Annotated in this window: 105 protein-coding genes, 3 tRNA genes, 1 pseudogene and 2 riboswitches (2 of these 111 only partly in view); of the genes and pseudogenes, 53 read left to right on the top strand and 56 right to left on the bottom strand. The window is 65.5% G+C overall.

Features of this window, described 5'->3' with window-relative positions; translation table 11 throughout:
• Nucleotides 1–831 carry the 5' end (the start) of an acyl-CoA dehydrogenase family protein gene (locus P7644_RS12310; protein WP_404299518.1) on the bottom strand. The gene continues 876 nt to the left of window position 1, outside the view, so the window shows 831 of its 1707 coding nt (coding positions 1–831); the start codon lies at nt 829–831; its stop codon lies beyond the left edge, outside the window.
• A 104-nt stretch (nt 832–935) separates the two neighbouring features.
• Between P7644_RS12310 and P7644_RS12315 the strand changes: the two genes are divergently transcribed.
• From P7644_RS12315 to P7644_RS12325, 3 genes are all read left to right on the top strand, one after another.
• A complete protein-coding gene (locus P7644_RS12315) occupies nt 936–1832 on the top strand; it encodes a LysR family transcriptional regulator (protein ID WP_404299520.1) in 897 nt (298 codons plus the stop codon).
• Between the two features lie 121 nt (nt 1833–1953).
• Nucleotides 1954–2082, top strand: a complete 129-nt coding sequence (locus tag P7644_RS12320; protein WP_404299522.1) for a hypothetical protein — start codon at nt 1954–1956, stop codon at nt 2080–2082.
• A 14-nt stretch (nt 2083–2096) separates the two neighbouring features.
• Entirely contained in the window at nt 2097–3863 is a 1767-nt protein-coding gene (locus P7644_RS12325) for a methyl-accepting chemotaxis protein (protein WP_404299524.1), read from the top strand.
• A gap of 179 nt (nt 3864–4042) precedes the next feature.
• On the opposite strand, the gene P7644_RS12330 is transcribed toward P7644_RS12325, so the two are convergent.
• Genes P7644_RS12330 through cysM form a run of 3 tightly spaced genes read right to left on the bottom strand, consistent with a single transcriptional unit; the run spans nt 4043 to nt 5762 of the window.
• Complete coding sequence (locus tag P7644_RS12330; protein WP_404299526.1) at nt 4043–4270, bottom strand: sulfurtransferase TusA family protein; 228 nt, start codon at nt 4268–4270, stop codon at nt 4043–4045.
• Nucleotides 4271–4275: 5 nt separating this feature from the next.
• Nucleotides 4276–4839 (bottom strand): NUDIX domain-containing protein, encoded by a 564-nt coding sequence (locus tag P7644_RS12335; protein WP_404299528.1) that lies wholly within the window; start codon nt 4837–4839, stop codon nt 4276–4278.
• A 17-nt stretch (nt 4840–4856) separates the two neighbouring features.
• Nucleotides 4857–5762, bottom strand: coding sequence for a cysteine synthase CysM (cysM, locus tag P7644_RS12340; RefSeq protein ID WP_404299530.1), 906 nt, complete (start codon nt 5760–5762; stop codon nt 4857–4859).
• A 43-nt stretch (nt 5763–5805) separates the two neighbouring features.
• Between cysM and P7644_RS12345 the strand changes: the two genes are divergently transcribed.
• Nucleotides 5806–5890: transfer RNA gene (locus P7644_RS12345), tRNA-Leu, on the top strand.
• 143 nt (nt 5891–6033) lie between these two features.
• On the opposite strand, the gene folK is transcribed toward P7644_RS12345, so the two are convergent.
• The 4 genes from folK to hda are packed head-to-tail and all read right to left on the bottom strand — an operon-like array spanning nt 6034 to nt 9530.
• On the bottom strand, nt 6034–6507 hold the full coding sequence (gene folK, locus P7644_RS12350; RefSeq protein ID WP_404299532.1) for a 2-amino-4-hydroxy-6-hydroxymethyldihydropteridine diphosphokinase: 474 nt from the start codon (nt 6505–6507) through the stop codon (nt 6034–6036).
• On the bottom strand, nt 6507–8087 hold the full coding sequence (gene pcnB, locus P7644_RS12355) for a polynucleotide adenylyltransferase PcnB (RefSeq protein ID WP_404299534.1): 1581 nt from the start codon (nt 8085–8087) through the stop codon (nt 6507–6509). Before pcnB ends, folK begins: the two co-directional genes overlap by 1 nt.
• Nucleotides 8084–8788, bottom strand: coding sequence for an HAD family hydrolase (locus tag P7644_RS12360; protein WP_404299535.1), 705 nt, complete (start codon nt 8786–8788; stop codon nt 8084–8086). Before P7644_RS12360 ends, pcnB begins: the two co-directional genes overlap by 4 nt.
• Nucleotides 8789–8837: 49 nt before the next feature.
• Nucleotides 8838–9530: a DnaA regulatory inactivator Hda gene (gene hda, locus P7644_RS12365; RefSeq protein ID WP_404299537.1), complete on the bottom strand. Its 693-nt coding sequence runs from the start codon at nt 9528–9530 to the stop codon at nt 8838–8840.
• A gap of 279 nt (nt 9531–9809) precedes the next feature.
• On the opposite strand from hda, the gene purM reads away from it, so the two are divergent.
• The 3 genes from purM (at nt 9810) to P7644_RS12380 (ending at nt 12497) form a co-directional block, all read left to right on the top strand.
• The gene (purM, locus tag P7644_RS12370) at nt 9810–10856 is read left to right on the top strand and encodes a phosphoribosylformylglycinamidine cyclo-ligase (RefSeq protein WP_404299539.1); all 1047 of its coding nucleotides are present in this window, start codon (nt 9810–9812) and stop codon (nt 10854–10856) included.
• Between the two features lie 32 nt (nt 10857–10888).
• On the top strand, nt 10889–11974 hold the full coding sequence (locus P7644_RS12375; protein WP_404299541.1) for an AI-2E family transporter: 1086 nt from the start codon (nt 10889–10891) through the stop codon (nt 11972–11974).
• Nucleotides 11975–12101: 127 nt separating this feature from the next.
• Complete coding sequence (locus P7644_RS12380; protein ID WP_404299543.1) at nt 12102–12497, top strand: universal stress protein; 396 nt, start codon at nt 12102–12104, stop codon at nt 12495–12497.
• A 50-nt stretch (nt 12498–12547) separates the two neighbouring features.
• On the opposite strand, the gene P7644_RS12385 is transcribed toward P7644_RS12380, so the two are convergent.
• Nucleotides 12548–13402 (bottom strand): SirB1 family protein, encoded by an 855-nt coding sequence (locus P7644_RS12385; protein ID WP_404299545.1) that lies wholly within the window; start codon nt 13400–13402, stop codon nt 12548–12550.
• A 27-nt stretch (nt 13403–13429) separates the two neighbouring features.
• On the bottom strand, nt 13430–14995 hold the full coding sequence (gene murJ / locus P7644_RS12390; RefSeq protein ID WP_404299547.1) for a murein biosynthesis integral membrane protein MurJ: 1566 nt from the start codon (nt 14993–14995) through the stop codon (nt 13430–13432).
• A 104-nt stretch (nt 14996–15099) separates the two neighbouring features.
• On the opposite strand from murJ, the gene rpsT reads away from it, so the two are divergent.
• Nucleotides 15100–15399: a 30S ribosomal protein S20 gene (gene rpsT / locus P7644_RS12395; protein WP_404299549.1), complete on the top strand. Its 300-nt coding sequence runs from the start codon at nt 15100–15102 to the stop codon at nt 15397–15399.
• Between the two features lie 124 nt (nt 15400–15523).
• Here the strand turns inward: rpsT and P7644_RS12400 are convergent, their stop codons facing one another.
• The gene (locus P7644_RS12400) at nt 15524–15838 is read right to left on the bottom strand and encodes a DUF3579 domain-containing protein (protein WP_404299551.1); all 315 of its coding nucleotides are present in this window, start codon (nt 15836–15838) and stop codon (nt 15524–15526) included.
• Between the two features lie 260 nt (nt 15839–16098).
• On the opposite strand from P7644_RS12400, the gene P7644_RS12405 reads away from it, so the two are divergent.
• From P7644_RS12405 to P7644_RS12420, 4 genes are all read left to right on the top strand, one after another.
• A complete protein-coding gene (locus P7644_RS12405) occupies nt 16099–17295 on the top strand; it encodes an aspartate aminotransferase family protein (RefSeq protein ID WP_404299553.1) in 1197 nt (398 codons plus the stop codon).
• 16 nt (nt 17296–17311) lie between these two features.
• Nucleotides 17312–18232, top strand: a complete 921-nt coding sequence (gene argF / locus P7644_RS12410; RefSeq protein WP_404299555.1) for an ornithine carbamoyltransferase — start codon at nt 17312–17314, stop codon at nt 18230–18232.
• 201 nt (nt 18233–18433) lie between these two features.
• Complete coding sequence (locus P7644_RS12415; RefSeq protein ID WP_404299556.1) at nt 18434–18556, top strand: hypothetical protein; 123 nt, start codon at nt 18434–18436, stop codon at nt 18554–18556.
• Between the two features lie 87 nt (nt 18557–18643).
• Nucleotides 18644–18991 carry a YkgJ family cysteine cluster protein gene (locus P7644_RS12420; protein WP_404299558.1) on the top strand — a complete coding sequence of 116 codons (348 nt, stop codon included), beginning with the start codon at nt 18644–18646 and terminating at the stop codon, nt 18989–18991.
• A gap of 58 nt (nt 18992–19049) precedes the next feature.
• Here the strand turns inward: P7644_RS12420 and P7644_RS12425 are convergent, their stop codons facing one another.
• From P7644_RS12425 to P7644_RS12435, 3 genes are read right to left on the bottom strand one after another with little or no spacing between them, the layout of a single operon-like run.
• Entirely contained in the window at nt 19050–19289 is a 240-nt protein-coding gene (locus P7644_RS12425; RefSeq protein WP_404299560.1) for a hypothetical protein, read from the bottom strand.
• A 1-nt stretch (nt 19290) separates the two neighbouring features.
• Nucleotides 19291–21210, bottom strand: coding sequence for a ferrous iron transporter B (locus P7644_RS12430; protein ID WP_404299561.1), 1920 nt, complete (start codon nt 21208–21210; stop codon nt 19291–19293).
• Nucleotides 21207–21506: a ferrous iron transport protein A gene (locus tag P7644_RS12435; protein WP_404299563.1), complete on the bottom strand. Its 300-nt coding sequence runs from the start codon at nt 21504–21506 to the stop codon at nt 21207–21209. The genes P7644_RS12430 and P7644_RS12435 overlap by 4 nt, the downstream gene beginning before the upstream one ends.
• Before the next feature lie 118 nt (nt 21507–21624).
• Between P7644_RS12435 and P7644_RS12440 the strand changes: the two genes are divergently transcribed.
• A complete protein-coding gene (locus P7644_RS12440; RefSeq protein WP_404299565.1) occupies nt 21625–21948 on the top strand; it encodes a YkgJ family cysteine cluster protein in 324 nt (107 codons plus the stop codon).
• Nucleotides 21945–22592, top strand: coding sequence for an arylformamidase (gene kynB, locus P7644_RS12445; protein ID WP_404299567.1), 648 nt, complete (start codon nt 21945–21947; stop codon nt 22590–22592). The genes P7644_RS12440 and kynB overlap by 4 nt, the downstream gene beginning before the upstream one ends.
• A 98-nt stretch (nt 22593–22690) precedes the next feature.
• Here the strand turns inward: kynB and queC are convergent, their stop codons facing one another.
• The 3 genes from queC to murB form a co-directional block, all read right to left on the bottom strand.
• Nucleotides 22691–23404, bottom strand: a complete 714-nt coding sequence (gene queC / locus P7644_RS12450; RefSeq protein ID WP_404299569.1) for a 7-cyano-7-deazaguanine synthase QueC — start codon at nt 23402–23404, stop codon at nt 22691–22693.
• Nucleotides 23401–24072: a 7-cyano-7-deazaguanine/7-aminomethyl-7-deazaguanine transporter gene (locus tag P7644_RS12455; protein ID WP_404299571.1), complete on the bottom strand. Its 672-nt coding sequence runs from the start codon at nt 24070–24072 to the stop codon at nt 23401–23403. The genes queC and P7644_RS12455 overlap by 4 nt, the downstream gene beginning before the upstream one ends.
• 120 nt (nt 24073–24192) lie before the next feature.
• Nucleotides 24193–25281 (bottom strand): UDP-N-acetylmuramate dehydrogenase, encoded by a 1089-nt coding sequence (murB, locus tag P7644_RS12460; protein ID WP_404299573.1) that lies wholly within the window; start codon nt 25279–25281, stop codon nt 24193–24195.
• A 67-nt stretch (nt 25282–25348) separates the two neighbouring features.
• Between murB and P7644_RS12465 the strand changes: the two genes are divergently transcribed.
• The 3 genes from P7644_RS12465 to P7644_RS12475 are packed head-to-tail and all read left to right on the top strand — an operon-like array spanning nt 25349 to nt 27514.
• Nucleotides 25349–25834, top strand: coding sequence for a YajQ family cyclic di-GMP-binding protein (locus P7644_RS12465; RefSeq protein WP_404299575.1), 486 nt, complete (start codon nt 25349–25351; stop codon nt 25832–25834).
• 16 nt (nt 25835–25850) lie between these two features.
• On the top strand, nt 25851–26495 hold the full coding sequence (locus P7644_RS12470) for a TIGR02281 family clan AA aspartic protease (RefSeq protein ID WP_404299577.1): 645 nt from the start codon (nt 25851–25853) through the stop codon (nt 26493–26495).
• 26 nt (nt 26496–26521) lie between these two features.
• Nucleotides 26522–27514 (top strand): HD-GYP domain-containing protein, encoded by a 993-nt coding sequence (locus P7644_RS12475; protein ID WP_404299579.1) that lies wholly within the window; start codon nt 26522–26524, stop codon nt 27512–27514.
• A gap of 2 nt (nt 27515–27516) precedes the next feature.
• Here P7644_RS12475 and plsY read toward each other — a convergent pair whose 3' ends face one another.
• The 5 genes and pseudogenes from plsY to guaB all read right to left on the bottom strand — a co-directional run bounded on the left by plsY (nt 27517) and on the right by guaB (nt 32896).
• Nucleotides 27517–28149 carry a glycerol-3-phosphate 1-O-acyltransferase PlsY gene (gene plsY / locus P7644_RS12480; RefSeq protein WP_404299581.1) on the bottom strand — a complete coding sequence of 211 codons (633 nt, stop codon included), beginning with the start codon at nt 28147–28149 and terminating at the stop codon, nt 27517–27519.
• Between the two features lie 39 nt (nt 28150–28188).
• Entirely contained in the window at nt 28189–28689 is a 501-nt protein-coding gene (gene ybaK / locus P7644_RS12485; protein ID WP_404299583.1) for a Cys-tRNA(Pro) deacylase, read from the bottom strand.
• Between the two features lie 245 nt (nt 28690–28934).
• A pseudogene (locus P7644_RS12490) lies at nt 28935–29444 on the bottom strand (DDE-type integrase/transposase/recombinase); the annotation flags it as partial.
• Nucleotides 29445–29726: 282 nt separating this feature from the next.
• Nucleotides 29727–31343 (bottom strand): glutamine-hydrolyzing GMP synthase, encoded by a 1617-nt coding sequence (gene guaA / locus P7644_RS12495; RefSeq protein ID WP_404299585.1) that lies wholly within the window; start codon nt 31341–31343, stop codon nt 29727–29729.
• 77 nt (nt 31344–31420) lie between these two features.
• Nucleotides 31421–32896, bottom strand: coding sequence for an IMP dehydrogenase (gene guaB / locus P7644_RS12500; RefSeq protein WP_404299587.1), 1476 nt, complete (start codon nt 32894–32896; stop codon nt 31421–31423).
• 115 nt (nt 32897–33011) lie between these two features.
• On the opposite strand from guaB, the gene P7644_RS12505 reads away from it, so the two are divergent.
• A complete protein-coding gene (locus P7644_RS12505; protein ID WP_404299589.1) occupies nt 33012–33506 on the top strand; it encodes a DUF4124 domain-containing protein in 495 nt (164 codons plus the stop codon).
• Here P7644_RS12505 and P7644_RS12510 read toward each other — a convergent pair.
• Both P7644_RS12510 and P7644_RS12515 read right to left on the bottom strand, forming a co-directional pair.
• Nucleotides 33500–33838 carry an RnfH family protein gene (locus tag P7644_RS12510; protein WP_404299591.1) on the bottom strand — a complete coding sequence of 113 codons (339 nt, stop codon included), beginning with the start codon at nt 33836–33838 and terminating at the stop codon, nt 33500–33502. The genes P7644_RS12505 and P7644_RS12510 overlap by 7 nt on opposite strands.
• The gene (locus P7644_RS12515) at nt 33831–34271 is read right to left on the bottom strand and encodes a type II toxin-antitoxin system RatA family toxin (RefSeq protein WP_404299593.1); all 441 of its coding nucleotides are present in this window, start codon (nt 34269–34271) and stop codon (nt 33831–33833) included. The genes P7644_RS12510 and P7644_RS12515 overlap by 8 nt, the downstream gene beginning before the upstream one ends.
• 90 nt (nt 34272–34361) lie before the next feature.
• Here P7644_RS12515 and smpB point away from each other — a divergent pair, with 90 nt between their 5' ends.
• From smpB to P7644_RS12535, 4 genes are all read left to right on the top strand, one after another.
• On the top strand, nt 34362–34835 hold the full coding sequence (gene smpB, locus P7644_RS12520) for an SsrA-binding protein SmpB (protein ID WP_404299595.1): 474 nt from the start codon (nt 34362–34364) through the stop codon (nt 34833–34835).
• A 100-nt stretch (nt 34836–34935) separates the two neighbouring features.
• Nucleotides 34936–35301 (top strand): hypothetical protein, encoded by a 366-nt coding sequence (locus tag P7644_RS12525; protein ID WP_404299597.1) that lies wholly within the window; start codon nt 34936–34938, stop codon nt 35299–35301.
• A 13-nt stretch (nt 35302–35314) separates the two neighbouring features.
• Nucleotides 35315–35839, top strand: a complete 525-nt coding sequence (locus P7644_RS12530) for an RNA polymerase sigma factor (RefSeq protein ID WP_404299599.1) — start codon at nt 35315–35317, stop codon at nt 35837–35839.
• Nucleotides 35840–35862: 23 nt separating this feature from the next.
• Entirely contained in the window at nt 35863–36693 is an 831-nt protein-coding gene (locus tag P7644_RS12535; protein ID WP_404299601.1) for an anti-sigma factor family protein, read from the top strand.
• On the opposite strand, the gene P7644_RS12540 is transcribed toward P7644_RS12535, so the two are convergent.
• From P7644_RS12540 to rnr, 11 genes are all read right to left on the bottom strand, one after another.
• Complete coding sequence (locus tag P7644_RS12540) at nt 36644–37735, bottom strand: enoyl-CoA hydratase/isomerase family protein (protein WP_404299603.1); 1092 nt, start codon at nt 37733–37735, stop codon at nt 36644–36646. The two genes, P7644_RS12535 and P7644_RS12540, sit on opposite strands and share 50 nt — an antisense overlap.
• Complete coding sequence (locus P7644_RS12545; RefSeq protein WP_404303193.1) at nt 37732–38571, bottom strand: DMT family transporter; 840 nt, start codon at nt 38569–38571, stop codon at nt 37732–37734. The genes P7644_RS12540 and P7644_RS12545 overlap by 4 nt, the downstream gene beginning before the upstream one ends.
• 52 nt (nt 38572–38623) lie before the next feature.
• Nucleotides 38624–40453 carry a translational GTPase TypA gene (gene typA / locus P7644_RS12550; RefSeq protein ID WP_404299605.1) on the bottom strand — a complete coding sequence of 610 codons (1830 nt, stop codon included), beginning with the start codon at nt 40451–40453 and terminating at the stop codon, nt 38624–38626.
• Complete coding sequence (gene truB / locus P7644_RS12555) at nt 40450–41448, bottom strand: tRNA pseudouridine(55) synthase TruB (protein ID WP_404303194.1); 999 nt, start codon at nt 41446–41448, stop codon at nt 40450–40452. Before truB ends, typA begins: the two co-directional genes overlap by 4 nt.
• The gene (rbfA, locus tag P7644_RS12560) at nt 41444–41824 is read right to left on the bottom strand and encodes a 30S ribosome-binding factor RbfA (RefSeq protein ID WP_404299607.1); all 381 of its coding nucleotides are present in this window, start codon (nt 41822–41824) and stop codon (nt 41444–41446) included. Before rbfA ends, truB begins: the two co-directional genes overlap by 5 nt.
• Nucleotides 41825–41827: 3 nt before the next feature.
• Entirely contained in the window at nt 41828–44656 is a 2829-nt protein-coding gene (gene infB / locus P7644_RS12565) for a translation initiation factor IF-2 (RefSeq protein WP_404299609.1), read from the bottom strand.
• Between the two features lie 24 nt (nt 44657–44680).
• Nucleotides 44681–46165, bottom strand: a complete 1485-nt coding sequence (gene nusA, locus P7644_RS12570) for a transcription termination factor NusA (protein WP_404299611.1) — start codon at nt 46163–46165, stop codon at nt 44681–44683.
• 72 nt (nt 46166–46237) lie between these two features.
• The gene (gene rimP, locus P7644_RS12575) at nt 46238–46828 is read right to left on the bottom strand and encodes a ribosome maturation factor RimP (protein WP_404299612.1); all 591 of its coding nucleotides are present in this window, start codon (nt 46826–46828) and stop codon (nt 46238–46240) included.
• 188 nt (nt 46829–47016) lie between these two features.
• Entirely contained in the window at nt 47017–47409 is a 393-nt protein-coding gene (locus P7644_RS12580; protein WP_404299613.1) for a thioredoxin domain-containing protein, read from the bottom strand.
• A gap of 139 nt (nt 47410–47548) precedes the next feature.
• A complete protein-coding gene (locus tag P7644_RS12585; protein ID WP_404299614.1) occupies nt 47549–48304 on the bottom strand; it encodes an SDR family oxidoreductase in 756 nt (251 codons plus the stop codon).
• Nucleotides 48305–48323: 19 nt separating this feature from the next.
• On the bottom strand, nt 48324–50612 hold the full coding sequence (gene rnr / locus P7644_RS12590) for a ribonuclease R (protein ID WP_404299615.1): 2289 nt from the start codon (nt 50610–50612) through the stop codon (nt 48324–48326).
• Between the two features lie 19 nt (nt 50613–50631).
• On the opposite strand from rnr, the gene P7644_RS12595 reads away from it, so the two are divergent.
• Together P7644_RS12595 and P7644_RS12600 are read left to right on the top strand one after the other, a co-directional pair.
• Nucleotides 50632–50716 (top strand) — tRNA-Leu (locus P7644_RS12595).
• Nucleotides 50717–50901: 185 nt separating this feature from the next.
• Nucleotides 50902–50986: transfer RNA gene (locus P7644_RS12600), tRNA-Leu, on the top strand.
• Between the two features lie 118 nt (nt 50987–51104).
• On the opposite strand, the gene P7644_RS12605 is transcribed toward P7644_RS12600, so the two are convergent.
• Nucleotides 51105–53741, bottom strand: a complete 2637-nt coding sequence (locus tag P7644_RS12605; RefSeq protein ID WP_404299616.1) for a DUF349 domain-containing protein — start codon at nt 53739–53741, stop codon at nt 51105–51107.
• Nucleotides 53742–53906: 165 nt separating this feature from the next.
• Complete coding sequence (locus tag P7644_RS12610) at nt 53907–57587, bottom strand: DUF748 domain-containing protein (RefSeq protein WP_404299617.1); 3681 nt, start codon at nt 57585–57587, stop codon at nt 53907–53909.
• Nucleotides 57588–58391: 804 nt separating this feature from the next.
• On the opposite strand from P7644_RS12610, the gene P7644_RS12615 reads away from it, so the two are divergent.
• The 3 genes from P7644_RS12615 to nrdR all read left to right on the top strand — a co-directional run bounded on the left by P7644_RS12615 (nt 58392) and on the right by nrdR (nt 61147).
• Entirely contained in the window at nt 58392–59198 is an 807-nt protein-coding gene (locus tag P7644_RS12615; protein ID WP_404299618.1) for a transglycosylase SLT domain-containing protein, read from the top strand.
• A 36-nt stretch (nt 59199–59234) separates the two neighbouring features.
• Nucleotides 59235–59394, top strand: a riboswitch (ZMP/ZTP riboswitch).
• Nucleotides 59395–59428: 34 nt separating this feature from the next.
• Nucleotides 59429–60673 (top strand): serine hydroxymethyltransferase, encoded by a 1245-nt coding sequence (glyA, locus tag P7644_RS12620; RefSeq protein ID WP_404299619.1) that lies wholly within the window; start codon nt 59429–59431, stop codon nt 60671–60673.
• A gap of 24 nt (nt 60674–60697) precedes the next feature.
• Nucleotides 60698–61147, top strand: coding sequence for a transcriptional regulator NrdR (gene nrdR, locus P7644_RS12625; protein ID WP_404299620.1), 450 nt, complete (start codon nt 60698–60700; stop codon nt 61145–61147).
• 60 nt (nt 61148–61207) lie between these two features.
• Here nrdR and aroC read toward each other — a convergent pair whose 3' ends face one another.
• Both aroC and P7644_RS12635 read right to left on the bottom strand, forming a co-directional pair.
• Entirely contained in the window at nt 61208–62302 is a 1095-nt protein-coding gene (aroC, locus tag P7644_RS12630; RefSeq protein WP_404299621.1) for a chorismate synthase, read from the bottom strand.
• Nucleotides 62303–62395: 93 nt separating this feature from the next.
• Nucleotides 62396–62851 carry a CBS domain-containing protein gene (locus P7644_RS12635; protein WP_404299622.1) on the bottom strand — a complete coding sequence of 152 codons (456 nt, stop codon included), beginning with the start codon at nt 62849–62851 and terminating at the stop codon, nt 62396–62398.
• Nucleotides 62852–62953: 102 nt separating this feature from the next.
• On the opposite strand from P7644_RS12635, the gene P7644_RS12640 reads away from it, so the two are divergent.
• Both P7644_RS12640 and P7644_RS12645 read left to right on the top strand, forming a co-directional pair.
• Nucleotides 62954–64267, top strand: a complete 1314-nt coding sequence (locus P7644_RS12640) for an O-acetylhomoserine aminocarboxypropyltransferase (protein ID WP_404299623.1) — start codon at nt 62954–62956, stop codon at nt 64265–64267.
• On the top strand, nt 64267–65082 hold the full coding sequence (locus tag P7644_RS12645; RefSeq protein ID WP_404299624.1) for an alpha/beta fold hydrolase: 816 nt from the start codon (nt 64267–64269) through the stop codon (nt 65080–65082). Before P7644_RS12640 ends, P7644_RS12645 begins: the two co-directional genes overlap by 1 nt.
• On the opposite strand, the gene P7644_RS12650 is transcribed toward P7644_RS12645, so the two are convergent.
• Nucleotides 65079–65783: an HAD family hydrolase gene (locus tag P7644_RS12650; protein WP_404299625.1), complete on the bottom strand. Its 705-nt coding sequence runs from the start codon at nt 65781–65783 to the stop codon at nt 65079–65081. The two genes, P7644_RS12645 and P7644_RS12650, sit on opposite strands and share 4 nt — an antisense overlap.
• A 93-nt stretch (nt 65784–65876) precedes the next feature.
• Here P7644_RS12650 and P7644_RS12655 point away from each other — a divergent pair, with 93 nt between their 5' ends.
• The 4 genes from P7644_RS12655 (at nt 65877) to P7644_RS12670 (ending at nt 72159) form a co-directional block, all read left to right on the top strand.
• Nucleotides 65877–66227 carry a DUF2946 family protein gene (locus P7644_RS12655; RefSeq protein ID WP_404299626.1) on the top strand — a complete coding sequence of 117 codons (351 nt, stop codon included), beginning with the start codon at nt 65877–65879 and terminating at the stop codon, nt 66225–66227.
• A 93-nt stretch (nt 66228–66320) separates the two neighbouring features.
• Nucleotides 66321–68585 carry a TonB-dependent receptor domain-containing protein gene (locus P7644_RS12660; protein ID WP_404299627.1) on the top strand — a complete coding sequence of 755 codons (2265 nt, stop codon included), beginning with the start codon at nt 66321–66323 and terminating at the stop codon, nt 68583–68585.
• An 89-nt stretch (nt 68586–68674) separates the two neighbouring features.
• Nucleotides 68675–69715 carry a ferrochelatase gene (gene hemH / locus P7644_RS12665; protein ID WP_404299628.1) on the top strand — a complete coding sequence of 347 codons (1041 nt, stop codon included), beginning with the start codon at nt 68675–68677 and terminating at the stop codon, nt 69713–69715.
• Between the two features lie 2 nt (nt 69716–69717).
• Nucleotides 69718–72159, top strand: a complete 2442-nt coding sequence (locus P7644_RS12670) for a Lon protease family protein (RefSeq protein WP_404299629.1) — start codon at nt 69718–69720, stop codon at nt 72157–72159.
• Between the two features lie 14 nt (nt 72160–72173).
• Here P7644_RS12670 and P7644_RS12675 read toward each other — a convergent pair whose 3' ends face one another.
• Both P7644_RS12675 and P7644_RS12680 read right to left on the bottom strand, forming a co-directional pair.
• On the bottom strand, nt 72174–72386 hold the full coding sequence (locus tag P7644_RS12675) for a DUF2788 domain-containing protein (protein WP_404299630.1): 213 nt from the start codon (nt 72384–72386) through the stop codon (nt 72174–72176).
• 33 nt (nt 72387–72419) lie between these two features.
• Nucleotides 72420–73256, bottom strand: a complete 837-nt coding sequence (locus P7644_RS12680) for a DUF2189 domain-containing protein (RefSeq protein WP_404299631.1) — start codon at nt 73254–73256, stop codon at nt 72420–72422.
• Nucleotides 73257–73433: 177 nt separating this feature from the next.
• On the opposite strand from P7644_RS12680, the gene P7644_RS12685 reads away from it, so the two are divergent.
• From P7644_RS12685 to P7644_RS12695, 3 genes are all read left to right on the top strand, one after another.
• Entirely contained in the window at nt 73434–74378 is a 945-nt protein-coding gene (locus P7644_RS12685) for a sulfurtransferase (protein ID WP_404299632.1), read from the top strand.
• A gap of 98 nt (nt 74379–74476) precedes the next feature.
• Nucleotides 74477–75574 (top strand): YeeE/YedE thiosulfate transporter family protein, encoded by a 1098-nt coding sequence (locus tag P7644_RS12690; RefSeq protein ID WP_404299633.1) that lies wholly within the window; start codon nt 74477–74479, stop codon nt 75572–75574.
• A 17-nt stretch (nt 75575–75591) separates the two neighbouring features.
• Nucleotides 75592–75759 (top strand): hypothetical protein, encoded by a 168-nt coding sequence (locus P7644_RS12695; protein ID WP_404299634.1) that lies wholly within the window; start codon nt 75592–75594, stop codon nt 75757–75759.
• A gap of 123 nt (nt 75760–75882) precedes the next feature.
• Here P7644_RS12695 and P7644_RS12700 read toward each other — a convergent pair whose 3' ends face one another.
• Entirely contained in the window at nt 75883–76323 is a 441-nt protein-coding gene (locus P7644_RS12700; protein WP_404299635.1) for a universal stress protein, read from the bottom strand.
• A gap of 124 nt (nt 76324–76447) precedes the next feature.
• Nucleotides 76448–77203 (bottom strand): 2OG-Fe dioxygenase family protein, encoded by a 756-nt coding sequence (locus P7644_RS12705; protein ID WP_404303195.1) that lies wholly within the window; start codon nt 77201–77203, stop codon nt 76448–76450.
• 272 nt (nt 77204–77475) lie between these two features.
• Here P7644_RS12705 and P7644_RS12710 point away from each other — a divergent pair, with 272 nt between their 5' ends.
• Complete coding sequence (locus P7644_RS12710; protein WP_404299636.1) at nt 77476–78483, top strand: D-2-hydroxyacid dehydrogenase family protein; 1008 nt, start codon at nt 77476–77478, stop codon at nt 78481–78483.
• Between the two features lie 131 nt (nt 78484–78614).
• Here P7644_RS12710 and acs read toward each other — a convergent pair whose 3' ends face one another.
• Complete coding sequence (gene acs, locus P7644_RS12715; protein WP_404299637.1) at nt 78615–80612, bottom strand: acetate--CoA ligase; 1998 nt, start codon at nt 80610–80612, stop codon at nt 78615–78617.
• A 523-nt stretch (nt 80613–81135) separates the two neighbouring features.
• Between acs and proV the strand changes: the two genes are divergently transcribed.
• The 4 genes from proV (at nt 81136) to P7644_RS12735 (ending at nt 85484) form a co-directional block, all read left to right on the top strand.
• Nucleotides 81136–82425: a glycine betaine/L-proline ABC transporter ATP-binding protein ProV gene (gene proV, locus P7644_RS12720; protein ID WP_404299638.1), complete on the top strand. Its 1290-nt coding sequence runs from the start codon at nt 81136–81138 to the stop codon at nt 82423–82425.
• Nucleotides 82426–82440: 15 nt separating this feature from the next.
• Nucleotides 82441–83541, top strand: coding sequence for a glycine betaine/L-proline ABC transporter permease ProW (proW, locus tag P7644_RS12725; protein WP_404299639.1), 1101 nt, complete (start codon nt 82441–82443; stop codon nt 83539–83541).
• A gap of 78 nt (nt 83542–83619) precedes the next feature.
• Entirely contained in the window at nt 83620–84627 is a 1008-nt protein-coding gene (gene proX, locus P7644_RS12730; protein WP_404299640.1) for a glycine betaine/L-proline ABC transporter substrate-binding protein ProX, read from the top strand.
• A gap of 80 nt (nt 84628–84707) precedes the next feature.
• Complete coding sequence (locus P7644_RS12735; RefSeq protein WP_404299641.1) at nt 84708–85484, top strand: Crp/Fnr family transcriptional regulator; 777 nt, start codon at nt 84708–84710, stop codon at nt 85482–85484.
• A gap of 12 nt (nt 85485–85496) precedes the next feature.
• Here the strand turns inward: P7644_RS12735 and fumC are convergent, their stop codons facing one another.
• Nucleotides 85497–86888, bottom strand: coding sequence for a class II fumarate hydratase (gene fumC, locus P7644_RS12740; RefSeq protein WP_404299642.1), 1392 nt, complete (start codon nt 86886–86888; stop codon nt 85497–85499).
• A 355-nt stretch (nt 86889–87243) separates the two neighbouring features.
• On the opposite strand from fumC, the gene P7644_RS12745 reads away from it, so the two are divergent.
• A complete protein-coding gene (locus tag P7644_RS12745; RefSeq protein ID WP_404299643.1) occupies nt 87244–88803 on the top strand; it encodes a fumarate hydratase in 1560 nt (519 codons plus the stop codon).
• A gap of 53 nt (nt 88804–88856) precedes the next feature.
• Here P7644_RS12745 and P7644_RS12750 read toward each other — a convergent pair whose 3' ends face one another.
• Entirely contained in the window at nt 88857–90110 is a 1254-nt protein-coding gene (locus P7644_RS12750) for an IS4 family transposase (protein WP_404299644.1), read from the bottom strand.
• 357 nt (nt 90111–90467) lie between these two features.
• On the opposite strand from P7644_RS12750, the gene P7644_RS12755 reads away from it, so the two are divergent.
• Nucleotides 90468–90932: a hypothetical protein gene (locus P7644_RS12755; protein WP_404299645.1), complete on the top strand. Its 465-nt coding sequence runs from the start codon at nt 90468–90470 to the stop codon at nt 90930–90932.
• A 200-nt stretch (nt 90933–91132) separates the two neighbouring features.
• On the opposite strand, the gene P7644_RS12760 is transcribed toward P7644_RS12755, so the two are convergent.
• Nucleotides 91133–93076 carry a diguanylate cyclase gene (locus P7644_RS12760; protein WP_404299646.1) on the bottom strand — a complete coding sequence of 648 codons (1944 nt, stop codon included), beginning with the start codon at nt 93074–93076 and terminating at the stop codon, nt 91133–91135.
• A 164-nt stretch (nt 93077–93240) separates the two neighbouring features.
• A riboswitch (S-adenosyl-L-homocysteine riboswitch) is annotated at nt 93241–93321 on the top strand.
• A gap of 138 nt (nt 93322–93459) precedes the next feature.
• On the opposite strand from P7644_RS12760, the gene P7644_RS12765 reads away from it, so the two are divergent.
• From P7644_RS12765 to P7644_RS12775, 3 genes are all read left to right on the top strand, one after another.
• A complete protein-coding gene (locus P7644_RS12765) occupies nt 93460–94470 on the top strand; it encodes a YcjF family protein (RefSeq protein ID WP_404299647.1) in 1011 nt (336 codons plus the stop codon).
• Between the two features lie 306 nt (nt 94471–94776).
• A complete protein-coding gene (locus tag P7644_RS12770) occupies nt 94777–95073 on the top strand; it encodes a hypothetical protein (RefSeq protein WP_404299648.1) in 297 nt (98 codons plus the stop codon).
• Nucleotides 95074–95127: 54 nt separating this feature from the next.
• Entirely contained in the window at nt 95128–95769 is a 642-nt protein-coding gene (locus P7644_RS12775; protein WP_404299649.1) for a glycoside hydrolase family 19 protein, read from the top strand.
• Nucleotides 95770–95778: 9 nt separating this feature from the next.
• Here P7644_RS12775 and pmbA read toward each other — a convergent pair whose 3' ends face one another.
• Nucleotides 95779–97200, bottom strand: a complete 1422-nt coding sequence (gene pmbA, locus P7644_RS12780) for a metalloprotease PmbA (protein WP_404299650.1) — start codon at nt 97198–97200, stop codon at nt 95779–95781.
• 78 nt (nt 97201–97278) lie between these two features.
• On the opposite strand from pmbA, the gene yjgA reads away from it, so the two are divergent.
• Together yjgA and mog are read left to right on the top strand one after the other, a co-directional pair.
• Nucleotides 97279–97962, top strand: a complete 684-nt coding sequence (gene yjgA / locus P7644_RS12785) for a ribosome biogenesis factor YjgA (RefSeq protein WP_404299651.1) — start codon at nt 97279–97281, stop codon at nt 97960–97962.
• Nucleotides 97943–98542, top strand: coding sequence for a molybdopterin adenylyltransferase (gene mog / locus P7644_RS12790; protein ID WP_404299652.1), 600 nt, complete (start codon nt 97943–97945; stop codon nt 98540–98542). The genes yjgA and mog overlap by 20 nt, the downstream gene beginning before the upstream one ends.
• A 33-nt stretch (nt 98543–98575) precedes the next feature.
• Here mog and P7644_RS12795 read toward each other — a convergent pair whose 3' ends face one another.
• Genes P7644_RS12795 through P7644_RS12805 form a run of 3 tightly spaced genes read right to left on the bottom strand, consistent with a single transcriptional unit; the run spans nt 98576 to nt 100893 of the window.
• A complete protein-coding gene (locus tag P7644_RS12795; RefSeq protein ID WP_404299653.1) occupies nt 98576–99238 on the bottom strand; it encodes a nitroreductase in 663 nt (220 codons plus the stop codon).
• A 41-nt stretch (nt 99239–99279) separates the two neighbouring features.
• Nucleotides 99280–100071 carry a serine O-acetyltransferase gene (cysE, locus tag P7644_RS12800; RefSeq protein ID WP_404299654.1) on the bottom strand — a complete coding sequence of 264 codons (792 nt, stop codon included), beginning with the start codon at nt 100069–100071 and terminating at the stop codon, nt 99280–99282.
• A 39-nt stretch (nt 100072–100110) separates the two neighbouring features.
• Nucleotides 100111–100893 (bottom strand): RNA methyltransferase, encoded by a 783-nt coding sequence (locus P7644_RS12805; protein ID WP_404299655.1) that lies wholly within the window; start codon nt 100891–100893, stop codon nt 100111–100113.
• Nucleotides 100894–101037: 144 nt separating this feature from the next.
• Here P7644_RS12805 and P7644_RS12810 point away from each other — a divergent pair, with 144 nt between their 5' ends.
• From P7644_RS12810 to P7644_RS12820, 3 genes are all read left to right on the top strand, one after another.
• The gene (locus P7644_RS12810) at nt 101038–101994 is read left to right on the top strand and encodes an inositol monophosphatase family protein (protein ID WP_404299656.1); all 957 of its coding nucleotides are present in this window, start codon (nt 101038–101040) and stop codon (nt 101992–101994) included.
• Between the two features lie 221 nt (nt 101995–102215).
• Entirely contained in the window at nt 102216–102824 is a 609-nt protein-coding gene (locus tag P7644_RS12815; RefSeq protein WP_404299657.1) for a TRAP transporter small permease subunit, read from the top strand.
• 26 nt (nt 102825–102850) lie between these two features.
• The gene (locus P7644_RS12820; protein WP_404299658.1) at nt 102851–104671 is read left to right on the top strand and encodes a TRAP transporter large permease subunit; all 1821 of its coding nucleotides are present in this window, start codon (nt 102851–102853) and stop codon (nt 104669–104671) included.
• 93 nt (nt 104672–104764) lie between these two features.
• Here P7644_RS12820 and P7644_RS12825 read toward each other — a convergent pair whose 3' ends face one another.
• The 4 genes from P7644_RS12825 to xseB all read right to left on the bottom strand — a co-directional run bounded on the left by P7644_RS12825 (nt 104765) and on the right by xseB (nt 109107).
• Nucleotides 104765–105847, bottom strand: coding sequence for a TRAP transporter substrate-binding protein (locus P7644_RS12825; RefSeq protein ID WP_404299659.1), 1083 nt, complete (start codon nt 105845–105847; stop codon nt 104765–104767).
• Between the two features lie 158 nt (nt 105848–106005).
• Nucleotides 106006–107898: a 1-deoxy-D-xylulose-5-phosphate synthase gene (gene dxs, locus P7644_RS12830; RefSeq protein ID WP_404299660.1), complete on the bottom strand. Its 1893-nt coding sequence runs from the start codon at nt 107896–107898 to the stop codon at nt 106006–106008.
• 73 nt (nt 107899–107971) lie between these two features.
• Nucleotides 107972–108865, bottom strand: a complete 894-nt coding sequence (locus P7644_RS12835; protein WP_404303196.1) for a polyprenyl synthetase family protein — start codon at nt 108863–108865, stop codon at nt 107972–107974.
• Complete coding sequence (gene xseB / locus P7644_RS12840; RefSeq protein WP_404299661.1) at nt 108865–109107, bottom strand: exodeoxyribonuclease VII small subunit; 243 nt, start codon at nt 109105–109107, stop codon at nt 108865–108867. Before xseB ends, P7644_RS12835 begins: the two co-directional genes overlap by 1 nt.
• Before the next feature lie 250 nt (nt 109108–109357).
• Between xseB and P7644_RS12845 the strand changes: the two genes are divergently transcribed.
• Nucleotides 109358–110497 (top strand): aromatic ring-hydroxylating dioxygenase subunit alpha, encoded by a 1140-nt coding sequence (locus P7644_RS12845; protein ID WP_404299662.1) that lies wholly within the window; start codon nt 109358–109360, stop codon nt 110495–110497.
• 88 nt (nt 110498–110585) lie between these two features.
• On the top strand, nt 110586–111154 hold the 5' portion of the coding sequence (locus tag P7644_RS12850) for a DMT family transporter (protein WP_404299663.1). Its footprint extends 343 nt past the window's final position; only the first 569 of its 912 coding nucleotides appear in the window; it begins with the start codon at nt 110586–110588; the stop codon falls past the right edge of the window.

Below are 111154 nucleotides of genomic sequence, written 5' to 3' on the forward strand. Positions count from 1 at the left end.
CATCTTGTCCTTCAGGCGCACGATGTGATAGTCGTTGGTGCTGCCGTCGTCCTTGATGCGCGGCAGCAGGAACAGCGAGATGCCCTTCATGCCGGGCGGGCCGCCATCGACGCGCGCCAGCACCATGCCAAAGCCCGCGTCGGGATTCGAGCAGAACCACTTTTCGCCATACAGGCGCCAGCTGCCGTCCTCCTGCGGGTAGGCCATGGTCAGCGTGTTGGCGATGTCAGAGCCCGCGGCCTGCTCGGTCATGAACATCGAGCCCTGCACGCCGGAGTCGAAATCCATGGCCAGCAGCTTGGGCAGGTACTTGTCCACCAGCTTTTGCTCGCCGTATTTCTTCAGCGTGCGCGTGAGCGAGTCCGTCATCGACAGCGGGCAGCACAGGCCGAACTCGGACTGCACGAACAGATAGGTCAGCGCGTACTTGACGATGGCCGGCATCTTGCCCTTCCAGCCCAGCATGTCCTCGCGGTGCGAGATCGCGGCCAGGCCGAACTGCTGGAAGGCCACCTTCTCCATCTCGATATAGGCCGGATGCTTGACGATGCGCTGCACCTCCTTGCCGGCGCGCGAACGCATCTCCAGCGTCGGCGGATTGCGGTCGGCCTCCAGTGCCCAATCGTCCACGGCGCCACCGGCCAGCTCGCCCATGCGCTCGAAGTACGGCTGCAGGTGGGCATACAGGTCGGCCGGCAGGTACAGCGCCAGCAGCTGCTGCAGCTCCTTGTCCTCGGTGTAGCTGTTCACGTGGCCGCGGTCGGGCACGGGATGGGCTGCGGCGCTGGCCTGGGCCAGGGCGGTCATCTGGGTCTGGTCGTTGGCGGACATGGGTGGTGCTCCTTTACATCGTGCTGGCCGCTATTGCACTCGCTTTGATCATTCGAGTCCAATATCATTAAAATCTTTGTTCATAGTTAAATCGAATTGATGCCATGGAGCTACGCCTGCTGCACTACTTCGTGACCCTGGCCGAGGAGCTGCACTTTGGCCGCGCGGCCCATCGGCTGTGCATCTCCCAGCCGCCCCTGAGCGTGGCCATCAAACAGCTCGAAGGCCAATTGCAGGCCCAATTGTTCGAGCGCAGCAGCAAGGGCGTGCGCCTGACCGCCGCGGGCGCCCATCTGCTGACCAAGGCGCGCCAGCTGCTGGCCCTGAGCCACCAGGCGGCGCAGGAAACGCGCGACGTGGCCCAGGGCACGCGCGGCCATTTGCGCCTGGGCTTCGTGGGCTCCAGCCTGTACCGTGGCCTGCCCCAGGCGCTGGAGTTGATGCAGCAGTCCCACCCCCAGGTACGCGTGGACATGCTGGAGGCCAACAGCGCCGAGCAGATCCAGGGCCTGCAGCAGATGCGGCTGGACGTGGCGCTGGTGCACTCCATCCAGCCGCCCGAGGGTATCGCCAGTCAGCTCATCGTGGAAGAGCCCTTCGTGGTCTGCCTGCCCGAGCAGCACGCGCTGTGCGGGGCAAGCAGCATAGATCTGGCCGAGCTGCGCCACGACCGGCTGATCCTGTTCTCCAACCTGGTCTCGCCCACCTACCACCAGCGCATCTACGAAATGTGCCTGGCCCACGGCTTCGCCCCTGAGGTGCGCCACGAGGTGCGCCACTGGCTATCGGTGATCTCGCTGGTGTCGCTGGGCCAGGGCGTGGCCCTGGTGCCCGCGGCGCTGGAGCGCGTAGGCCTGCCGCGCCTGGCGTTTCGGCCCCTGCGCGGTGAACACCCCCACTCCGAAATGCTGGCCATGTGGCGCAGCGCACCGGACAACCCGCTGGTGCAGGCGCTGCTGGTCCACATGCACCAGGCGGCGCGTCAACTGGATTCCGAGTGACTCCCAGCACTCACAAGCACCTTATAATTGGTAAATAAAACAAAATTTTGTAAAATTTTGTTTCTCAAGCATATGCCTGCCTCCTACCCCGCAGCGCCCCGTTCCCGGATTATCCGCAGCCTTGGACAGCGACCATCTGCTGGTCATCGCCCAGATTGAGCAGCGCATGCCAATCCTGCTGGACATCGAGGCGCTGATGTCCAGCTCCGGCACGGGGCTGGACGCGTCACCCTTCCAATGCCCCCCTTGACAGGAGCGAACACCATGAAAACATCAACAATGAAAGTAGGCACCCGCCTGGGCCTGGGCTTTGCCCTGGTCATCCTGTGCGGCCTGATCGTCGCCATCGTCGCGCGCTTCCAGCTCGACCGCACCACCGACGAGGTACAAAGCCTGGTCGAACAGCGCATGGCCAACGTGGAGCGCATCAACCAGATCCAGAACAATCTCAATGTGGTCGCGCGCGCCGTGCGCAACATCGTCATCACCGAGGATGTAGCAGAAATGCAGGCCGAGAAGGCGCGCATCGAAGAGTCCCGCGCGAGCAACAGCCCCCTGCTCAAGGAACTGCAGGACAACAGCAGCAGCCCCGAGGCACGCCAGCTGCTGCAGAAAATCAACGAGCTGCGCCCCGGTTACAACGCCGCCCTGGACAAGGCCGTGACTCTGGGCCTGAGCAACCAGCTGGAGGAGGCGCGCACCGTGCTGAACAAGGAAGTGCGCCAACAGCAGATGACCTACTTCAAGCTGCTGGAGGAACTGGCCAGCCACCAGAAAAAGCAGATGGACGCCTCGGCCAAGACGGTGCAGGAGATCGCCTCGGCCACCAGCGGGCTGGTGCTGACACTTGCAGCGATTGCCGCGGCGCTGGGCGCCGCCATCGCCTGGGCTCTGACCCGCTCCATCACCCACCAGCTCGGCGGCGAGCCGGACTATGCCTCCAACGTGGCGCGCGAGATCGCCGCCGGCAACCTGGCCGTCGACGTGCAGGTCAAGACCGGCGACCACACCAGCCTGATAGCCAACATGCAAACCATGCGCAATGCGCTGGTCAAAGTGGTCGCCCATGTGCGCGAGGGCAGCGAGTCGGTAGCCGCCGCCAGCACGCAGATCGCCCAGGGCAACCAGGACCTGTCCTCCCGCACCGAAAGCCAGGCCAGCGCGCTGGAGGAGACCGCTTCGTCGATGGAGGAACTCAGCTCCACCGTGCGCCAGAACGCCGACAACGCGCGCCAGGCCAATCAGCTGGCCCAGAGCGCCAGCAACGTCGCCGTGCAGGGAGGAGAGGTCGTGGCCCAGGTGGTCGAGACCATGAGTGGCATCAACGCCTCAAGCAAGAAGATCGCCGACATCATCAACGTCATCGACGGCATCGCCTTCCAGACCAACATCCTGGCGCTGAACGCCGCCGTCGAGGCCGCACGCGCCGGCGAGCAAGGCAGGGGCTTTGCCGTGGTCGCGGGCGAGGTGCGCAGCCTGGCCAGCCGCAGCGCCGAGGCCGCCAAGGAAATCAAACAGCTCATCACCGACAGCGTGGAGCGCGTCGAACAAGGCTCGGCACTGGTGGACCGCGCCGGCAGCACGATGCAGGAAGTGGTGACCAGCATCCGCCGCGTCACCGACATCATGGGCGAGATCAGCGCCGCCAGCAGCGAGCAGAGCGCGGGTGTGAGTCAGGTGGGTGAGGCCGTGGCGCAGATGGACCAGGCCACGCAGCAGAACGCCGCCTTGGTCGAGGAGATGGCCGCCGCCGCTGGCGGCCTGAACCGCCAGGCGCAGGAACTGGTGCAGGCCGTCGCCGTGTTCAAAACCACGCTGGGCGCCGCACCTGTCCAGACCGCCGCCGCGCCCGCAGCCACCCCCCCTGTTCCCAGAGAGAGCAAACCCTACAACGGCCTCGAGCGCCGCAGCCCAAGCCGAGCAGCCAACGTCGCGCGCCTGCCGGCGCAATCCAAGGCGGCTCCATCGCCCGCCGCGAGCGTACTACCGGCTGCGAAGACCGGCACCGGGGACGATTGGGAAAGCTTCTGAGCCTCTGTGCCCCATCCCCAGCGGCGATTCGCGTATCCGGCCGAGCCGTTATGTCCGCGCCAGCGGCCTCTGCATTCTCGCCTTCCCCCAAAGGGGAAGGAGGCCGAGACACGTTGTCAATTAATAAAAATTGATAGCACGCAGCGCTTTCCAGCAATGGGCAAATCGCCTTTTACACCTTAGCGGCGCCGCAGCACATGGATGTACTCATCACCCACCATCTGCTGCTCCACCAGCTCATTGCCCGTCTGCCGCGCAAAAGCCTGGAAGTCACGCATGGATCCGCTGTCGGTGGCCACCACCTTCAGCAACTGGCCGCTCTGCATATCGGCCAAGGCCTTCTTGGCCTTGAGAATGGGCAGAGGGCAGTTCAGGCCCCGGGTGTCGATTTCCTTGTGGATGTCCATTTTTCCTAATCCTTTGGCGCGTCCAGTCCGCGGCGGCGCTCGGCATTTTCCTCGGCCGTGAAGAATACCGGCTCGTGCCCACGCGAGCGCAGCCAGTCGGCCAGCGCATAGCCCGTGCCGGCGGGCCAGCATTTAAGCTGCCCGAGTTCGTAGAAGCGGTAGTCCACCAGCTCCGGCGACAGCTGCACCTGCCCCCGTGCCTGGACATGGTAGGCAATGATGACCTGGTTCATGCGCAGGAACTCGTACACACCCACCAAGCGCACGGCGTACGCGTCAAGGTTGGTTTCCTCCTTCACCTCGCGCGCAATGCCGTCCTCGGGCGACTCGCCGGCCTCCATGAAGCCGGTGATCAGCGCGAACATCTGGGGCGGCCACAGCGCGTTGCGCGCCAGCAGCACGCAGCCGTCCACCTCCACGATGGCGGCGAGCACGGGCGTGGGGTTGTTCCAGTGCGTGAAGCCGCAAGAGGGGCAGCGCAGGCGCTCCTTCTCGCCGCTGTCCTCCAGAACCACGATGGGCGCGAGCTCGGTCGCGCAGTGGCTGCAAAAACGGGTTTCGTAGCGCATAGGAGGTACGACGCCGCTCAGGCCGGAAACACGCCGGTGGACAGGTAACGGTCGCCTCGGTCGCAGACCACGAAGACAATCGTGGCGTTCTGTTCCTGCGCCGCAATCTGCTGCGCCACCCAGCAGGCGCCGGCCGCGGAGATGCCGCCGAAGATGCCTTCCTCGCGCGCCAGGCGCCGCGCCATGTCCTCGGCGTCGTCCTGGCCCACATAGACCAGCTCATCCACCAGATTCGGCTCATAGATCTTGGGCAGGTATTCCTCGGGCCACTTGCGTATGCCCGGGATGCGCGAGCCCTCGCGCGGCTGGGCGCCGACGATGCGGACGGCGGGGTTCTTCTCGCGCAGAAAGCGCGCCACGCCGGTGATGGTGCCCGTAGTGCCCATGGCGCTCACGAAGTGCGTAATGCGCCCATCCGTCTGCTCCCACAGCTCGGGACCCGTGGTCTCGTAGTGGATGCGCGGGTTGTCGGGGTTGGCGAACTGGTCCAGCACCACGCCCTTGCCCTGCGCCACCATCTGATCGGCCAGGTCGCGCGCATATTCCATGCCGCCGCTCTTGGGCGTGAGGATGAGCTCGGCACCAAAGGCCTTCATGGTCTGGGCGCGCTCCACCGACAGGTCCTCGGGCATGATCAGCACCATGCGGTAGCCCCTGATGGCCGCCGCCATAGCCAGGGCAATGCCGGTGTTGCCCGAGGTGGCCTCGATCAGCGTGTCGCCGGCCTTGATCTCGCCACGCTCCTCGGCGCGCCGGATCATCGACAGGGCCGGCCTGTCCTTGACCGAGCCCGCGGGGTTGTTGCCCTCCAGCTTGCCCAGAACGACATTGCCACGGGCCGCGTTGTCCTGCGCCCCTATGCGCTGCAAGGCAACCAGCGGCGTGCGGCCGATCGCGTCTTCAATGGTGGGGTAGGTTTTCATACGGCGATACTGTGCCATAATTTGCGACTTCGATTTCTGCGTCGCCCGGGTGGTGAAATTGGTAGACGCAGGGGACTCAAAATCCCCCGCCGCAAGGCGTGCCGGTTCGATTCCGGCCCCGGGCACCACATTAAAACCGTTAAGTTTCAAAAACTTAACGGTTTTTTAATGCCTATAACAGCTTTCTTGTATATACGAACAATGAGGCTGGCGCAGCTTGTCTCCCAATGATCAAACCGGCAAGCGCAAGCGGCCATGAGTTCGTGAGAGGCTATTGTGCCCACCCAGGAGTGGCGGCCACGAGCTCAATGTGCTGGTTGGCGACGGCTGCAAGTTGCTCTGCGTCCACCAGCCCTGGGGCGAGCTCCGCAAGTGGCAACAGCACGAAGGCCCGCTCGCCCATGCGCGGATGGGGTACGGTGAGTTCGGCGCCGTCCAATTGCTGCGCGCCATACAGCAGCAGATCCAGGTCCAGCGTCCGCGGCGCATTGCGGTAGGGGCGCTCGCGGCCGGCGGCCTGCTCAATGGCCTGCAGCGCGTGCAGCAGGTCCAGAGGCGCAAGCGTGGTTTCCAGTTCGGCCACGGCATTCAGATAGTCAGGTCCGCCTGCATCCACGGGCGCGCTGCGGTACAGCGAAGACACGCGCAGCACCCGCGTGCCCGGCAGCGCCGCCATGGCCCGCACGGCAGCGCGCAGGGCTGCGCGCGCATCGCCCAGGTTGGCGCCCAGCCCTATCCAGGCCATCACCCCTGATCCGTACCCGCGCCGGCTTCGCCACCATTGGCAGCAGGCTTGCGGCGACGGCGGCGGCGCTTCTTGGGGGCTGCGGCATCGCCGTCTGTGGGGCCGCCCGTCTCGGCAAGCGGCTCGGCCGCCCCCTTCGCTGCGGCGGGCTCGGCCGCCTTGGGCACGCGGCGCGCCACAGGCTGGGCCTTGCGCTGGCGCGCGCGCTGATCCTCGCGCACCTGCTCGAGCATGTCCTCGCGGCGCACGTCGTCGGCCAGCGAGAATTGCTGCCACCACTCGGCCAGTCCCTCCTCGACCTCGCCCACATCGGCGCGCAGGCGCAGGAAGTCGAAGCCGGCGCGAAAGCGGATATGGGCAATCATGCTGAACGGCGTGCTGCCCGAGCGCTTCTCGAAGCGCGGCTGCATGACCCAGATCTCGCGCATATCGGCCGCCAGCTTGCCGCGGCCGGACACGTCGCCGATGCGCTTGTCGAACACATCGTCGATCGCATCCTGCAGCGCCGGAAAGGCGTGCTGGTTCTGGGCCAGGCGCTGTTCCCAGCCGGCCTTCACGTCCTGCCACAGCACGCAGGCCAGCAGGAAGCTGGGCGCCACGGTCTTGCCCTCGCCCACGCGGCGGTCGGTATCCTGCAGCGCGGCCTGCACGAAGGGCAGGTCCGCGCGCTCCACCACCACGTCCAGCAGCGGGTAGATGCCCTTCTCCAGCCCCAGGCCCTTGAGCTGCGCGACAGACGCCAGCGCATGGCCAGTCTGCAGCAGCTTGAGCATCTCGTCGAACAGGCGGCTTTGCGGCACCTCCTGCAGCAACGGCTCGCAGGCCAGCAGGGGCTTGGCGGTCTTGGGCTCGAGCGCAAAGCCCAGCGGGCTGAGCTTGGCTGCGAAACGCACGGCGCGGATGATGCGCACCGGATCCTCGCGGTAGCGCGTGGCCGGGTCGCCGATCATGCGCAGCACGCGCTTCCTAGCGTCCTCTATGCCGTTGTGGAAGTCCACCACAACCTGCGTCTCGGGGTCGTAGTACATGGCGTTGACGGTGAAGTCGCGCCGCGTGGCATCCTCGTCCTGCGGGCCCCAGACGTTGTCGCGCAGCACGCGGCCGCTGGCGTCCACGGCGTGCTGCATGCCGGCCAGCTGGGCCTTGCTGGTTTTTTCGTTACCGCCCACCTGCTCGGCAGCGGCGTTGTCCATGTAGGCGCGGAAGGTGGAGACCTCGATCACCTCGTGCTCGCGCCCGCGGCCATGCACCACGTGCACGATGCGAAAGCGTTTGCCGATGATGAAGGCGCGCCGGAACAGGCCCTTGACCTGCTCGGGCGTGGCGTTGGTGGCCACGTCGAAATCCTTGGGCTTGAGGCCCAGCAGCAGGTCGCGCACGGCGCCGCCGACGATGTAGGCCTCGTAGCCCGCCTGCTTGAGCGTGCGCACCACGTCAGAGGCCCGGCGATCCACGAGTTCGGGGTCTATGCCATGCACCGAGGCCGGGACCTCTGCGCGCTTGCCGAAGCGGCGCTTGGACGCACGGCCCGCGCCGGGGGCGCCCTTGCCCAGCAGTTTATTGATGAAGGTCTTGATCATTGTTGTTGTGAGGGAAACAGGTCCAGGATGCGCCAGCCGCGCTGCTGGGCCAGCGCGCGCAGGCGCGGGTCGGGGTTGGTGGCGACGGGGTGGTTCACCTTCTCGAGCAGTGGCACGTCGTTCATGGAGTCGCTGTAGAAGGTGCTGTCCACGTCCTGCCAGTCCAGATCGCGCTCGGCCAGCCATTGCTCCATGCGCCGCACCTTGCCCTCGCGCATGGTAGGCACGCCGCGGATGTCGCCGGTGATCCAGCCGTCCGTGTCGCGTTCGAGCTCCAGCGCCAGCAACTGCGGCACGCCCAGCTCCTGTGCGATCGGGCGGGTGACGAATTCATTGGTGGCCGTGATGATGAGTACCTCGTCGCCCGCGTCGCGGTGCTTTTGCACCAGCGCACGTGCCTGGTCGTGGATAGCCGGCGCGATCACGTCGCGCATGAACTGCGCATGCGCCTGAGCCGCAGCGTCCGGGCCGCGCAAGCGCACGGCCTCGGTGGCAAAGCGCACGTAGTCATGCACGTCCAGCCGCCCGGCCACATAGTCGTCGTAGAAGGCCTTGTTGCGCCGGCCGAATTCCTCGCGGTCGGTCCAGCCAATGCGGATGGTGAATTCGCCCCACTCGTAGTCGGAGTCGAGCGGCAGCAAGGTGTGGTCCAGGTCGAACAGGGCCAGCCGCCGACGTTGCGCCGATATGTTGGATGTCATACGTGTAGGAGATGAATGTAGAAGGCCGGCACATGGTGGCACCAGCAGGCTATTCGCTTTGCAGCATGGTCTTGAGCAGTGGCACGGTCACTGCCCGCTGGGTACGCAGGGCAAAGCTGTCGAGCTGGTCGAGCAATTGCATGAGGCTGCCCAAATCGCGCGAAAAGCGCGTGAGCATGTAGTCCATCACCTCGTCTGCCAGAAAGATGCCACGTGCATCGGCCTGCTGGCGCAGCACGGCACGCCGTTCAGGCTCGCTGAGCAACTGCAGCTGAAACACATGCCCCCAGCCCAGTCGCGTGCGCAAGTCGTCGCGCAGCGGCAGATCGGCAGGCGGCAGCGAGCCGGCCGCCAACACCCAGCGCGGCGCGCCCGCTGTCGGGTTGATGGCATTGACAAACCAGTTGAAGGCTGCCGCCTGCTGCGCCGTGGTGTACAGCTGTACCTCGTCGAGCAGCACCGCGCCCCAGCGCTCATCAAACGCCGTAGGCACGGCCACCGACGGATCCAGCCAGCCCACGCTGGCCCCCTGCCCACGCAAGGCGTCGTAGACAGCCTTGAGCAGATGCGTCTTGCCCGTTCCGGCCTCGCCCCACAGATAAGTGGGCACGGGCGAGCGGGGCGCAGCACCATCACCCACGGCCAGGCGCAGATGCTGGAGCGCCTGGACGTTGGGTCCGGCGTAGAAGTTGTCCAGCGTGGGGCCGGTAGCCAGGCCGATGTCGAGCGCCAATTGCTTCATCGGACCGCACCCCAACCGCAAGGACATGACCAACGCCAACCCGTACGCGCAATGCGGGCCACGGCCGAGCCTGGAGGTGAAGGACTGGATGGCATGAAGCGATATATGAGTGAGAACCGTCCCCCTGCAAAGCCACGCAGGCCAGGGGAACGCTAGCGTGCAAACTGTAATTTTAGTGCGCCACCAATGTCTTTGCCCTGGCAAATGGTGTCCAGCGCCCGCCACACCTTAAAATCTCGCCTTTTGAGCCCACCGGCCCACAGCACTGACGCACATCACATGAGCTCCTCTGCCACACCTCCCATCTCGTACAAAGACGCCGGCGTTGACATCGACGCAGGCGACGCGCTGGTCGAGCGCATCAAGCCGCTGGCCAAGAAGACGCTGCGCGAGGGCGTAATGGCCGGCATCGGTGGCTTTGGCGCGTTGTTCGAAGTACCCAAACGTTACAAGGAGCCCGTGCTGGTCTCAGGCACCGACGGCGTGGGCACCAAGCTCAAGCTGGCCTTCGAGTGGAACATGCACGACACCGTGGGCATCGACCTGGTGGCCATGAGCGTCAACGACGTGCTGGTGCAAGGCGCCGAGCCGCTGTTCTTCCTGGACTACTTCGCCTGCGGCAAGCTCGATGTGGACACGGCCGCAGCCGTGGTCGGCGGCATTGCCAAGGGCTGCGAGCTCTCGGGCTGCGCCTTGATCGGCGGCGAGACGGCGGAGATGCCCGGCATGTACCCGGCCGGCGAATATGACCTGGCTGGCTTTGCCGTGGGTGCAGTGGAAAAATCCAAGATCCTCACCGGCCAGGGCGTGCAACCGGGCGACATAGTGCTGGGTCTGGCCTCCAGCGGCGTTCACTCCAATGGGTTTTCCCTGGTGCGCAAATGTATAGAGCGCGCCACCGCCAATGGCAGCATCCCCGATCAGCTCGATGGCAAACCCTTCAAGGTTGCGATCATGGAACCCACGCGCCTGTACGTGAAGAACGTGCTGGCGGCACTCGCGCAGCACCCGATCAAGGCCTTGTCTCATATCACCGGCGGCGGCCTGCTGGAAAACATTCCACGCGTGCTGCCCGAAGGCCTGGCGGCCCACCTGAAAGCCGGCAGCTGGCCCCAGACCGAGCTGTTTGCCTGGCTGCAGAAGACTGCCGGCATCGACGATACGGAGATGAACCGCACCTTCAACAACGGCATAGGCATGGTCGTCGTCGTTCCCGCCGAAGCCGCGGCCGCCACGACCGCCACGCTGCACACGTTAGGCGAGACGGTGTACGCCATCGGTACCATTGCCGAACGCGGCACGGGTGCTGCTGTCGTCGTCGCCTGATTCTTCGGCTTGCACAGTCAGAGTTAGCTGCCATGTCATCGGGACAGGCGCCGCAAGGTGCACCCGAAGCACTGCCAACGCCCAAGGTCACACACGCGCCTGTGAGCCGTGGCGTGGCCCTTGCCAGCTATCTGCTGATGGGCGCAACGCTGCTGCTCATCATGTGGTACGGCCTGCTACCAGGCCTGCTGTGCGTGTGCCTGGGTTTTTTGCTCACACGCTGGCTGGCGCCGCGCCTGGTGCGGCTGCGCCGCCTGGGTCCACGGGGGCGAGGGTATTCGCACAGCGGCCAGAGCGTGGCCGCGGCTCTGGTGATGCTGTCCCCCCTGCTGCTCGTGGCTTTCGCACTGTCGCACTCACGCACCTACATTGTCGATGCCCCACAGCAGTATCGCGAACTGCTGGATTTTCTCGCGCGCACGGTGCTCGAACTGCGCCTAAAACTGCCCCCCGATATCGCCGCACAGTTGCCTGCGGGTACCGCCGAGATCCAGCGCGTCATCGCTTCCTACCTGGCCGCCAAGGCCGGCGCCCTGGCCATGGCGGGGCGTGCCTGGCTTACGGGCTTGCTGTATGCCTACGTGGGCCTGCTCATAGGTGCGTTGGCCGCCGTGCGAAGCCTGGGCGCCACACGCGGCCCCCTGACGCAGCAACTCGTGCTGCGCATTGGACGCATGGGCGAAGCGTTTCGCCAGATCGTGGCGGCGCAGTTCTGGATCGCATCCTTCAACACCCTGCTCACTGCCGTGTTCCTGCTACTGGTGCTGCCGCTGTGGGATCTGAAGCTGCCCTATACACCGGCTCTGATCACACTGACCTTTCTGGCCGGGTTGGTGCCCATCGTGGGTAATCTGCTGTGCAACGCCGTGATCACGGTGGTGGGCTTGTCGGTATCGCCCATCGCAGCCGTGGCCTGCCTGGCCTTTCTGATCCTGATCCACAAGGCCGAATATGTGATCAACGCCAAGGTGGTAGGCCGCCGCACCCACATAGGTGTGTGGGAGCTGCTCGCCGTCATGTTCGTGGCCGAGGCCATCTTCGGACCTGCCGGGCTAGTGGCGGCGCCGCTGTTTTACGCCTATCTCAAAAAAGAGCTGAAGGCAGCACAGCTGGTGTGACCGCAGCGCAGCATTTATTCTCGCGGCGCTATGCCCGTCCTCGTCAATGGATGGGTGTTGAGCTATTCTCTTAGCTGGCGCCGGAGCGCCTAATTCCTCATTCACACTGCACAAGGGAGACACCCGCATGACCATTCTCGTCGCCTACGTTCCTCGCCCCGAAGGCCGGGCTGCGCTGGACAAGGGGATTGAAATCGCAACCCGGCGCAATGAGCGCTTGGTCGTCGTCAACGCCGGCCCCGGTGGTCGCCAGGAAGACCCCAGCATCGTCAACGGTTATGAGGCCGAGCGAGTGGAAGAGCGCCTGGCAACGCTTCCCATCACGGCAGAGTTCCGTCAATTCGTGCGTGGCAAGAGCACCATCGAAGAAATCGAAGACCTGGTCGCGGCGCTGCAGGTTTCCGTACTCGTGATCGGGCTGCGCAAGCGCTCTCCCGTGGGCAAGCTGCTGCTGGGCAGCATGGCGCAGGAAATCCTGCTCAACGTGGATTGCCCGGTACTGGCCGTCAAGGCCAGTTCCTGACTGGCTGCTCTTTCGTTTCCCGCACGCCCGCCTGCACTGCGGGCGTTTTGTTATTCAGACGCGCGCAACGCCTTGACGCGCAACACAATGGCCTGCGCATCGCTCATATCCGGGGCGCGGGTCAAGTAGGTTTCCAGATCTTCCACCGCCTGCAATGACTGGCCCAGCTCGGCATAGGCCAGGCCGCGGTCGCGCCACTCGTCCCAGGCATCGGGCAATAACGTGATCAGCCTGTGCTGCACGGCGACAAGACTGCGCCAGTCCTGGCGCGCGCGGTAAATTTCCTTGAGGTTGCGCAGCATGCGCACAAGGATGTCGCGCTCGGTTGCGGCCTGCAGGTACAAGCCCAGGGGCACCTCCTCTTGCGTTGCTGTGCCCTGGCCCTGGCGAAAAGGCGCGAGGCGCTCGCTGAGGGCCTCGCGCGAGAGCGAATGGCCCGTCATCGGGTCGAGTACCGCCTGCCCTCCAGGCAGCAGCACCTTGACCAGAAAATGGCCGGGAAACGACACTCCGTACGCATCCAGCCCCACACCTTGGGCCAGTTCCAGCCACAGCAGGGCCAGCGAGATCGGGATGCCGCGCCGCATGCGCAGCACCAGGTGCAGATAGCTGTTGTCCGGCGCGAAGTAGTCGTTGAGGTTGGCGCCAAAGCCCAGTTCGCCATAGAAGAAGCGGTTGAGCACATTCAGGCGCTGCAGCGGCTCTGCGCCTGCAGGCATGCGACGCGCAAGCCGCGCCTGCAGCCTGTCCATCTCGTCCAGGAACTCCTGCACGTCCATGTCGGGGTAGGCATCATGCGCAATGCAGGCTGCGGCCTCAAGCAGCGCGATGGACTCGCCCTGCCCCACTTGCACCAGCGAAGCGAAGTATTCCAGCGGTGTCGGTACGGGGTAGCTCAGTGACATGGAAGTGCCTGCGGATTGCCCAGCAGTCTACCGGCGCAAGAGCTCACGCGGCTTGAGTCCGCAGGCCCACAGGGCGCCAAAATACAGCATGACTGCAGCACACAGCAACAGTGCCAGCAGCCCGGCACGCTGCACACTATCGGCGCGCAGCGCCAGCCAGTCGAAATGCAGCGATGCCCAGGCCAAAAACGCGGCCAACAAGGCACTGGCGGCCACCACCTGCAGCCCCAGCCTACTCCAACCCGGGCGCGGCCGGAAGCTGCCGCGGCGCACCAGCCCCATGAGCAGCCACAGCGCGTTGATGAGCGCACCCAAGCCTATCGACAAGGCCAGGCCCGCATGCGCCAGCAGCGGCACCAAAGCGGCATTCATGAGCTGCGTGGCCACCAGCACCACGATGGCAATGCGCACCGGCGTGCGTATGTCCTGGCTGGCGTAGTAGCCGGGCGCCAGCACCTTGATGGCCACCAGCCCCAGCAGGCCCACGCCATAGCCGGCCAGGGCCACGGCAATCTGCCCCACATCACGGTCATGCAATGCGCCATGGTGAAACAAGGTGGCAACCAAAGGCGTGGCAAAGGTCAGCAAGCCCACGGCACAGGGCACGGCCAGCAGCACCACGATGCGCAGGCCCCAATCCAGCATGGCCGAGTACCGTTCACCATCATCGGCAGCCCTGGCCGCCGCCAGTTGCGGCGTGAGCACCACGCCCAAAGCCACGCCCAACAAGGCGGTAGGGAACTCCATCAGCCGGTCGGCATAGAACAACCAGGTCACGCTGCCCGGCGTCAGGTAGGACGCAATCTGCGTATTGATCATGAGCGAGATCTGCGCCACCCCCACGCCCAGCAGCGCCGGCGCCATCAACGTCAGGATGCGGCGCACGCCCGCATCCTGCCAGGCGCTGCGCACCGTAGCCCAGGTCATGCCAATGCGCGGCAGCAGCCCCAGGCGCAGCAACACGGGCAACTGCACCGCCAACTGCAGCACGCCACCGGCCATCACGCCGCCCACCATGGCAAAGATAGGCTCTATGCCGCGCGCCGCCAGCTGCGGCGCACCCAGCCAGGCTGCGGCGATCATGCACAGGTTCAGCAACACCGGCGTGGCCGCCGGCACAGCAAAGCGCCTCCAGGTATTGAGCACGCCCGCTGCCAACGCCACCAGCGACATGAAGCCGATGTAGGGGAACATCCAGCGCGTCATGAAGATGGCGGCATCAAACCCCTGCGGCTCCTGACGCAGCCCGCTGGCCAGCGCCCAGACCAGCAGCGGCGCCCCCGCCACACCCAGCACGCAGGTCAGCAACAGCGCCCAGAACAGAGCCGTGGCCACGGCATCGATGAGCTTGTGCGTGGCTTCCTCGCCATGCTGCGCCTTGTGCGCCGCGAGCACGGGCACAAAGGCCTGGCTGAAGGCCCCTTCGGCAAACAGGCGGCGAAACAGGTTGGGAATGCGAAAGGCGACGTTGAACGCGTCGGTGAGAACATTCGCCCCGAAGATCGAGGCCATGAGCAGATCGCGCACCAGCCCCGTCACACGCGAGGCCAGGGTCAACAGGGATACGGTGGAAGCGGCTTTGAGCAGTGACACCGTGCCGAGTGTATTCGCTAGGCGCCGCCATGGCCTCAAATCAACATGCGCGCTATAATGGCCGGCTTTGCTGACATCATCCTCAGACACAAGGAACACATATCATGGCATCTGGTAAGCCAGTCAAGAAGAACCCCCGCCTCGCCTCGGGCCGCAAGCGCGCGCGCCAAGGCGTGAAGCTGAACGCAGCCAACACCTCGCTGCGCTCCAAGTACCGCACCGCCGTCAAGAACGTCGAGAAGGCCGTCCTGGCCGGCGACAAGACCAAGGCCACCGAGCTGTTCGCCAAGGCCCAGTCCGTGCTCGACACCATTGCCGACAAGGGCATCTTCCACAAGAACAAGGCCGCCCGCGACAAGAGCCGCCTGTCCGCCAAGGTGAAAGCCCTGGCCCTGGCCGCCTGACCCTCTCAGGCAAACAGCCCGGGTGGCCCGCCACCCGCCGTTTGTAACGGGTGCGCTGTCAGCAAAGCAAAGAAACCGCCTTGAGGCGGTTTTTTTGTGCGCGTAACGATGGGCGAGGTATCTATCAGGCAGGGGAATCGGGCAGCAGGCAGGCCTCGACGACCTGCAGGTTGTTGTCTTTGGCGAAGTTGAGCACGAAATCCCATGCCATGGGCTCGTAGGCCTGCAGTTCGCGATTGACCACCACGCACTTCACGCCATTCATCGTCGTAGGAATGCACCAGGGCGAATAGTTCAGGTGGCTGCCGGGCCGCGCGCCGCCGGGGCGGAACTGGCTCATGACCCCGGCCAGGCGCTCGGCCCAGTCACTGGGGCGGAAGGTTCTCCCTTCGTGGGTAAGGCCTTGGATGAAGACTTCTTTGGAGGTGGGAGCAACCATCGGGTTCGGGTCGTGAATGGGGCGCGGGCCTTGTGTGCTCGCGTGGGCCGATTCTAACTCTTATATAAGAGCTAACCCCGCAAAGCCCGGGGCAGCCATGCCGCCATTGACCCGCACGCACCTCCAGGCGCAGAGCCTGGATGCATGACTGTGATGCGCATTCTTCAATGGCGGGAACAAGGCCAGCCCCTAGAATCAGGCTTTCCCTTTTCGGCCCGCCAGGGCCCGTGATTGTTCCGCTCTTGTCAGGAGAAGTCTGCATGACCGCTTTTATCGAGGCTGCCTCGCCCCACGTGATGAACACCTATGGCCGCGTGCCCATCGCACTTGAGCGAGGCCAGGGCGTGCGCGTGTGGGACGTGAACGGCAAGCAGTACCTCGACGGCCTGGGCGGCATCGCGGTGAACACCCTGGGCCACAACCACCCCAGGCTGGTGGCCGCGCTGCAGGATCAGCTCACCAAGCTGATCCACACCTCCAATTACTACCATGTGCCCGGGCAGGAGCAGCTCGCCCGCCTTCTCACCGAGCGCGCCCAGATGACCAACGTGTTCTTCTGCAACACGGGGCTGGAGGCCAACGAGTGCGCCATCAAGATCGCGCGCAAGTACGGTGTGGACAAGGGAATAGAGAAGCCCGTGATCGTGGTCTATGACCATGCCTTCCACGGCCGCTCCATCGCCACCATGACGGCCACGGGCAACCCCAAGGTGCGCAACGGCTTCGGCCCGCTGCTCGACGGCTTCATCCGCGTGGCGCCCAACGACATCGAGGCGCTGCAGGAGGCCACCGAGGGCAACCCCAACGTCGTCGCCGTGCTGATGGAGCCGATCCAGGGCGAGGGCGGCCTGCACCCCATGCGTGCCGAATACCTGCAGCAGGTGCGCAAGCTCTGCGATGCCAACGGCTGGCTGATGATGCTCGACGAGGTGCAGTCCGGCATGGGCCGCACCGGCAAATGGTTCACCTACCAGTGGGCCGGCATCGTTCCCGACGTGATGACCCTGGCCAAGGGCCTGGGCTCGGGCGTTCCCGTGGGCGCGGTGCTTGCGCACGGTGCCGCATCCGAGGTACTCAAGCCCGGTAACCACGGCTCCACCTTCGGCGGCAACCCGCTGGCCATGCGCGCCGGCGTGGAAACCATACGCATCATGGAAGAGGAAGGGCTGCTGGCCAACGCCGCCGAGGTGGGAGCGCATCTGAAGGCCGCGCTGCAGCAGGCACTGGGCCATATCCCTGGCGTGAATGAGGTGCGCGGCCAGGGCCTGATCATCGGCGTGGAGCTGGACCGCCCCTGCGGCGTGCTCATCGACCGCGCGGCTGACTGCGGCCTGCTGCTGTCGGTGACGGCCGATCGCGTGATCCGCCTCGTGCCCTCCCTCACGCTGACGCGCGCCGAGGCCGACGAGATCGTCGCCCTGCTCACGCCGCTGGTGCAGGCCTTCCTGGCCGAATGAAGAAAGCCGACCGCATATGAAGCATTACCTGCAGTTCGCCGACCTCAGTGCCGACGAATACAACTATCTGTTCTCGCGCGCCGCCATCATCAAGGGCAAGTTCAAGAGCTACGAGAAGTACCACCCGCTGGCGGACCGCACCATGGCCATGATCTTCGAGAAGGCCAGCACGCGCACGCGCGTGAGCTTCGAGGCGGGCATGTACCAGCTCGGCGGCAGCGTGGTGCACCTGACCACGGGCGACAGCCAGCTGGGCCGCGCCGAGCCCATAGAGGACAGCGCGCGCGTCATCAGCCGCATGACCGACCTGGTCATGATCCGCACCTTCGGCCAGGACAAGATCGCACGCTTTGCCGAATATTCGCGCGTGCCCGTCATCAACGGCCTGACCAACGAATTCCACCCGTGCCAGATCATGGCGGACATCTTCACCTACATCGAGCACCGCGGCAGCATCGCCGGCAAGGTGGTGGCCTGGGTGGGGGACGGCAACAACATGGCCAACACCTGGCTGCAGGCGGCCGACCTGCTCGGCTTCACCGTGCACGTGAGCACGCCCGGCGGCTACGAGGTGGACGAGAAGCTCGCCTTCGGCGGCAAGCCCCCCCGCGCGGGCTGCTACAAGGTCTTTGCCAACCCCATGGACGCCTGCCGCGGCGCCGACCTGGTGACCACCGACGTGTGGACCAGCATGGGCTACGAGGCCGAGAACGAGGCCCGGCGCAAGGCCTTCGCCGACTGGTGCGTGGACGCCGAGATGATGGCCGTGGCCAGGCCCGACGCGCTGTTCATGCACTGCCTGCCCGCGCACCGCGGCGAGGAGGTGATGGCCGACGTGATCGACGGCCCGCAGTCGGTCGTCTGGGACGAGGCCGAAAACAGGATGCACGTGCAAAAGGCGCTCATGGAGTACCTTTTGCTCGGCCGGATTGCATGAATTGCAAGCCGGTGGCGCGGCAGCGCCAGCATCCTGTTTGGGCGCAGGCTCATATCCGCGCAGCGCATATGAAGCAGCCGCAGGCTGCGGGTCGCAGCCAAAACACCCGTCACGTGCAAAAGGCACTCATGGAGTACCTGCTGCTCGGCCGCATCGGCTGACCCCCATCCCGCGCCACCCACGGCACAGGCTCATCCCCCCATGCGCCCGTGCCCTTTCCCCCGCCACAACCGTGGCCTGCAGCGCCACCGTGCCGTCCGCATCCGGGCGCTGCAGGTGCGCATTCACGACTTCGCGCTGAAGTTCCTGCAAGGGCACACCTAGTGCCGCAAACACGCCCGCCCCTAGAGGCTGCGCCCAGTCCATTGGGCGTGCTTCCTTTCCGTGTTTGCCTGCCACCGCCCCTTGCACATGTCCGAAGCCTCCCACCCCTGCCTGACCTGCGGCGCCTGCTGCCACGAGTACCGCGTCGAATTTCCCGTCTACGAGCTGCAATCCATGGGCGGCAGCGTGCCCGATGCGCTGGCGCACGAGGTGCACGGCAACCGCTGGCGCATGGACGGCACGGAGCGCCACCCCGTGCGCTGCGTGGCGCTCATCGGGCGCTGCGGCAAGCAGTCGATCTGCAGCATTTACGAGCAGCGCCCGTCCACCTGCCACCACTTCGAGATGGGCACGGACCGCTGCAACGAGGCACGCCAACGCCATGGCCTGCCGCCGCTCACCATGCCCTGGGACGAGTTTCCGCTGGCGGCATGACACTGGAATTATGAGAAAAAATGGCTCCAGCGCCCACCCACAAAGCGTTAACAGCTATTTATTTAAAAGCACGAAATTGACGCCTTGCCCCGCTCGAAGCAGGCGGCACGGCCTTGGGCGACGTACCGCAGCCACCACAGCTGCTGCAGCCGCCGCCACTGCCACAGCCCCCCGGTCCGGCGGCCAGGCCGGGGTGCACGCGGCCCAGGCGCCGGCGCCAGGCGGCGGGCAGGTAGCGCCAGGCCATATAGGCCACGGCGGCGACAACGATCAGGGCCGCGATGAGTTCTTGCAGCATGTCAGCCTCCACCCCATGCCAGGGCGATGCGGTAGATGATGAAGCTCGCGCCGTAGGCCAGCGCGAACAGGTAGGCCGCCATCACCAGCGGCCAGCGCCAGCCGTTGGTCTCGCGCTGCACGGCGGCGATGGTCGAGATGCACTGCGGCGCGAAGATGAACCACACCAGCAGCGACAGCGCCGTGGCCAGCGACCATTGGCCGGCCAGCAGGGGCGCGAGCTGCGCGGCCGTGCCATCGTTTGATGCGGCAATGGCGTAGACCGTGCCCAGGGCGCTCACCGCCACCTCGCGCGCGGCCATGCCGGGCACCAGGGCGATGCTGATCTGCCAGTTGAAGCCTATGGGCGCGAACACCACCTCCAGCCAGGCGCCCAGGCGCCCCGCAAGGCTGTATTCGATGGCGGCCCCGACAGCGCCTGCGGGCGGCGCCGGGTAGGTCGAGAGGAACCACAGCAGCACGGTGACGGCCAGGATGATGCCGCCCACGCGGCGCAGGAAGATACCCGCGCGCTCCCCCAGGCCCAGGGCCAGGTTGCGCGGGCTGGGCCAGCGGTAGGCCGGCAGCTCCATCAGCAGCGGCGCCGCGCCACTGCCGCGGCGGGCCAGGCGTGCGGCAGCGGCCACGGCCATGGCGCTGAGGATGCCGCCCAGGTACAGGCCAAACAGCACCAGGCCCTGCAGGTTGAACAGGCCGGCCACGGTGCGCTCGGGAATGAAGGCCGCGATCAAGAGCGCATACACCGGCAGGCGTGCCGAGCAGGTCATCAGCGGTGCGATCAGTATGGTCACGAGCCGGTCGCGCCAGTCGGGAATCGAGCGCGTGGCCATGATGCCCGGCACGGCACAGGCAAAGCTCGACAACAGCGGGATGAAGGAGCGCCCCGACAGGCCCACCGCGCCCATCACGCGGTCCAGCAGAAAGGCCGCGCGCGGCAGGTAGCCGGACTCTTCCAGCGCCAGGATGAAGAAGAACAGGATCAGGATCTGCGGCAGGAACACCACCACCCCGCCCGCGCCGGCGATGATGCCGTCGGCCAGCAGGCTGCGCAGCGGCCCCTCGGCCATGTGGGCGTTGAGCCATTCGGCGGCAAGGGCCGTGGCGCCCTCGATCCAGCCCATGGGCAGCTCGGCCCAGCTGAACACGGCCTGGAACATCAGGAACAGCGTCGCCGCCAGCAGCAGCGTGCCCCACAACGGGTGCAGCACCACGGCGTCGATGCGGTCGTCCTGCCGCAGGCGCCGCGCGGGCTCGCTCACGGCCAGGCCGATGATGCGGCGCACCTCCTGGTGCAGGCGCTGCACGCGCTGGGGCTGGTCATCCTCCAGGGCGTTCACGGCCGGCAGCGGCACATCGGCCGATGCCTGGGGCCGGGATGCGGCCTGGGGCCGGGGAGCAGTATCCAGCCAGCGCAGCAGTTCGTCGGCGCCATTGGCGCGCACGCCCACACTGGCCACCACGGGCAGGCCCAGCTCGCGCGCCAGCACGGCGCGGTCGATCTCTATGCCCTGGCGCCGGGCCATGTCGCTCATGTTCAGCACTAGCACCATGGGCAGGCCCAGCTCGCGCGCCTCCAGCACCAGGCGCAGGTTCAGGCGCAGGTGCGTGGCATCGGTCACGCACACCAGCAGCTCGGGCACCGGCTCGCCGGGGCGCCGGCCCGTGACCACGTCGCGCGTGACGGCCTCGTCCAGGCTCTGCGCATGCAGGCTGTAGGCACCGGGCAGGTCCAGCACGCGCACGCGCCGGCCGCTGGCGGTGGCAAACACGCCCTCCTTGCGCTCCACGGTCACGCCGGCGTAGTTGGCCACCTTCTGGCGCGCGCCGGTGAGCACGTTGAACAGGGCCGTCTTGCCGCAGTTCGGATTGCCCAGCAGCGCGATATGGGTGAACGCTGCGGCCGCAGCAGCCTGGCCACTCATGCAGCGCCCTCCTCGGCATGCACATGCACCAGGATCTGGGCCGCCTCATGGCGGCGCAGGGCGAAGGTGGCCTGCCCCACGCGCACGGCCAGCGGATCGGCGCCGGGGAACCCGCAGGCGATCACGCTGACGGGCTCGCCGGGCAGGAAGCCAATCTCCATCAGCCGCAAGACCATGGCGCGCGCGCTCCCATCCTGCACCTCGCGCAGCCCGGCCACGGTGGCCGCCACGCCGCGCGGCAGCGTATCCAGGCCTTGCGGTTGCCCATGGGCCAGGCCATTGCGTGTCTGTTGCATATGCCACTTGAATGATGAATAAAAGTAATTCTCATTCTATTGCAACATCCTTCCCAGGGTTTGATCGAGCGCATTGCCGCGGCGCTGCACAATGCGCACTTTGGCCGGCCTTGCCACCATGACACTCCACCCCTGCCTGACCTGCGGCGCCTGTTGCGCCAGTTTCCGCGTCGACTTTTCGGTGCACGAGACCGAAGACCTGGGCGGCCGCGTGCCCCGGGGGCTGGTGGTGGAGGTGACCGAACACATCGCCCGCATGCGCGGCACCGACCACGCGCGCCCGCGCTGCGCCGCGCTCACAGGCCAGGTGGGCCAGCGCGCGGCCTGCGGCATCTACGAATGGCGGCCCTCGCCCTGCCGCGAGTTCGAGGCCGGCAGCCAGGCCTGCAACCGCGCACGCCTGCGCCATCAGCTGCCGCCGCTCGAAGGGCTTGTGCCGTGACCCAGCCTGGCCCGCCCCGGCTATGGGACATCTCGGCACCCGTGCATGCGGCCAGCCCGGTGTATCCGGGCGATGCACCCTACCAGCAGCAATGGAGCGCGACGATAGGCGCCGACAGTGCGGTGAACGTGAGCCGCCTCACGCTGTCGCCCCACATAGGCACGCATGCGGACGCACCGCTGCATTACGACAACGCCGGCGCGGCCATAGGCACCGTAGCGCTGGACGCCTTCATCGGCCCCTGCCGCGTGATCCACGCCATCGGCTGCGGCCCGCTGGTTCATTGGCGCCATATCGCCCACGCCATCAGCGCCGACCTGCCGCCGCGTGTGCTGCTGCGCACGTACGAGCATGCGCCGGTGGACCGCTGGGACGAGCATTTGAGCGCCTTCGCGCCAGCAACCCTGGAACGCCTGGCCGACGCGGGCGTGCGGCTGGTGGGCATAGACACGGCCAGCATTGACCCGGCCGACAGCCAGCTGCTGCCCAGCCACCAGGTGCTGCGCCGCCGCGGCCTGCGCGTGCTGGAAAACCTGGTGCTGGACACCGTGCCCGAGGGCGACTACGAGCTCATCGCCCTGCCGCTCAGGTTGACCACGGCCGACGCCTCGCCCGTGCGCGCCGTGCTGCGTGCGCTGCCATGATGGGTCGAACGCGCATTAAGACCAGTCAAATAAGGCACTAGCGCTTATCCATAAAGCGCCTTACGCTATCAAAATACCAGCATCCAGCCGGGCATTGTTTACGCGCGCTGCGCTGCCCACTGCGTCCAGCCCTGGGCGCGCAATGCGCAGGCCGGGCAGCTGCCGCAGCCGTAGCCCCAGTCGTGCAGCTGCGTGCGCTCGCCGAGGTAGCAGGTGTGGGAGTCGCGCCGGATCAGCTCGACCAGGGCCTCGCCGCCCAGATCCTGCGCCAGTTGCCAGGTGGCTGCCTTGTCGCGCCACATCAGCGGCGTCTCCAGGCTCAAAGGCCGGTCCAGCCCCAGGCTCAGCGCCACCTGCAGCGCCTTCAGGGTGTTGTCGCGGCAGTCGGGGTAGCCGGAATAGTCGGTCTCGGACATGCCGCCCACCAGAACCTGAAGCCCGCGCCGGTAGGCCAGCGCGGCGGCCAGCGTGAAGAACAGCAGATTGCGCCCCGGCACAAAGGTGTTGGGCAGGCCGTCTTGCTGCAAGGTGATGGCCACCTCCTCGGTCATGGCGCTGCCGCCCAGTTGCGCCAGCACGTCCACCGTCAACACATGATCCGCCCCCAGCCGGCCCGGCCAGCGGTCTTGCATGGCCTGCAGCCCGGCGCGCAGCCGCAGGCGGCAGTCGAGCTCGGCGCGGTGGCGCTGGCCGTAGTCAAAGCCTATGGTCTCCACCACCGCATAACGCGAGAGCGCCCAGGCCAGGCAGGTGGCGGAGTCCTGGCCACCCGACAGCAGCACCAGGGCACGGCGCTGGTCCAGGGCGCTCATCGCGCGGCCACCAGCGGCAGCGGGTCCTGGCGCAGCCAGCGCACCACGGCCGCCAGCACCACGCCATAGGCGGGCACGAACAAGAACAGGCTCACGGCGAGCTTGATGGCGTAGTCCACCCAGGCGATCTCCACCCAGTGCGCCGCCATGAAGGGGTTGGAGCTGCGCCAGAAGGCGATGGCAAAAAACGCCGCCGTATCCAGCGCCTGGCCGAACACCGAGGCCGCGGCCGGCGCCAGCCACCAGGCGCGGCTTTGCTGGCGGATGCGATCGAACACCTGGATGTCCAAGAGCTGCCCCAGCACATAGGCGGCAAAGCTGGCAAAGGCGATGCGGAACACGAAGGTGTTGAATTCCGCCAGCGCGCCCCAGCCATTGAAGCCCGCCTCATGGAACAGCACGCCCACCCCATACGATGCCGCGAGCGCCGGCAGCATGGCGCGGGCGATGACGCGGCGCGCGCTCGCCTTGCCGATCAGCCGCACCGTGAGGTCGGTGGCCAGAAAGATGAAGGGAAAGCTGAATGCCCCCCAGGTGCTGTGAAAGCCCAGCAGCGTGATGGGCAGCTGCACCAGGTAGTTGCTGGCGATGACGATGGCGATATGAAACGCCACCAGGAAGGAGAGATACAACGGCGCGCGCGATGGCGGCGCTTGAACGAGCGACATGACAGTCCTTTTTGGTGATGGGGGCGAGGGAACCCATGGTGGCGATGTTGCCGGGCGGCGATTGTAGGTGCATTTGCGCGCCCCCGCCTGCTCCATCGCCGCCAGCAGCCTGAAGTCGGCTTACATCACCACCGGCTCCGGCTCCAACCGGATGCCAAAGCGCTCATACACGCTGGTCTGTATGGCGCGGGCCAGGGTCATGACCTCGCCGCCTGTGACGCTATCTGCAGGAGTGCCGCGATTCACCAGCACCAGGGCCTGTCTGTCGTACACGCCGGCCTTGCCCACGCTCTTGCCCTTCCAGCCACAGGCGTCGATGAGCCAGCCAGCCGCCAGCTTGATGCTGCCGTCGGCCATGGGGTAGTGCACGATCTTCGGGTCACGCCCGATGATGTCCCGGCACTGCTCGGGCGTCACCGTAGGGTTCTTGAAGAAGCTGCCGGCATTGCCGATCACGGCCGGGTCGGGCAGCTTGGCGCGACGGATCTCGCACACCCAGTCGAAAATCTGGCGCGCCGTGGGATGCGCCACGCCGGCCTCGGCGCGGCGGCGCTCCAGGTCCAGGTAGCCCAGCTCGGGGTGCCAGTCCTTGGGCAGCAGAAAGCGCACATGGGTGATCACCGCTCGGCCCGCCAGCCCCATGCCCCGGCCCCAATGGCCGGGCAGGCCGCCGCCTTCCTGCTCGGCCAGCGGCGCGGCGTGCTTGAACACCGAGTCGCGGTAGCCAAACGCGCATTGGGCGGCGTCGAGCGTGAAGGGCCGGCCCGTGGCCAGGTCGATGGCGACAAGCGAATGGAAGCGATCCTGCAGCTCCACTCCATAGGCACCAATGTTCTGCACCGGCGCCGCGCCCACCGTGCCGGGGATCAGCGCCAGGTTCTCCAGCCCCGGCCAGCCCTGCTCCAGCGTCCAGGCCACGGTGTCGTGCCAGACCTCGCCGGCGCCGGCCTCGACGATCCAGGCCTGGTCGGTTTCCTCGAGCAAGCGCCGGCCCTTGATCTCCATCTTCAGCAGCACCGGCTTCACATCTCCCGTGAGCACGATGTTGCTGCCCCCGCCGAGCACGAACAGCGGCTGGCGCGCCAGGCGGTGGTCGGCCAGCAGGTCATGCACGTCCTGCGGCGTGCGCACGCGCACCAGCGTGTGCGCACGCGCCGCGATGCCGAAGGTGTTGCAACTCTGCAGGGGGACGTTTTTCTCGACTAACATCGCCCGGATTGTCGCACCCGTCCCCCAGGGGCTGCGGGTTTGTCCCAGGTTTGACCAGAGTGATGCCATGCCGTCTTTTGATACCGTTTGTGAAGCCAACTTCGTCGAAGTGAAGAACGCCGTGGAGAACACCGCCAAGGAGATCGGCACGCGCTTCGATTTCAAGGGCACCTCCGCCGCCATCGAGCTCAAGGACAAGGAGATCACGCTGTTTGGCGACGCCGATTTCCAGCTGCAGCAGGTCGAGGACATCCTGCGCAACAAGCTCACCAAGCGCAGCGTGGACGTGCGCTTCCTGGACGTGCAAAAGCCCCAGAAAATCGGCGGCGACAAGCTCAAGCAGGTGGTGAAGGTGCGCAGCGGCATCGACAGCGAGCAGGCCAAGAAGATCCAGCGCCTGGTCAAGGACAGCAAGCTCAAGCTGCAGGCCGCCATCCAGGAGGACAAGGTGCGCGTCACGGGCGCCAAGCGCGACGACCTGCAGGCCGCCATGGCGCTGATCCGTAAGGACATGGCCGACCTGCCGCTGACCTTCGACAACTTCCGCGACTGATCGCACACCCGCCCCCATGCGTCCCCTGCTTGCCTGCCTGAGCACCACGCTGGCGCTGGCCGCCGCCATGCCGGCGCAGGCGCAGAACGTGGCGCTGGCCGGCATTCTGGGCGGCAAGGCCCTGCTGGTGGTGAACGGCAGCGCACCGCGCGGTGTGGCGCCGGGCGAGTCCCACATGGGCGTGCGGGTGATCTCCGTGGGCCGCGACGAGGCCGTGCTGGACAGCGCCGGAGGCCGCAGCACCCTGCGCCTGGGCGAGGCGCCGGTGAGCGTGGGCAGCAGCGGCGCGGGCCAGCGCGTGGTGCTCAAGGCCGATGCGCGCGGGCATTTCGTGAGCAGCGGCCAGATCAACGGCCGCGTGATGCAGTACATGGTGGACACGGGTGCCTCCACCGTGGCCATAGGTCGCCCGGACGCGCAGCGCATGGGCCTCCAATTCGAGCAGGAGGGCCAGAGCGTGATGATGCACACCGCCAACGGCATGGCCCAGGGCTGGCGCCTGCGGCTCGACTCCGTGCGCGTGGGCGACGTGGAACTGCGTGGCGTGGACGCCATCGTCACCCCCCAGCCCATGCCCTATGTGCTGCTGGGCAACAGCTTTCTGCGCGAGTTCCAGATGAGCCGCAACGGCGACGAGATGGTGCTGCACAAGCGCCGCTGACGCGCAACACAGCCAGAATCTGCCCTATGTCTGCACAAGCACCAGCCAAAGCGACCGAGACGGCCGACAGCGAGTACGAGGATTTGATCGGCCAGTGGTCGGATCTGGAATCCGCACTCGCCGCAGTGCTCGCACGGCCGCACAGCGTCCAGGATTTCCCGGTGAAAGTACGCCAATGCGACCGCTGGCTGCAAGACCTGGTGGCGCACGACATTGATGCGGCGCTGTACCTGATGTTTCAGCTCGCCTCCACCTCCACGGTGGGCTACAGCGCCTCCCATGCACTGGTGTGCGCCACGCTGTGCCACATCCTGGCGCCGGAACTGCAGCTGCCGGCGCATGAGCGCGACAGCCTGGTGCGCGCGGCCTTCACCATGAACATCGGCATGACGGCGCTGCAGGACGAACTGGCCCAGCAGCGCGAGCCGCTCACACCCGAACAGCGCATGGCCGTGGATCGGCACCCGCAGGCGGGCCTGGATCTGCTGGAGGAACTGCACATCACCGACGACCTGTGGCTGGACGTGGTGGCCTTGCACCACCAGCCGCAACCCGAGGTACTGACAAACCTGCCCGCCCCAGAGCGGCTCGCCCGCATCCTGAACACCATAGACCGCTATGCGGCCATGATCAGCCCGCGCAAAACACGCGCGGGGCGCAGCGCCACCGATTCGGTGCGCGCCATCGTCGGCCAGGTCGCGGACTCGCGCGACGAAATCGGCCTGTCCCTGGTGCGCACCATAGGCCTGTGCCCGCCGGGCACCTTCGTGCGGCTGGACAATGCCGAAACGGCCATCGTGCTGCGCCGCAGCGAGCGTGCCAACTTCCCACTGGTGGCCAGCGTGCTCGATGCCAAGGGTAAGCCGCAATCCTCCCCCAGGCTCTACCACACGGTGCGTGGGCAACCGCACATACAGGCCGCTCTGGCCCGCTCAGCCGTCACCGTGGAGCTGCCCCAGCGCGCCATGGTGCGCCTGGGCCTTTTTGCGGCGCATCGCACCGACACCGTCTCTGGTTGAATTCAGCCTTTCTTCTTTGAACCCAGGCGCGATTCCTTGCCCTGGATCAGTCGCTGGATATTGGCCTTGTGGCGCCAGGCCAGCAGGCCGGACATCACGGCAATGGTCACGCCCACGCGCGCGTCGCTGTACCAGGCCATGCCGGCGCCCAGCACATAGAAAAACGGCGCAAACACGGCTGCCACCAGCGAAGCCAGAGAAGAATAGCGGAAGAAGAAAACGATGATGCCCCAGGTCAACAGCGTGGCCAGGCCCAGCCAGCCGCTGATGCCCAGCAGCACACCCAACGCCGTGGCCACGCCCTTGCCCCCCTCGAAGCGGAAGAACACCGGCCACAGGTGGCCCAGGAAGGCTGCCAGGCCCACCAGGGCCTGTGTGCCCTCCTCCAGCCCATGGGGTGCGCCGAACCAGCGCACCAGCGCCACCGGCAGCCAGCCCTTGGCCGCATCCAGCAGCAGCGTGATGACCGCCGCCGCCTTGGAGCCCGAGCGCAGCACATTGGTGGCGCCCGGGTTCTTGCTGCCATAGCTGCGCGGGTCGGACAGACCCATGACGCGGCTGACGATGACTGCGAACGACAAGGAACCGAGCAGATAGGCGGCCACGGTGGCGGCAAGGGACAGGAAGATGCTCACGGCAAGAATGAAAGGAGGGAGGTGATGGGGAAAGGCGCCCTATTCTGCCAGCGCGCATTGCACCGGCCGCGCAGAAAGCAGCCGCACGCACACCTGCGGATCAAGCTGCACCAAATAGCCGCGCCGCCCGCCATTGATGGCAATGCGCGGCAGCTGCAGGATGCTTTCCTCGATGAACACAGGCATAGCCTTGCGCGTGCCAAACGGCGAGGTGCCGCCCACCAGGTAGCCACTGTGGCGATTGGCCACCTCGGGCGTGCAAGGCTGGACCGACTTGGCACCAATCTGGCGCGCCAGGTTCTTGGTGGACACCTTGCGGTCGCCGTGCATGAGCACGATGAGCGGCCTGGCGTCCTGGTCCTGCATCACCAGGGTCTTGACCACCATGTGTTCATGAAGCCCAAGCTGGCGCGCGGACTCTTCGGAGCCACCATGCTCCACGTAGTCATAGGAATGCTCGGTGAATTCCACCCGGTGCGCGCGCAGCAGCTGCGTGGCGGGCGTTTCGCTCACATGGGCGGTCTTGTCTTTCTTGGCCATAGTGAAAAATCATAGCGTCTTGCGCTTACCGAACAAGCGGTACAGCCACTTTCATCCAAATTATTGACCAGTATCGCGTGCCTGCCAGCGCAGAGCGTCAATGTCGGCAACCATGCTGTCCAGGCGTCGAGGAGTCTGTCGGACTTTCCCGACTTTGTCGGAGTGGGTCTTGGCCACACAATATCGACATGAGCCGCTTCATTCCCGCAGACCGAGACACTGAATCGTTCCGGCTTTCGAGGAGGCTACGTGGTTAAAGTAGTCGCCTCCACACAGGCTTGTGCGATGGCTTGATCGCTGAAGTATTTTGCTTCAGCTTCTGCAGGTGGGATGTTGCCAATGGGCTCAAGCAGGCGCTGGGTGTTGAACCAGTGCACCCACTCGAGGGCGGCCAGCTCCAGCTGCTGGCGTGACTGCCACGGCCCCAAGCGCTTGATGACCTCGGTTTTGTACAGCCCGTTGATCGTCTCGGCCAATGCGTTGTCAAAGGCATCGCCCGTGGAGCCCACCGAGGCAGCAACGCCCGCTGCATGCAGCCGCTGGCTGTAGCGCAGTGACAGGTACTGCGCTCCCCTATCTCCGTGATGCGTGAGCATGCCCGGCTCGGGCTGGCGCGCGTGCAGTGCCTGCTCCAGTGCATCGAGTACGAAGTCCGTCGTCATGCTGGCACTCGTCTGCCAGCCGACGATGCGCCGGGCAAAGGCGTCGGTGACGAAGGCCACGTAAAGCCACCCCTGCCAGGTGGACACTCCTGTTCATGACGGCTTTACCGTCAGGGGTCAGGAGACCTGCTGATGCCTGGAAAGCCGCATGAAACAAGCTTTCCAGAGGAGTGATTTACCGTCAAAGACCGATTTGGTCTCGATAGTAAACAAGGAGGTCTTAATCCGACCTCCGGTTTCTACCGTCACCTCTACCGTCAATCCGTTTCGCTGCCCGGCGATAGTCACCGATAGCTGCCGTGACGTATTTCCTTTGAAATCAATACGTTATGTCGGATTTTCGATAGCTGGCGATAGTCCCCGAAGGACCTGATTTCACTCCCACTCGATCGTCGCTGGTGGCTTGCTGGAAACGTCATAGGTCACACGGTTGATACCGCGCACCTCATTGATGATGCGTCCCGAAACCTTTTTCAGCAGGCTGTAGGGCAGCTCGGCCCAGTCGGCGGTCATGAAGTCGCTGGTCTGCACCGCGCGCAGCGCCACCACGTAATCGTAGGTTCGGCCGTCGCCCATCACGCCCACGCTTTTCACGGGCAGGAAGACGGTGAAGGCCTGGCTGGTCAGGTCGTACCAGCTCTTGCCCGTCGCCGGGTCGATGCAGGCGCGCAGTTCCTCGATGAAGACGGCGTCGGCGCGGCGCAGCAGGTCGGCGTATTCCTTTTTCACCTCGCCCAGGATGCGCACACCCAGGCCGGGACCCGGGAAAGGATGGCGGTAGACCATTTCGCGCGGCAGATCCAGGGCCACACCAAGTTCGCGCACCTCGTCCTTGAACAGGTCGCGCAGCGGTTCGAGCAGTTTCAGGCCCAGTTGCTCGGGCAAACCGCCGACGTTGTGATGGCTCTTGATGGTGACGGCCTTCTTGGACTTGGCGCCGCCCGACTCGATCACGTCGGGATAGATGGTGCCCTGCGCCAGGAAGGTGGCGCCCTTGTGGCCGCCGCCCGCAGCCTTGAGCTTGGCAGCCTCGGCCTTGAACACGTCGACGAACAAGCCGCCGATGATCTTGCGCTTCTGCTCGGGTTCGGAGACGCCCGCCAGTTTGGAGAGGAACAATTCCGACGCATCGACGCGAATCACCTTTGCATGCAGCTTGCCCTCGAACATGTCCATGACCATGTCGCCCTCGTTGAGGCGCAAGAGGCCATGGTCGACAAACACGCAGGTCAGCTGGTCGCCGATGGCGCGATGGATCAGCGCGGCGGCCACGCTGGAATCCACGCCACCGGACAGGCCCAAGATCACCTCTTCGTCACCCACCTGGGCGCGTATGGCTTCGACGGCCTCGGCGATATGATCCTTCATGACCCAATCTGGCCTGGCGGCACAAATACCCAGGACAAAGCGCTCCAGCAGCGCCCGTCCCTGCACGGTGTGCGTGACCTCCGGGTGGAACTGCACGGCATAAAAGTGCCGCACCTCGTCGGCCATGCCCGCGATAGGGCAGGAGGGCGTGGAAGCCATGAGCTTGAACCCCGGTGGCAGCCCGGTAACCTTGTCGCCATGGCTCATCCAGACCTTGAGCATGCCGTAGCCCTCGGGCGTGGCGAAGTCCTCGATGCCCTTGAGCAGCTCGGTATGTCCATGTGCACGCACCTCGGCGTAGCCGAATTCACGGGTGTGGCTACCTTCCACCTTGCCTCCCAATTGATTGGCCATGGTCTGCATGCCGTAGCAGATGCCGAGTACCGGGATCCCCAGTTCGTACACCGCCTCCGGAGCCTTGTCATCCACCTCGTACACACTGGCGTGGCTGCCTGAAAGAATCACACCCTTGAGCCTGCCATCAGCCGCAAAGGAGCGTACCCATTCACTACTGACGTCGCAGGGATGGACCTCGCAGTACACATGGGCCTCGCGCACGCGCCGCGCGATGAGCTGGGTGACCTGGGAGCCGAAGTCGAGGATGAGGATCTTGTCGTGTTGCATGATGGAGCGACAGGGTCAGGAAAAGACAAAGGCCCGAACGCCTTGAAAATGGGTTCGGGCCTGCGGTGCGCCGGGGTTCAATCGGCGCGGTAGTTGGGGGCTTCCTTGGTGATCTGCACGTCGTGGACGTGGCTCTCGCGGATGCCAGCTGCGGTGATCTCGACGAACTCGGCCTTGTCGTTCATCTCGGCAATCGTCGCGCAGCCGCAGTAACCCATGGCGGCACGCACGCCACCGGCCATCTGGAAGACGATGGAGACCATCGAGCCCTTGTAGGGCACGCGGCCTTCGATGCCTTCGGGCACCAGTTTGTCGGCATTGGGGTTGCCGGTGGTTGCTTCCTGGAAGTAGCGGTCGGCGCTGCCCTGCTGCATGGCGCCGATCGACCCCATGCCGCGGTAGCTCTTGTAGCTGCGGCCCTGGTACAGGATGACCTCGCCCGGAGCTTCCTCGGTACCGGCGAACATGCCGCCCATCATGATGGTGGAGGCGCCGGCCGCGATGGCCTTGGCGATGTCGCCCGAGAAGCGGATACCGCCATCGGCGATCAACGGCACGCCCGTGCCCTTGAGCGCGGTAGCGACGCTGTCAATGGCCATGATCTGCGGCACGCCCACACCGGCGACGATGCGCGTGGTGCAAATCGACCCAGGGCCGATGCCGACCTTGACCGCGTCCGCACCGGCCTCGACCAGCGCCAGCGCCGCAGCGCCGGTGGCGATGTTGCCGCCGATGACATCCACCTGGGGGTAGTTCTGCTTGACCCAGCGCACGCGCTCGATCACGCCCTTGCTGTGGCCGTGCGCGGTATCGACCACGATGGCGTCCACACCGGCCTTGACCAGCAGCGCGACGCGCTCCTCGGTGCCCACGCCCACGCCCACGGCGGCGGCCACGCGCAGGCGGCCCTCGCTGTCGCGCGCGGCGTTGGGGAAGGTGGTCTGCTTGTTGATGTCCTTAACGGTGATCAGACCCTTCAACTCAAAGGCGTCGTTCACCACCAGCAGGCGCTCCAGCTTATGCTTGTTGAGCAGCGCCTTGGCCTGCGCCGGGCTGGTGTGGTCTTTTTCGTTGACGGTGATGAGCTTCTCGCGCGGCGTCATGATCTGGCTGACCTTGACGTCGTAACGCGTCTCAAAGCGCACGTCGCGGCTGGTGACGATGCCGATGACCTTGCCGCCGTCGCATACCGGAAAGCCCGAGATACCGAGGTTTTCCGACAGCTCCAGCACCTGCAGCACCGTGTGCTCGGGCGTGATGACCACAGGGTCATGCACCACGCCGGATTCGTGGCGCTTGACTTTGGAAACCTCGGCGGCCTGCTGCTCGGCCGTCATGTTCTTGTGGATGACGCCTATGCCGCCCTCCTGCGCGATGGCGATCGCCAGGCGCGCCTCGGTCACGGTGTCCATGGCGGCGGACACGAGAGGCAGGTTGAGCTGGATATTGCGCGTGAAGCGCGTGGCAAGAGAGGTGTCCTTGGGCAGGACCTGGGAGTACGCTGGCACCAGCAACACATCGTCGAAGGTGAGCGCTTTTCCGAGAAGGCGCATGTGAAAGCTCCAAAAAAAGGATTGTACCCGGGTCGGCACTGGTCACCGGTGACAGGGATTCACGCACTGCCCGCCCGCTGGCCGGCACGCGATGCCCCCCGCTACACTCGCTTGCATGAAATGGCACAAGCTTCTTCTTCTGGCGCTGGCCGGCTTCTGGTCCACTGCTGCCCTGGCCCAATGGCAATGGATGGATAAGGACGGGCGCAAGGTATTCAGCGACCGGCCGCCTCCGCAGGACGTTCCCGAGAAAAACATCCTCAAGCAACCCCATATGGCAAGCCAGCCGCAACCTGTGGCAGCGACCACAAGTGCCGACACCCCCACCGCCACGCCAGCCCCCCCCGGCCTTGGCAAGGACAAGCGGCTCGAAGAGAACAAGGCCAATGCAGAGGCCGCCGAGGCCGTCAAGAAAAAGGCCGACGAGGAACGCCAGGCCAAGGTGCGCGCCGACAACTGCGCGCGCGCCAAGCGCGCCAAGGCCCAGCTGGCCGAGGGTCAATTGGTGAGTCAAGTCAACGCCAAGGGCGAGCGCAGCTTCATGGACGATGCCACCCGCGCGGCCGAGCTGCGCCGGGCCGACGAGATCATCGCCTCAGACTGTCAATAGCCGGGCTTGGCCCCCGGCCGGCGCTTGGCAAACAATCCCGCCGCGCGTGCGCCCTGGGTTTTGAAGCGCTGGCGTCGCGCCAGCTTGGGATCAACGATCAAGGGGCGGCAGCATTCCACGCGGTCGCCATCACGCAGGGGCTCGGTCACCGGCACCACCCTACCCCAGATGCCGCAGACCAGCTCGTCACCCTGCACACTGAGAAGGCAGGCGCGCAATGCCTCGGCCACCGTGGCTCCCGCGGGCAGCTGCAGGGGCCACTCCTGCGCCTGGCCCGGCTGCAGCGATGCGGCCACGGTGATATGCAGTACCGCCCCTGCACCTTCAGCCATAAACCTGCTCTGCCCTTTTGATGAAGGCGTCCACAAAGGTCGCGGCAATGCGGTCGAACACCGGGCCTACCAGGGCGGCCAGCGGCCTGCTGTCAAAGCCATAGTGCAGCTGCAGCTCCACCTTGCAGGCACGCTGCGTGCCGTCGCCCACGGGGTGAAAGTGCCAGTCCCCGTCGAGCTTGGAAAACGGGCCTTCGACCAGCTCCATCTTCACGCGCCGGCCCTGCTCATGCGTGTTGCGCGTGATGAAGGACTTGCGCATTCCCCCCAGGGAGATGCCAACCTCGGCCTTCATGCTGTGCGCATCGCTTTCCAGGACGGTGGCGTGATCGCACCAGGGCAAGAATTCCGGGTACTTGGTCACGTCCGTCACCAGGGCGAACATTTCTTCGGGGCTGTACCAGATGAGGACGGATTTGTTGACTTTTTTCATGGGGACGGGGCGCCTAGAATGGCGAGCGCGAGACGACAACGATTGTAGGGAGGCCTTGGAACTCCCGGTTTGCGCCGCACCTGAAAGACCATGGCCAAGAAACCCGATACATCGTCACGCATTGCCGACAACAAGAAGGCTGCATACAACTATTTCTTCGAGGAGCGCCACGAGGCCGGCATGGTGTTGCACGGCTGGGAGGTGAAGGCGCTGCGCGAGGGCAAGGTGCAGCTCACCGACGGCTACGTGGTCATCAAGGATGGCGAGCTGTTCCTGATCGGCTGCCAGATCAACCCGCTCAAGACCGCCTCCACCCACGTCAACCCGGACGCCACGCGCATCAAGAAGCTGCTGCTGCACAAGGACGAGATCCGCCGCCTCATTGGCAAGGTGGAGCAGAAAGGCTACACCCTGGTACCGTTGAATCTGCACTGGAAGGATGGCCGAGCGAAGTGCGACATCGCCCTGGCCAAGGGCAAGGCCGAGCATGACAAGCGCGACACCATCAAGGAGCGCGAGGGCAAGCGCGAGGTGGAGCGCGTCATGAAGAGCCGCCACCGCTGACCGTTTTTTGTGCGGGGCATGGAATAAATGCCCGTGCAACGGTGTTTGTCGCAGCGTCCGGCCGTAATTTCGTGCGGCCGGCGCCTCAACGGAGAACACCATGACCCAACTCAGTTCCTTGCTCGCCGCGCTGGCCCTGGCCGGCTGCTACTCCATGTCACACGCACAGGTCAGCACCCAGGGCGGCGTCCTTGTCGGCCCCAATGGCATGACGCTCTACATCTTCGACAAGGACATGGCCGACAGCGGCAAATCGGCCTGCAACGGCACCTGCGCCACCAACTGGCCACCACTGACCGGCATGGCGGCACCCAGCGGCGACGGTTACAGCCTGATCCAGCGCGACGATGGCACCAAGCAGATAGCCTACAAGGGCAAGCCGCTGTACTACTGGATCAAGGACACCAAGCCCGGGGACAAGACTGGTGACGGCGTGAACAACGTGTGGCACACCGCCACGCCATGACCCCGGCACGACCATGAACCGCGCCCAGATCGTGGATCAACTGCCCGGGCTGCGCCGCTATGCGCGCGCGCTCACCGGCGACCCCTGGGCAGCCGATGATCTGGTGCAGGACACACTGGAGCGTGCCTGCCGCAAATGGTTGCTGTGGCGCAGCGGCAGCGACCTGCGCGCCTGGCTGTTCACGCTGATGCACAACCTCTACCTGAACCAGCGCCGCGGCCTGATCGCGCTGCAAACACTGGACAGCGAAATGCTGGCCACGCTGGCGGGCACGGATGGCGTGGCGTGCGACACCGCCATCGACCTCGACCGCTGCCTGCAGCGCCTGCCGGCCGAGCAGCGCGCCGTGCTGCTGCTGGTGACGCTGGAGGACATGGCCTACGCCGACGTAGCCCGAATCCTGGGGATACCCGTGGGCACGGTGATGTCGCGCCTGTCGCGGGCCCGCGGCCGCATGCGCGAGCTGATGGAGCTGGCGCCGGCCCATGCGCCCCACGCCAACACAGCACGGCCCACCCCCCTGAAACGCATGAAGTGACCACCTCTGCGCCGATGCCCACCATGAACTCTTCCCACCCTCCCCTCCCGGACGATTCCGACCTGCACGCCATGGTGGACTGCCGCCTGCCGCCCGAGGATGCCGAACGGCTGCGCGCCAGCCTTGCCCCCGCGGCACAGGAGGAGGCGAACGCCTGGGCACAGCAGCGCGCGTTGCTGCAGACATTACACGGGGACTGGCTGGAGCGCCCCCTGCCCGAGGTCCTGCGTCAGGCAGCGGGCAGGCTGCAGGACACGCATGCCGCGCGCCGGCGCTGGGCTACCTGGGGCGGCATGGCCGCCGGCTGGCTGCTGGCCTTCGGCCTGGGCTGGGGCCTGCATGGGTCATGGAGCGACGGAGCCACACTGGCCGCGACTGCGTCGCCGCCCCTGCTGTTTGCGCAGCAGGCCACCGTGGCTCACGCGGTCTATCAGCCGGAACAGCGCCACCCCGTCGAGGTGGCGGCTGCGCAGCAGGAGCATCTGGTGCAGTGGCTGTCCAAGCGCCTGGCACGCCCGCTCGCGGTGCCGCATTTGCAGCAGCAGGGTTTCGAGCTGGTAGGTGGGCGCCTGCTGCCCGGTGGCAGTGGTGCCCGCGCCCAGTTCATGTACCAGAATGCCGCCGGCACGCGCATCACCCTGTACCTGGGCGCACTCGACGATGCACAGGCCGAGGCCTTCCAGTTCTACGACAAGGGAGCAGTATCGAGTTTTTACTGGGTGGAGCGCGGTTTTGGCTACGCGCTCAGCGGCGAAATGCCGCGCCCGGCGCTGCAGGCGCTGGCCACGGCCGTGTACCGACAGCTCAGCGCAGCGCCGCCAATGGGTGCGCATGCGCCGGCCAAGGGCTCCTGAAGAAGGCCTGCACCAGCTCGGGGCTCACATCCTCGATGCGCGCGGGGCTCCAGGCGGGGCTGTGGTCCTTGTCCACGGCCAGGGCGCGGATGCCCTCCAGCGTTTCGCTCTGGCCCTGGCGCAGGTAGAAGCAGTGGCGCACCATGTCGCGCTCCATGCGCAGGTCGTCGGCCAGGCCCATGGCGCGCGCGCGGCGGATCTGCTCCAGTACCACATGCAGCATCAGCGGCGAGCGGCGGCGCAATGTGGCAGCCGTGGCACGTGCCCAATCGTCGTCCGACTCTTCCAGGGCGGCCACGATGGCGGGCACATCCGCCAAGGAAAAATAATGGTCAATTTGCTCTCTAACGCTTATCTGACAAGCGCCAGCAGCTATCGTTTTAGATAGTACCCACTGCTGCACGGCGGCGCCGTCGGCAAAGCCCTGCTCGCCCAGGCCCTGCCACACCGCGGCCTGTTGATCGGCGGGCAGAAAACCGTCGGCCAGCCTAAAGGCAATCGCGTCCGCCGCACCAATGGTGTCGCCCGTCAGGGCCAGCCATTCACCCACGCGACCGGGGCAGCGCGAGAGGAAGTAGCCGCCACCCACATCCGGGAACAGACCGATGGCCGTCTCGGGCATGGCCATCTTGGTGCGCTCGGTGACGATGCGCAGCGTGCCCCCCTGGCTGATGCCCATGCCACCACCCATGACGATGCCGTCCATGAAGGCGATGTAGGGCTTGCCGAAGTTGTGGATCAGGTGGTTGAGGGCGTATTCCTCGGTGAAGAAATCCTCGATCTGCGGATTGCCCACCGTGCCCGCGGCGTGCAGGAAGCGGATGTCGCCACCGGCGCAAAAGGCCCCGAAGGCGCCCTCCTTGTTGCTGCCGCGAATGGCCACGGCCAGCACCTTGTCGTCACGCTGCCAGTCCAGCAGCACTGCCATCAGATCGCGCACCATCCCAAGCGAGAGCGCATTCAGCGCCTTGGGGCGGTTCAAAGTGATGCAGCCCACCCGGCCGCGCAGCTCGGCGATCACTTCACCCGTTGTCCCGGTCATTGTTGTTCCTTCCATCCCAGCAGTTCATTGAAAACCAGCGCGCCGATCACCAGCGTGCCTCCCATCAGCACGGCCGGGGCCGGGCGCTCGCCGGCGCCTGCCCAGACGAGCACGATTCCAAAAATCACTTCCAGCAGGCTCAGCAGCGCGATCTCGGGCGCCTTGAGCACGCGCCCACAATACACCACCAGTATGCAGGGGATGGCCAGCTGCACCAGGCCCAGCAGGCCCAGCAGGCCCATATCACGCGCCGACGCCTGAAACGGCAAGGCCCAGGGCAGCGTGGCCAGCGCCGACAGGGCCGCGCCTATCAGCACCGCAGGCACCAGGTCCACCGCCTGGCCATGGCGCTGCGAATGCTGCACCACGGTCCAGTTGACGGCCGCCGCCACGGGTATGCACAGCGCCACGGCCAAGCCCACGGGCGACAGGGCCGCCACCTCGGCACCATACATCCAGACAATGCCCAGGCCCGCCACCACGATGGACAGGGCCGTGCGCGGCGCAATGCGGTGGCCGATGAAGACACGCGCCACCAGGGCCGTGAGCATAGGCCCCGCCGCCATGGTGACCAGCACATTGGCCACGGGCATGAGGGTGATGGCCACCATGAAGGCGGTAAACATCACCCCCCAGCACAGCCCCGACAACCACAGCGCGCGCGGGCCGTACAGCACCTGGGCAAACACGCCGCGCCCGCGCAGCCAGGGCAGGATGAGCAGCAGCGACAGCAGCATGAAAAAGCTGCGCCAGAAGGTGATCTCGAAGCTGCGCGCCTGCTCCAGGTGGCGCGTGACGACGCCGGCGATCGACCACATCAGGGTCGCCAGCGCCATCAGCCATACGGCCTGGGCATGGCTCAGGCCAGGACGGGCAAGAACCTGTGGTTCAGGCGCCTTCACGGCTGGCGCGCTTGCGCTCGTGCTCCTTGAGGAAGCGCTTGCGCAGTCGGATGCTCTTGGGGGTGATCTCGACCAGTTCGTCATCCTCAATGAACTCCACGCCGTATTCCAGCGTCAGATCGATGGGCGGGGTGACCTTGATCGCGTCCTCCTTGCCGGACACGCGGAAGTTGGTCAGCTGCTTGGTGCGCGTGGCGTTGACCACCAGGTCGTTGTCGCGGTTGTGCACGCCGACGATCATGCCCTCGTACACCGGGTCGCCGGCCTTGACGAACATACGGCCGCGGTCGTCCAGCTTGCCCAGGGCATAGGTGAAAATCTCACCGTCGTCCATGGAGATCAGCACGCCGTTCTTGCGCCCGCCGATGTCGCCCTTGTGCGGCTCGTAGCTGTCGAAGATATTGCTGATCAGGCCCGAGCCACGCGTGAGGTTCAAAAACTCGTTGGTAAAGCCAATCAGGCCGCGCGCCGGGATGCGGTATTCCAGGCGCACGCGGCCACGGCCGTCCGGCTCCATGTTCACCAGCTCGCCCTTGCGCTCGCCGAGGGCCTGCATCACGCCGCCCTGGTGGCCCTCCTCGATGTCGGCCGTCACCAGCTCGATAGGCTCGCAGCGCTCGCCGTCAATGTCCTTGAACACCACGCGCGGCTTGGAGACGGCCAGCTCATAGCCCTCGCGGCGCATTTCTTCAAGCAAGATGGTCAGGTGCAGTTCACCCCGCCCTGCCACCTCGAACACGCCATCCTCATTGGTCTCCTTGATGCGCATGGCCACGTTGGAGCGCAGCTCCTTTTGCAGGCGGTCCCAGATCTGGCGACTGGTGACGAACTTGCCCTCGCGCCCGGCCAGGGGCGAGGTGTTGACGCAGAAGTTCATGGTCAGCGTCGGCTCGTCGATCTTCAGCATGGGCAGGGGCTGGGGGGTGGCCATGTCGGTGATCGTCTCGCCAATACCCACGTTCTCGATGCCGTTGATGAGCACGATCTCCGAGGGACCGGCCTCCGTAACCTGCACGCGGTCTAGGCCCTGGAACTGGTGGATCTGGTTGATGCGGCCCTTGTAGCTGGCGCCATCCGGGCCGGCCATCACGAGAACGTCCTGACCGGCCTTGAGCGTGCCCTGGGTGATGCGGCCCACGCCGATACGGCCCACGAAGGTGGAATAGTCCAGCGCCGAAATCTGCATCTGCACTGGTGCCGTCGGATCGCCCTTGACCGAGGGCACATGCTTCAGAATAGTGTTGAACAGGGCCGACATGTCGGGGCCCCACTGCTCGCCGGGCTCGCCCTGCTCCAGCGAGCTCCAGCCGTTGATGCCCGAGGCATAGACCACGGGGAAGTCGAGCTGCTCGTCGGTTGCGCCCAGCTTGTCGAACAGGTCGAAGGCGGCGTTGACCACGTAGTCGGGGCGCGCGCCGGGCTTGTCCACCTTGTTCACGACGACGATGGGCTTGAGGCCGAGCGCCAGCGCCTTCTTGGTCACAAAACGCGTCTGCGGCATGGGGCCTTCCTGCGCGTCGATGAGCAGCACCACGCCGTCCACCATGGACAGGGCGCGCTCCACCTCGCCGCCAAAGTCCGCGTGGCCGGGCGTATCGAGGATGTTGATGTGCGTGCCTTCCCAGCTCACGGCGCAGTTCTTGGCCAGGATGGTGATGCCGCGCTCGCGCTCGATGGCGTTGCTGTCCATCACCGTGTCCACGACCTTTTCGTGGGCGGCGAAGGTGCCGGACTGGCGTAGCAGCTGGTCCACCATGGTGGTCTTGCCATGGTCGACGTGGGCAATGATGGCGATGTTGCGGATTTGTTTGCTCATAGCGTGGTTTCCAATGTGCCGCGTTCTATGTGGGCGCGCGGCGCGCCTTGCAGAATTTGTTGTATTTCGATCGGGCTCAGGAGTCGGCCGGGGATCAGCTCCCCTGCCTGCACATGCCCCACGCCCAGCAGCGCATGCGGACGCTCGCCGTAGACGGCGACGGCTGGCGCGTCAGGCCAAGGACCACGGCGGCGCAAGCCCGAGAGAAAGCGCCCGGCATCCTGCTCCTCCAAGGTGACAGGCTTGTGTCCGGCCAGCAGGGTATCGACGGGCAGCACCTGGCGCAGGCGCTCGTCGTCAGTCATGGCCTCGAGCTGAGCCAGCGTCACGCAGCGTTCCACCCCCAGGCCGCCGGTGTCTATGCGGCGCAGGAAAATCAGGTGCGCGCCGCAACCCAGGGCCGCGCCGATGTCTTCACCCAGGGTGCGGATATAGGTGCCCTTGCTGCATTTAACTATAAATTTAATAGCTATTCGCGCTTGACTGTCATGCGTTAACTCCATATTTAACGCATGAATGACGACATCGCGCGCGGGGCGCTCCACTTCGACCCCGGCACGGGCGTATTCATACAGCGCCTTGCCATCTTTTTTCAGGGCGCTGTGCATGGGCGGCACCTGGCGTATGGGGCCGGTGAACTGCGCCTGCACGGCGGCCAGGCGCTCGGGCGTGAGTTGATCCGCAGTGACGGGACGCTCCTGCAACACCTCGCCCTCGGCGTCGCCAGTAGTGGTCGTGACGCCCAGCAAGGCAATCGCCTCGTAGGTCTTGGGGGCGTCGAGCTGCAAGGCGCTGAACTTGGTCGCCGCGCCAAAGCACAGCGGCAGCACGCCGCTCGCCAGCGGATCCAGCGTGCCGGTGTGGCCGGCCTTTTCGGCACGCAGCAGCCACTTCACCTTTTGCAAGGCGTCGTTGCTGGAGAAGCCCAGGGGTTTGTCGAGCAGCAGCACTCCGTGCACCGGGCGCCGCTGCACCCGGACACGGGGAGCGTTAATCATTGCCGTCGTCGTCCTTGGAGCGCGATGCCACGGCGCGTGCGATCAGTGCGTTCATGTCGGCGGCGCGCTCCTGCGTGCGGTCGAACACGAAATGCAGCGTGGGCACGGTATGGATGTGCAGACGCTTGAACAGACCGTTGCGCAGGAAACCCGCCGACTGGTTCAAAGCCTCCTGCGTGGCCGCGCCATCGCCCACGAGCACGCTGAAGAACACCTTGGCGTGCGCGTAGTCGGGCGTGACCTCCACGGCCTGCAGCGTAACCATGCCGATGCGCGGATCCTTGAGTTCGCGGATCAGCTCGGCCAGATCGCGCTGGATCTGGTCCGCGACCTTGAAGCCGCGGTTGGGCGTGGAGGATTTCTTGGCAGCCATGGCTTACAACGTCCGGGCAATTTCCTTGATCTCGAAGAGCTCGAGGTGATCGCCTTCCCTGATGTCGGTGTAGTTGCGCAGCTTGATACCGCACTCGAAGCCTTCCTTGACTTCCTTGACATCGTCCTTCAGGCGGCGCACCGATTCCACTTCGCCCGTGTAGATGACCACGTTGTCGCGCAGCAGGCGGAACTTGCAGCCGCGCGTGACCTGGCCCGAGGTGATGTAGGAGCCGGCAATGGTGCCGATCTTGGTCGCCACGAACACGGTGCGGATCTCGGCCGTGCCGATGGCCTCCTCGCGCTGCTCGGGCGCCAGCATGCCCGACATCGCCGCCTTCAGCTCATCCACGGCGTCATAGATGATGTTGTAGTAGTGCAGCGTGACGTCGTTCGCCTCGGCGTGCTTGCGCGCGTTGGCATCGGCACGCACGTTGAAGCCGATGATCAGCGCCTTGGAGGCGATCGCCAGGTTCACATCGCTCTCGCTGATGCCACCCACACCGGCATACACCAGCTGGACCTTGATCTCGTCGGTGGAGAGCTTGAGCAGAGACGCGGCCAGCGCCTCCTGCGAGCCCTGCACGTCGGCCTTGATGATGATGGGCAGGTGCTGCACCTCGCCAGCCTGCATCTCGGCAAAGACGTTTTCCATCTTCGCGGCCTGCTGCCTGGCCAGCTTGGTGTGGCGGAACTTGCCGGCGCGGTAGGTGGCAATCTCGCGTGCCCGGCGTTCGTCGGAGAGCACCATGAAATCGTCGCCCGCCTGCGGCACCTCGGACAGGCCCTGGATCTCGACCGGAATCGATGGGCCGGCTTCCTTGGCCGCCTTGCCGTTTTCGTCCACCATGGCGCGCACGCGGCCAAAGGTCTGGCCGGCCAGCACCACGTCGCCCACCTTCAGCGTGCCCGACTGCACCAGCACCGTAGCCACAGGGCCGCGGCCCTTGTCCAGCTGCGCCTCGATCACCAGGCCCTTGGCCATGGCATCCACCGGGGACTTGAGCTCCAGCACCTCGGCTTGCAAGAGCACCTGCTCCAGCAACTCGTCGATGCCCATTCCGGTCTTGGACGACACGGCCACGAAGGGGGAGTCACCGCCGTACTCCTCGGGCACCACCTGTTCGGCCACCAGCTCCTGCTTGACCTTCTCCGGGTTGGCCTCGTGCTTGTCGGCCTTGGTGATGGCGACCACGATGGGCACACCCGCCGCCTTGGCGTGCTTGATGGCCTCGCGCGTCTGCGGCATCACGCCGTCGTCGGCCGCACACACCAGAATCACGATGTCGGTAGCCTGGGCGCCACGCGCACGCATGGCGGTAAAAGCCTCGTGGCCAGGGGTATCCAGGAAGGTGACGATGCCGCGCGGCGTCTCAACGTGGTAGGCGCCGATATGCTGCGTGATGCCGCCGGCCTCGCCCGGCGCCACCTTGGCGCGGCGGATGTAGTCCAGCAGCGAGGTCTTGCCATGGTCCACGTGGCCCATGACAGTGACCACGGGTGCGCGCGGCAGCGCCTCGGCCTGCTGGCCGGACACCTCCTCGGCAGTGAAGGCCTCCGGGTCGTCCAGCGCCGCCACCACGGCCTTGTGGCCCATTTCCTCGACCACGATCATGGCCGTGTCCTGGTCCAGCGGCTGATTGATGGTGACCATCTGGCCCATCTTCATCAGCGCCTTGATGACTTCCGAGGCCTTGATGGCCATCTTGTGCGCGAGCTCGGCCACGGTGATGGTCTCGGGGACATGCACCTCGAGCACGCGGAACTCCGCCGGGGCCTGCTGCTGATGGCGCTGCTCGTCCCGATCGTTGCCACGACGCCCCCTGGGGCCGGAACGCCAGTTGCCGCGCCCCACGCCACCACTGCTGTCGCCACGCGTCTTGATTTCTTTTTTCTTGGTGCTGTCGTTGGCCCAGCTCGACGAGAGCTTGGCGGACTTCACTTCCTTGCCGGCGCCCGCAGCCACTGGCGCACCCGCACGGGCACCCGCGCCCGTACCGGCCGCCGGCTTGTGCAGCGTGCCCTTCTTGGCGTCCTTGGCCTCAGCCGCCTTGGCGACTGGCTTGTGCTCCTCCGGCTTCTTGGCCACAAGCACCTTCTTGGGCGCAGCCATCATGGCACGAATGGCCTCGGCCTCGGCCAGGGCCTTGCGACGGCGCTCGTCCAGATCGGCTGCGCGTGCCGTCTCCTCGTCGGCGCGGGCCTTGGATTCGGCCTCGGCCTTGGCGCGTGCCTCGGCCTGCGCCTTGGCGCGTGCCTCGGCCTCGGCCGCGGCCTCGCGCTGGGCCTCTACACGCTCTGCCGATTCCTGGGCCTTTTTCTCGGCCTGCTGGGCGGCGTAGGCGGCGGCGCGCTCCTCGGCGGCGCGCTCACGCTGTTCGCGCTGTTCACGTTCGCGGCGCTGCGTGACCAGTTCTTCTTCCTGGCGGCTGATCAACTCGGCCTGATGGCGGGCTTCCTCCTCGCGGCGGGCGAGCTCCTGCTCCTGCTCCAGGCGAGCCACGGCGGCAGGGTCAGCCGCCACCTCGGGGGCCTCGTCGCGCTTGATGAAGGTGCGCTTCTTGCGCACTTCCACCTGGATGGTGCGCGCCTTGCCCGTTGCGTCGGCCTGCTTGATCTCGCTGGTGGACTTTTTCACCAATGTGATCTTCTTACCCGCGCTGGCCGTGCCGTGACTGGCTTGCAGATAAGCCAGCAGCTTTTGCTTGTCGGCTTCGGTCAGGACATCCGTGGACGAGGCCTTGGCCACGCCGGCGGACTTGAGTTGCTCCAGCAGCGTTTCGGGCGATTTTTTGAGTTCTGCAGCGAACTCGACAACAGTGTTGCTCGACATATTCTGTTCGTACCTCCCTGACCTTTACTCTTGCCCCGAGAACCAGTGCTCACGCGCCTTCATGATCAAGGCCGTTGCATCTTCAGCAGACTGCCCGGTCAGTTCGGTCAGCTCGTCAATGGCCAGATCGGCCAGGTCATCACGTGTATTCACCCCGGCTTCGGCCAGCTTGGCAATCAGCTCGGCCGTCAGGCCTTCAAGATCACGCAGATCCTGCGACACGCTGCCCATGCTCTCTTCGCGAGCGATTTCCATGGTGAGCAGGGCGTCCTTGGCGCGTGCGCGCAGCTCGTTGACCGTGTCTTCGTCAAAGCTCTCGATCTCCAGCATCTCCTGCAGCGGCACATAAGCCACTTCCTCCAGGCTCTCGAAACCCTCCTGGATCAAGATGTCGGCGATCTCCTCGTCCACATCAAGCTTTTCCATAAACAGCTTGCGCGCGGCACCGGTTTCATCGGCCTGCTTCTGCGCGGACTCGGCGGCATCCATGATATTGATCTTCCAGCCCGTCAGGTCGGAGGCCAGGCGCACGTTCTGGCCGCCACGGCCAATCGCAATCGCCAGGTTTTCCTCATCCACCACCACGTCCATGGCGTGCTTTTCCTCGTCGACGACGATGGAACTCACATTCGCCGGCGCCAGCGCACCGATCACGAACTGAGCCGGATCATCGGACCACAGCACGATGTCCACGCGTTCGCCCGCAAGCTCATTGGTCACGGCGTTGACGCGCGTGCCGCGCACCCCCACGCAGGTGCCGATCGGATCGACGCGCTTATCGTGCGAAAGCACGGCTATCTTTGCGCGACTGCCAGGGTCACGTGCGCAGCTCTTGATCTCCAGGAGCCCCTGTTCGATCTCAGGCACCTCGTTGCGGAACAGCTCCATCATGAACTCCGGCGCCGAACGCGAGAGGATGATGGGCGCGCCGCGCAGCGTCAGATCCACATCCATGATCATGGCGCGCACACGGTCGCCGTTGCGCAGGTTTTCCTTGGGGATCATCTCCCCACGGCGCAGGCGCCCTTCCACACGGCCGCTCTCGACGATGAGGTCGCCCTTGTCCATGCGCTTGACGGTGCCGGTGAAGATTTTCTCGCCACGGCTCATGAAGTCGGTCAGCAGCATCTCGCGCTCGGCATCGCGGATCTTCTGCAGGATGACCTGCTTGGCCGCCATGGCGCCGATGCGCCCTATGGGCACGGACTCGACCTGTTCCTCAATGTATTCACCCACCTCGATGTCGGCGATGCGATCGCGCGCATCCATGAGCAACTCCTCGGCATCGGGATTTTGCAGACCTGCATCGTCGGGCACCACCAGCCAGCGGCGGAAAGTTTCATATTCTCCACTGTCACGGTCGATGGACACGCGGATATCTACCTCGCCCTGGTAGAGCTTTTTCGTCGCCTGCGCCAGTGCAGCTTCCACTGCACCCAGGACCACATCGCGCTCGACGTTTTTTTCACGCGAGATGGCCTCTACCAACATCAACAGTTCGCGATTCATGCGATGACTCTCCTGTTTCTCAATCCCTGGCAGGACGCCCCCCGCGAGGGCCGCCCCAAATTTCTTAAACCCTTAGCCAACAGAGCCCGGCTTGGCGCTACGCCCCTTGAAATCCACGATGGGTGCGAGTCGCGCTTCGCGCAGCTCATCGAGCGTGAAGGCGAGCGCCTGCAGCGGTGCCGGCACGCGCTTCTTGCTCACGCGCTGGCCCGGCTTCACCGGGGGCGCATCGCTCCAGACGATCTGCCAGCCACCGGTCGGCACACTCTCGAGCGTGCCGCGAAATTTCTTGCGGTTGGCGGCCACCTGCCCACCGGCCGCAGCACCCAGGGGTTCCTTCAGGGTGATGTCGATCACCTCACCCTCGAAACGCGTGAAATCCTGCTCGTTGCGCAGCAAACGATCTATGCCCGGCGAGGAGACTTCCAGGCGCCTGTAGTCCACACCCTCGACCTCCAGCGCGAACTGCAACTGGCGCGTAACCTTCTCACAGTCCTCGACCGTAATGAATTGCTCGGCCTGCAACGCCTCGGCGCCCTCCACGGGCGCAGACCACACCAAATCGATGGTGATGCGCAACAATCCCCCTGCGGAACGCTCAATCTCCACTAGGTCATAGCCCAACCCGGCCACGGTTTGTTCGACGATTTGCTGCAATGCCACAGATGTGCGCTCTATCCAATTCCAAATGAAAGCCTGACCAGCCGGAAAACCCAAGCCCGCCCCAGACCAAAAAGCAAACGCCCAAAAAAAACGGGCGGTGAGTACCCGCCCGTTTTGGTCGTGAAGTGCATATTATATCCACCAACGCTGCAATATGCAAAGATCAGCGGCACGTATCTTGCATTCCGTCAGTTTGCCACCCTACTTGCCGCAATGCGCTCAAACAGCCTCTGCGCGGGCTCCCCGGCCGCCGGCGCTCCCATATCACCCTGCAGAGCTTGCAACATGCGCGCCAAGACCTGGGCTTGCGGCAGCACCGGCCCCAGAAACCGAGCCACATGGCCATCGGCAATCAAGATAGTGGGAAAGGTTTCCACATCAACATCGCCAACTACGTCCTCTTCGTCTTCCACATCCACCCATGCAAAGCGCACCTGCGGCCAATCACCGGCCAGCGCCTCAAACGCACCGCGGTACTCACGACACACACCGCACCATTGAGCACACAGGCAGACCACCCACCATGACTGCGTCACGCTCAGGGACGATCCAGTTGGCGGCGAAGCGCTCTCCATACCCATGCAATCCATCCTTTGTACTCAAGAGTCGCGCCACTCCCGGGCGCGATAGGCATCTATCGTATCCACCTTCACGGACCTATTACTCCAAGCATTGCAGGTGGTTTGGCCCGACAAGCGGGCATGGCCAAAAGACTCCGCCTCAGCCACGCCCGGCAAACGGCATTTTGGTGGCCATTACGGTGTGGAACATCACATTCGCCTCAAGCGGCAGGTTCGCCATATACAACAGGCTCTGCCCCACGATGGCCACATCCATCAAGGGTTCGGCGGCAATCTGGCCATTGGCCTGCTGCACGCCTTGGGTCATGCGCTGGGCGAGCTCGGTCTCGGCATTGCCTACATCGATCTGGCCAACGGCAATGTCGTACTTGCGCCCATCGAGCGATGCGGCCTTCGTCATGCCCATCACGGCATGCTTGGTGGCCGTGTAGGCAATGGAGTTGGGCCGCGGCGTATGCGCCGAGATGGAGCCGTTGTTGATGATGCGCCCACCGCGCGGCGACTGCGCCTTCATGACCCGAAATGCGTTCTGAATGCAATAGAACATGCCGTTCAGATTGATGTCCACCACGTCCGTCCACTGCTGCACAGACAATTCCTCCAGAGGAATCGCCGGCGCACCCACGCCGGCGTTGTTGAACAGCAGATCAACGCCGCCGAACCGTGCAACCGTACGATCGAATAGCTGGCGCACGGCCTCGGGATCGGCCACATCGGTAGGAACAACCAGTGCGCGCGTGCCGGCGCCGGATTCCCGAGCCACATCCAGGAGCGGCTGTTCGCGCCGGCCGGCCAGGGCCACGCTCCAGCCGTCTCGCAGCAGCGCCAGCGCCGCGGCCTTGCCAATGCCCGTGCCGGCGCCAGTGACGATGGCGATCTTGGAAGACTTCGTCATGCTTCTTCTTTCTTGCGGCTTAGCCGTGCGGCTTGCGTCCCTTGCTTGTCCCCTTGCCGCCCCCCGGGCTGTGCTTCTTGCCAGCAGAGGTGGGGGAGCGGTGCTCTTTGCTCTTGCGTGGCCCCTTGGCAAAACTGCGCGCTGGCGTGGCCTCCCAATGCCGCACATCCTCCACTAGCGGGCGTTTGACCGACTCGCGCCCCTTGAGTGGTGGGCTCGCCCCTATTCCAGCCGCCTCATCCACCAGGCGGAAGTCGATCTTGCGGCCATCAAGGTCCACGCGGCTGACCTGCACGCGCACGCGCGCCCCAATCGTGTAGCGAATCCCGGTACGCTCGCCGCGCAATTCCTGGCGCGCCTCATCAAACTTGAAATATTCGCCGCCCAGTTCCGTGATGTGCACCAGGCCTTCGACATACAAGGCATCCAGAGTCACGAAGATGCCAAAGCTGGTCACGGCGCTGACCATGCCACTGTACTCCTCGCCCAGGTGTTCGCGCATGTACTGGCATTTGAGCCACGCCTCGACATCGCGACTGGCCTCGTCGGCCCTGCGCTCGTTGGCGCTGCAGTGCAGGCCGGCGGCCTCCCAGGCCTGGGTCTCGCGCACGCTGATGCTCCCCTTGCCTGGCCGAATGGCAGGCTCGGCCACCTTGGATGCCAGGCGCTTGGCGAGCTTGAACTGCGCCTCACCCGGCGTAGGCAGGGCCGGCAATGCGTATTTGACGCCTGCCAGAATGGACTTGATAACGCGGTGCACCAGCAGATCGGGGTAGCGGCGGATGGGGCTGGTGAAGTGCGTATAGGCTTCAAATGCCAATCCGAAGTGACCGCTATTGATGGGGGTATAGATCGCCTGCTGCATGGAGCGCAGCAGCAGGGTGTGGATCTGCTGCGCGTCGGGCCTGCCCTTGGTGGCCTCGGCAATCGCCTGGAACTCCTCAGGCTGCGGATCATCCGAGATCGACATGCCCACGCCCATGGCTTTCAGATAGCCACGCAGAATATCCTGCTTCTCCGGCGTGGGCCCCTCATGCACGCGGTACAGCGCAGGGCGCTTTGCCTGCGCCACAAAGTCTGCGCTACAAACATTGGCCGCAAGCATGGCTTCTTCGATCAGTCTATGGGCCTCGGTACGCACGCGCGGCACGATTTTTTCGATGCGGCCGTTGTCATCGCAAACGATCTGCGTCTCAGTGGTCTCGAAGTCCACAGCCCCCCGCGCCTGTCTGGCGGCCAGCAGCGATCGGTACACGTCGTGCAGGTTAAGCAGTTCTCGCACGCGATCCTGATACTTCGCAGCCTCAGGCCCCCGTGTATTGGCTAGCACCGCTGACACTTCGTTGTAGGTCAAGCGGGCATGACTGAGCATGACGGCCGGATAGAACTGGTAGGCCTGCACCTCGCCCTTGGCACTGACCAGCATGTCACAGACCATGCACAGACGCTCGACATGCGGATTGAGTGAGCACAAGCCATTCGAGAGTTTTTCCGGCAGCATGGGGATGACGCGTCGCGGAAAGTACACGCTGGTGGCGCGATCGTAGGCGTCCACATCGATGGCACTACCCGTTTCCACATAATGACTCACGTCGGCAATGGCCACCAGCAGGCGCCAACCTTTTCCGCGTCCGACCTTTGCGGGCTCGCAATACACGGCGTCGTCAAAATCGCGTGCGTCCTCACCATCGATGGTGACAAGCGGAATGTCGGTGAGATCCACGCGGCGGCGCTTGTCCTGCACGCGCACCGAGTCCGGCAGCGCCTTGGCCTGCGCTAAGCAGGCCTCGGAAAATTCATGCGGCACGCCGTATTTGCGCACCGCGATCTCGACTTCCATGCCCGGGTCATCCACCTCACCCAGCACCTCGACCACACGCCCCACGGGCTGGCCAAACAAGGCGGGTGGCTCCGTCAGCTCCACTACGACCACCTGCCCGGTGGCCGCCGCTCCTGTCGCACCTTTGGGAATCAATACATCCTGACCATAGCGCTTGTCCTCGGGCGCCACCAGCCATACACCGCTCTCCTGCAGCAACCGGCCAATGATGGGCTGTTGCGGCCGCTCAATGATCTCAAGCACTCGGCCTTCGGGCCTGCCGCGCTTATCCTGGCGCACGATGCGCACGCGTACACGGTCTTTGTGCAGTACGGCGCGCATCTCGTTGGGGGGAATGTAGATGTCTGGCTGGTCATCGTCACGGATGACAAATCCATGGCCATCGCGGTGGCCTTGCACTGTGCCTTCGATCTCATCCGGAGAAATTTGCGCGACGAAGGCGTCAGAGTACTTTTTTTTGCTATACAATCTATTTCTTTCCTGAAATGCCCAGGTGGCGGAATTGGTAGACGCACTAGTTTCAGGTACTAGCGCTGAGAGGCGTGGAGGTTCGAGTCCTCTCCTGGGCACCAAGTTTAACGAGAACCCGCAAGGGTTTTGAGCAAAAAGGCCACTTTCAATGAAGGTGGCCTTTTGTTTTTTTAGCTTTACCGCATTCGTCCCAATACAACGGAGCGTCCTGCGCCGCGGGCAAAAAAATACTCGTTTTTCCCCAGAGCGCCAAAAAATCCGGCTAGAATCCAATCTTTCCTGAAATGCCCAGGTGGCGGAATTGGTAGACGCACTAGTTTCAGGTACTAGCGCTGAGAGGCGTGGAGGTTCGAGTCCTCTCCTGGGCACCAGAATAGAAAAAAGCCGCTGACCTTCATCAGCGGCTTTTTTGTTTTTCTGCCTACGTCCTGTGATGGAATACGGCGGACGCTTATGCGGCGCCGCCGTCGTGCTCAAGCTCAAGCCCGGTTACTTGCGCAATAAAGCCTTTAGCGCGGTTTGCAGGCGGCGCTCACTGGCCTCGTTGCTGGTGCTGGCAAACACTTGTGCAGTGTCTTGCGCCCAGGTCTGGGCCGGTGCAGGATCATTGCGGCGTGTGAGCATTTGCAGTTGCAGGGCGCGGCGCGCGTCCAGCTGATCGGCCGGCGTGGGCACCTCGGCTGCGATCTCCAGGCGCAGCAGGGCTTGTTCGGCTCCAGCCCCGGCGGGCGCGGCGATGGCCTGGGCCCACGCGGATCGGACACTAGCGGACACCTTGCCGCCAAGTTCCTGCACGCTGGGCAGCTGTTCAACATCCCGGCTCTTCCATGCAGCCATGAGTTGCGTGAGAGCCTCGCCATGGGCCTGGGCCGCAAGCTTGCGCAACGCGCTTTGCGCGTGTTCCATGGCATCACGCTGGGCCCTGAATGCAGCGTCGCCCAGGCGCGGGCCACGCGCCACGGCTACATCACGCTCGCGGCCACGTCCTGCTGCATCACGCGGGATGCGACCATCACGCGCATCGCGACGATCACCCGGCGCACGGCCAGGCCGTGCCTGCTGCGCGGGCTCGGCCTTGCGCATGCCTGGACGGTCATCTCCACGCACGGCCACCACGGGTCGCGCCACGGTGGCAGGAACCGGCTTGGCATCCGCCTCAGGCGCTTCTGTTTCAATAGCTTCCTGCGCTTTATCAGTCTGAGTTTCAGCCTGATTTTCATTGGAACCAGCAACCTTAGCCTGTTCCGTCTGTTCCCTGAGCGCGGATTCCAACGCGGCCATGGCAGCACGGATTTTTTGTGCGTCGCCTGATGCGTTGGCTGCCTCCAGGGCCTTGGAGGCATCCAGCACCGCGCGATCGCGCACGCTCAGCTGCGCCGCTCCGCGCTCGCGCTCGGCCGTCTTGCGATTGAAGGCTTCATCGATAGGCTTGCGGAAGGCATCCCAGAGTTTTTGCTCTTGTTTGCGATCCAGGGGCACGGTCTGTGCCTCCGCCTGCCAGCGCTGCTGCAGTGCCTTGATGGCATCGATGCGCAATGAGGCTGCAGCGCCCAGCGATTCGGCCTCTGCGATCATGGCCTGGCGCAGCTGCAGGCTGGTCTTCTGTGCCGCCTCCAGCGGTGCTGCGGCGGCTGCCAGGGCCTGCTTCCACAAGGGCTGCAGCTCGGCAAACATCTTTTCGCTCACATGCCCACCGGCGCGCCAGCGCTCGCCAAACTGGTGCAATGCGCGGTTGACGGCCTTCCAGTCGGCTGCCGCAGCACCGGCCTGCGCCTGCGCCCAATGGGTCAGCTCTTCAATCAAGGCCATGCGCTGCGCACGGTGCTCGGCCCCTTCGGCACGCACCTTTTCGAGCCAGGTCTCAACCACCTTGTGGGCCGCGTTGCAGGCATCGTCAAATTTTTTCCACAGGGCATGGTTGGCCGGCGCGCCCTGGTCGGCCTGTTTCCATTGCTCGCGCAGCTGGCGCAGCGTTTCCTGCATCTTGCGGCCGCCCAGTGCCTGCCCGTCGGGGCGTCGCAGTAGGGCCTCAGCACGCGCCACCAGATCTTCGCGCAGCTGATCGGCGCTCCAGCGCTGCCACCCCTCCAGTTCACCAGCCGCCACCAGTGCCGCATGCACCTTGCGTTCAAGTTCGCCGTCGATGAGCCGGCCATGCACTTTCAACACGGCGCGCAGCGCCGTGGCGGCACCGGCACTGGCCTTGCCGTGCCCCTGTGCCGTTTCCTGCTCCAGCTTGGTCAGGGCCTCACGTACCGCCTGTACGGCCTTTTCACGCACCTCGGGATCGACCTTGGGCTTGGCTGGTGCGCGGACGGGCGCGTTCGCCGCCGCTGCCTCGGCAGGCAGCCCGCGTGCCTGGCGCAGCTCGTCGGCCCATACCGGAACAGGCGGCAGCGGCGCTGCCTCATCCTGCGCAGCCATCACGGTCAACGCCAACGCCGACTGAAATGCTTCCCATACCACCAGCAACTGGCTGCGCGAGGACTCCAGCTGCGTGGGAAAGCGCGCCTCCACGCTGGGCCAGGCAGCATCGCCCGTCAAGGCCTGCGCCTGCTCTTGCCAGCGGTCCACGTCGGCCGTCAAGGCCTCGAGGGCGGACTGGGCATCCTTCCACGGCTTGGTGGACAGTACCTCGATGCGCTGCGCAAGCAGCACCGCCGCCTCGCGCTGCACCTGCACGCGGTGCTGCAGGTCTTCAATGGTCTTCACGCGCTCGCTCAATTGCGTCTTCAGCGCCGACAAGGGCTCGCGCGACAGAGGTGCGCCGGCCTTGGCCGCGTCGCGCTGCCAGGCCAATGCATCGGCAATGTTCAACTGCGCGGCCGCCAGCAGCGCCTCTGCCTTGGCCTGCCACTCCGCGGCGATGACAGCCTGGCCCTGGGCGCGCCGGATTTCATCCAGACGCTCGCGTACGGCCCTCGCAGCGCCCTTGTCCCGGGCACTGAGCTCCTTGAATACTTCCTGCAATTTGTCGGTGGCAGGCTGGGTGGCAAGCCAGTCGCGGATGCGCGCCGAGCGCTCGCCGGACGTGGCCGCGGAGAAGGCGCCGCCTGTCAACGCATCCAGGGGATGCGGCTCACTGGTTTTGGCTTGGACCGGGGTCGCTTCGGGTGCGTCGGACATTTTGCTGCGAGTAGAAAAAGGAAACATGAATCCAATGTGAAAAATGGCGGGCTGGCTGCCGCAGCCAGCACCGGACCAGGGCATGAGGCCGAAGCCTGCCCTCGGCGAAACCGCTATTTTCGCCGGAATTGAGCACGCGGCTTTTTGATCCTGCTTCGGAGACCTTCAACGCGTGGCCAATATGAGCTCTGCCTTGGGCGTCCATGCCGCCTCTCCCTCTCCTTCAGGCTGCAGTTTGGCCGCCCCCACGAACAGCCGCTCCACAGGGACCTGTCGGCTCGCCAGGTAGTCGCGTACGGCGACACTGCGCGCCAGTGCCAGATCCGGCATGGCGTTGTCTGGCACCGTGATGCTCTTGAGCAACAGAGCCTCCATCTCGGCCAGCGGCAGGTCCTTGGCCATGCCGACCAGATTGCGCGGCTTCTTGATGTCCGCGCGCTGGTAGGCCTCCTTGAGCAGCGCCGGGTATTCGGCATCGCTCACCGACGTCACATCGGTCGCTGATGCGCCGGCACGGGCGGCTGCACGGCGCTTTTGCGCCAGCGCCAGGTCACGCAGGCGCAGGCGCTTCCACGCATCCTGCTCGGCCTGCGGCTGGGCCCAGCCCACCACGGTGAGCTTGAGTGCGGGGCGGTCGCTCAGCTGCTGGGCAATCTTGTCGAGCAATTGCCGCGCCTTGTCATCCAGCGCGCTGCTGCCCAGAGCAAAGACGACGACGCCCTGCTCGCCCGCCCCCTCGAATGCGCCGGCCAGCAAAGAAAACGGTGCGGTGATGGCCTTCATGATGAGATTACCAATCACTTTGAGGATGACGCCCCCCAGGCTGAATTGGGGATCGTTGAGCGAGCCGCTGATGGGCAACTGCACATCGATGACGCCATTGCGATCGGCCAGCAGCGCCACGGCCAGGCGCACCGGCAGGCTGGCGGGCGCTCCTTGCACAGGCTCGCCGAAGGCCAGCTGGTTGAGCACGAGCTTGTTACTGGCCGTGAGTTCGCCGTTGGGCAGCACCTTGTAGGCGACGTCCATGCTCAGCTTGCCGCGTTCTATGCCATGGCCCGCATACTTGATGCTGTAGGGCGTCAGCGGCGGCAGTTCCAGGTCGCGCATGCGGCCTTGTATGTCCAGCGCCAGCGGTTTGGCCAGCGGATTGAGCTTGCCGCTCACCTCCAGCGAGGCCGTACCCTGGGCCCGGCCACGCAGTTCCAGATCGGCCATTTGCGGCCCTGCCCCTGGGACTGCGGGCACGGATGAAAACGCACTGAGCTTGCCCGTGAGCTCGCTCAAGTCGGCCGAATAGTTGGGCTTGATGAAGAAGTCGGAAAAGCGCACCGAGCCATTGGTCAATGCCACCGGGCCGAAGTGAATCACCGGCGCCATCGGGTCGGCCTGCGCCAGCGCAGCCGGTGCCGAGTCTGCTGCGGCCGGCCTGGCACCAGCGGCACTCGCTTGCTGCACGGCCCCCTGCTCCTCTGAAGCAGCCCCTTTGCGAATATCCTGAAGATTGATACGGCCGTTTTCATGCACGATGACGCGCGCAAAAAAATCGCTCAGCGCCGCTTCCTGCACGTCCAATGCCAATGGCTTGCCGGGCTTCAGGTTCACGGCCAGGCCACGCAACGCCAGAGACTTCCAGCGCAGCAACTCCTCGCCACGCTGGGCAACCGGCGTGCGGCGTTCATCCTGCCCACCGCTGGCGTCAGCGTCCTTGGCCCGCACCCGCACCTCGTCCAGGGACACATTCCCAGTGACCGACACCAGCGGCCCCGCCTTCTCCTGGACATAGCGCAGCCCGCCATTGAAGCTGCCATCGGCACGTAGAATGTCCACGTTCAAGTCCGAGGCGATATACGGCTCCAGGGCATGCAAGGGCAGCTGCTGCGCGCGCAGCTTGCCCTGCACGCTCAGGGCCGGATTCATGGCCAGCGAGCCCTCCCAGCGCAATCGGCCCGGCTCTATCCGGCCCGCGGCCACCCGCGTATCCAGTTGCACCGCGGCCGGGGACAACTGGCCATCGGCATAAGAAAGATCCCGTACGCGCAACTGCAATGCTGAGGCATTGAGCGCAACCGGGCGCGCCGGCATCTCATCGCGAAAGGCAAGGTTTGCGCCATCGACCTCCAGGGCCGAGAGCTTCAACGCCCAGGGCGTTGAAGCTCTCTTCGGAGCGGAAGTTGGCTGCGGCGCTTGCGCAGGCGTCTCGACCAGCCATTGCTCGAACATCCAGCCGCCCCTGTGCACACGCGACACAAGCACCCGGGGCTGGCGCAAAAGCACCCGCCCCAGCGTCACCCGTTGCTGCGGCAGCAGCACCAGGGCATCGCCTACCTCCAGACGCCCCAATTCGGCCACCGAGGTCTTGCCGGCATCCACGATGCCCGCCCTGCGCAGGGTCTGGCAGTCCTCCCCTGCCGCGCAGGACAGGGCCAGTGTGTCGAGTGACAGGGTAGCCACCTTGGCAGCCATGAAAGCACCATGTTTGGCCAGGCCGAGATCGGCGTCGAGCATGCCACTTACCCCAGGCTTGAGCACACCGGCCAGATACGGCGCTGCCATGGCCAATGGCAATCCACGCAGGGATACTGCCGCCTGCGCCTGCACATCCGTGGCCTGGCCCGCAACCGCCAGCCGCGCCGCCTCCCCCCTGGCGCCGCCTCCGGTGAGCTGCGCACTGGCACGAAACAGCAACGGCTGCTTAAAGGGTAGCGCGATTGCGGTTGCCTCCAGCTGCAGCTTTTCAGCTCGCCACGCCGCCTTGCCGCCAGGCAGGCTGGCATCCAACCAGTCCACGCTGGCATCGTGCAGCCCCAGACGCCCAAGCCGCATCTGCCACGGGGCCTCCTGCCCCGCTGAAACGGGCGGAGCCCTGGAGGAAGCTGCGTCTTCGGCCTTCTGGCTCAGGCCGGGCAGCTCCAAGGCACCCGAGGCATCCCTGCGCAAATATGCATGGACACCGCTCAAGTCGATGGATTCAATATCCACGACGTGCGCCAAGGGCTGCAGTTCCTTGAGCACCACCTGCAAGGTCGTGAAATCCAGCCAAGGCTGTCCAACAGCATCGGTGGTCTGAACCCCTTGCAGCCGCACCCCGCCGCTGATCTTGAGTTGGGGCGCGACAGTCTGTTCGAAGTCCAGCTTCAGGTCTGCACTGAGCACCCCGGTTTTGAGGCGCACCGGCACGCCACTCGGAATGTAGGCGCCGAAAGGCGCCAGATCAAAACCATGGATTTGCAGCTTCAGGTCCGTCTGGCGGCTCTGTGCAAAGGGCGTGGTCTGGGCCGCGGAATCGAATGCGCTGCCGTTCAACTCGAATGCCAACCGTGGCGTGACCTTGACCTCGCGGTCGGCGGAAAAACTGCTCAGGAACGGTATGTCCAGCTTGAGTCCACGCAATGTATGGACTTTCTCCACGGTTCGGTCATCGAAGTCAATGGCTCCGCCATGCAATGCGATGTTGTACAGCGCAAAACGCAGCGGGGATGACTGGTCATTTTCGGATTGAGGGCGCTGCGCGAACCGGGCCAGCACATCGTCGAAGTCGTAGTGACCCGGTGCGGTCTGGGTGATATGGAGCACCGGATCATCGACTTGCATCGCGTCTATCACCGGCGCCAGGCGCCACAGTGACTGCAGTTCCGCATCTATATAGATACGCGCAATCTGCACCTGGGAAGTCTTGCCATCCTGGGATGCGATGGCCAGTCCATGCACCGCCGCTTCCAGAGACCAGGGAAAAATTTCCACCTTGGAGACGGTAACCGCCCGGCCCAGCACCTCGGACACATGCCGCTCTATCTGAGCACGCACTATCGGCGGCGCCCCCAGCCAGGCAAGCAGCCACAGCATCAGCAGACCACCCACAAGCCACGCGGCACGCCTGACCCAACGGTTTGTTTTAACTGTCTGAACGAGTTGCGACACGTGACACCCTATCCCTGGAGCTTCAAGCACGATTGAATCAGCGAACGCCCAAGTGTCAGTGTAAAAAATGCAAAAAGAAAGCCCGGTGAACGGAGTCCTTCCGTACACCGGGCTTGACGGCAGACACAACGGTCTTTTGCCATCTTTTGCGCCGTGGAGATGCTCGTCCCCGGCGCAGGAGGCAAGGTATTGCCTCCAGGGTTTGCCTTGGAAGCGATGTACCGGTTGCTCGATGCGGCACAGACTGCCGTTCATCCAGTTGGTTTCGCCTCTTCCGGCGGACGCCTGAATCCTCAGGCAACTCTAAGGTAACAAAACCTGGGGATTCTTTCCAACAGCTTCTGCCAATAGCAAAGGCGTCTCGATTGCTGCTTTCATTTCGCTGTCATTACTGCAACCAACTGCTGCACCACCACACTCTTTTCCAGCCGCAATCCGCGTTTACATACAGTTTGTTTACTACTTTTTTATATATCAATTTTTCTTAATAGTATTGACTGTGAATTTGTGACGCCCCTAGAATCCGCGGACCTTCAAAAACAGGCCCGTACAAACCCTAGCCGTAACCCGACACCGGCAAGGGAAGTCCGCAAGCTTCCATGACGCCACGCGCCATGGCACGGACTGAATGGCAGACCAATCCAGGCCAGAAAGCTGGCAAGACCGAGCCCTACAGCGCATATTTCAGGCGCTGCAACTTTCAGGGCCCGACCTCAGAAAGGAAAAGCTATGACAGCGTCAGGAAAAGTGATTACCGGCGTGCGCACCTTTGCCGCCGACGTGATCAACGGTTTTCTTGAAATCACACACAACGGCTTCGCCCTGCTCGGGCTGGCCGTTGCCTTCGCCGCCATCACCCTGACGGCTCGCGCCGATCTGCGCCAAGCCGGCGAAGAACAACTGCGTGGCTGGCTCCATGCACGCCAGGTTGAGGCTGTCGGCTTTCCCTTGGAGCCGAGCGCAAGCGAGCGCGCGATGGCCATCAACCCCAAGGAATTACCGCGCGAGCAGGCCGCCGTGGCCTACTGGCTGAGCAAAAAATACCGCGTCGCCCCCGAGCCCCTGGCCGCTCTGGTGACCGAGGCCTACGAAGTCGGCAAGCGCACCAAGCTGGATCCGACCCTGATTCTGGCCATCATCGCCATAGAGTCGAGCTTCAATCCGTTTGCACAGAGTTCCGTGGGCGCCCAAGGCCTGATGCAGGTGATGACCAGTGTGCATACCGACAAGTACGAGGGCTTTGGCGGCCAGTTGGCCGCGTTCGACCCTGTGGCCAACCTGCGTGTGGGCGTGAAGGTGCTACAGGAATGCATAGCCCGTGCCGGCTCGCTGGAGGGTGGCCTGCGCTACTACGTGGGTGCGGCCAATCTGCCCGATGACGGCGGTTATGCCGCCAAGGTGCTGGCGGAACACTTCCGTCTGCGCCAGGTAGCTGGCAGGCCTGCAGCAGACGTCAAGCCGAATTTGTCCACCAAGGCCCCCGCAGCACAGCCAGCCGCCGAGAAGGTCGCACTGCTCGGCGGCACTGGAGGCTGAGAGTGCGCGCAGACGGCAGGCGCTGTCCGCTACACTAACGGGGCACGCAACTGGCGATAGGCGCGCATGGCCCACGGGCCGCGACGCTGACGTGGAAACCGGCAGAGACCCTTTTTTCTGCAAACCACTGGGGAGCGTGCCGCGCGGAAGAGCATCCAAGCCCCGCAGCGATCCGTCGTTCGCCTGGGCAGCCCTTGATTGCCAAGGGACTCTTAGTTCATCGGACTGCCATGTATCAACGCAATATTCTTGTCGAACAAACCGATCCCAAGGTGTGGGCCGCCATCCAGGCCGAGAACCGCCGCCAGGAAGAGCACATCGAGCTGATCGCGAGCGAGAACTACGCCTCGCCCGCCGTGATGGCCGCGCAGGGCTCGCAGCTCACCAACAAATACGCCGAGGGCTACCCCGGCAAGCGCTACTACGGCGGCTGCGAGAACGTCGACGTGATCGAGCAGCTGGCCATCGACCGCATCAAGCAGCTGTTCGGCGCCGAGGCGGCCAACGTGCAGCCCAATTCGGGCTCGCAGGCCAACCAGGCCGTGCTCATGGCCTTCCTGAAGCCCGGCGACACCATCCTGGGCATGAGCCTGGCCGAGGGCGGGCACCTCACGCACGGCATGGCGCTGAACATGAGCGGCAAGTGGTTCAACGTGATCTCCTACGGCCTGAACGAGAAGGAAGAGATTGATTACGACGCCTTCGAAGCCAAGGCGCGCGAGCACAAACCCAAACTCATCATCGGCGGCGCCTCGGCCTACGCTCTGCGCATCGATTTCGAGCGTATGGCGCGCGTGGCCAAGGAAATCGGCGCCATCTTCTGGGTGGACATCGCCCACTACGCCGGCCTGGTCGTCGCCGGCGAGTACCCCAACCCCGTGCCTTTCGCCGACGTGGTCACGTCGACTACGCACAAGAGCCTGCGCGGCCCGCGCGGCGGCATCATCCTGATGAAGGCCGAGCACGAGAAGGCCATCAACAGCGCCATCTTCCCCGGCCTGCAGGGTGGCCCGCTGGAGCATGTGATCGCCGCCAAGGCCGTGGCCTTCAAGGAAGCACTGACGCCCGAGTTCAAGGCGTACCAGCAACAGGTGGCCAAAAACGCCAAGGTGTTCGCCGAAACGCTGACCCAGCGCGGCCTGCGCATCGTCAGCGGGCGCACCGAGAGCCATGTGATGCTGGTGGATCTGCGCGCCAAGGGCATCACCGGCAAGGCCGCCGAGGCGGCGCTGGGCAAGGCCCACATCACCATCAACAAGAACGCCATCCCCAACGACCCCGAGAAGCCCATGGTGACCAGCGGCATCCGCGTGGGCACGCCGGCGATCACCACGCGCGGCTTCAAGGAAGAGGAAACGCGCATCACCGCCAACCTGCTGGCCGACGTGCTGGAAAACCCGAACGACGAGGCCCACCTGGCGGCCGTGCGCGCCAAGGTTAACGCGCTGACCAGCCGCTTCCCGGTCTATTGCTAATCCGCGAGCACAAGCGCCGCCGCGATGAAGTGCCCGTTCTGCAGCCACCAGGACACCCAGGTCATCGAGACTCGCATGTCCGAGGACGGGGACTGCATCCGCCGCCGGCGCCAGTGCGGCGCCTGCGAAAAACGCTTCACCACCTATGAGCGGCCGGAAGTCAACTTCCCCGCTGTCGTCAAGAAAGACGGCCGCCGCGTGGAATACGACCGCCACAAGCTGCTCGGCTCCTTCAAGCTGGCGCTGCGCAAGCGCCCGGTGAGCACTGTGCAGATCGACTCGGCCATCGAACGCATCGAAGAAAAGCTGCTGCATCTGGGCCAGCGCGAAGTGATCTCCAGCCGCATCGGCGAGCTGGTCATGCGCGAGCTGAAGAAACTCGACAAGGTGGCCTACATACGCTACGCCAGCGTTTACCGCAGCTTCGAGGACATCGACGAGTTCCGCGCGCTCGTCGACGAAGTGCGCAAGTAATTCACTACATATTCAATAGCTGCCAGCGCTTGAGCATCAAGCGCTGGAGCCGTTTTTCACTCAGATACTGGCGGGAATCGGCGGCACGGCCTTTACCACGTCGCCGCACTGCGCGCGCTGGCGCAGCGCATGGTCCATCAGCACCAGCGCCAAGAGCGCCTCGGCGATCGGGGCGGCGCGTATGCCCACGCAAGGGTCATGGCGGCCCTTGGTCACCACCTCCACCGGCTGGCCATCGATGTCGATCGAGGGACGCGGGCTCAGGATGGAACTGGTGGGCTTGATGGCGATGGCGACCTCAATGTCCTGCCCCGTGCTGATGCCGCCCAGCACGCCGCCCGCGTTGTTACCGGCAAAACCCTGGGGGGTCAGCGCGTCGCCATGCGTGGTGCCACGCTGGGCCACACTGGCAAAGCCGGCGCCGATCTCCACGCCCTTGACGGCGTTCAGGCCCATCATGGCGTGGGCGATGTCGGCATCCAGTCGGTCGTACAGCGGCTCGCCCAAGCCCGCCGGCACGCCGGTGGCCTGCACGCGCAGGCGCGCGCCGCAGGAGTCATGGGCCTTGCGCAGCTGGTCCATGTAGTCCTCGTAGCGCTGCACATCGGCCACGGGGGCGAAGAACGGATTGTTCGGCACATGCTCCCAGCCCTCGAAGGGTATGGGCAGCTCGCCCAGCTGCGTCATGCAGGCACGAAAGCGTGTGCCGTATTTTTCCGCCAACCACTTCTTGGCCACGGCGCCGGCGGCCACGGTGGGCGCCGTCAGGCGCGCCGACGAGCGCCCGCCGCCGCGCGGGTCGCGCAGGCCGTACTTGTGCCAATAGGCGTAGTCGGCATGGCCGGGGCGAAAAGTCCGCAGGATATCGCCATAGTCCTTGCTGCGCTGGTCCTGGTTGCGGATCAGCAGCGCAATCGGCGTGCCGGTCGTCCTGCCCTCGTAGACGCCCGAGAGGATCTCCACCGCGTCGGGCTCATTCCTCTGCGTGACATGGCGGCTGGTGCCGGGGCGGCGGCGGTCCAGGTCGGCCTGGATGTCGGCCTCGGCGAGCGCCATGCCCGGCGGACAGCCGTCGATCACGCAGCCAATGGCCGGGCCGTGGGATTCACCGAAGTTGGTGACGCAAAAAAGGGTGCCAAGTGTGTTGCCGCTCATAGGAAGGCGATTATCCCAGAGCGCTTGCAACTATTAGAAATATAGCTACCAACGCTTGTCACATAAGCGCCGGCGCCCTATTTTCCTTGAGGTTCAATGCGCCGGAGGCGCTTCTTCCTGCGGCCAGTCGCGGATATAGGCCTTGAGCAGCTTGTTCTCGAAGTTCTGGCTGTCCACCACGGCCTTGGCCACGTCGTAGAAGCTCACCACGCCCATGAGCATGCGCTGGTCCATCACCGGCATGTAGCGCGCATGGCAGCCCAACATCATGCGGCGCACCTCGTCCATGTCGGTCTCCAGCGTGCAGGTCACCGGAGCGTCGTCCATGGCCGTGCGCACCAGCATCGTGCCCACGCCGCCGCCGTTTTTCACCAGCATCTGGATCACCTCGCGGAAGGTCAGCATGCCCACCAGGTCGCCATGCTCCATCACCACCAGCGAGCCTATGTCCTTCTCGGCCATGGTTTCCACGGCACGCGCCAGCGGCTCATCGGGCTGCACGGTATAGAGGGTGTTGCCTTTGAGGCGCAGGATGTCGCTGACTTTCATGGGGGGATATCTCCGAATGCTTTTGCAGGCGCTGCGTGCAGCCCTACCCTGCGGGAAATATAGCCCACAATGGCCCGCAGTTTCACCACTTTGGAGACTTGGATGCCCGGATACTCCGACCCCGGCTTCGACACCCTCGCGCTGCACGCGGGGGCGCAGCCCGATCCCGCCACGGGCGCACGCGCCGTGCCCATCCACCTGACGACCTCGTTCGTCTTCGAGTCGAGCGACCATGCCGCCTCCCTGTTCAACATGGAACGCCCCGGCCATGTCTACAGCCGCATCAGCAACCCCACGAACGCCGTGCTGGAGCAGCGCGTGGCCGCGCTCGAGGGCGGCGTGGGCGCGATCGCCACGGCCAGCGGCCAGGCGGCGCTGCACCTGGCGGTCTGCACGCTGATGGGCGCGGGCGGGCATATCGTGGCCAGCACGGCGCTCTATGGCGGCTCGCAGAACCTGCTCAACTACACGCTGCGGCGCTTCGGCATAGAGACCACCTTCGTCCAGCCCAGCGACATCGCCGGCTGGCGCGCCGCCGTGCGGCCCAACACCAAGCTCTTTTTTGGCGAGACCGTGGGCAACCCCGGGCTGGAGGTGCTGGACATTCCCGCCGTTTCACGAATAGCCCACGAGGCCGGCGTGCCGCTGCTGGTGGACTCCACCCTGACCTCGCCCTGGCTCATCAAGCCCCTGGAGCATGGGGCGGACTTGGTCTACCACTCGGCGACCAAGTTCCTCTCGGGCCATGGCACGGTGATCGGCGGCGTGCTGGTCGATGGCGGCAGCTTCGACTGGGAGGCCTCCGGGCGCTTTCCCGAGCTGACCCAGGCCTATGACGGCTTTCACGGCATGGTGTTTGCCGAGGAGAGCACCGTGGGCGCCTTTTTGCTGCGCGCGCGCCGCGAGGGCCTGCGCGACTTCGGCGCCTGCATGAGCCCGCACACGGCCTGGCTGATCCTGCAGGGCATAGAGACCCTGCCGCTGCGCATGCAACAGCACATGCGCAACACCGAGAAGCTGGTGCGCTTCCTCGCCAGCCACCCGTTCGTCGCGCGCGTGGGCCATCCGCTGCTCGAATCACACCCCAGCCATGCCTTGGCGCAAAGGCTGCTGCCGCGCGGCGCCGGCTCGGTGTTCAGCTTCGACCTGAAGGGCTGCCGCGCGCAAGGCAAGGTCTTCATCGAGGCGCTCAAGCTCTTTTCCCACCTGGCCAACGTGGGCGACTGCCGCAGCCTGGTGATCCATCCGGCCAGCACCACCCACTTCCGGCTCAGCGACGAGGCGCTCGCCGACGCCGGCATAGGCCCGGGCACGATACGCCTGTCGATCGGGCTGGAGGATTCCGACGACCTCATAGACGACCTGCAGCGCGCGCTCAAGGCCGCGGAAAAGGCGACGGGAAAGGCAGGTGTGTGATGGATGTGCAGGTCAACGGCTCTCCAACCTATTGCTACACCGGCGGCAAGCCCCTGGACCCGGGCCAGCCGACGGTGGTCTTCATCCACGGCGTACTCAATGACCACAGCGTCTGGGCGCTGCAAAGCCGCTACATGGCGCACCACGGCTGGAACGTGCTGGCCGTGGACCTGCCCGGCCATGGCCGCAGCAGGGGCGATGCCCCCGCCAGCGTGGAGCAGGCGGCGGACTTCATCAATGCTCTGCTCGACGCGCTGGGAATCCAGCAAGCGGCGCTGGTGGGCCACAGCTGGGGCTCGCTGATCGCGCTGGAGGCGGCGGCGCGCCTGGGCGCGCGCGCCAGCCACCTGGTGCTGGTGGGCACGGCCTACCCGATGAAGGTCTCGCCCGCGCTCATCGAGGCCGCGCTGCACGAGCCCGAGAAGGCGTTGCGCATGGTGAATGTGTTTTCGCGCAGCACCCTGGCGCCGCCGCTGGGGGCGGGCTTTTGGGTCTATGGCGCGGGCATGGCCCTGGGCCGGCGCGTGCTGCGCAGCAACCCGCAGGTCAACGTCTTTCACCGCGGCTTCGTGGCCTGCGACAGCTATGCAAATGGCGAACAGGCCATCGCCGCCATCCAGTGCCCGGTGCTGTTCGCTCTGGGCAACCTGGACCAGATGACGCCCCCGAAGGCCGCGCAGGGCCTGATCCAGGCCGCGCGCGCCGCGGGCAAGCAGGTGCAGGTCGCGCAGCTGCCCGTGGGCCATCACCAGATGAGCGAGGCGCCCGACGCCACGCTGCAGGCCATACGCGGCTTTCTAGCCCAAAGGCCCTAATCCAGCAGCCGGCACAGCACGGTCAGGCTCGGCACCGTGGCGTGCGGCGGCGCACCCTCGTGCGGCCACGCGGCGCCGGCCGTGTTCAGCCACGCGGCCTGCATGCCCGCATCGAGCGCGCCCTGCGCATCGAGCAGCGCGTCGTCGCCCACATGCAGCACCTCGCTGCTATCCACGCCCGCGGCCCGGGCGCCGGCGTGGAAGATGCGTGCATCGGGCTTGGCGACGCCCAGGCGCGTGGCGCTCAGGCTGGCCCGGAAATACCGGCCTATGCCGATGCGCTGCACGTCGGCGTTGCCATTGGAGACCGCCACCACGGGGTAGCGCGCGGACAGGAATTCGAGTGTCTCCAGCGCGTCCTCGAACAGGTCCACGCGCTGGCGCTCGGCGAAGAAGAACTCGAATGCCGGCTCCGCCAGCTGCGGATCGTCCCCTGCCTGGGTGAGCGCCAGCCGGATCGACTCGCGCCGCAGCGCGCTCAGGTCGTGGCGCAGCTCGGGGCGCAGCTCGTTCATGCGCACGCGGATGGCGCGCAGCGTCTGCGCATCGCCAAACAATGCCGCCGTGGCCGGCGCATGGGCTGCGAGCCAGCCGGCCAGCGCCGCCTCGGCGCGCGTGATGGCGGGCCAGACTGGCCACAGTGTGTCGTCTAGGTCGATGGTGATGGCGCGAATGCGCGCGATGTCAAGACTTGTTACCACAATTGATCCACGGCAAAACCGGCAGGCAAGGCGGCGACACAATCGGGCGCCGTGACGCGCTGCAACATCCGCATTTCCCTCCGCCGACCCGGCATGGTACTCGCCATGCTGGCCCTGCTGGCGCAGTTGTGGATGGTGCAGGCCAGCGCACGGCACTGGGCCGACATGGCGACCCATGCCCTGCTGAGTGCCGACATCTGCACAGTGCATGGGCAGGACGACACTGGCTCCGGGACACAAGGCAAGGCCCAGCCCATGGGCGGGATGCAGCATTGCCCCGTCTGCAGCGTCGCCGGCACCAGCTTCATGGCCAGCCACGGCGGCAGCGGCGCGGTGCCGCCGGGGCCGCAGGCGCAGGCCCCCCTCCGACACGACAACGCGGCAGCGCCGCAGCCCAGCCGGCTGCGTCCGCCGGCCCAGGGCCCGCCCCTGGTCTGGGCTTGACGCCCCGCCTCTGACCCGCCTTTTGTCGTGATGCAGCCAGCCCCTGGGGCGGCTGCGCCCGGGCCTGCGCCCGCATTCCCTGATTTTTGATCCATGCACTCCATAACCCGAATTCTTCGCGGCGGCCGCCGCACGCACGGCTGTGCCCTGCTGCCCCTGTCCGCCCTGCTGGCGGCCCTGCCCCTGGCGGCCACGGCCCAGCAGCAGGCCACCCTGCAGACCATCACCGTCAGCACCACCGCCGACAACGCCCCCCCCGTGGGCGCCAGTGACACGCCCAATAGTTCATTGCGCGCAGCGCGCCCAGCCAGCAGCGACACTGCCAACCTGCTGCGCTCCCTGCCCGGCGTCAGCCTGGCGGGCGCCGGCGGCGTGTCCAGCCTGCCCAGCGTGCATGGCCTGTCGGACGACCGGCTGCGCATACAGGTCGATGGCATGGACCTGATCTCCGCCTGCGGCAACCACATGAACCCGCCACTGTCCTACATCGACCCCACGCGCGTGGGCAGCGTGCGGCTGTTTGCCGGCATCACTCCGGTGAGCGTGGGCGGCGACAGCATTGGCGCCACCATCCAGGTCGATTCCCCGCCACCGGCCTTCACCGCGCCGGGCGAGGCGCCCCGCGTATCGGGCGAGGCCGGGGGTTTCTGGCGCAGCAACGGCGACGCGCTGGGCGGCCACCTGGCGGCCTCCTACGCGCGCGAGCAGTTCAGCCTGCGCTACGACGGCTCGACGGCCCAGGCCGACAACTACAAGGCGGCGCGCGATTTCAAGAGTGCGGGCCCGGCTGCCAGCGACAAACCCACGCAATGGCTGGGCGGCGACGAGGTGGGCTCCAGCAGCTACAAGACGCGCAACCACGCATTGAGCATGGCCTGGCGGGGTAGCACGGACCTGGTCGAGCTGCGCCTGGGCGTGCAGGACATTCCCTACCAGAACTACCCTAACCAGCGCATGGACATGACGCGCAATGACAGCCAGCAGTTCAACCTGCGCTACCAGGGTCAGTTCGGCTGGGGCCGGCTGCATGCACGTGCCTACCACGAGGCCACGCGCCACGCCATGAACTTTGGCGCCGACAAGCAGTTCTGGTACGGCCCCGCCAACAACGTGCCGGGCATGCCCATGGACACACGCGGCCGCACCAGCGGCCTGCAGCTGCGCGGCGACGTCGAGCTCTCCGAGCGCGACACGCTGCGCGTGGGCGCGCTGGCGCAGCGCTACCGGCTCGACGACTGGTGGCTGCCCTCGGGCGGCGGCATGGCGCCCGACACCTTCTGGAACATCCGCGATGGTCAGCGCGACCGGCTGGAGGCCTTTGCCGAATGGGAGGCGCGCTGGAGCCCGCAGTGGCTCACGCAGATCGGCCTGCGCGTGGGCCAGGTGCGCATGAACAGCGGCACGGTGCAGGGCTACAACAGCGGCTATGCGGCCGAGGCCAACGCCTTCAACGCACGCGACCGGCATCACAGCGACCACAACCTCGACCTCACGGCCCTGGCGCGCTACACCCCCAACGACCAGGTCCGCTACGAATTCGGCTTTGCCCACAAGACGCGCTCGCCCAACCTGTACGAGCGCTACAGTTGGTCCACCGGGGGCATGGCCATGCGCATGGTCAACCTGGTGGGCGACGGCAATGGCTACGTGGGCAACCCCGACCTGCGCCCCGAGGTCGCCAACACCCTCAGCGCCACGGCCGACTGGCATGACGCCACGGGCGAGCGTTGGGGCGTGAAGCTCACGCCCTACGTCACGCAGGTGAACGACTACGTTGGCGCCGAGCGCTGCAGCGGCGGCATGGGTGCCATGACCTCCTGCACCGCGGCCAACGCCGGCGCCACGCAGGGTTTCGTCTACCTGCGCTTTGCCAACCAGGACGTGCGCCTGCACGGCCTGGACCTGTCGGGCTTTAGCCGGCTGGGCGAGAGCGCCACCTGGGGGCGCCTGACGCTGCACGGCATGCTCGGCTATGTGCGCGGCAAGGACAGGCGCACGGGCGAAAACCTGTACGCCATCATGCCGCTGAACGCCAGGCTGGCCCTGAGCCACGACAAGGGTGGCTGGAGCAGCACGGCCGAGCTGCTGATGGTGGGCGCCAAAAAAGATGTCTCTGCCGTGCGCAACGAGGTTCCCACCGCCGGCTACGCCCTGGTGAACCTGCGTACCAGCTACGAGTGGAAAGCGTGGCGCCTGGACCTGGGCGTGGACAACCTGTTCAACCGCTTCTACAACCACCCGCAGGGCGGTGCCTACCTGGGCCAGGGCCGTACCATGGCGGGCACGGCCGTGCCTTGGGGGGTGCTCGTGCCCGGCATGGGCCGGTCCGTGTACCTGGGCGCCACGGTGAAGTTCTGACGCCGCATGGCCTGCAGCGGCCCGGCAATAGCCCTGCAGGCTTTTCACCGACTTTCGTGCAACCCCCTGCACGTGGGTGAAAATCGGCCATGGACTTGGAAAAACAACCAGCACCCGCCTCTAGCCTGGCAAACGATACCGCCATCTTGCTGTGCAACCTGGGCACGCCCGACGCCCCCACAGCGCCGGCGCTGCGCCGCTACCTAGCGCAATTCCTGAGCGACCCACGCGTGGTCGAAATACCACGCGCCGCCTGGCTACCCATATTGCACGGCATCATCCTGCGCACCAGGCCCGCCCAGTCAGCCGCCAAATACGCCACGATCTGGACAGACGAGGGCTCGCCCCTGGCCGTGTGGAGCGCCAAGCAGGCCGTGATGCTGCGTGGCTGGCTGGGCGAGGCCGGTTACCCGGTGCGCGTGCTGCCGGCCATGCGCTATGGCCAGCCGGCCATCGCGGCCCAGCTGCAGGCCCTGCAGGCCGCGGGCGTGAAGCGCGTGCTGGTGCTGCCGCTGTACCCGCAGTTCTCGGCCACGACCACCGCCAGCGTGGTGGACGCAGTGGCCGACTGGACGCGCCACTCGCGCCACTTCCCCGAGCTGCGCTTCGTGAACGACTACCACGATCACCCTGACTACATCGCCGCGCTGGCCGCCAGTGTGCGCGCCCACTGGCGCCGCGAGGGTGCGCGCGGCGACAAGCTGGTGATGAGCTTTCACGGCATACCCGAGCGCAACGTGCGCCTGGGCGACCCTTATGCCGAGCAGTGCCGCAAAACCGCACAACTGCTCGCCCAAGCGCTAGGCCTTGAGAACGAGCAGTGGCAGCTCACCTTCCAGTCACGCTTTGGCCGTGCGAAATGGCTTGAGCCCTATACCCAACCCACGCTCAAGCGGCTGGCGGCTGCGGGCCTTGCCAGTGTGGATGTGATCTGCCCAGGCTTCCCAACCGACTGCCTGGAGACGTTGGAAGAAATCAACATGGAGGTACGCCAAGCCTTCTTGCAGGCAGGCGGCAAGCGCTTTACCTACATCCCTTGCCTGAACGACAACAACGAATGGATCAGCGCGCTCTCACACATCGCGCAGACCCATCTTGCAGGCTGGATCACCCCCGCCACGAAAGCGTAGCCATGAACACGCCCTGCCCCCGGCTCGCACCAGAGCAGCTACGCCTGCACATCGCCCCCGAGAGCCTGGGTTTTGCCGACACGCACACACTCGTGGGCGAGCCCCTGCCGTGGATTGGCCAGCAGCGCGCCTTCGACGCGGCGCGCTTTGGCCTGGCGATGCAGCAACCCGACTACCACCTGTTCGTGCTCGGCGAGGTCGGCAGCGGCCGAGCGTCGCTGATGCGCCAGGCGATGAAGGAGGCCGCGGCCGGCCGGCCCGTGCCGCCGGACCTGTGCTTTCTGCACGACTTTGACGCACCCGAGCGCCCGCGTGCGCTGCGCCTGCCCGCGGGCCAAGGGCGGCAGCTGCGCGACCAGGTGGCCGGCTGGAGCCGCCAGCTGGAGGCGGATATCCCCAAGCGCCTGGCCGCCCCCGACGTCAAGAACGAGAGCGAGCGCATCACCAAGCGTTACCAAAGCGACGAGGCGCGAGCCTTCAGCCAGCTCGCCGACTTTGCGCGCGCACGGCGCTTTCGCCTGGCGCGCGATGAGGGCCAGATGGTCTTCACCCTGCTGGGCCCAGGCGGCGAAGAGCCTCTGACCGAGGCCGAGGCGGGCGCACTCGGTGCGCAGGAGCGTGCCACCATCGAGCAAGCCGAACAGGAGTTGCGCGCCGAGATCGTGCGCTTTCTCGATCGCACGCGGCCGCTGGAGCGCACACGCGACGAGGCACTGGCGCAGCTTTTGCGCCAAAGCGCCGGCCCGCTGGTCACGCACGGCCTGGACGATATCCGCCAGGGATTGCGCAAGCAGATCAAGGACGCGGTCAAGCTCAGGCGCTGGCTCGAGCAAGTGGAGCAGCAGGTGCTCGACAACCTCGATCTGTTCGTACCGCACGAGGGCACGCAGGGCGAGGACACGCTGGAGGACGAACGCCGCGGGCAACTGGCCGACCTGCTCGCGCTGTGCCAGGTGAACCTGGCAGTGGATAACGCGCAACTGCCCGGCGCACCAGTCGTCATCGAGGACAACCCGCAGCTGCGCAACCTGTTCGGCCATATCCAGTACGAATCGGGCGAGGACGCGCCCTACGCCGACTTCTCCGACATCCACGCCGGCGGCCTGCTGCGTGCACACGGCGGCTTTCTGATGCTGTTTCTACGCGATCTGGTGGGCGATGCGCCGCTTTGGGAGCGGCTGCGCCGCTTCCTGCGCTGCAACCGCGTCGCGATCGAGGACCAGGCCGCAAGCCATGGCAGCGGCGCCACGGTGGCGCTGCAGCCCGAGGGCGTGGACGTGGAGGTGAAGATCGTGCTCATCGGCTCGGCCGCCGAGTACTACCTGCTGCACGAGGGCGACACGGATCTGGCACGGCGCTTTCGCGTCAAGGTGGACTTTGCCGAGCAGTTTCATGCGAGCAGCGACACCTACCGCGCGAGCAGTGTCTTCCTCGCACGCTCCTGTGCGCGTCGCGGCCTGCCGCACTGCAGCAGCGCAGCGGTGGCGCGCCTGCTGGAGTTCACGCACCGCGAGGCCGACGACCAGGCGCGCCAGAGCGCCAGCTTTGCCAGCCTGGAGGCGCTGCTGGTGGAAAGCTGCGCACAGGCGCGCACGCGCGGAGCAGCACTCACCGAGGCCTGCGACGTCGAGGCGGCGCTCACCGCGCGGCGCCAACGCCACAACGCGCCCGAAGAGGCGCTGCACGAGGCCATCGCCGAGGGCGAACTGCTCATCACCCTGGAGGGCCAGCGTGTCGGGCAGCTCAACGCGCTCACGCAGATCGACATGGGCGACTACCGCTTTGGCTTTCCGGTGCGCATCACCGCACGCACGCACGCCGGGCGCGAAGGCGTGGTCAACATCGAGCGCGAGGTCGAGCTGTCCGGCCCCATCCACGACAAGGGCGTGCTCATTCTGCAAAGCTATCTGAGCGCGCTGTTCGGGCATCTGGCGCCGCTGGCGCTCAACGCCTCCATCGTGTTCGAGCAGGAGTACAGCGGCATCGAGGGTGATTCGGCCTCCTGCGCCGAGCTGTACGCACTGCTGTCATCGCTGTCGGGCCTGGCGCTGCGCCAAGACATCGCGGTCACCGGCGCGCTGAACCAGCACGGTGAGGTGCTGCCCGTCGGCGGACTGAACGAAAAAATCGAAGGCTGGTTCCGCGTCTGCGCGCAGGCCGGTCTCACGGGTACGCAGGGCGTGCTGATCCCGGCGCGCAACCAGCGCCACCTGATGCTCTCGCCCCAGGTAGTCGATGCGGTCGCGGCCGGGCGCTTTCACGTCTACGCCGCGCAGCATGTGGGCGAAGGGGTGGCGCTGCTGACCGCCAACCTCGCCGGCCTGGCGCCGGGCGAACATCTTGAAGGCAGCGTGCACGCACGCGCCGAGGCCACGCTGCTGGCCTACCGCCGCGCCTGGCAGGCCATGGCGCTGGGGCGCAGACGCGCCCCGCGCAGAGCATGATCAGAGGGTGATGGTCAGCGCTCCATCCACCACTGAATGACGATCTTGGCCAAATAGCCGACAAAGCCCACGCCCAGCCCCAGAAAGATCACGAAAGTGCCAAACCTGCCGGCCTTGGACTCGCGCGCCAACTGCAGGATGATGAACACCATGAACAGAATGAAGGCCCCGATCCCGTAGGTGAGGAAAAAATGGGCTATTTGCTGTTCTGTGTACCCAAAAATCACGACAAGATCCTACAAACTCAGGCTGGCGCCCTGTTACGCATCAACCGACGCAAACCCCGATGCGTCCACAAGGTCGCGATAGGCATGCCAGCTCGCATGGCCCAGCAGCGGCATCACGACCACCAATCCGATCAACAGCGAGCCCAGTCCCAACAGGGTCAACATCACGATCAGGGCCGCCCACAGCGCCATCGGCACCGGGTTGGCCAGCACCACGGCCCAGCTGGTCAGCACGGCCTGGCGCACGCTGATCCGCCGGTCGAGCAGCAGCGGCATGGCCACCACGCTGGACGCAAAAATAGGCGCGGCCAGAAAACTGCCCAGCGCCAGCCAGATGGCAAACAGCGCCCCATCGCGCTCGAGCACGACATGGCGCAGGAAATCCATGGGTGTTTCTATGCGCACCGGCGACAGCGTATAGATCAGAGACGCCGAGATGGCCACCCAACCCGTGGCCGCCAGCGACAGCAGCAGACCAAATCGCACCAGGCTCCAGTAGCCCTGGTGCTGCACCTGCCCCGCATGGTTGCGTTGCCAACGTACCCAGGTCTGCCACACCAGGCCCAGCCCCACGCGCTCGCCACGCTCCAGGGCGCGGCTGATGGCATACAGGCTGGTGGCCACCACCGGCCCCACGATCAGGAACCCTGACAAGGTGCCGGCGACAAACCAGAAGCGATTGTGCCCCAGCGCCACGATGGCGGCGCCCAGCAAGGCCAGGAACAGCCCATGGGCCAGACTCAGCAAGGGCGCGCGCGCAATGTCGCGCAAAGCCTGGCCCAACCAAGCCAGCGGCCGCAGCAGGCCAATGGTGCGCACCTGGGGCAGCGAAAGCGGCGAAACGGGATTGGCACGGGGACTATGGGGCATAGGACGCTGCAAAGCAATGACCGGGCCAGTCTACTTCACCCACACGCATATCTGCAGCACGGGCATGAAGGCTTTATAACCATAAGAGATAAAAAAAATTCTATTTTGTAGTTTGCACATAGAAAGACAGCCAACACAATCACGGCAATCTTTGCACTGCCCGACCCAGGATTCGCCATGAAAAAACTGCTCGCCCTTGCCGTCATCTCTGCGGCCGCCCATGCCGCCTGGGCCGCTCAGCCCCTGCTCACGCCCGCCGAGCTCAGCGCCCAGACGGCACAGGCCAACGCACCGCGCGTGATCGACATCCGCGACCCGGCCAGCTACAGCGCCCAGCATATTCCTGGCGCCGTGAATGCGCCTTACGGCAAGTGGCGCGGCCCGGCCAGCAACCCCGGCGAGCTGCTGGATACACCCAAACTCACCGAACTCGCACAGTCGCTGGGCCTGACGGCATCCACCCGCGCCGTCGTCGTCTCCAGTGGCGCCGATACCACCGACTTTGGCGCCGCCGCGCGCGTGTACTGGACGCTGAAGCTGCTCGGCCTGAAGGAGCTGTCCATCCTCAACGGCGGCATGAAGGCCTGGGGCGATGCCAAACTGGCGCAGGACCAGGCCGTGCCCCAAGTCGCACGCAGCCAGTACCAGCCGCAGATCGACACCAGCCTGCTGGCCACGCGCGATGAGGTAGGTCAGCACATCAAACTGAACAACGCCGCCCTGGTCGATTCGCGCCCCGATGCCTTCTACCAGGGCAAGGTGCGCGCGCCCGCAGCCAAGCTGGCCGGCACCCTGCCCGGCGCGCAGCAACTGGACTTCAACCAGTGGTTCGTGCCCGGCTCGGCCACCTTCGTGGACCAAGCCACGGCCAAACAGATCGCCGCCAAGGTCAAGCGCGAGCAGGGCCAGGACATGGTGGCGTTCTGCAATACCGGCCACTGGGCCGCGACCGACTGGTTCGGCCTGTCCGAAGTCGCGGGCCTACCCGGTGTGAAGCTGTACGCCGGCTCCATGGTGGACTGGACCCAATCCAAGGACACCCCGGCCATGGCCAACCAGCCCAGCCGCTTCGAGGCCCTGGCCTATGACGCCCGGCAATGGTGGGAGCGCAAGTCCAAGTAAGCCTGCCGCAGGGCCACATTCATTTATAGTAAAAATGGCTGCCAGCGCTTGATGGACAAGCGCTGGCAGCTCTGTTTTTTTGCAAGAATCCGACCCACATGAAACGACTCCCCCTCGCGGCCATGCTGGCCGTTTTCACCGGCTGGCTGCTGTGGAGCGTGTCGGCACGCCAGGCCGTGCTGTTTATCGTGGGCCTGGGCCTGGGTGCGGTACTCGCGGGCCAGCGCTTTGGCTTCACCACGGGCTGGCGCATGCTCATCGAGGACAGGGACGCCAGCGGCGTCATGGGCCAGCTGCTACTCCTGGCGCTGGCCGCGACCCTGGCCATGCCGCTCTTAGGCCATTACCCCGAGCTCACGGCCGCGCTGGGCCCGCCCAGCGTCAGCCTGCTGGTGGGCGCCTTCGTGTTCGGCCTGTGCATGCAGATCGCCGACGGCTGCGGCAGCGGCACGCTGTACAAGGCCGGACTGGGCATTCCCATGAACGCTGCCATCCTGCCGCTGTTTGCGCTGGGCAGCTTTCTGGGCTCGCTGCACCTGGGCTTCTGGCTGGATCTGGGTCGCACCCAGCCGCTGGGCCTGGTCAGCCAATTTGGCTGGGTACAGGCGCTGCTTATCACGCTGGCGGCGCTGGCCCTGCTAGCCATGGCCGTGCGCTGGTACGCGGGCCGCGCCAACGCAGCGGCGGGCCAGGCGCCCAAGCCGCTCGTGGTGCGCAAATGGATGCTGGGCGCGGTGTTGCTGGCGCTGCTGGCCACGCTGAACCTGATCATTGCCGGCCAGCCCTGGGGCGTGGTCTATGGCTTTGGCCTGTGGGCCGCAAAAATAGCCCAGGCCACGGGCACGGCAGACCTGGCGGGCAACTGGTTCTGGAGCCAGAGCGGCAACGCCGCGCGGCTGCAGGAGACGGTGCTGATGGACGTGACCAGCATCACCAACATCGGCATCCTCGGGGGCGCGCTGTGGGTGTCTGCGGCCAAGCCCGCCAGCGCCAAACCCTTGAACGGCACGCAATGGGCTGTGGCCCTGCTCGCCGGCCTGGCGCTGGGCTACAGCTCGCGCCTGGCCTTCGGCTGCAACGTCGGCGCCATGCTGTCGGGCATCTCCACGGGCAGCATCCACGGCTGGATCTGGGTACCGCTGGCCTTCGCGGGCACCATCTTCGGCCTGCGCATCCGGCGCCATTTCGGCTTTTGAAGCACCAGGATCACGCCATGACACGACACACCACATTGCGCCTGGCCTTCTGGGTCACTCTTGCCGCCTTCCTGGCCTGGGACTGGGCCAGCTCCGCACCAGTGGACCTGCGCCTGGAGGCGCCGCTGATAGCGGCTGGCTCGGGCAAGGCCGCCTCGGGCGGGCATTGCTCGATGCCGGACTGAAAGGCAGAGCATCTTTTACCCAAGCACGCTCGTCGCGCCAAAACGCACCCGCTTTTCGTTCGGGCTGCGGGGCGTTGATTTCGACGCCCTTACCGGTCCGCTATCACACGGAAGGTGCGGGCCTTATTCGCGCACGACCAGCACGGGCACACGCGCCACGCCCAGCACCCGCTGCGTCACACTGCCCAGCACCAACTTCTCCAGGCCCCGGCGACCATGCGAGCCGATGACGATGAGATCGGCTCCCGTGCTCTCCAGCGCGCGCTGAATGCCGTCATGCACGGCATGGCCCTCGCCAACCATGGTGCTCACATTGGCCACACCCGCCTGGCTGATGGCGACCTTGGCGGCATCCAGCGCGGCATTGGCCTCAGCCGTGGCAGCGCTCAAGTACTGGGCCTGGCCGTAGGCGAAATCGGCCCCCACGCCGGTGAATGGGTAGGGATCTATCACATACAGCGCCGTCACCGTGCTACCAAAGGTCTTGGCCAGGGCCGCTGCCTTGGCCACGGCCTTCATGGATGTTTCCGAGCCATCGACGGGAATCAAAATGTGCTTGAACATGGAATCTCCTCATTGAAATAGGTGCGGTGCCTTGATGCCAGGGAGCCTATTGGACGTGGAAGTCGTCGGCCAGGCTGCTCGCAGTGTGGCGCCATGCTGCATCTCGATGCCTGATGCGCATCAATTATTGAGCTACATCCTCCAGGAAGCCACCCCGGCGACAGGTCAGCACCAGCGTATCACGCCAGCCGCCCTGCTCATCATCCGGCTGGATGGGGGTGGTTTCATGGATCATGCGCGCATCGTCGAGCAGCATCACGGACCAGGGCTCGCTGAGCGTGAAGCGCTGTCCATCAGGTCCAGCGGCCTCGAAAATGCGGGTCTCTCCGCCCTTCACGCCCTGGCGGCCCACCAGAAAAACAGCCACCAGATCCACACCATCACGATGCGCGCCCTCGGGCGTGGGCCGTCCGATGCCGCCTGCGGTGTCGATCCGAAACTGGTGCGCCTCGATGAAGCAGCGCCCGGGCCCCGTTGCCAAGACCTGCTGCGAAAGCCCTGCCAAGGCCCGCATCAGCCGGCCCCACACGGGCGCCGCCACGGTCACATCCCGCATTGGCGCAAACCAGCGCCGCATCCCGCCGTGCAAGGCGTTGTACTCCACGGGCTGCCAATGCGCGCGGTGCGGCGTCTGGCTCACGACCGCGCCATCCACAATGAAGCATGCATGGCGTCGACGCCGGTAACGCCCGCCGTCCTTCAGAAAATCATCGAGCGGCAGTTCGGTCCAATCCGAGGACAGCGCCTGCAATTCGGCCTGCTCGCAGCCTATCCAAGCCATCGTGTCGCGTGGTTGCAAAACAGCGTATCCGCAATCACGCAACTGCTGTGCCATATCGCTGGCTGGAGTGTATGGAGGGGAGAAACTGACGTGCGCCATGCATGCAAGCTTAACGGCTTTGGACACAGGCTTCTGGCATAGACGCAACTCGATGCCGATCAGCAATCATGGCGGCACAGCCGTAATTTGTAATCATGTGTCGCTGCACTGCTGGATTTCGTCCCACCCAGCCCATGGGGAACCCGTCATCAACGACAATCGCCCATCAATGCCACAGGCAAGCCAAGCCATTGGATTTTTTGCACATCAAGGAACCGGGACGAATGCCTTCCCATTCGCCCTTGATGCCCAGGCCGGATGTACACGACAAGATGAACATCGTAATACTTGACGATTACCAGGATGCAGTGCGCAAGCTCCACTGCGCAGCGCGGCTCGACCCCTACTCGGCCAAGGTCTATACCAACAACGTCAAAGGTCTGGGCCAGTTGTCGGTGCGCCTGCGCGATGCCGACATCATTGTTTTGATTCGTGACCGCACGCACATCACGCGCCAACTGGTGGACAAGCTGCCGCGTCTCAAGCTCCTTGCACAGACGGGGCGCGTCGGCTCCCATATCGACATCGCGGCTTGCACCGAGCGTGGGATCGCCGTGACCGAGGGCGTGAGTTCGCCCGTGGCACCCGCCGAGCTGACCTGGGCGCTGATCATGGCCGCCATGCGCCGCCTACCCCAGTACATCTCCAACCTCAAACACGGGGCCTGGCAGCAATCAGGTCTGCGCGCCGCATCCATGCCAGCCAACTTCGGGCTCGGCAGCGTGCTGCGCGGCAAGACGCTTGGTATCTGGGGCTATGGCCGCATCGGGCAAATCGTCGCCGGCTATGGCCGCGCATTCGGCATGAATGTGAGAGTCTGGGGCCGTGAGGCATCGCGCGCACAGGCCTTGAGCGACGGCCTGCAGGTCGCCAGCACCAAAGCCGACTTTTTCTCGCAATGCGATGTGGTGTCGCTGCACCTGCGACTCACGGACGAGACGCGCGGCATGATCACGCTGGAGGATCTGTCGCGCATGAAGCCCACCTCGCTGTTCGTGAACACGTCGCGCGCAGAACTCATAGAAGCTGACGCGCTGCTCGCCGCACTCAACCGGGGACGCCCAGGCATGGCCGCCGTCGACGTTTTTGAAAGCGAGCCCATCCTGCAAGGCCATGCACTCCTGCGGCTGGAAAACTGCATTTGCACGCCCCACATCGGCTATGTGGAACAAGACAGCTATGAGCTTTATTTTGGCGCAGCCTTCGACAATGTCGTCAACTACATCAAGGGCACGCCCAGCAACATCGTGAATCCCGGAGCCCTGCAGGTACGCCGCTGAGTGATCAGTTGTTCTGCGCCAACTGATCCAAAATTGCGGGGCTTTGGTGAGCACGTCACATCGCCGCGCGATATGAGTGCTCCCCCAATCCGGCCAGTGCTGCGCACCCGCGCCTTGCGGCGCGGTCTGCATCAGTTGTTCTGCGCCAACTGATCCAGGATGGCCGGATTTTCCAGCGTGCTGGTGTCCTGGGTGATGGATTCACCCTTGGCCAGGCTGCGCAGCAGGCGGCGCATGATCTTGCCGCTGCGCGTCTTGGGCAGGTTTTCGCCAAAGCGGATGTCCTTGGGCTTGGCGATGGGGCCGATCTCCTTGGCCACCCAGTCGCGCAGTTCCTTGGCTATTTGTGCCGCCTCCTCGCCGGTTGGGCGTGGGCGCTTCAACACCACGAAGGCGCAGATGGCCTCGCCGGTCAGGTCATCGGGGCGGCCCACCACGGCGGCCTCTGCCACCAGGTCGCTCTTGGACACCAGGGCGGACTCGATCTCCATCGTGCCCATGCGGTGGCCCGAGACGTTGAGCACGTCGTCGATGCGGCCGGTGACGCGGAAGTACCCGGTCTTGGCATCGCGCACCGCGCCGTCGCCGGCGAGGTAAATCTTGCCACCCATCTCCTCGGGGAAGTAGGCCTTCTTGAAACGCTCGGGGTCGCCCCAGATGGTGCGGATCATCGATGGCCAAGGGCGCTTGATGACCAGCAGGCCGCCCGAGCCGTTGGGCAGGTCGTGACCGGTTTCATCGACGATGGCCGCCGCAATGCCCGGCAGCGGCAGCGTGCAGGAGCCCGGCACCAGCGGGGTAGCTCCCGGCAGCGGGGTGATGAGATGGCCGCCGTTTTCCGTCTGCCACCAGGTATCGACGATGGGGCAGCGCTCGCCGCCCACGTTTTTGTAGTACCACATCCAGGCTTCGGGGTTGATGGGCTCGCCCACGCTGCCCAGGATGCGCAGGCTCGACAGATCCGATTTTTTCGGATGCACTGCCTCATCCGAATCAGCCGCCTTGATGAGAGAACGAATGGCCGTGGGCGCGGTGTAGAACACGCTGACCTTGTGGCGCTCGATCATTTGCCAGAAACGGCCGGCGTTGGGATAGGTGGGCACGCCCTCGAACACCACCTCGGTGGCGCCCGCGGCCAGAGGCCCGTAGGTGATGTAGGTGTGGCCCGTGACCCAGCCGATGTCGGCCGTGCACCAGAACACGTCGCTGGGCTGGATGTCAAAGGTCCAGTCCATGGTCAGCTTGGCCCACAGCATGTAGCCGCCGGTGGAGTGCTGCACGCCCTTGGGCTTGCCCGTGGAGCCGGAGGTGTAGAGCACGAACAGCGGGTGCTCGGCATTCACCGGCACCGGGGCGCATTCGGTGCTTTGGCCTTGCAGCGCCTCGGTAAACGATACGTCGCGCCCGTCCACGCGGTTCCAGGCCGTGGCCGTGCGCTCGTACACGAACACGGTCTTGACGCACTCGCAGCCGCCGGAGGCGATGGCCTCGTCCACGATGGACTTGAGCGGCAGTTCCTTGCCGCCACGCAGCTGGTAGTTGGCGGTGATCACGGCCACGGCGCCGGCATCCTGGATGCGCTCCTGCACCGCCTTGGCCGAGAAGCCGCCGAACACCACACTGTGCGTGGCGCCAATGCGCGCGCAGGCCTGCATGGCCACGATGCCCTCGATGGTCATGGGCATGTAGATCAGCACGCGGTCGCCCTTTTTCACGCCGCGGGTCTTGAGGGCATTGGCGAACTGGCTCACGCGCGCCAGCAGCTCCTTGTAGGTGACCTTGGTGACCTCGCCGCCGTCGGCCTCAAAGATGATGGCGGTCTTGTTCTCGACCGGCGTGCCCATGTGCTTGTCCAGGCAGTTGGCGCTGGCGTTGAGCTCGCCGTCGGCAAACCACTTGTAGAAGGGCGCTTCGGACTCGTCCAGGGTTTGCGTGAAGGGGCGGGTCCAGGTAAGGTTTTCACGTGCCAGACGGGCCCAGAAGCCCTCGAAGTCCTTGTCGGCCTCGGCACACAGTGCCTCGTAACCAGCCATGCCGGAAATGCGCGCCGCCTTCACCAGGCTTTCGGCCGGGGGAAAGATGCGGTTTTCGACCAGAACGGACTGAATGGCGGAAGGGGATGCACTCATGTGGTTTGTCTCCAATGGCTGAAAAATCCGGGCGTACTTTCGTGCCTGCTACTTACAAGCCACTGACGCGTCAGCGGCTGACAGCGTCGTGACACGGGCAGATGCATACGCCCTCGCGTATAGCATTTTTTGAAAAACTTGTGTTTTGACTCCACGGCTTTGCATTTATATACTTTTCTAATGTTTCACCACCTGCCACGCAGGTCGCTTGCTCTTGTTTCCATAGATCAGGAGTAGGTTTTCAACATGTTGGCACCGCTTGCAGCAGCAACGCCGTTGCCGACTCATGGCCGCCAGATGCGGCCCTGATGCTTTCCGGGCTCTTGCGCACCGCCTCGGGTGCCATGCGAGCCGCTTTTTGTCACTTTCGTTGAACGTCCGGGTTGCTTGACTCCCCAGGCATGTGTCCTGTGTTGCGCGCGCCTGTGCGCAGCCATTGCGGCTCCAGCGCGGCCCACAACCGGCCAGCACGGCCTGGAACAGGCGCCAGCAAGGTTCAACCCATCTTTACAGGAGCGTCATGATGGCCAAACCCATCACTATCGACCAGGTTTTCAAGGTCTTCGGCGATGCGCCGCAGCAGGCCATGGAACTGGTGCGTCAAGGCCTGAGCAAGCAGGAAATCCTGCAGCGCACGGGCCATTCGATCGGCGTGTTCGACGCCAGCTTCACGATAGGCGCCGGCGAGATCTTCGTCGTCATGGGCCTGTCGGGTTCGGGCAAGTCCACGCTGGTGCGCATGCTCAACCGCCTGATCGAGCCCACGGCCGGGCGCATCCTGATCGACGGCCAGGACATCAACCAGCTCTCCGACAAGGCCTTGCGCCAGCTGCGGCGCAAGGACATCTCCATGGTGTTCCAGTCCTTCGCGCTGATGCCCCACATGACGGTGTTGGACAACACCGCCTTCGGCCTGGAGTTGGCCGGCGTGCAGCGCGGCGAGCGCGAAAAGGCCGCGCAAGAGGCGCTGGAGCAGGTGGGCCTGGCCGACTGGGGCGCGAGCTACCCCGACGAGCTCTCGGGCGGCATGCAGCAGCGCGTGGGCCTGGCCCGGGCGCTTGCGGCCGACCCCTCCATCCTGCTGATGGACGAGGCCTTCTCGGCACTGGACCCCATCATCCGCACCGAGATGCAGTCCGAGCTCTTGCGCCTGCAGCAGGCCCGCCGCCGCACCATCGTCTTCATCTCGCACGACCTGGACGAGGCCATGCGCATTGGCGACCGCATCGCCATCATGAAGGACGGCCAGGTGGTGCAGGTGGGCACGCCCGACGAGATCCTGCGCAACCCGGCGGGCGACTATGTGCGCGACTTTGTGCGCGGCGTGGATGCGGCCGCCGTTTTCAAGGCGCGCGATATAGCGCGCCAGGCGTTCACTGTGGTGTCCGAGCGCAGCGACCGGGGCAGCCGCGCCGCGCTGCGCCTGCTGGAGGACTCGGACCGTGAATACGCCTATGCACTCTCCAGCCGCAAGCAGTACCTGGGCGTGGTGTCCTCGCAGTCACTGCGACGCGCCTTGCACGGCCACCACGGCCCCCTGGGGCTGCAGCATGCCTTCCTGCCCGATGCGCCGGCGTTGGCCGCCGACACCCCGGTGGCCGAGCTGTTCGGCGCCATGGCCAACGCCCCCTGCCCGCTGCCCGTGGTGGATGAAGACGGACGTTTCCTGGGCGTCATCAGCCGCACCACGTTGATGAAGTTCCTCGACCGCGACACGCCGCCGATACCACCGTCGCAGGACGAACGCAGCCCCCTGACCCTGAACCCGCAATTTCCGTATGGCACCGCCAACCCCGTGATGCCCAACGCCTGAAAACCTAACCACTGCATGAACAGCAACACCTCTGACACCACCGCCCAGAACGACCCCTGGGCCGCCACCAACGCCCCGGCCGATGCCGCAGCCAGCCCTGTCGACCCGTGGAGCACGGACACGCCCAGCGCAGCAGCGCCAGGCAGCGACTGGCTCTTGAGCCCCGACCTCACGGCTGCCGACGAGCAGGCGGGCGGCCTGGGCGCGCTGTGGCAGCAAATCCGCAGCGACGGCCTGCCCGTGCAGGCCTGGATCAACGACGGCCTGCACTGGGCGGTGGAGCACTTCCGTCCCTTCTTCCAGGCCGTGCGCACCCCCATCGACGCCACCTTGAACGGCGTCACCGACCTGCTGCTGGCCCTGCCCTGGCCGCTGATGGTGCTGCTGGCCGCGCTGCTGGCCTGGCAGTTTGCCGGGCGCATGCTGGCGCTGGCCACGGCCGTGTCGCTGGCCCTGGTGGTCCTGCTGGGCATCTGGAGCGACGCCATGGTGACCCTGGCACTGGTGCTCACCTCGCTGCTCTTTTGCGTGGCCATCGGCCTGCCGCTGGGCATTGGACTGGCCGCCAGCGACCGCGCCCAGCGCTGGACGCGCCCGCTGCTGGACGCGATGCAAACCACGCCCGCCTTCGTCTACCTGGTGCCCGTGGTGATGCTGTTCGGCATTGGCAACGTGCCCGGCGTCATCGTGACCATCGTGTTTGCGCTGCCGCCGCTGGTGCGTCTGACCAACCTGGGGCTGCGCCAGGTGCGACCGGACCTGATCGAGGCCAGCCGCGCCTACGGCGCCTCGCCCTGGCAGCTGCTCATCAAGGTGCAACTGCCGCTGGCCCTGCCCTCCATCATGGCCGGGATCAACCAGGCACTGATGCTCAGCCTGTCCATGGTCGTCATCGCCTCCATGATCGCCGTGGGCGGCCTGGGGCAGATGGTGCTGCGCGGCATTGGCCGCCTGGACATGGGCCTGGCGACCGTCGGGGGGCTGGGGATCGTACTGCTGGCCATCGTGCTGGACCGCATCACCCAGGCCATGGGCGAGCCACGCCGTGGGAACCAGCGCTGGTGGCAGCGCGGACCGCTGGGACTGCTGCGCAAGCACATCGCACACAAGTCCTGAATTCATAGCTACCAGCGCTTTCTGGAAAAGCGCTATATGCCAATTTGGCTGTTATTTTTTGTTGAAAAGGAGCACCCCATGACTTACACCATCAAACCCCTGCGCCACCTGGCCGTCGCCGGCCTGGCCCTGCTGCTTCTGGGCGCCCAGGCGCAAGAGCTGCCCGGCAAGGGCGTCAAGGTACTGCCGCTCAAGAGCTCGATTGCCGAGGAAACCTTCCAGACCCTGCTGGTCACCAAGGCCCTGGAACAGCTGGGCTACGAGGTGCAAGCCATCAAGGAGGTGGAATACCCGACGGCCCATATCGCCCTGGCCAACGGCGACGCCACCTTCATGGCCGACCACTGGAACCCGCTGCATGCCGACTACTACAAGAACGCCGGCGGCGACGCCAGGCTCTATCGCCAGGGCGTGTATTCGGCCAACGCCGCCCAGGGCTACCTAATCGACAGGAAAACCGCCGAGCAGTACAAGATCACCAACATTGGGCAGTTGAAGGACCCGAAGATCGCCCAGCTGTTCGACAGCAATGGCGACGACAAGGCCGACCTGACCGGCTGCAACCCCGGCTGGGGCTGCGAGGCGGTGATCGAACACCACCTGGACGCCTACGGCCTGCGTGCCACGGTGACGCACAACCAGGGCAGCTACGCCGCACTGATGGCCGACACCATCACGCGCCACCGCGCCGGCAAGCCCATCCTGTACTACACCTGGACGCCCTACTGGGTTAGCAAAGAACTCAAGCCGGGCAAGGACGTGGTGTGGCTGCAGGTGCCGTTCTCCTCGCTGCCGGGCGAGCAAAAAGGCCTGGATACCCGGCTGCCCAACGGCAAGAACTACGGATTTGTGGTCAATAACCAGCAAATCGTGGCCAACAAGGCCTGGGCCGAGCAAAACCCCGCCGCCGCCAGGCTGTTTGCCGTCATGCAGCTGCCCGTGGCCGACATCAACGCCCAGAACCACCTGATGAGCCAGGGACAGAACAAGAGCGCCGATATCGAGCGCCATGTGAACGGCTGGATCCGCGCGCACCAAAAGACCTTCGACGGCTGGCTGGAGCAAGCCCGCGCAGGAGCACACTAACCGAGGCCAGAAAGCGGGCGCCATTGCCGGGCTTCTAGAATGCATGGCGAAGGTAACGCCGTGCCGCCTTCGTCTAGCCCATGAATGCCACTCTGCGCCCCATTCCCGACGCCCAGCCACAGCGCACTTTGCTGACCGCCAAGGAGCGCGAGGCCATTGGCCGCAACCCCTGGTTTGCCACGCTCACACCCTCGCTGCGACACGACATCCTGCGCCTGGGCCACGTCACGCGCCACGAGCATGGCGATGCCATCGTCGAGCAAGGCCTGCCCATACGCAACTGGTTCACCTGCGCCAGCGGCGCGCTGCGTTTTCGGCGCAACACGTCGGCAGGCAAACAGGTCACTCTGGCCTATGTGGAGCCCGGCATCTGGGTGGGCGAGGCCGAGGTGCTCTACGGCCGCCCCTGCACCTACGACGCACACGCGCACGGCCCCACCACGCTGATGAGCGTGCCCGAGGCGGCGCTGCGCGCACTGCTGCTGCAGCACCCCAGTTTCGGCGAGGCCCTGCTCACGCTGCAGGCCCGGAGCATGCGTTCGCTTTACTGCCTGATGGAAGACATGGCCACCATGCCGCTGCGCGCGCGCCTGGCCAAGCAGTTGCTGCATTTGCTGGAACGCTTCGGATCGCGCCACATGGAGCCGCAGGCCAGTCGCCCCCTGGGCCTGTCGCTGGCCCAGGACGAGCTGGCCGGCCTGCTGGGCGGCTCGCGCCAGCGCGTGAACGTGGAGCTGAAATGGCTGGAGCGCCAGGGCATGATCAGCGTACGCCCGCGCGGCATCGTGGTGCATGACGCTCCAGGCCTGCAGGTCCTGGTGGATCAGGCGGCCGACGAGTGCCAGGCCGGCGACTGATGGCCGCGCTGCTCAGCGCCCGACCATCTTTGCCGGCACCACCCATTCATCAAACTGCGCGGCCGTCACATGGCCCAGCGCCAGTGCTGCCTCGCGCAGGCTGGTGCCCTCGTGGTGCGCCTTCTTGGCGATGGCTGCGGCCTTGTCGTAGCCAATGTGGGTGTTGAGCGCCGTCACCAGCATCAGCGAACGCTCCACCAGCTCGGCAATGCGCGCGCGGTTGGGCTCAAGCCCCAAGGCGCAGTGATCGTTGAAGCTCTGCATGCCGTCGGCCAGCAGGCGCACGCTCTGCAGGAAGTTGTGCGCCACCATGGGGCGGAACACGTTCAGCTCGAAGTTGCCCGAGGCCCCGCCCACATTGATCGCCACATCGTTGCCCAGCACCTGCGCGGCCAGCATGGTCAGGGCCTCGCACTGCGTGGGGTTGACCTTGCCGGGCATGATGGACGAACCGGGCTCGTTCTCGGGAATGGTGATCTCGCCGATACCGCTGCGCGGCCCGCTGGCCAGCCAGCGCACGTCGTTGGCGATCTTCATCAAGCTGGCCGCCAGCGTCTTGAGCGCGCCATGCGCCGCCACCAGCGCGTCGCAGCTGGCCAGCGATTCGAACTTGTTGGGCGCGGTGACGAACGGCAGCCCGGTCTGCGCCGCCAGGTCCGCCGCCACCTGGTCCGCATAGCCCTGGGGCGCATTCAGACCCGTGCCCACGGCGGTACCGCCCAGCGCCAGCTCGCACAGGTGCGGCAGCGCGTCGCGCACGTGGCGCTCGCCATGCGCCAGCTGCGCCACCCAGCCGGAAAACTCCTGGCCCAGCGTGAGCGGCGTGGCGTCCTGCAAATGAGTGCGGCCGATCTTCACGATGTCGTCGAACGCCTCGGCCTTGGCCTGCAGCGTGGCGCGCAGCCGTCCAATGGAGGGCAGCAGCCGGTGCGCAAGCGCCTGCACCGCCGCCACATGCATGGCCGTGGGGAACACGTCGTTGCTGGACTGGCTCTTGTTCACGTCGTCGTTGGGATGCACCAGGCGCGCCTCGCCGCGCGCGCCTTTCAACAGCTCGCTGGCGCGGTTCGCCAGTACCTCGTTGACGTTCATGTTGGTCTGCGTGCCCGAGCCCGTCTGCCAGACCACGAGCGGAAACTCGCCCTCATGCCGCCCGGCGATGACCTCGTCGGCCGCGGCCACGATGGCATCCGCCTTGCGCGCATCCAGCAGGCCCAGCGCCTGGTTGACCCGCGCCGAGGCGCGCTTGACCTGGGCCAGCGCGCGGATGATCTCGCGCGGCTGGCGCTCACCCGAGATGTCGAAGTTCTGCAGCGAGCGCTGCGTCTGCGCGCCCCACAACCGGTCGGCCGGCACTTCTATGGGGCCGAAGGTGTCGCGTTCGATGCGGGTGCTGGTGGTCATGGCGGGCGGCCCTTTCGTGTGCTGCGGCGGGACTATGGATGGCTAGGAGGCTGTCGGGCTTGGAGCGCCGAAAGCGAAAATCGGCCCCAGCGAGACCAGTTTTTGCCGGATTTGCAGCCCAATAGCCGAGCTATTGGGCAAAAAGACGGTGAAAAATGGGCCGTTACGGTCGATTTGCAGCCGGTGATTTCCAAGTCCGACAGCCTCCTAAGCGGCTTCATTTCACCGCAATCCATGCGGCACCGAAAGACCTGCCCCCTTGCCCAGCGTGGGCACGCCTATATCCCTGGTTCAGGCCCATGCAAGCTCGGGGGCGATAATCCCCAGGTTTTTTCACCCCACACCCCCTGCCTACATGACCACGACCATCCGCTACAACGACCTGGTGGAATCCGTAGCTGCAGCGCTGCAGTACATCTCCTACTACCACCCCGCCGACTACATCCAGCACCTGGCGCGCGCCTACGAGCGTGAACAATCGCCGGCCGCCAAGGACGCGATGGCGCAGATCCTCACCAACAGCAAGATGAGCGCCACGGGCCACCGCCCGATCTGTCAGGACACGGGCATCGTTAACGTGTTCCTGAAGCTGGGCATGGGCGTGCGCTTTGAGGGCTTTGCCGCCGACCAGAGCCTGGAAGACGCCATCAACGAAGGCGTGCGCCGCGGCTACAACCACCCCGACAACACGCTGCGCGCCTCGGTCGTCGCCGACCCGCACTTCGCGCGCAAGAACACCAAGGACAACACACCCGCCGTCATCAACGTGCAGATCGTGCCCGGCGACAAGCTGGACGTGACCGTGGCCGCCAAGGGCGGCGGCAGCGAGAACAAGTCCAAGATGGTCATGATGAATCCCAGCGACAGCCTGGTGGACTGGGTCCTGAAGACCGTGCCCACCATGGGCGCCGGCTGGTGCCCGCCGGGCATGCTGGGCATCGGCATCGGCGGCACGGCCGAAAAGGCCGTGCTGCTGGCCAAGGAAAGCCTGATGGAAGACCTGGACATGTACGAACTGCAGGCCAAGGCCCGCCGCGGCGAGAAACTGGACCAGGTGGAAGAGCTGCGCCTGGAACTGTACGAGAAGGTCAACGCCCTGGGCATTGGCGCCCAAGGCCTGGGCGGCCTGTCCACGGTGCTGGACATCAAGATCAAGATGTACCCCACCCACGCCGCCAGCAAGCCCGTGGCCATGATCCCCAACTGCGCCGCCACGCGCCACGCCCATTTCGTGATGGACGGCTCCGGCCCGGTCTATATGGACCCGCCCAGCCTGGACCTCTGGCCCAAGGTCGACTGGGCGCCCAACACCGAGACCAGCAAGCGCGTGGACCTCAATACCCTGACCAAGGAAGAAGTCGCCAGCTGGAAGCCCGGGCAGACGCTGCTGCTCAACGGCAAGATGCTCACCGGCCGCGACGCCGCGCACAAGCGCATCCAGGACATGCTGGCCAAGGGCGAAAAGCTGCCCGTGGACTTCACCAACCGCGTCATCTACTACGTGGGCCCCGTGGATCCGGTGCGTGACGAGGCCGTCGGCCCCGCCGGCCCCACCACGGCCACGCGCATGGACAAGTTCACCGACATGATGCTGGAGCAAACCGGCCTAATCGCCATGATCGGCAAGGCCGAGCGCGGCCCCGTCGCCATCGACAGCATCCAGCGCCACCAGAGCGCCTACCTGATGGCCGTGGGCGGCGCCGCCTACCTGGTCAGCAAGGCCATCAAGCACGCCAAGGTGGTGGGCTTCGAAGACCTGGGCATGGAAGCCATCTACGAGTTCGACGTGGTGGACATGCCCGTCACCGTGGCCGTGGACGCGGGCGGCACCAGCGCCCACATCACCGGCCCGGCCGAGTGGCAGAAGCGCATTGCTACGGGGGAATTCAAGGGGATTGAGGTGGCGGCGCTGTAAAAGCGCCCACCGCCCTGCAAAAAGAAAACCGCCTTAGGGCTAATGCCAGTCAGTTAAGAGCTTGCTGGCATTTTCTTTGTGGGGAACTTGCTGCGAGATCGCTTGACCTCACGCGGGAAGCTTCGCCCGCTACGGCGTGCAGGAAGTACGAAGTAGCGGGCCTGTTCAAGCAGCAGTTGCAGGTGTCTCGGCAATGCTCCCGCGCGAGCCAGATGCACGGTGTTGAGTGCGCCAATGATGGCATGCTTGGCTGTGTGGAAGCTGATGCGTACCGGCTCAACCTTCACATGCTGGGCCATCAAGCGCATCCAGCGCCTGAGCAAGGTATGCGCAATCAATACGCCCCAGACCTCCTGTTTGACCAACTCCGGCTGCTTGCTGCGCAGCACGCCTGCGCCCTGTTGCAGCGACTGCTTGATCTCACGAAAGCCAAGTTCAATCTCCCAGCGCTGGCAATACATCTGTGCCAGTTGCGATGCGCCAAAGCGTTCGGAGTCGAGCATCGAGGTGATGAAGCGCCTGCTCTTGCCTTGCACCTCGGTCTGGATCAGGCGCGCTTGCCAGTGGCTTGGCAGTTCGGGGCAAAGTTTCCTGGCACGCTGCGAGATGGGCATGCGGATCAACCAGTCGCCCGCGCCCAGACATTGCACGACTTCATGGCGCAAGTTGTCTCTGGCCCGCATGAGCCAGTGGCGTTGCTCGCCTGCGCCCTGCCAGTCGAGCAGGAATGCCGCAGAGAAGTACGCCCGGTCAAACAAAGTGATGGAGTGATCCAGGCCACGCAGCCCAGCAGCAAGCGTCAGCTCCCCTTGGGTGTAGTCACCCAGTTGTGCATCGAGTAGTTCGTGGCTATCGGTGTCCAGCAGGCACACAGCCCGCACCATGGGCCAGGGCTGGGGACCGTACTGCGTCTGACCACTTCCCAGCACTTGGCGGTTGTCTGCGCTGTTGGGCGCAGACCAGACAACGCCATCGACGGCCAGCACGCGCAAGCGCTCTTCGTGCACGGGATGCGATCTGCCCCAGGCCTGCGTGAGCAGCGCAAACAAGTGCTCCAAGGGTTGCGAGCCCAGCCGCTGGCGAACCTGCACGCTGCTGCTGGGAGCTGGTAACTCTTGCCCCTCAAGGGTCAAGGCCATCTCCTGCACCACCTGCCACATGGGCATGTGGCGAAACAAGGCCAGTCCAATGACCAGCCAGATGGCGTGATCTGCAGGCAGCTTGCGCCGACGTATGGATGCCTTGCCGCTGGCATGCAGTGCTTGCTCGATCCACAGTGGATCAATCAGCGCGCCCAACTCAGTCATCGCGTGAGCGGGCAACCCTGCCCAGCTCTCATCCAAGGAGTTTTGCAGTACGGAAGTCAAACGAAAAAGGGAGCATGACGAACATGCTCCCTTTTTACCCGCCTGTGGCGATCTGCTGTCTTAACTGACTGGCATTAGCCTTAGGGCGGTTTTTCTTCGACCAAAACACACGCCATCGACGCCCTGCCCCTTGTCACCACTCGTTTTTCAAGCACTTGGCGAGCTGAAAACCGTGGCATAGCATTTCTCTGCGGCAGACCGGCTTCGGCATCGGCCCTCGGGGGCGTTGGGTGGCGCAACCCCTACCAAGCCTGCGGACTGCCCGAGAGCGCCCCGCCTGACCAAGGAGAAGCCGAAATGCGATTCGCGCCCCTCATCCTCGCCGCCGCGCTGGCGGGTACAAGTTCACTGACATATGGCGCTGGCCCGCAGCTGCCGCCCACCGAGGCCGCTGCGGTGTTCAAGGCCGCGGGCTTCAAACCCAAGGGCCAGAAATGGTTCGCCTGCGCCGAAGGCCAAGTCTCCGAGGTCCGCGATATCAACGGTGATGGACTTCCCGAGGTCATCATCACCGAGAGCGGGACCGAGTGCCACGGCATGACCGGCGAGGGATACAGCCTCGTCAGCAAGCAGCCCAACGGTGCCTGGAAACGCATGTCCGCAGGCACGGGCATCCCCCTCTTTCTCCAGAGCCGCGGTGTTGGTGGATGGCCGGACCTGCAGGTTGGCGGTCCGGGCTTTTGCTTCCCCGTGCTGCGCTGGAATGGACGGGCCTACAGCCTGCACCGCTACGAGTACGAGGGGAAGCGCTGCAAGCCGTAGCCCCATGTGTTGCACTGAGGCTGCGGTTTTCCTGCCGCCACATGGCTGCCGCCTGGCGCTCACTTTCTTTCAGCTGGTTGTAGCTCATCTTGGCCTCAATTTTCGGGGGGTTGCACTTCCGATTTGAGGCCGCCGCGCATCGCAGCGGCGTCACGGCGAGGTCGCTGGAGTTGGGGCGGGGCGCGTAGCGCCATGGGGGGTCAGAAATCCCCGTGCTGCCACATGTCCTGGGTGAAGCGCACGCACTGGTTGCGACCGTTGTCCTTGGCGCGGTAGAGCGCCACGTCGGCGTACTTGATGGCCTGCCAGAAACCGTCGGTGTCGCCGGGGAACTCGGCCACACCGATGGAGATGGTCTTGTGCAGCACCTTGTCGCCCACCGTGACTTTCATGCCCTCGATCGCCTGGCGGATCTTCTCGGCCACCAGCATGGCGTCGTCGGGCTGCACGTCCATGAGCAGCACCAGGAATTCCTCGCCGCCGAAACGGATCACGATGTCCGATTCGCGCACCGCGTTCTTCAGCACGATGGCGGTCTCGCGCAGGATCAGGTCGCCCGCATCGTGGCCGTGCGTGTCGTTGACCTGCTTGAAGTAGTCGATGTCGCAGACCAGCAGGCCGATCTGCGTGCGCCGGCGCAGCACGCCGCTGATGATCTGGGCCGTGTGGTCCTGCAGGAAGCGGCGGTTGTAGAGCCCGGTCATCGGATCCACCAAGGCCGACTCGCGCAGCGTCTGCATCAGGCGTTTGGCCTCGATGACCGACAGCGACTGGTTGATGTAGGTTTCCGCGTTGAACAGCTTCTGCGGCGTGGTGGTGTCGCGCATCGTGCCCGCCGGGTCGGCGGCGAAGCGCAGCTGCACCACGCCGCCGGCGATGCCGCCGGCCACCAGCGGGATGCAGATATGGCCCATGCCGGCCTCGGGCACGAAGCGGCGGCACACGCCCGGGAATTCGAAGGACGAGACCTTGTGCCCGGTCTTGACGGCGCGGCACTGGTTGCAGTCGGTCAGGATGTCGGCGTCGCAGTGCATCACGGCGTCGCCGACCAGCGGCGGGTGGGCCACGCGCATGGCCTTCTTCTGCGCGTTGACGTCGTAGACGGTGTAGTCGCGGATGCCCAGTTCGGTTTCGAACACGTCGCCCAGCCGGTGGTAAACGTCGTCGAGCGCGGCATCCTCCTCGATCACCTTCTTGTAGACCGTCATGCCGTAGACGCTGTCGACCAGGGTGTTGAACTTCTTCGAGAGCGTGCCGATTTCGTCTTCCGATTTGATCGCGACCTTCTTGGCCAGGTTGATGTCGCCCGTGCTCAGCGAGTCGATCTGCTGGATGATGGCCGCAATCGGGCGCTGGAAGGCCACGATGATCCAGCGCACGAAGAAGAACAGCAGCGTCGAGGCGATCAGCAGCACGATGAGGATGGCGTTCACCGATTCGCGGATGATCTGGTAGATGCCGTTGTTGATGTCGCCGTAGGACTCGGCCACGCTCTTGGCGTGCTGCATGGTCCGCGTGATGCCCTCGGCCACGCGCAGGCGGGCGGCGTCGAAGGCGGCGGCCGTGGCCTCGGCGTCGCCGCCGCGCGGGGACTTGCGGCGCGCCGTGGTGTAGCCGTCGAGCGCCTGGTCGATGCGGTCGGTCACGACCATGATGTCGCGCAGGTATTCCAGGCTTTCCGGGCTGGCCTTGGCCATCGAGCGCAGCAGGTTCTCCACCAGGCTGCCGCTGACGGCTGTCTGGCGCAGACTCAGCCGAGCGTTGACGGCGCGGATGGACTTGACGTGGTCGCGCATCGACTGCAGCGCCAGCAGGTCGGAGCCGGGTTCGGCGTGTGCGATGAACTGCAGGTCGCGTTCCAGGTTCTGCAGGTGGCCCAGCACCTCGCGCGCGGCCTGGTCGTGCGGCACGATCTGCTCGGCCACCTGGTGGTACTTGTACTGCAGGGCCGTCAGCGCGAACACGGTGACGATGGCCATGGAGCCGAACCAGAACAGCGTGCCCAGCGTCAGCAGCAGGAATTTTTGCTTGATGGGCAGGTCCACGAAGGTCAGCAGCCGCAGGAAGCGGCGCAGCAGGCCGGTGCGTTGTGGTGGATCCAGGCTGTCGGCGCCGTCTCCTCGGCCGCGGGTATCGTCGTGCATGGGGGGGTCGTGGTGGCTGCTGGGCGCCGGGCCGGGCGACAGAGCGCCGAGATTTGTATCAAGAGGTAGCGCCCATTGTGCCCCAAAAGTCCGGGGGCTGGCCCCATGCCCCCGTCCCGCGCCGCACCGGACGGTGTGGGGGCAATCGCCGGCAAAATGCCGGCTCGTCCAAGGAGCGTTGCAGCGGCAGCCAGATGCCGTCAGGCTTGGGCCGTCTTCCCGAATCGCAACGACGCTCACCTGTTTTCCGGTTTTTTGCACAGGTGGGTATGGCAAAACTTGACCCTCTTGTTTCCCCCTGGTTCTCAACCAAGCCCCCCAACGGGGAACCACCCCGCAGCCCCGCACTCCCACTCCCATCCTTTCAACGCCCCAGGAATGCCATGACCGCCGAAGAAATCCGCGCCACCCTTACCCTGTGCCTGATGGCCTCGTTTGCCGACGGCGAGAAGCACGATCGCGAGCGCGAACAAATCCGCCAGGTGGCGCAAGGACTGGCGGGTGACGAGCAGGTCAACCTGCCCGGCCTGTACCAGGACGTGCTGCTGCGCCGCGTGCAGCTGCCCGAAGTTCTGGGCCGCCTTGCCACCCTCGAATCCCGCCAGCTGGCCTACGAAATGGCCGTGTGCGTATGTGAGGCCGACGGCCACACCAGCGCCAAGGAAGATGCCTTCCTGGCCCAGGTACGCCATGCCTGGGGCATGGGGGCCGCGCAGGCACCCGCGGGCTTCGACACCCAGGCCCAGGCCTTGGCCGAAGCGCCCCTGCAGGCGCCGTTGGCCGAACCCGCGCCGTTGCCGGCAGCGGCAACTGCGCCCCACCCCGCTGCCGCGGACACCCTGCCCGCCACGGCCGCGCAGCGCCGCCCCGGCAGCCTGCCGCCCGCGGAGATGGATCGCAAGATCCTGCAGGCGTCGATCATGAACGGCGCCATCGAGCTGCTGCCCGAGAACCTGTCCACCCTGGCCATCATTCCGCTGCAGATGCGGCTGGTCTATCAGATCGGCCAGAGCTACGGCTATGAACTGGATCGCGGCCACATCAAGGACCTGTTGGCCACGCTGGGCGTGGGCCTGACCTCGCAATACCTGGAGCAGGCGGGCCGCAAGCTGCTCAGCGGCCTGCTGGGCAAGGCGGGCAAGGGCCTGCTGGGTGGCCTGGGGCGCCAGGCGGTGAGCAGCGGCATGAGCTTTGCCGCCACCTACGCGCTGGGGCATGTAGCCAACCAGTACTACGCGGGCGGGCGCACGTTGTCCAGCGACATGCTCAAGGACGCCTACCAGCACGTCATGCAGGACGGTCGTGCGCTGCAGGCGCGCTACCTGCCGCAGATGCAGGAAACCGCCCGCCAGCTGGACACGGCCAAGATTTTGTCCATGGTGCGCGGCGGTTGACGCCGCCTGACGTGCCAATTTTGCTATTTATTCAATAGCTTTTGACGCTTTCCGTGCATGGGCTTGATCCGCATTTCATTCAAACCTGGACCAATGCGCAACAGTCTTCCCGCCCGGAACGGGTGAGGACCACTGTATCGGCATATGTAGGACAAGCACGCGACACCGTGGCCATGCGGCGCGCATGCATTGCGTAGCGTGGCTGAAGAATTGATACTGCCGCCGTCGGATAGACAAAAGCGTTTGCATCTGACACGCAGAAGCCCAGCCCGAATCGTATGGTCACACTATCCCAGGAGGACGATCATGCTCAAGCGATTCTTTGATCCCGCAACCATCTATGTCCGTCGTGCCCAGAGCTGTCTGGACGATGCCCGCATGGCCGCGCTGGAGCATGAAAATGCCGCGGAATACCATCTGGCACTGGCCAAGATGTACCGCCATCGCGTCGCTCGGCTGGAGGCGGAGCTTGATCCTGGAAACGGGCAGGCCCGCGTGGTTTCGCAGCCCACGGCACCACTGCCGCGTATCGCGGCGCTCAAAAAACACAAGGAGACGGGTCAAGCGCAACCCGCCTTCCTGGCCCAGGGCGCTACCAGCTGACCCCTTCATGGTGCGTGCAGCGCACTCCTGGGGCCGCGAGGCCAAGGGGGATTTATGACCGTCGCGATCACCGTGGATGACCTTGCCACCCTCGCACCAAATGCCCGCTCCAGTTACCGCGAGGCATTTTCCAATGCCCAGCCGGTGCTCGATCTGTTTGAAATTTCGGCATCTCCCCTGCGCCTTGCGCATTTCATGGCACAGGTGCTCCACGAGAGCGGCGGGCTGGCGATTCAGTTTGAAAACCTCAATTACAGTGCCGCCCGCCTGCCCAAGGTATGGCCCAGCAGGTTCCAGCCGACCGGGCCGCTCAACCCCAACGACTACGCGCACAACCCGCAGAAACTGGCCAACGAGGTGTATGGCAGGCGCATGGGCAACACGGCCCCCAACGATGGTTTCACCTACCGTGGCCGGGGCCTGCTGCAGCTGACGGGCAAGGACAGCTACGGCGAGGCCACCCGGATCGTGCGCGGCAGCTTTCCGGACGCGCCGGACTTTGTGCAGGCGCCCGACGAGGTCATCAGCGCCGATTGGTGCGTGAAGGTGGCGGCAGCCGAGTGGCAGCAAAAGGGCTGCAACGCGAAGGCCGATGCGGACTCCATCAACCTGGTGACCAAGGCCATCAACGGCGGGCTGATTGGGCTGGCGGAGCGCAAGGAGTGGCTCAGGCGCACCAAGGCCGTGTGGCCTTGAGGGGCTGGATCAGCTGCCCGCCACCTTCATGCGGTTGATGAGGATGGAGCCCACGGTCTTGGCGCCGTAGTTGTAGGCGTCGGCGCCCACGGCCTCTATGCCGCGCAGCATGTCCTTGAGGTTTCCGGCGATGGTGATCTCGTGCACGGGGTAGGCGATCTGGCCATTTTCCACCCAGAAGCCGCTGGCGCCGCGCGAGTAGTCGCCCGTCACATAGTTCACACCCTGACCCATGAGCTCGATGACGAACAGGCCCGTGCCCAGCTTCTTCAGCATCGCGTCCAGGTCATCGCCTGCCTGGGTCAGACGCGAGGACAGCACCAGGTTGTGCGATCCGCCCGCGTTACCCGTGGTCTTCATGCCGAGCTTGCGCGCCGAATAGGTGCTGAGGAAGTACCCCTGCACGCGCCCCTCTTCCACCACCTGGCGCGGCGCCACGCGCACACCCTCCTCGTCGAACGGCGAGCTGCCCTTGCCGCCCGGGATGAACGGGTCTTCGCTCACGTCGATGTGATCGGCAAAGACCTGCTTGCCCAACGAATCGACCAGGAAGCTGCTCTTGCGGTACAGCGCGCCGCCGCTCACGGCCTGCACGAAGCTGCCCAGCAGGCCGGCGGCCAGGGGCGATTCGAACAGCACCGGGCATTCGGTGGTGGGAATCTTGCGGCTGCCGAGTCGGGAGAGGGCGCGCTGGGCGGCGTAGCGGCCCACGGCCTCGGGCGCGGCCAGCTCGGTCGCGTCGCGCATCGAGCTGTACCAGGCGTCGCGCTGCATCTCGGCATTGCGCCCAGGCAGCGAGGCAATCGGGGCCACCGAGATGCTGTGGCGCGAGCTGGCGTAGCCGCCGCGAAAGCCGCGCGTGTGGGCGCTGAAGAAGTGGCTTTGCTGCGCGGACACGCCCGCGCCCTCGCTGTTGGTGATGCGCCTGTGGGTCTTGAGGGCCGCTGCCTCGCATTGCAGCGCCAGGCGCGCGGCCTCTTCGCTGGTGATGGCCCAGGGGTGGAACAGCTGCAGGTCGCGGTGGCTGTCCGGCGGGGCGATGTCGGCCTCGTCCGGCAGGCCGGCCACGGGGTCTTCGGCGGTGAAGCGCGCGATGTCGTAGGCGGCCTGCACGGTGCGCTCCACGGCAGCGGGGGAAAAATCGGAGGTGCTGGCGTTGCCGCGCCGGTGGCCCACATACACGGTCACGCCCAGGGACTTGTCGCGGTTGCGCTCCACGGTCTCCAGCTCGCCCTTGCGCACGTTGACAGACAGGCCGCAGCCCTCGGAGGCATCGGCCCCGGCGTCGGTGGCGCCCAGCTTTTTGGCGTGGGCCAGGGCATGGTCTACCAGGCCTTCGAAGAATTCACGGGTATAGCTGAAGCCGCTTTCGGGCTGGGCCGGGTGCTGCGAGGGGGCGACGCGCGTGGCGCGGGAGCTGGGTTTATTCATAGCGGCAGCTATGATACTTGCCGCCCCAATCACCGCACGGCAAACGCCGTTGCGGCACTGTTTCTGCCCCGCCCCACCATGTCACGCAAACCCCAAAAAGGCTATTTTGTGAAGGGCCATTTCGTTGCCGAAGGCAGCGAGCTGGACCTGCAACTGAAGGCCGAACTCAAAGGCACCACGGGTGCCACCAAGACCGACCTGAAACGCGAGATGGAGGCCCTGCAGACACTGGGCGCGGAGCTGCTCACGCTGCGCGCCGACCTGTTTGCCCGCCTTCAACTCCCCGAAAAGCTGCAGGACGCACTGGACGAGGCCCGGCGCATCACCAACTTCGAGGGCAAGCGCCGGCAGATGCAGTTCATCGGCAAGCTCATGCGCAAGCTCGATGACGACACCGTGGCCGCCATCCAGAGCGCGCTGGACGAGCAGCACAGCGGCTCGGCCCACGAGAAACTGGCGCTGCATCAGGCCGAGCACTGGCGCGACCGCCTGATTGCCAGCGACGATGCCCTGCCCCAGTGGCTGCAGCAGTTTCCGGATACCGACACGCAGCAGCTGCGCGCACTGATACGCCAGGCGCGCAAGGACGCGCCACCCGAGGACAAGGCCGCCGTGTCGCAAGGCCTGGCCCCGCGCAAGGGCCGCGCCTACCGCGAGCTGTTCCAGCTGGTACGCGCACAGATGGGCGCTGCACTGGCTCACAATCAAGCCTCACCCGACAGCCACAACGAGGAGGACGGCCATGCCCCACAGCACCCATGAGTACGCGCCGGTCAAGATCGGCATCATCTCCATCAGCGACCGCGCCAGCAGCGGCGACTACGAGGACAAGGGCCTGCCCGCGCTGCACGACTGGCTCAAGCGCGCGCTGCACAACCCGATCACCTTCGAGCCGCGCCTGATCCCCGACGAGAAGCAGCGCATCAGCGCCACGCTGATCGAGCTGGTGGATGCGGGTTGCTCGCTGGTGCTGACGACCGGCGGCACCGGCCCGGCGCTGCGCGACGTGACGCCCGAGGCCACGCTGGCCGTGGCCGACAAGGAGATGCCGGGCTTTGGCGAGCAGATGCGCCAGATCTCGCTGAAGTTCGTGCCCACGGCCATCCTGTCGCGCCAGGTGGCGGTGATACGGGCGCAAAGCCTGATCATCAACCTGCCGGGCCAGCCCAAGGCGATTGCCGAGACGCTGGAGGGCTTGCGCGACGAGAGTGGCGCTCAACTGGTGCCGGGCATCTTCGCCGCCGTCCCTTACTGCATCGACCTGATTGGCGGCCCCTACCTGGAGACGCGCCCCGAGGTCTGCAAGGCCTTTCGGCCCAAGGGCGCCGTGCGCAGCCGCTGACGCGCACCCATGGTCCGCCCGGCCCTGCTGCCGTCAGGCAAAGCCGCGCAGCTCGGCCCATTCGTCCCAGGGCGCGCGCGTGGAACGCAGCGCGTTGATGGGCGCAGCCTTGTCTTCATAGCCCAGGGCCACGCCGCAGGCCACGTGGTAGGGCTCGGGCAGGGCCAGCTGGCGCTGCAGCGTGCCAGCGTAGCGGCGCCAGAAGCCCTGGGCGCAGGTGGCCAGCCCGTGGTGCACGGCCAGCAGCATCAGGGACTGCAGGTATATCCCTAAGTCCGCCCACTGCGGCAGGCCCATGCGCTCGTCCACGCACACGAAGATACCCACGGGGGCGCCGAAGAACTCGGCATTCTTCGCCAGCTGCTCCAGGCGCGCGGCCTTGTCCTCGCGCGGGATGCCGATGGCGCGGTACAGATCCTCGCCATTGGAAAAGCGGCGCGTGCGGTAGGGCTCCCACAGGCCCGGTGGGTAGGATTGGTTGGCGGGACCGTCCTCGCCCTGGGCCGCGGACACGGCGGCTATCACCTGCCGCAGGGGCTCGCCGGTCAGCGCGAGCACGCGCCAGGGCTGCAGGTTGCCGCCGGATGCAGCCTGTGCCGCCTCGTGGAGCAGGGTCTGCACCAGCGCCGCGGGTGGCACTTCAGGCAAAAAGGCGCGCACGGAGCGGCGCTGGCGCAAGGCTTGGGTCACGTCCACTGAGATCTCACTTTCAAGTAATGGCAGAAATGGTTCGGCGCCTATTTGCCGATGATGTCATTGAGCTTGGCAGCCGAGAACTGCTCGCTCAAGGCAGCGTCGCCGGGCACGCAGTCCCGGCCCTGCGGCGTGGTGTGCGAAAGCTTTTCTATGGCCTGCCACAGCAACGCGATCTGGTGCTCCTGCGCACCAGCGCTGTCGATCAGGCCGCGCATGGCCTGGGTGAGCGGGTCGTCCTGCTGGGCCGTGACACCGTAGGCGCTGAATTTGGCTTCGCCGGGCTGCTGCGGCTCGGTCACGTCGGCGCTGTGCCCCTCCCTGGACGGAATGATGCGTGCCGGAATGCCCACGGCCGTGGCACCCGCGGGCACGGGCTTGATGACCACGGCGTTGCTGCCTATCTTGGCGCCGTCGCCCACCTCGAAGCCGCCCAGCACCTTGGCGCCTGCGGCCACCACCACGCCCCGGCCCAGCGTGGGGTGGCGCTTGGCATCCTTGTAGAGCGAGGTGCCACCCAGCGTCACGCCGTGGTAGATGGTGCAGCCGTCGCCCACCACGGCCGTCTCGCCGATCACCACGCCCATGCCGTGGTCGATGAAGACGCGCTCGCCTATGACCGCACCGGGGTGGATCTCTATGCCCGTGAGCCAGCGCGCCACATGCGAGATGAAGCGCCCCAGCCATTTGAGGCCATGCGTCCAGCACCAGTGCGCAGGCAGGTGCAGCCAGATGGCGTGCAGGCCCGGGTAGCAGGTGACCACCTCGAAGCGCGAGCGCGCGGCCGGGTCGCGGTCGAGAATGCACTGGATGTCGGATCGCAGGCGGGCAAGCATGGGGGGGACTGTGGCTGTAACGAAAAAAGGCTTAGCAGTCTAGCGGTTTGGCCGCGCCGCCTGGAGCATGGACTTGGCGACACCGCGCAGGATGTGGATTTCCTCCTGCGTCAGCTGCGCCCGGTTGAACAGCTGGTTCAGGCGCGGCATGAGTTTCTTGGGCGCGGCCGGGTCCAGGAAGCCGATCGCGGCAAGCGCCTGCTCCCAGTGGGCCAGCATGCCGGCCAGTTGCACGGCATCGGCGCGCTCGCCCTGGGACGCAGCTTCCTGCACGGTGAATCCCCCCAGCGCCTGGCGCCACTCATAGGCGATGAGCTGCACGGCCGCGCCCAGGTTGAGCGAACCGAACTGCGGATTGGTGGGAATGCTGAGCGCCACATGGCAGCGGTAGACATCCTCGTTGGCCATGCCAAAACGCTCGGACCCGAATAGGAAGGCCATGCCGGATTCGGGGGTAAATTTTTGAGAGAAATAAGCCTCTGTCGCATACCCATCATGCGCTGCAAGCTCTTTTTTCAATAGCAAATCGAAATGCTCACGCGGCGTGCGCGTGGGCGGGCCGAAGTCGCGCGGCGTCATGGCCGTGGCGCACAGGTGGCTCACCCCATGAAGCGCCTCGTCCAGCGTGGCGACGATGCGCGCCTTCTCCAGCACGTCCAGGGCACCGCTGGCGCGCTGTATGGTTTCCTCTCTGCTCAGCACATTGGGCCAGCGCGGGGCGACCAGCACCAGGTCGTCGAAACCCATGGTCTTCATGGCGCGCGCGGCGGCGCCCACGTTGCCGGCATGGCTGGTCTGTATGAGGATGAAGCGAGTTTTCATGGGGAGTGAGGACGCCGAGCGGACGGTCGGCAATTGTCGCCGCAAGCACGACGGCGCGGTGCCCAAGTAAAATGCGCGCTTTGCGCCCGCATCGCCGGTCGCACGCCTCGGCCACAAGCCGCCACCGCTCCTTCCTCACAATCCATGTCGTCCAATCTGCACCCCATGCTCAACGTGGCCATCAAGGCCGCCCGCGCCGCCGGCGCCCTCATCAACCGCGCGGCCCTCGATGTGGAGGCGGTGCGCATCTCGCAAAAGCAGATCAACGACTTCGTGACCGAGGTGGATCACGCGGCCGAACAGGCCATCATCGAGACCCTGCTCACCGCCTACCCCGGCCACGGCATCCTGGCCGAGGAGTCGGGCTCCGAGCACGGCTCCAAGCATTCCGACTACGTCTGGATCATCGACCCGCTGGACGGCACGACCAACTTCATCCATGGCTTTCCGGTGTATTGCGTGAGCATCGCCCTGGCCTTCAAGGGCAAGGTGGAGCACGCCGTGGTCTACGACCCCTCGCGCAACGACCTGTTCACCGCCACGCGCGGGCGCGGCGCCTTCCTGAACGACCGGCGCATCCGCGTTTCCAAGCGCACGCAGCTGAAGGACTGCCTGATCTCCACGGGCTTTCCGTTCCGCCCGGGCGACAACTTCAAGCAGTACATGGCCATGATGGCCGAGCTGATGCCGCGCACCGCCGGCCTGCGCCGCCCCGGCGCCGCCGCGCTGGACCTGGCCTACGTGGCCGCCGGCTATTGCGACGGCTTCTTCGAGTCCGGCCTGTCGATCTGGGACGTGGCCGCCGGCAGCCTGCTGGTCACCGAGGCCGGCGGCCTGATGGGCAACTTCACCGGCGAGGCCGACTACCTGGAACAGCGCGAATGCCTGGCCGGCGCACCGCGCATCTACGGCCAGCTGGTGGGCCTGCTGGGCAAGTACAGCAAGTTCGCCGCCGCAGGCGACAAGGCGGCCGTGCGCCAGGCACTGGCCAATGGAGCGGACGGCCCCGCCGATGAGCAGGCCGCGGCGGATGAAGCCGGCACCACGCACCCCGACAGCGCAGCCGAGGATACGCAGACCCGCCCAAGCACGGCGCCGTAACCCCCAAAAACCATAGCTGTCAGCGCTTGCCCCGCGCCGCTGGCTTTCCTGCAACGTCTGCTGCAACTCCGTAGAATGCGGCCTTTGCAAGAGCGTGTACACGGCGCCTGCTGCGTCCGGTTTTGAGCACGGCAGTGCCCACGTTCTGCAGCCGGATCTGGCGCATGCCCACACCGCATGCGACCTCAGGCCGCGCGCCCCGCCCTCATCCTGGAGACACCATGCAGGCCTTACTCACCCTATCGCGGGCCATCGATAAACTGAATGCCTTTGTCGGCAAGTACAGCATCTGGCTGATATTTGCGGCCACGGTGATCAGCGCCATCAACGCCGTCATCCGCAAGACGTTCAACTACAGCTCCAACGGCTTTCTGGAGGTGCAGTGGTATTTGTTTGCCTGGTCCTTCCTGATCGCCGCCGGCTACACCCTGCTCAACCGCGAGCATGTGCGCATCGACGTGCTCAACAGCCGCCTGCCCAAGAAGGCGCAGCTGTGGATTGAAATCCTGGGCCTGGTCTTCTTCCTGACCCCCGTGTGCCTGCTGGTGCTGTGGCTGTGCATTCCCATGGTGGCCGAGAAGTTCACCTCGGGCGAAATGTCGCCCAACCCCGGCGGGCTGATCCGCTGGCCGGTGTGGGCGGCCCTGCCCGCGGGCTTCGTGCTGCTGCTGCTGCAGGGCTGGTCCGAGCTGATCAAGTGCATCGCCTTCCTCAAGGGCCAGGGGCCCGACCCGATGGTCAAGCTCAGCGAAAAGACCGCAGAGGAGGAACTCGCCGAAGTCCTGCGCCAGCATGCGGCCGCCGCCGATCCTGCAGCCAAAGCCCATTGAGCCACTGAGCAGGAGCCATCGACATCATGGAATTCATCGCCGCCAATTTCGCCCCGCTCATGTTCGGGGGACTGCTGTGCTTTCTGATCCTGGGCTTTCCCGTGGCGTTCAGCCTGGGTGCCTGCGGATTGTTCTTCGGTCTGCTCGGCATCGAGCTGGGTGTGTTTCCCGCCTCCACCCTGGCCTGGCTGCCGCAGCGCCTGATCGGCATCATGGCCAACGAGACGCTGCTGGCCGTGCCCTTCTTCACGCTCATGGGCCTGATCCTGGAGCGAAGCGGCATGGCCGAGGACCTGCTCGACTCCGTAGGCCAGGTGTTCGGCCCGCTGCGCGGCGGCCTGGCCCTGGCCGTGATCTTCGTGGGCGCCATGCTGGCGGCCACGACGGGCGTGGTCGCCGCGTCGGTGATCTCCATGGGCCTGATCTCGCTGCCCATCATGCTGCGCTACGGCTATGACCGCAGCCTGGCGGCCGGGGTGATCGCCGCATCGGGCACGCTGGCGCAGATCATTCCGCCGTCGCTGGTGCTGATCGTGCTGGCCGACCAGTTGGGCAAGAGCGTGGGCGACATGTACAAGGGGGCCTTCATTCCCGGCTTTGCCCTGGTGGGCCTGTACGTCGTGTGGGTGGTCGTGCTGGCCATCTTCAAGCCCAAGCTGGTGCCGGCCCTGCCGCCCGAGGCGCGCACGCTGAAGGAGCCCAATGGCAGCGCCGGCTACACCTCGCTGGCCGTGCTGGCCCTGCTGTCCACCGTGGTAGCCGTGGTGCTGGCGCAGAACATGGAGGCCGTGCACAGCTGGTGGCAGGGCGAGCTGGTCGAGTTTGTGCCCAGGGACGAAAAAATCGTCGTCGCCATGTGCGGCGGCACCTTCGTGGCCTGGCTGATCGCGCTGGTCAACCGCGTCACCCACCTGGGCCTGCTGTCCAGGCTGGCCGAGCGCGTGACCTTTGTGCTGATCCCGCCGCTGCTGCTGATCTTCCTGGTGCTGGGCACCATCTTCCTGGGCGTGGCCACCCCCACCGAGGGTGGCGCCATGGGCGCCATGGGCGCCATCATCATGGCCGCCTCGCGCCGGCGCATCAACATGTCGCTGCTCAAGCAGGCACTGGCGACGACGACCAAGCTGTCGTCCTTCGTCATGTTCATCCTGATCGGCGCCACCTTCTTCAGCATGGTGTTCCAGGCCGCCGATGGCCCGGTATGGGTGGAGCACCTGCTGGCGCAGCTGCCCGGCGGCGAGCTGGGCTTTCTGCTGTTCGTGAACGTCATGATCTTCGTGCTGGCGTTCTTCCTGGACTTCTTTGAGCTGTCCTTCATCGTGGTGCCGCTGCTGGCGCCCATTGCCGACAAGATGGGCATCGACCTGGTCTGGTTCGGCATCCTGCTGGCCGTGAACATGCAGACCTCGTTCATGCACCCGCCGTTTGGCTTCGCCTTGTTCTTCCTGCGCTCGGTGGCGCCCGACAAGCCCTATGTGGACCATGTCACGCACAAGACCATCGCGCCGGTGACGACAATGCAGATCTACAAGGGTGCCATTCCCTTCCTGGTTCTGCAGCTGGCCATGGTGGCCATCCTCATTGCCTTCCCGGGCCTGGTGACCGGCCAGCTCGACAAGAAGGTCGATGTGGACATGAACGCCGTGGGCACGCAGATGCTGGAAAACCTGAACCAGCAGGATCTGAACTTCGGCGAGCCCGCCGAGGGCAGCGAAGAGAACAAGAGCGATGCCGGCAGCGCCATACCGGGCCTGGAGCCTCCGGCAAGCGACGCCACCCCGGCAGAGCCCGCCGCAGCGGCGGACGACCCGGTCAAGGCCCTGGAGGAAGCGGCTGGCAAACGCTGACCAGCAGGCGAAGGTGCCGTATGGCAACACCTTTGCCTCTGATCCATAAAAAAACCGCAGCCAAGGCTGCGGTTTTTTTATGAATGGCGGGAGTCAGATCTTGACCGAGCTCATGGTCTGCAGGAAGGGCAGCTCAGAGATCCGGTTCCACAGGATCTGGTCGCGCTGGAAGGCGCGCAGGTCCTCGAAGATCTTCTTGAAGGTGGCTTCCTTGGCGCTGTGCTCGGCATAGACCTCTTGCGCCGCCTTGAAACCGGCATCAATGACGGTCTTGGGGAAGGGCTTGAGCTGGGTGCCCGAGCCGACCATACGCTTGAGCGAGATCGGGTTCAGCGACAGGTACTTGGACGTGCCGTCGTTGTACGCCACGGCGGCTGCCGCCTTGACGATGGCCTGGTTCTCGGGCGAGAGCTTGGCCAGCGCCTTGTTGTTGATGAAGAACTCCAGGTCTGCGCCGCCTTCCCACCAGGCACCGTAGTAGTAGTACTTGGCGACCTTGTTGTAGCCCAGCTTTTCGTCGTCGTAGGGACCAACGAACTCCACCGCGTCCAGCGTGCCCTTCTCCAGCGCCTGGTACACCTCGCCGGCGGGCATGTTCTGCGCCACCACGCCCAGCTTGGCCATGGACTCGCCGAACACGCCGCCGCCCAGGCGCATCTTCAGGCCCTTGAAGTCCTCGGGCGACTTGATTTCCTTGCGATACCAGCCGCCCATCTGCGTGCCGGTGTTCAGTGCGCTGAGCGACTGGAAGTTGTACTTGGCAAACAGCTCGTTGAGCAGCTTGCGGCCGTTGCCATGCTCCTTCCAGGCCTGGGTCTGGCCGGCGGTCAGGCCGAACGGCACGGCACAGCTGAAGGCGAAGGCCGGATCCTTGCCGGTGTAGTAATAGGCCGCCGTCAGGCCCATCTCGATGGTGTCCTCGGACAGGGCGTCGACGATGCCGAATGCCGGCATCAGCTCGCCGGCCGCGTGCACCGACACTTCAAACTTGCCGCCGGACAGCGCCTTGACGGTTTCGGAGAACTTGACGCCGACGCCGTGCAGGGTTTCCAGCGATTTCGGGAACGAGGTGGCCATGCGCCAGCGCACTGCCGCCTGGGCATGCACGGCCGGCGCGACACCGGCAGCCAGCACGCCAGCGATACCGGCATTTTTGATGAGGGAACGACGATCCATGAGCGATATCTCCAATTGATTGATCACCAAACAAGTCTCTGGCATGCGAGCCAGCGCCAGCAGCCAATAGAGCCACTTGAGTGTAATTAATTATTGCTGGCCGGGCTGGTTCGCCGAGGGGGGTTTGCCCCACATTGCCAACCATCGCCGGCCCAGGCTCAGGCCACTGCGCGCGACAGCGCCGCGGGTGGTGCGCAGCCAAAACGCTCGCCAATCGCACGCTCTATGCCCTGCGCATCCAGCCCCTGCAGGGCCAGCAGCCTGGCGGGGTCGCCATGCTCTATGAAGACATCGGGCAGGCCCAGCTGCAGCAGCGGGCGCAGCACGCCTGCAGCATTCAAGGCCTCGCTCACGGCGCTGCCGGCGCCGCCCATGATGCAGCCCTCCTCCACGGTGACCAGGGCCTCGTGCTCGGCCGCGACCTGCAGCAGCAGCTCGGTGTCAAGCGGCTTGGCCCAGCGCATGTTGACCACGGTGGCGTCGAGCGCCTCGGCTGCCTGCAGCGCCGGGTACAGCAGCGTGCCGAAGGCCAGGATGGCGATGCGCTTGCCCTTGCGGCGAACCTCGCCCTTGCCGAAGGGCAGGCCCTCCAGGCTGGCCAGCGGCGCCACGCCCACGCCGGCGCCGCGCGGGTAGCGCACGGCCACGGGGTGGTCCTGCGCGTAGGCGGTAGATAGCAGCTGGCGGCATTCGCGCTCGTCGGCCGGGCAGGCCAGGCTCATGTTCGGGATGCAGCGCACGAAGGCGATGTCGTAGGCGCCCGCGTGCGTGGCGCCATCGGCGCCCACCAGGCCCGCGCGATCGAGCGCGAACACCACGGGCAGGTTCTGCAGCGCCACGTCGTGGATCAACTGGTCGTAGGCGCGCTGCAGGAAAGTGGAGTAGATCGCCACCACGGGCTTGACGCCTTCGCAGGCCATGCCGGCGGCGAAGGTCACCGCATGCTGCTCGGCAATGCCCACGTCGTAGTAGCGCTCGGGAAAGCGGCGGTGGAATTCGACCATCCCGGAGCCCTCACGCATCGCGGGGGTGATGCCCACCAGGCGTTGGTCCTTGGCGGCCATGTCGCACAGCCACTGGCCAAAGACCTGGGTGAAGGTCTGCTTCGGCGGCGTGGCGGGCTTGACCAGGCCCACGCGCGGGTCGAACTTGCCCGGGCCGTGGTAGGCCACGGGGTCGGCCTCGGCCAGCTTGTAGCCCTGGCCCTTCTTGGTGACCACGTGCAGGAACTGCGGGCCCTTGAGGCCCTTGATGTTCTCCAGCGTCGGAATCAGCGAGTCCAGGTCGTGCCCGTCGATGGGGCCGATGTAGTTGAAGCCGAACTTCTCGAACAGCGTGGCCGGCACCACCATGCCCTTGGCCTGCTGCTCCAGGCGCTTGGCCAGCTCCAAGAGCGGCGGCGCGTTCTTGAGCACGCTCTTGCCCACGTCGCGCGCCTTGGCGTAGAACTGGCCGCTCATGAGCTGCGCCAGGTAGCGGTTGAGCGCACCCACGGGCGGGCTGATGCTCATGTCGTTGTCGTTGAGGATCACCAGCAGGTTGGCATCGGCCACGCCGGCGTTGTTCAGCGCCTCGAAGGCCATGCCGGCGGTCATCGCGCCATCGCCGATGATGGCGACGGCACGCCGATCCTCGCCCTTTTGCCTGGCGGCCAGGGCCATGCCCAGCGCCGCCGAGATGCTGGTGGACGAGTGCGCCGTGCCAAAGGTGTCGTACGCGCTCTCGGCGCGCTGCGGAAAGCCCGACAGGCCGCCAAGCTGGCGCAGCGTGGCCATGCGCTCGCGCCGGCCGGTCAGGATCTTGTGCGGATAGGTCTGGTGCCCCACATCCCACACCAGGCGGTCACGCGGCGTGTCGAACACGGCGTGCAGGGCCACGGTGAGCTCCACCGTGCCCAGGTTGGACGACAGGTGGCCGCCGGTCCTGGAGACGCTCTCCAGCACGAAGGCGCGCAACTCGCCGGCCAGGCTCTTGAGCTCGGCGCGGGACAGCCGGCGCAGATCGGCCGGGTCGTTCACGCGTTCAAGCAGCGGGTAATTGGTCGTGGACATAAGCTCTAATTTCGATAGCTGTTTGCGCTTATCCAATAAGCGCTAGAGGCTCTTTTATATAAAAGCCCCACATTCAGTGCGAGCGACGCACCACCATGTCGGCCAGTGCCGACAGCGCGCGCGTTTCGCGCAAGCCGCTGGCGGCCAGCGCCGCATGCGCCTCGGCCCGCAGCGCCTCGGCGTAGGCCTTGGCGGGCGCCAGCCCCATCAGCGAGACATAGGTGGGCTTGTCGCTGGCGGCATCCTTGCCCGCGGTCTTGCCCAGCGTGGCCGAGTCCTGCGTCACGTCCAGCACGTCATCGACCACCTGGAAGGCCAGGCCCACGGCCGCGCCATATTGCGCCAGCGCCTGGTCGGCCACGCCGCCTGCCTGTCCGCAGGCCGCGCCCATGACCACGCTGGCGCGCAGCAGCGCCCCGGTCTTGAGGCAGTGCATGCGGCGCAGCTGCTCTTGCGTGAGCTGCAGGCCCACGCTGGCCAGGTCTATGGCCTGGCCGCCGGCCATGCCGTCGGCCCCCGCGGCCTGCGCCAGCAGGCGGCACAGCCGGGCCTGCATGGCGGCTGGCACGCCGTCCTCGGGGGTCAGCAGCTCGAAGGCCAGGGCCTGCAGCGCATCGCCTGCCAGCAGCGCCTGAGCCTGGCCAAAGCGCACATGCACCGTGGGCTTGCCGCGGCGCAGCACGTCGTTGTCCATGCAGGGCATGTCGTCGTGCACCAGCGAATAGGCGTGTATCAGCTCCACCGCGCAGGCGGCGCGCAGCGCAGCCTCGGGGTGGCCGCCCACGGCATCACAGGCCGCCAGCACCAGCAGCGGGCGCAGGCGCTTGCCGCCATCGAGCACGGCATAGCGCATGGCCTCACCCAGGCCGGCGGGCGCATCGCGCCGCACCCAGCGCGACAGGCCCTGCTCGACCTGCGCGAGCTGCGCGCGCATCCAGCCGTCGAAGTCGTAGCCGCTGCCAGCCATCAGTCTTGCGTCCATGGCTGCAGCGCCCCTTCGTCGAGCATCTTGATCTGGTCCTGCACGGCCTCCAGGCGCGCGCGGCAGAAGTTCAGCAGCAGCGCGCCTCGCTGATAGCCCGCCAACATCTGCTCCAGCGGCAGCTGGCCCGACTCGATGCGGGCCACGAGCTGCTCAAGCTCCTCCAGCGCGGCTTCGTAGTTGGCTGGATCGGGCTGTGGGGCGGAAGCGGCTGGTGCCTTGGGCATGGAGGATGAAGCGCCTGGCGCGCAAGTGTGAAAACTGATGATTTTAGGCGCTGGCGCCAAATGCTTGCCCCAGCGCCCGCTGCATGCCCACGCAATACACGCACGCTGGCTGCGGAAATAACCCCACCATCTATAATCCCATTCCTTCGTTACGAACCGGCTATGGAGTATTTCCCTGGGCCGGTTTCGTTTTTTCTAGTCCGTGCGCACGTGCACCCTCCCTGTGGGGAGTCTTTAGGTCAGGTCATCCATGTCTGATTTAAGTCTTCAACTGCAGCAGGCCGCAAGCCAACTACCAGTTTCCAGTTACTTCGACGAGGCGCTGCTGCTGCGCGAGCGCGAGCTGCTGTTCCAGCAGGGGCCGCGCTACGTCGGTCACGCCCTCGCCGTGCCCGAGCCGGGCGACTACTACGTGCTGCCGCAGGAAAAGGGCGGGCGCGCGCTGGTGCGCAATGCCGACGGCCACATCGAGCTGATCTCCAACTGCTGCCGCCACCGCCAGGCCATCATGCTGCAGGGGCGCGGCAACCTGAACACCAAGGGCCCGGGCCACGCCGGCGGCAACATCGTCTGCCCCATCCACCGCTGGACCTATTCGTGCAGCGGCGAGCTGCTGGGCGCGCCGCATTTCGCACAGGACCCGGGCTTGCACCTGCCCAACTACGGGCTGCGCGAATGGAACGGCCTGCTCTTCGAGGACAACGGCCGCGACATCGCCCTTGACCTGGCCGGCATGGGCGTTGCATCCGAGCTGTCGTTTGGCGGCTACGTGCTGGACCGCGTGGAAATGCACGAGTGCAACTACAACTGGAAGACCTTCATCGAGGTCTACCTGGAGGACTACCACGTCGGCCCCTTCCACCCCGGCCTGGGCAACTTCGTCACCTGCGACGATTTGAAGTGGCAGTTTGCCAAGGACTACTCGGTGCAGACCGTGGGCGTCGCGCCGTCGTTCGGTAAGCCCGGCTCAGAGGTGTACCGGCAATGGCACGAGGTACTGCTCAAGTACCAGGGCGGCGAATTACCTAAGCGCGGCGCGATCTGGCTCACCTACTATCCGCACATCATGGTCGAGTGGTATCCGCATGTGCTCACCGTCTCCACGCTCTATCCCATGGGCGTGGACAAGACCATGAACATGGTGGAGTTCTACTACCCCGAGGAAATCGCAGCCTTCGAGCGCGAGTTCGTGGAGGCGCAGCAGGCCGCATACATGGAGACGGCCATCGAGGACGACGAGATCGGCGAGCGCATGGACGCGGGCCGGCGCGCCCTGATGGAGCGCGGCGACAATCAGGTCGGCCCCTACCAAAGTCCCATGGAAGACGGCATGCAGCATTTCCACGAGTGGTACCGCGAGCGCCTGGGTGACGCCATACCACGCGGCTGAAAACCTCTGACGCTACTATTACAATAGCTGCAAGCGCTTGCGGAGCAAGCGCCGGCAGCTATTTTCACTTCAAACCCAAGATTTCCCCATGCAAGCGCTCTGGATGGTATTGGCGGCATTCCTGTTTGCCAGCATGGGGGTCTGCATCAAACTCGCCTCGGCACACTTCAACGCCGCCGAGCTGGTGTTCTACCGCGGCCTGATCAGCATGGCGGTGTTGTGGGTCCTGGCGCGGCGCCAGGGCGTGAGCCTGAGCACGCGCTACCCCGGCATGCACGCCTGGCGCAGCCTGATCGGCGTGACCTCGCTGGGCTGCTGGTTTTACGTCATCAGCCAGCTGCCGCTGCCCACGGCGATGACCTTCAACTACATGAGCAGCCTCTGGATCGCCATCTTTCTCGTCGGCGGCGCACTGCTGCAGTGGCGCCCCAGCGCCGGGCAGCCGCGCCCACCGCTGCAGGTGCCGCTGGTGCTGTGCGTGCTCATAGGCTTTGGCGGCATCCTGATGATGATGCGCCCCAGCCTGGAAGGCAGCCAGGGCTTTGCCGGCATCGTGGGCATGGTTTCGGGCATGACCACGGCGCTGGCCTTCATGCAGGTGGTGGCCCTGTCGCGCCTGGGCGAGCCCGAGGCACGCACGGTGTTCTATTTCGCGCT

The sequence above is a fragment of the Alicycliphilus denitrificans genome, assembly GCF_044792555.1.
Lineage (GTDB): Bacteria > Pseudomonadota > Gammaproteobacteria > Burkholderiales > Burkholderiaceae_C > Alicycliphilus > Alicycliphilus denitrificans_A.

Excerpts from the sequence above, each read along its gene's own strand:
- P7644_RS12525 (WP_404299597.1), top strand. The coding sequence starts at position 34,936 with ATGACCCAACTCAGTTCCTTGCTCGCCGCGCTGGCCCTGGCCGGCTGC.
- P7644_RS12845 (WP_404299662.1), top strand. The coding sequence starts at position 109,358 with ATGTCTGATTTAAGTCTTCAACTGCAGCAGGCCGCAAGCCAACTACCA.
- ybaK (WP_404299583.1), bottom strand. The coding sequence starts at position 28,689 with ATGGCCAAGAAAGACAAGACCGCCCATGTGAGCGAAACGCCCGCCACG.
- rpsT (WP_404299549.1), top strand. The coding sequence starts at position 15,100 with ATGGCATCTGGTAAGCCAGTCAAGAAGAACCCCCGCCTCGCCTCGGGC.
- P7644_RS12820 (WP_404299658.1), top strand. The coding sequence starts at position 102,851 with ATGGAATTCATCGCCGCCAATTTCGCCCCGCTCATGTTCGGGGGACTG.
- P7644_RS12615 (WP_404299618.1), top strand. The coding sequence starts at position 58,392 with ATGACAGCGTCAGGAAAAGTGATTACCGGCGTGCGCACCTTTGCCGCC.
- P7644_RS12660 (WP_404299627.1), top strand. The coding sequence starts at position 66,321 with ATGCACTCCATAACCCGAATTCTTCGCGGCGGCCGCCGCACGCACGGC.
- proX (WP_404299640.1), top strand. The coding sequence starts at position 83,620 with ATGACTTACACCATCAAACCCCTGCGCCACCTGGCCGTCGCCGGCCTG.
- P7644_RS12315 (WP_404299520.1), top strand. The coding sequence starts at position 936 with ATGGAGCTACGCCTGCTGCACTACTTCGTGACCCTGGCCGAGGAGCTG.
- P7644_RS12470 (WP_404299577.1), top strand. The coding sequence starts at position 25,851 with ATGCGTCCCCTGCTTGCCTGCCTGAGCACCACGCTGGCGCTGGCCGCC.
- infB (WP_404299609.1), bottom strand. The coding sequence starts at position 44,656 with ATGTCGAGCAACACTGTTGTCGAGTTCGCTGCAGAACTCAAAAAATCG.
- pmbA (WP_404299650.1), bottom strand. The coding sequence starts at position 97,200 with ATGAATAAACCCAGCTCCCGCGCCACGCGCGTCGCCCCCTCGCAGCAC.
- P7644_RS12710 (WP_404299636.1), top strand. The coding sequence starts at position 77,476 with ATGAACATCGTAATACTTGACGATTACCAGGATGCAGTGCGCAAGCTC.
- P7644_RS12825 (WP_404299659.1), bottom strand. The coding sequence starts at position 105,847 with ATGGATCGTCGTTCCCTCATCAAAAATGCCGGTATCGCTGGCGTGCTG.
- typA (WP_404299605.1), bottom strand. The coding sequence starts at position 40,453 with ATGAGCAAACAAATCCGCAACATCGCCATCATTGCCCACGTCGACCAT.
- P7644_RS12755 (WP_404299645.1), top strand. The coding sequence starts at position 90,468 with ATGCGATTCGCGCCCCTCATCCTCGCCGCCGCGCTGGCGGGTACAAGT.
- P7644_RS12700 (WP_404299635.1), bottom strand. The coding sequence starts at position 76,323 with ATGTTCAAGCACATTTTGATTCCCGTCGATGGCTCGGAAACATCCATG.
- P7644_RS12750 (WP_404299644.1), bottom strand. The coding sequence starts at position 90,110 with ATGACTGAGTTGGGCGCGCTGATTGATCCACTGTGGATCGAGCAAGCA.
- P7644_RS12760 (WP_404299646.1), bottom strand. The coding sequence starts at position 93,076 with ATGCACGACGATACCCGCGGCCGAGGAGACGGCGCCGACAGCCTGGAT.
- nrdR (WP_404299620.1), top strand. The coding sequence starts at position 60,698 with ATGAAGTGCCCGTTCTGCAGCCACCAGGACACCCAGGTCATCGAGACT.
- P7644_RS12325 (WP_404299524.1), top strand. The coding sequence starts at position 2,097 with ATGAAAACATCAACAATGAAAGTAGGCACCCGCCTGGGCCTGGGCTTT.
- P7644_RS12425 (WP_404299560.1), bottom strand. The coding sequence starts at position 19,289 with ATGCTGCAAGAACTCATCGCGGCCCTGATCGTTGTCGCCGCCGTGGCC.
- rbfA (WP_404299607.1), bottom strand. The coding sequence starts at position 41,824 with ATGGCTGCCAAGAAATCCTCCACGCCCAACCGCGGCTTCAAGGTCGCG.
- P7644_RS12475 (WP_404299579.1), top strand. The coding sequence starts at position 26,522 with ATGTCTGCACAAGCACCAGCCAAAGCGACCGAGACGGCCGACAGCGAG.
- proW (WP_404299639.1), top strand. The coding sequence starts at position 82,441 with ATGAACAGCAACACCTCTGACACCACCGCCCAGAACGACCCCTGGGCC.
- P7644_RS12775 (WP_404299649.1), top strand. The coding sequence starts at position 95,128 with ATGACCGTCGCGATCACCGTGGATGACCTTGCCACCCTCGCACCAAAT.
- P7644_RS12690 (WP_404299633.1), top strand. The coding sequence starts at position 74,477 with ATGAAACGACTCCCCCTCGCGGCCATGCTGGCCGTTTTCACCGGCTGG.
- P7644_RS12745 (WP_404299643.1), top strand. The coding sequence starts at position 87,244 with ATGACCACGACCATCCGCTACAACGACCTGGTGGAATCCGTAGCTGCA.
- P7644_RS12380 (WP_404299543.1), top strand. The coding sequence starts at position 12,102 with ATGACCATTCTCGTCGCCTACGTTCCTCGCCCCGAAGGCCGGGCTGCG.
- cysE (WP_404299654.1), bottom strand. The coding sequence starts at position 100,071 with ATGCTTGCCCGCCTGCGATCCGACATCCAGTGCATTCTCGACCGCGAC.
- P7644_RS12505 (WP_404299589.1), top strand. The coding sequence starts at position 33,012 with ATGAAATGGCACAAGCTTCTTCTTCTGGCGCTGGCCGGCTTCTGGTCC.
- guaB (WP_404299587.1), bottom strand. The coding sequence starts at position 32,896 with ATGCGCCTTCTCGGAAAAGCGCTCACCTTCGACGATGTGTTGCTGGTG.
- P7644_RS12635 (WP_404299622.1), bottom strand. The coding sequence starts at position 62,851 with ATGAAAGTCAGCGACATCCTGCGCCTCAAAGGCAACACCCTCTATACC.
- purM (WP_404299539.1), top strand. The coding sequence starts at position 9,810 with ATGAGCTCCTCTGCCACACCTCCCATCTCGTACAAAGACGCCGGCGTT.
- acs (WP_404299637.1), bottom strand. The coding sequence starts at position 80,612 with ATGAGTGCATCCCCTTCCGCCATTCAGTCCGTTCTGGTCGAAAACCGC.
- P7644_RS12335 (WP_404299528.1), bottom strand. The coding sequence starts at position 4,839 with ATGCGCTACGAAACCCGTTTTTGCAGCCACTGCGCGACCGAGCTCGCG.
- P7644_RS12540 (WP_404299603.1), bottom strand. The coding sequence starts at position 37,735 with ATGACCGGGACAACGGGTGAAGTGATCGCCGAGCTGCGCGGCCGGGTG.
- folK (WP_404299532.1), bottom strand. The coding sequence starts at position 6,507 with ATGGCCTGGATAGGGCTGGGCGCCAACCTGGGCGATGCGCGCGCAGCC.
- smpB (WP_404299595.1), top strand. The coding sequence starts at position 34,362 with ATGGCCAAGAAACCCGATACATCGTCACGCATTGCCGACAACAAGAAG.
- P7644_RS12375 (WP_404299541.1), top strand. The coding sequence starts at position 10,889 with ATGTCATCGGGACAGGCGCCGCAAGGTGCACCCGAAGCACTGCCAACG.
- P7644_RS12835 (WP_404303196.1), bottom strand. The coding sequence starts at position 108,865 with ATGGCTGGCAGCGGCTACGACTTCGACGGCTGGATGCGCGCGCAGCTC.
- argF (WP_404299555.1), top strand. The coding sequence starts at position 17,312 with ATGAAGCATTACCTGCAGTTCGCCGACCTCAGTGCCGACGAATACAAC.
- P7644_RS12805 (WP_404299655.1), bottom strand. The coding sequence starts at position 100,893 with ATGAAAACTCGCTTCATCCTCATACAGACCAGCCATGCCGGCAACGTG.
- xseB (WP_404299661.1), bottom strand. The coding sequence starts at position 109,107 with ATGCCCAAGGCACCAGCCGCTTCCGCCCCACAGCCCGATCCAGCCAAC.
- P7644_RS12580 (WP_404299613.1), bottom strand. The coding sequence starts at position 47,409 with ATGGGTATGGAGAGCGCTTCGCCGCCAACTGGATCGTCCCTGAGCGTG.
- P7644_RS12610 (WP_404299617.1), bottom strand. The coding sequence starts at position 57,587 with ATGCTGTGGCTGCTTGCCTGGCTGGGGGCGCCGCCGATAGTGCGTGCT.
- P7644_RS12585 (WP_404299614.1), bottom strand. The coding sequence starts at position 48,304 with ATGACGAAGTCTTCCAAGATCGCCATCGTCACTGGCGCCGGCACGGGC.
- mog (WP_404299652.1), top strand. The coding sequence starts at position 97,943 with ATGCCCCACAGCACCCATGAGTACGCGCCGGTCAAGATCGGCATCATC.
- P7644_RS12535 (WP_404299601.1), top strand. The coding sequence starts at position 35,863 with ATGAACTCTTCCCACCCTCCCCTCCCGGACGATTCCGACCTGCACGCC.
- nusA (WP_404299611.1), bottom strand. The coding sequence starts at position 46,165 with ATGAATCGCGAACTGTTGATGTTGGTAGAGGCCATCTCGCGTGAAAAA.
- hda (WP_404299537.1), bottom strand. The coding sequence starts at position 9,530 with ATGAAGCAATTGGCGCTCGACATCGGCCTGGCTACCGGCCCCACGCTG.
- P7644_RS12515 (WP_404299593.1), bottom strand. The coding sequence starts at position 34,271 with ATGAAAAAAGTCAACAAATCCGTCCTCATCTGGTACAGCCCCGAAGAA.
- P7644_RS12705 (WP_404303195.1), bottom strand. The coding sequence starts at position 77,203 with ATGGCGCACGTCAGTTTCTCCCCTCCATACACTCCAGCCAGCGATATG.
- P7644_RS12765 (WP_404299647.1), top strand. The coding sequence starts at position 93,460 with ATGACCGCCGAAGAAATCCGCGCCACCCTTACCCTGTGCCTGATGGCC.
- P7644_RS12815 (WP_404299657.1), top strand. The coding sequence starts at position 102,216 with ATGCAGGCCTTACTCACCCTATCGCGGGCCATCGATAAACTGAATGCC.
- P7644_RS12330 (WP_404299526.1), bottom strand. The coding sequence starts at position 4,270 with ATGGACATCCACAAGGAAATCGACACCCGGGGCCTGAACTGCCCTCTG.
- P7644_RS12440 (WP_404299565.1), top strand. The coding sequence starts at position 21,625 with ATGACACTCCACCCCTGCCTGACCTGCGGCGCCTGTTGCGCCAGTTTC.
- P7644_RS12435 (WP_404299563.1), bottom strand. The coding sequence starts at position 21,506 with ATGCAACAGACACGCAATGGCCTGGCCCATGGGCAACCGCAAGGCCTG.
- cysM (WP_404299530.1), bottom strand. The coding sequence starts at position 5,762 with ATGAAAACCTACCCCACCATTGAAGACGCGATCGGCCGCACGCCGCTG.
- P7644_RS12670 (WP_404299629.1), top strand. The coding sequence starts at position 69,718 with ATGAACACGCCCTGCCCCCGGCTCGCACCAGAGCAGCTACGCCTGCAC.
- P7644_RS12415 (WP_404299556.1), top strand. The coding sequence starts at position 18,434 with ATGCGCCCGTGCCCTTTCCCCCGCCACAACCGTGGCCTGCAGCGCCAC.
- P7644_RS12385 (WP_404299545.1), bottom strand. The coding sequence starts at position 13,402 with ATGTCACTGAGCTACCCCGTACCGACACCGCTGGAATACTTCGCTTCG.
- P7644_RS12640 (WP_404299623.1), top strand. The coding sequence starts at position 62,954 with ATGCCCGGATACTCCGACCCCGGCTTCGACACCCTCGCGCTGCACGCG.
- pcnB (WP_404299534.1), bottom strand. The coding sequence starts at position 8,087 with ATGATCAAGACCTTCATCAATAAACTGCTGGGCAAGGGCGCCCCCGGC.
- P7644_RS12530 (WP_404299599.1), top strand. The coding sequence starts at position 35,315 with ATGAACCGCGCCCAGATCGTGGATCAACTGCCCGGGCTGCGCCGCTAT.
- P7644_RS12810 (WP_404299656.1), top strand. The coding sequence starts at position 101,038 with ATGTCGTCCAATCTGCACCCCATGCTCAACGTGGCCATCAAGGCCGCC.
- glyA (WP_404299619.1), top strand. The coding sequence starts at position 59,429 with ATGTATCAACGCAATATTCTTGTCGAACAAACCGATCCCAAGGTGTGG.
- P7644_RS12695 (WP_404299634.1), top strand. The coding sequence starts at position 75,592 with ATGACACGACACACCACATTGCGCCTGGCCTTCTGGGTCACTCTTGCC.
- murB (WP_404299573.1), bottom strand. The coding sequence starts at position 25,281 with ATGTTAGTCGAGAAAAACGTCCCCCTGCAGAGTTGCAACACCTTCGGC.
- dxs (WP_404299660.1), bottom strand. The coding sequence starts at position 107,898 with ATGTCCACGACCAATTACCCGCTGCTTGAACGCGTGAACGACCCGGCC.
- P7644_RS12465 (WP_404299575.1), top strand. The coding sequence starts at position 25,349 with ATGCCGTCTTTTGATACCGTTTGTGAAGCCAACTTCGTCGAAGTGAAG.
- P7644_RS12685 (WP_404299632.1), top strand. The coding sequence starts at position 73,434 with ATGAAAAAACTGCTCGCCCTTGCCGTCATCTCTGCGGCCGCCCATGCC.
- P7644_RS12605 (WP_404299616.1), bottom strand. The coding sequence starts at position 53,741 with ATGTCCGACGCACCCGAAGCGACCCCGGTCCAAGCCAAAACCAGTGAG.
- P7644_RS12420 (WP_404299558.1), top strand. The coding sequence starts at position 18,644 with ATGTCCGAAGCCTCCCACCCCTGCCTGACCTGCGGCGCCTGCTGCCAC.
- P7644_RS12510 (WP_404299591.1), bottom strand. The coding sequence starts at position 33,838 with ATGGCTGAAGGTGCAGGGGCGGTACTGCATATCACCGTGGCCGCATCG.
- P7644_RS12400 (WP_404299551.1), bottom strand. The coding sequence starts at position 15,838 with ATGGTTGCTCCCACCTCCAAAGAAGTCTTCATCCAAGGCCTTACCCAC.
- fumC (WP_404299642.1), bottom strand. The coding sequence starts at position 86,888 with ATGACCACCAGCACCCGCATCGAACGCGACACCTTCGGCCCCATAGAA.
- P7644_RS12405 (WP_404299553.1), top strand. The coding sequence starts at position 16,099 with ATGACCGCTTTTATCGAGGCTGCCTCGCCCCACGTGATGAACACCTAT.
- queC (WP_404299569.1), bottom strand. The coding sequence starts at position 23,404 with ATGAGCGCCCTGGACCAGCGCCGTGCCCTGGTGCTGCTGTCGGGTGGC.
- P7644_RS12545 (WP_404303193.1), bottom strand. The coding sequence starts at position 38,571 with ATGGCGCTGGCGACCCTGATGTGGTCGATCGCCGGCGTCGTCACGCGC.
- P7644_RS12655 (WP_404299626.1), top strand. The coding sequence starts at position 65,877 with ATGGTACTCGCCATGCTGGCCCTGCTGGCGCAGTTGTGGATGGTGCAG.
- aroC (WP_404299621.1), bottom strand. The coding sequence starts at position 62,302 with ATGAGCGGCAACACACTTGGCACCCTTTTTTGCGTCACCAACTTCGGT.
- P7644_RS12735 (WP_404299641.1), top strand. The coding sequence starts at position 84,708 with ATGAATGCCACTCTGCGCCCCATTCCCGACGCCCAGCCACAGCGCACT.
- P7644_RS12430 (WP_404299561.1), bottom strand. The coding sequence starts at position 21,210 with ATGAGTGGCCAGGCTGCTGCGGCCGCAGCGTTCACCCATATCGCGCTG.
- yjgA (WP_404299651.1), top strand. The coding sequence starts at position 97,279 with ATGTCACGCAAACCCCAAAAAGGCTATTTTGTGAAGGGCCATTTCGTT.
- P7644_RS12770 (WP_404299648.1), top strand. The coding sequence starts at position 94,777 with ATGCTCAAGCGATTCTTTGATCCCGCAACCATCTATGTCCGTCGTGCC.
- P7644_RS12360 (WP_404299535.1), bottom strand. The coding sequence starts at position 8,788 with ATGACATCCAACATATCGGCGCAACGTCGGCGGCTGGCCCTGTTCGAC.
- guaA (WP_404299585.1), bottom strand. The coding sequence starts at position 31,343 with ATGCAACACGACAAGATCCTCATCCTCGACTTCGGCTCCCAGGTCACC.
- P7644_RS12680 (WP_404299631.1), bottom strand. The coding sequence starts at position 73,256 with ATGCCCCATAGTCCCCGTGCCAATCCCGTTTCGCCGCTTTCGCTGCCC.
- proV (WP_404299638.1), top strand. The coding sequence starts at position 81,136 with ATGGCCAAACCCATCACTATCGACCAGGTTTTCAAGGTCTTCGGCGAT.
- P7644_RS12455 (WP_404299571.1), bottom strand. The coding sequence starts at position 24,072 with ATGTCGCTCGTTCAAGCGCCGCCATCGCGCGCGCCGTTGTATCTCTCC.
- P7644_RS12645 (WP_404299624.1), top strand. The coding sequence starts at position 64,267 with ATGGATGTGCAGGTCAACGGCTCTCCAACCTATTGCTACACCGGCGGC.
- hemH (WP_404299628.1), top strand. The coding sequence starts at position 68,675 with ATGGACTTGGAAAAACAACCAGCACCCGCCTCTAGCCTGGCAAACGAT.